Genomic DNA, 115,343 nt, shown 5'->3' with positions numbered 1-115,343 from the left:
CTGCGCTTCCAATGCTAATGCCGCCGAGGTGGAATCACTGACCATCGTTGCATTCTCCTGAATGGTACGATCCATATCCGTAACCGCATCACCAATTTGCGCAATGCCGCGACTCTGCTCGTCCGATGCCACTGAAATATCGTTCATGATGTTATCAACAGCGCCAATTGACATCACTATGTCATGCATAGCGGTACCCGCTTTTTCAACCAACACAGAACCTTCATCCACCCGCGTGACGGATTCTGCGATCAAGGCTTCAATCTCTCTGGCCGCTTGTGAACTGCGCTGTGCCAAATTACGCACTTCGCTGGCGACCACGGCAAACCCGCGCCCCTGTTCTCCGGCCCGCGCCGCTTCCACCGCCGCATTCAGCGCCAGTATGTTGGTTTGAAAAGCAATGCTGTTGATGACCGACGTGATATCCGCGATTTTCCGCGAACTGCCGGTAATCTCCGACATGGTTGTCACCACCTGCTTAATGATCTCACCGCCGCGATTGGCGTTGCTTGATGCCTGACGCGCGAGTTGTCCGGCGTGCCGCGCGTTATCCGCATTGTTGGTCACGGTAGCGGTCAACTCCTCCATGCTGGCCGCCGTTTCCACCATCGCAGCCGCCTGTTGATCGGTACGTGAGGACAAATTACGGTTACCGTCGGCGATGGCGGAAGAGGCCGTAGCCACCTGATACGCACTGTCCCGAATATCCACCATCAGCCCGCACAGTTTTTGTGTCATCTCCATCATGGCGTGTGTCAACATACCCAGTTCGTCACGGCGCACTTGCCCTACCACCACGGACAGATCGCCCTGTGCAATGCGTTGCGCCAGTTCCAGGTTGGCGCGTATCGACCTCGCTATCAGACGAGTTACCGATACGGCGATCAACACGCCCAGTAAAACGGCGCAAATCCCGATAACCACGATTTCCACAACTGAACGATTAATAACGTGCTGGTTTCTCTCATCAAGCTGGCTCGCGATACGGCTAAGGGTGTCGGTCACGGCAAACCCCGTTTTAATGGACTGCGCATCGGCCACCTTGAGGCGCTGCCACTGTGCGGTATTCTGCATGCTCTCCCCGGCGGGAACGACCTGCTTCTGCCCACGCAACGCAGACACGGCGAGCGCGATCTCCTCCAGTTCATTTTGATATTGCGTCAGTTGTTCATTCAGGCGTTGGAAATGCTGCACATCACTCTCTTGCCAACGCAATTGGCGCGCTTTTTCCTGCTGCGCCATTATCTGAGAAACGTACTTCATCATATTGCTGGCGTTCTCTTCATCCAATGTATAAAAGAGTTTCACTCGGGCAATTTTTGACTGATCGAGATAATGGTTTATCTCAGACACCAGCGCTGTCTTGGTATATAAATCACGAATTTCAGAAAAACGTAATGCACTGAAGAACACGGCAACAATAATTAATGATAATACTATAAAGAAACCACCGTAGAGTTTCTTTGCGATACTGGCTTGAAGCATTTTTTCCCATAGCGCACGCATTCTTTCCTCCTAATTATAATTTTCCGTCACCGATTAAAAAATCTGAATACGAGCTAAAATAGACAAACCGGATAACCGGCACATCACCGCATTTATCCGGCTAAGAATCATAGTGTTATTATTTTTTAATGAGCGCGGTTATGCTGCACTGCAAACCACTTTTCGAGTGGTAACACAGTTGTGCAAACAGCCAATGCGTTCAATTTCAACTTCCACGATATCGCCTTCATGCAAAAACAGCGGCGGTGTGCGTTTTTTCCCGACGCCGCCGGGAGAACCGGTGATGATGACATCACCAGGTGATAACTCACTGAAGGTGCTGATATACTCGATCAGTTCTTCGATGGGGTGAATCATGCTGGCGGTCGTGTCATTCTGCACAGTATTGCCATTAAGTCGGGTCTCAATATGCAAATTTTGCGGTTCTGGCACGTCATCACACGTCACCAACCACGGACCAAAAGCGCCGGTGTTTTGCCAGTTTTTGCCTGCCGTGAACCAGGAGTGCTGCCAGTCGCGCACGGAGCCATCCATATAACAGCTGTACCCGGCAATATAAGAGAAGGCGTTTGATGCTGAAATCTCCTTGCCTCGTTTACCAATAATGACGGCCAATTCTCCTTCATAGTCAAATTCGTTCGACTGGGCCGGTTTTTCCACACCGCAATTATGCCCAACCTGAGAATCAGCAAAGCGAATAAATAAGGTAGGCGCCGAATTTACTTCACCAAACTCGGCACGCTTCTCCGCATAGTTCATTCCGACACAGAAAATTTTCCTGGGATTATTAATCACCGGAAGAAATTCCACCTCATCTTCTTGATAATCAGGCTTGGCCTGCAAGAAACGTTTGGCATCTGCAATACCCTCGCCTTCAATCAATGCCCGAAGATCGGCATAGCGCGCGCCTAGTCTTTTGCCTAAATCGACAATCCCGTTTTCTACCTTTAAACCATAGGTCTCTTTCTGACCGACTCTAAAGCTTGCTAATTTCATTTTGTACCTCAACGGTGAAACACAGTGCGCATTGCCTGCCAGCAGAATAGGCGCAGCGTTGGCTACGCCTATGCCGAGCGGCAATTCAAGATTTGCCCGTCCTCATTCGGCTACGGTGACAACTCCTCCAACACTTGACCTTTGGTTTCAATGGCATAACGCATTGTTACTACCGCCCCTATCAGGGCAATCAGCGCGAAAGCGATAAATACATAGCGAATACCAAAGTTACCGACAATAAACCCAACCAGGATCGGCCCCACGGCAGAACCCGCTCGCAGCCAGGCGCTGCCCAAACCGGTGCCAATGGCACGCAACCGAGTTGGGTAAAGCTCTGAAGAATAGAGGTAAAGTGAGAAGGTAATGGTTTGCAATATGGCGTAAGCCGCAGTGGCACATACCACAATTTGCAACGGATTGGTTGCGCCCAGTACCGTCAAGGTAACCAGCGGCACAATCGCCAGCAGGAAGGCGGTGGCATACCATGCTTTACGCCCAACCTTATCAATTGACAACGCACAAACGATCGAGGCTAACACCCCAAACGCCGATGTCGTCCAACCGTAGGCCAGTGCCGTTTGAATCGGTAATCCGAATACATTTTTGTAGAGCGTAGGTAGCCAGGTCACCAGACCGTTGTTGATCATATAGCCACATACCCACAGCGCCCAAATGGTGAAGGTTCGCTTACGGTAGATGCCCGTAAACAGCTCACGCCACCCTTCACTGGCGACCGGTTTTTTCTCTATGGTGCGAATCACGGGTTCAGGTAACGTTCCCCCGCGGCGTAGCACCTCATTTTCCAGCTTACTCACTATCTTATCCGCCTCGGCCAAACGCCCTTTTGAGGCTAGCCAACGCGGCGATTCAGGCATTAACCAACGCAGAGGGACGGTGATGATCGAAGGAATAAGACCAACAATGAACATGGCTTTCCAGCCATAGACAGGGACCAGAAAATAACCCGCAATGCCGGCAAACATCATACCGATAGGGAATATGACCTCATACAGCAGGAAGAAGCGCCCGCGCTTCTTTGCACCAACAAATTCATTGATATAGGAGCTCGCCACCGGCACTTCCGCGCCAATCCCTACCCCTTGCAGAAAGCGGAAGACCATCATCGACAGCCCACTCCAGGCAAACAGACACGCCGCATCCATGATCACAAACAGGATGATGGTGATCTTCAATACACCCAAACGCCCAATTTTCTCAGCCAGAGAACCGAAGAAAACGGCACCAAACAGTTGTCCAACATAGCTGGCAGCAATAATCAGACCGATATCCGCGGCGCTCAATCCCCACTCTGCGGCAAGCTGTGGCATGGCAAAGGCGATAGCCAGTACGGTGTAAGCATCAAAAAAGGTAGAAAGACCGACCACCACGCGAATGGTCAGCAGTTGACGTGTGATCGGCATCCGTTCAAGACGGGCAACCAACTCGGCATTGGATGTCCCGCTTGCGGCGGCTGTACTGGCGTTTGCATTAACCACACCGGCACTCATGTCATGCGTTGACATAGTTTGTTCTCCAAAAAGGATAGTGTGTGAGCCGCGATACGCGTGCGCAGCGGCTCTGCATGCCATTAGCCGACGCGCGGCAGTTCAGCATTACGATGAAAGGGCGTGAAGGGTGTAGGGTTCAGGCCACGTAACTCGATATTCATGTTGGTCATGGTAAAGGTTCTCTTTCCTGGATGTTCTATGATGTATTTTATTAATATAACGTTCTCGGGAACGTTTGCAGATTGTTCGCTAAAGCACCGATAAGTGTCAATAACACCCCTGGCGCTTTTAATCTGTTATGTGATGAACATCCCTAGTTGGGCAGAAAAGCAGGAATGCGTGATAAGAAAATCGCACGATGAAAAACAGGAAAATCAATGCGATCAGTGCTAGTGGCACCGATTGTGAAACGAAAAAAAACCCGGCAGCGCCTGGCGCTCCGGGTTTTTAACGGTGAGGATACGCCTCACGGGCATAAGCCGAAAATCAATGGCAACCGCAGCCGCCGTGACCGCCGCAGCCGCCCTTACCGTGTTCATGATCGTGGTCGTGGTCGTGGTCGTGACCATGACCGCCACAGCAACCTTCACCGTGCTCGTGGTGGTGATCGTGCTCGCCGTGTACATGACCGTGCGCGATCTCTTCTTCCGTAGCTTCACGGATAGCAACCACTTCCACGTTGAACTTCAGGTTTTGGCCTGCCAGCATGTGGTTACCGTCAACCACCACGTGGTCATCTTCCACTTCGGTGATTTCAACCGGTACCTGACCCTGATCGGTGTCAGCCAGGAAACGCATGCCCACTTGCAGCTCGTCAACGCCCATGAAGACGTCTTTCGGCACGCGTTGCACCAGGTTTTCGTCGTATTCGCCGTAGGCGTCGTTAGAGCCGACAGCAACGTCAAACTTCTCACCCACTTCGCGGCCTTCAAGCGCTTTTTCCAGACCAGAAATCAGGGAACCTTGACCGTGCAGGTAGTCCAACGGCGCGCTCACCGGAGACTCATCAACCAATACACCATCTTCTGTACGTACCTGGTAGGCCAGGCTGACCACCAGATCTTTTGCAACTTTCATGACATCTCCTACCGTTGGAAATCAAAACTGGCGCAAATTGTAGCTGAAAAAAATCCCCATGTACCGTCTGGGATAAAAAAATGACCCAACGATCAATCAGGATGGAAGATGCCGATGATGCCCTCACCCTGCCGCTCTGACGCAGCAGGCGGTGGATCGGACTGGCGCTGACGATAGCCGCACTTGACGCAGGTGACCACCTCCACCTGCTCTTCCTGCCCTACGGCCAGCGTATCCTGCGTCTGGCATTGAGGACACACAGCACCCGCGATAAACCGTTTACGTTGCATCTTGCCTTCCTCGCTGCACGCGATGCGTGCTATTCGTACTCATCCCAGTCATCCAGACGACGGCGCTCGTGCTGCATTTCACGTTGGAAAATGTCTTCCAGTTCACGTCGTGCCTCCTTGACGCGCGAAACCTGCGCCACGTCGCCATCCCCCTGACGTATCGGCATCAGTTCGCGCAGCATGCGCATATCCAGACGCCGAAAATGCTGCTGGGCACGATACGCCTGGTGAGGATGCATCCCCACCGACATCAACGTCTTGCGCCCCAGATCCAGCGCACTCGAGAAGGTTTCACGCGAGAAATGCTTCACGCCAGACTGCAATAATTCATGGGCTTCAACACGTCCGCGCGCCCGCGCCAGAATTTCCAGATTGGGAAAATGCTTTTGGCACAGGTGCACGATGGCCATGGTGTCTTCCGGCTCATTGCAGGTAACCACAATTGCACTCGCCTGTTCCGCCCCGGCGGCCCGCAGCAGTTCCAGTTCGGTGGCATCACCGTAGTATACTTTGTAACCATAGCTGCGCATCAGGCTGACGGCACTGATATCACGCTCCAGTACCGTGATGCGCATTTTATTCGCCATCAACAAACGCCCAATCACCTGTCCAAAGCGACCAAACCCGACAATAATGACCTGCGGTTCGTCATCTTGCACATAGGGCTTTTCGTCATGCTCCTCCGTGGCGTTATATCGATGCGCCAGAATGCGGTCGATCCCCTGCATCAGCAGCGGTGTGGTCATCATGGAGAGGGTTACCGTGACCAGCAGCAACGGAAGTTGCTCGCCCTGTAACACCTTGTGCGCCGCCGCCGCAGAAAACAGCACAAACGCAAACTCCCCGCCCTGACTGAGCACCCCGGCAAACTGAAGCCGTTCAGAGCGCCGCATCCGGTTCACGCGCGCCAGTACGTACAGCACAACGCCCTTGACCATAACCAGGAGGAAGACCCCCAGCAACACTTCGTCGATATGGGTAAACAATACGCCCAGATCGAGCGCCATGCCGACGGAGATAAAAAACAGCCCGAGCAGCAATCCTTTAAAAGGCTCGATGGAAATTTCCAGTTCGTGGCGGTACTCACTCTCCGCCAGCAACACACCTGCGATAAAGGTGCCCAGCGCCATGGAGAAGCCCAGCGCATCCATAAAGACCGCGGAGCCAAGCACCAGCAGCAGCGCCGCAGCGGTAAACACCTCACGCACGCCGGAAGCAGCGATAAAGCGGAACAGCGGGCGTACCAGATAGCGTCCGCCGATCAACATACCGATAAAGGCCGCGACCTTGATGGCAACGTCTTTCCAGTCGGTCACTTCGCCCTGCACACCGGCCAGCACCGGCACCAGCGCCAAAGCGGGGATAACCGCCAAGTCCTGAAACAGCAGCACCGCGAAACCCAACTGACCGGATTCGCTGCGATTCATCCCCTTCTCGCGCATCAGTTGCAGCGCCATCGCGGTGGAAGACATCGCCAAACCAACGCCACCAATCAGCGCCGATTGCCAGGAAAAGCCGGTCAGATAGAGCAAGCCGCCAAGCACCGCCGCACTAAGCCCAACCTGCGCGGCACCGATACCGAAGATGGAGCGCCGTAATGTCCATAACTTTTGCGGATTCAGCTCCAACCCGATGATAAACATCAGGAAAACCACGCCAAGCTCAGAGAAATGCAGGATAGCGTCAACATCGCGGATAAAGCCCAGCCCCCAAGGACCAATGGCGATACCCGCAATCAAATACCCCAACACCGCACCGATACCCAACCGGCTGGCGATGGGCACCATCAGTACGGCGACAAACAAAAACAGAATGCCGGCACTCAACAGGGGGGAACTCTCCATCACTCACCCTCCGTTTTGGGTAACGGGGAAGCCAGCCATTCACCGTACGCGTCGGCATAGCTTGCCAGCACATCAGCAGGCAGTCGGCGCGCCCAATAGACCATCAGCGGCGCTAACCAGTGCATACGACACATGGCCGCCGTCATTTCGAACGGGCGCAGCACCTCTGCCATACTGAAGTGGTTATTGCCCTCCAGGTGATAGCTCTCTTCCGGCTCACCCGTGGTGATTACCGAACGCCAATATTTGCCCGCCAGCGCATTACCGCCAATACCGTTGGCAAATCCGCGCGACAGCACGCGGTCAAACCACTCCTTTAGCAGCGCCGGGCAGCTGTAGGTATAGAGTGGATGCTGAAACACAATCACCTGATGTTCGCGCAGCAGCTGTTGCTCGTAGTGAATATCAAGAAAAAAGTCCGGATAGTGAGCGTACAGATCGTGTACGGTAACATGGGCTAACTGGTGCGCCGGTTGCAGCAAAACCCGGTTCGCGACCGAGTCTTGCGATTCCGGATGGGCATACAGCAGCAAAATCTTCGGTGGCTGCGACATCATTCCCCTCCAAAGCGTCGTCATGAGCGCGGTTTTCCGCTACCATGCTGCGCGATAACGATACGACAAACAGGACGTTCACGGTCCCGAGATAACCGTGATAATTTAACATACTCTGAACATGTGACGCTTTATGATTGTTTTCTCCGCTTTGCAAATTCGGCGCGGCGTGCGTGTCTTGCTTGATAACGCCACTGCCACCATCAATCCAGGCCAGAAGGTCGGGTTAGTCGGTAAAAACGGCTGCGGCAAGTCCACGCTACTCTCGTTGCTAAAAGGCGAGATCGGTGCCGATGGCGGCAGCGCCACGTTTCCGAGTAACTGGGCGTTGGCCTGGGTCAATCAGGAAACACCCGCGCTGGATGTGCCTGCCATTGACTATGTTATTGACGGCGATCGTGAATTTCGCCAGTTAGAAGCTGAACTTCAGCACGCCAACGACATTAACGATGGTAATGCCATCGCCCGCGCGCACGGCAAGCTGGATGCGATTCAAGCCTGGAGCATTCCTGCGCGCGCCGCCAGCCTGCTCGATGGCCTTGGCTTTACCCAGACCCAATTGCAGCAGCCGGTACGTGATTTTTCCGGCGGATGGCGCATGCGCCTTAATCTGGCCCAGGCGCTGATTTGCCGCTCCGATCTGCTGCTGCTCGACGAACCAACCAACCACCTCGATCTGGACGCAGTGATCTGGCTGGAAAAATGGCTGAAAAGCTATCCGGGGACGCTGGTGCTGATCTCTCACGATCGCGACTTCCTCGATCCTATCGTCAACAAGATCCTGCACATCGAGCAAGAGACGCTGTTCGAATACACCGGCAACTACTCCTCGTTCGAACGTCAGCGCGCGACGCGTTTGGCACAGCAGCAGGCGTTGTATGAACACCAGCAAGAGCGCGTGGCGCACTTGCAGCACTATATCGATCGCTTCCGCGCACAGGCTACCAAAGCCAAGCAGGCGCAAAGCCGGATTAAAATGCTGGAGCGCATGGAGCTTATTGCCCCAGCGCACGTCGATAACCCGTTCCGCTTCAGTTTCCGCGCGCCAGAATCTTTGCCGAACCCGTTGCTGCGCATGGAGAAGGTGAGCGCAGGCTACGGTGACAAACTGATTCTGGAATCCATCAAGCTCAATCTGGTGCCGGGTTCGCGCATTGGCCTGCTGGGGCACAACGGTGCCGGTAAATCGACGCTGATTAAGCTGTTAGCAGGTGAACTGGCCCCGCTGCACGGCGAAATCGGGCTGGCGAAGGGCGTTAAGCTCGGCTATTTCGCCCAGCATCAGCTTGAGTTTCTGCGCGCGGATGAATCCCCGCTGCAACACCTGGTCCGTCTGGCAGAGCGGGAAACCGAGCAACAGCTGCGCGATTATCTCGGTGGCTTCGGTTTTCAGGGCGACAAAGTGACAGAAGTAACCGAGCGTTTCTCGGGCGGCGAAAAGGCCCGTTTGGTGCTGGCACTGGTCGTGTGGCAGCGCCCTAACCTGCTGCTGCTCGATGAACCGACCAACCATCTCGATCTGGATATGCGCCAGGCATTGACAGAAGCGTTGATCGATTTCGAAGGGGCGCTGGTGGTGGTCTCCCACGATCGACACCTGATCCGATCCACCACGGACGATCTCTATCTGGTGCACGATCGCAAAGTGGAACCGTTTGATGGCGATCTGGAGGATTACCAGCAATGGCTGACGGACGTGCAGCGCCAAAACAGCGCCGCTGAATCCGTCGATAAGCCTGCATCCACCAACAACGCACAGGCACGCAAAGATCAAAAACGGCGCGAAGCGGAGCTGCGCACCCAAACCCAACCGTTGCGTAAAAAGATTGCTCAGTATGAGCAGCAGATGGAGAAACTCTCCGAGGCGTTGGCAAACGTCGAAGCGCGTTTATCGGACAGCGAACTGTACGACCAAAGCCGCAAAGCCGAACTGACGGACTGTCTGCAACAGCAGGCCAAACTCAAAGGCGAACAGGAAGAGGCAGAAATGGCCTGGCTGGACGCGCAAGAGCAGTTGGAACAGATGCTGAATGAGGGGTAGTTCAGGTTCCCTGAAAGGGGATATCTGTTAACACCGTGCATATTTCGTGCGCGTTAACAGGCTCTGATTTCTGCGCCCCTGTAGCCGCGCCCGACACGAGGCGCTCAATCGCCGCCGCCTCGTGGCTCCAGGCTTTTCGCGAGGAATCACGCCGCTACGCGGTCCCCTCGGCGTTCGTGTCCGCATCTCGGACCACCAGCGACGCGGAAAACTCGTCTCATCCATGAGACTCGCCCCTGCGGGGCCGCTGCTGGCAGCGTTCAAAAATGCTCCCGGCATTTTTGTCCGGTGCGGCGCTGCTTTTCGCGGCATCCATGCCGCTCATCCGGCGGACACGCCCACCTCAGCGAGATTCTGAACGCGATTAATGGCAAAAAACAACAGGCTAAAATCAGGCCATCATCAGTGCCAGATCAGCAGTACACAGGCCGCGGTAAGCACCCCCATCGAGACGTTAAAAATCACCCATGCTCTGCGGCTGCGCAACAAGCGGCCAATCGCCGTGCCGAAACCCAGCCAGATAACGCCTGAAACCAGATTAACCAGCACAATGCCCAAACTTATCAGCAGCACCGAATGGTTATAGCCGCTGCCCGCCAGACTGAAACTGGCGACCGAACCCAGCGCCATCAGCCAGGCTTTGGGATTGAGAAATTGAAGCAGCCAGCCTTGATACAGGCGCAGCGGTTGCGGCGGCGGTGCGCTGGCCTCCAGCCGTTCATAGGCTGCCGTCGCAATTTTCCACGCCAGCCACAGCAAGTAGAGACTGCCGAGCACTTTGAGTATCAGGTGCAATGAGGGGTAGAGCAGGATCATGCCGCCCACGCCAAATGCCACCAGCAGCAAAATGCTCTGCATACCGAGCATGATACCGACCATCAGCCACAGCGATCGCATAAAACCGAAGTTGGCACCGGAAGTCGTCAATAGCATGTTATTCGGGCCAGGCGTAATTGCCGCCACCCAGAGAAAAGCCAACATCGATAAAAATAAGCCCTGTTCCACGTTTTGACTGCCCCTTGTCCCCACCGTTACGGTATGATTTATTGACCTGACTGAACGTTAGCCTGTCTGTTACACCGCACTGCTCGCTGAGCGGCGCAAGCAGGTTAGCGCAGTGTGATGAATATCGCACAATTATTTCCCGAGGTCGTTTCGATTCCCATGTTGTCCTCAACATTTCGCCCGTTACGCGGGGCTGATAACCCGCATGTACAAACGCTGTTGCCGCGCCTGATTCGCCGCCGTGCCCGTTTACAGCCGGTATGGCAACAACTCGATCTGCCTGACGGCGATTTTGTCGATCTGGCCTGGAGCGAAGCGCCACAAGGCGCGCGCCATAAACCCCGCGTGGTGCTGTTTCACGGTCTGGAAGGCAGCTTTCACAGCCCCTATGCACACGGTTTGTTGCAAGCGTGCCGTGAGCAAGGCTGGCTGGCGGTGATTATGCATTTTCGCGGCTGTAGCGGCCGCCCCAACCGTCTGAACCGTATCTACCATTCCGGTGAAACGGATGATGGCAGCTATCTGCTGCGCTGGATGCGGGATACGCTAGGCGACGTGCCGACCGCTGCCATCGGCATTTCTCTGGGCGGCAATATGCTGGCTTGCCTGTTGGCTAAACGGGAAGAAGCCCGGCTGTTATCCGCTGCGGCAATTGTCTCCGCGCCGTTTCACCTCGATGCCTGTAGCCGCAGGATCGAGCACGGGTTTTCCCGTATTTATCAGCGCTATCTGGTAGGACAGCTTAAACAGAATGCCCGGCGTAAGCTGGCACGCTATCCGGGTTCGTTACCGATTATTCCGGCGCAGTTGCAACGCATCAAGGGGTTGCGCGAGTTCGATGATGCGATCACCGCCCGTATCCATGGTTTTCAGGATGCTGCCGACTACTATCATCAGTGCAGTGCATTGGCGTTACTGCCCACCATTCGCACCCCGACGCTGATTATCCATGCACAAGACGATCCGTTCATGACCCCCGAGGTGATCCCGGATATCACCCGTCTGCCGGCAACCATCGAATACCAACTGACGGCGCACGGCGGGCACGTCGGGTTTGTCGGCGGAACATTATTGAAACCGGAAATGTGGCTGGAACAACGCATTCCAGCCTGGTTCACGCGCTTTCTTTCGGCGGACACCGCGGAGGCAACAGCATGATGATTCCCTGGCAGCAGCTTGATAGCGATACGCTGCAAAATATTATTGAGTCCTTTGTGTTACGCGAAGGCACGGATTACGGCGAGCAGGAGCGCTCACTGGAGGAAAAAGTCCGGGATATACGCCGCCAGCTTGCCTCGGGCGAGGTGGTGCTGGTGTGGTCAGAGCTGCACGAAACGCTGAATATCATGCCGCGCACCCAGCTAAACGAAAATACGCCGTAACGTGAAAAATCACCGTTTCCTGACGCGCGGGGGGTCGTCTTGCGTCACCGTGTCTGCTATACAGTGAGATCCGTGTTACTCAAACGCCTAATCCGACGGAGTGCAACCGCATGTCGCAACAACACCCGATCATTGCCGTTACCGGCTCCAGTGGTGCAGGCACCACCACGACCAGCCTCGCGTTCAGGAAGATCTTCCAGCAGTTGCAGATAAAAGCCGCTTCACTGGAAGGCGATAGCTTTCACCGTTATACCCGGCCAGAGATGGACATGGCGATTCGCAAAGCGAAAGATTTGGGCCGCCATATCAGCTATTTTGGCCCAGAGGCCAACGATTTCAGCCTGCTTGAGCAGGCATTTATCGACTATGGCCGCAACGGCACCGGGAAAACGCGCAAATACCTGCACACCTACGATGAGGCGATTCCCTACAATCAGGTGCCCGGCACCTTTACCCCGTGGGAACCGATGCAGCATCCTACCGATATGCTGTTTTATGAGGGGTTGCACGGTGCGGTGGTCACCGATCAGTACGATGTTGCTCAGCACGTTGACCTGCTGGTCGGCGTGGTGCCTATCGTCAATCTGGAATGGATTCAAAAGCTGGTTCGCGATATCAACGAACGCGGTCACTCGCGTGAAGCCGTGATGGATTCGGTGGTGCGTTCTATGGAAGATTACATCACTTACATCACCCCGCAGTTTTCTCGTACCCATATCAACTTCCAGCGCGTACCGACTATTGATACCTCAAATCCCTTTGCGGCCAAGGCTATCCCTTCGTTGGATGAGAGCTTTGTGGTGATCCATTTCCAGGGCGTCGAAAACATTGACTATCCCTACCTGCTGGCGATGCTGCAAGGCTCGTTTATCTCACACATCAATACGTTGGTGGTGCCGGGAGGAAAAATGGGGCTGGCCATGGAACTGATCATGGCACCGTTGGTAAAACGGCTGGCAGAAGGGCGTCGCGCGGGCTGAAATAACGCATACAGCCCGCCGGAAAACTATTCGACTATGAAGAAAACGATGCGACAGCGATGATTTCGTGGCTGTGAGTGACCTTCACCGCCTTTTCTAACATTAGCGCCACTGAACAATACTTCTCCGCCGACAGCGATACCGCCCGTTCAACCACCTTATCCGTCAGTCCCACGCCCGTAACCACAAAGTGCAGGTTGATATGGGTAAACAGACGCGGCGCTTCTTCACGACGCGTGGAGGATAATTTGACTTCACACCCAGTGACCGCGTTGCGACCCTTTTGCAAAATGGACACCACATCAATGGCGCTACAGCCTCCTGCCGCCATCAACACCATCTCCATCGGACTGGGGGCTTTATCGCCAGCATTACCATCCATCAGAATCTGATGCCCTGATGACGACTCACCGAGAAAGGTCAGATCTTCGACCCATTTTACGCGCGCTTGCATCCACAACTCCTCAAATTTATTTGAAAATTACTCACTGTTATATATAAAAACCGCCGATAACTAGAGCTTAATCATGCTGAAGCGAGACAACACAAGACAGGCTCGTCAAGCTGTGTTACAAACAGGAATAGAATCCGTTCCTTCAGTTTGATACTGACGGTCAGAACGGGTCGTGACGTCGCCATACAGAAGCCAGTATATTCCCTGACGTCAGTCCGCCAACACGGAATTTTTACTACTAGCACGTTAATACGCCGTACAGGGAACTCTGACCCCTGTAATTTGCGCAGTGAATTACAACAGAGGATAACAGCGAATGGTTCTCGGCAAACCGCAGACAGACCCGACTCTTGAATGGTTCCTTTCTCATTGTCATATTCACAAGTATCCATCGAAGAGCACGCTGATTCACCAAGGTGAAAAGGCAGAAACGCTTTACTACATCGTGAAAGGCTCAGTGGCTGTGCTGATCAAGGATGAAGAAGGCAAGGAAATGATCCTCTCCTACCTCAACCAGGGGGATTTTATTGGGGAACTGGGCCTGTTCGAAGAGGGTCAGGAACGCAGCGCATGGGTGCGGGCAAAAACAGCCTGCGAAGTCGCTGAAATCTCCTATAAAAAATTCCGTCAGCTGATCCAGGTCAACCCGGATATTCTGATGCGTCTCTCCTCACAGATGGCACGTCGCCTCCAGGTGACCTCCCAGAAGGTGGGCAACCTGGCCTTCCTGGATGTCACGGGCCGTATCGCGCAGACGCTGTTGAACCTGGCGAAGCAGCCCGATGCCATGACGCACCCGGATGGGATGCAAATCAAGATCACGCGTCAGGAAATTGGTCAGATTGTTGGCTGTTCCCGCGAAACGGTAGGCCGTATTTTGAAAATGCTGGAAGATCAGAGTCTGATCTCGGCGCACGGCAAAACTATCGTGGTGTACGGCACACGCTGATATCAGCAGCACCGTTTAGACAAAAGCACGTTGCGCGCTGCGCAGCGTGCTTTTGACGAGCCAGCACTATTCCGCGTTAACCACCGTTTCAACCGCCCGCGCAAACCGCGCCATACCCTGATCGATATCTTCCAGATCAATCACCAGCGACGGCACAAAGCGAATCACGTTAGGCCCAGCCACTAGCACCATCACGCCCTGCTCCGCCGCTGCGGCAAGGAACTTGCCCGCCTGACCGTGCCATCTCGGCTTCAGTTCTGCACCAATCAGCAGGCCCATACCGCGAATCTGCTCAAAAATACCGTGCTCTTCATTAATCGCCTGAAGAATCGAGACGAAACGCTCGTGGCGCGCTTGTACACCGGAAAGAACCTGCGGGGTATTGATGGTGTCCAATGCTGCTTCAGCCACCGCACAGGCCAGCGGATTACCGCCGTAGGTGGTGCCGTGCACACCGACGGTCATCACAGAGGCGACCTCTTCGGTGGTCAGCATGGCGCTGATGGGGAAACCGCCGCCCAGCGCTTTCGCCGTGGTGAGAATATCCGGCGTCACGCCATAGTGCATATAGGTAAACAGCTTGCCGGAACGCCCCATGCCGCTTTGCACTTCATCAAACACCAGCAGTGCATGGTGCTGATCGCACAGCTCACGCACGCCTTTAAGGAATTCCGGCGTGGCCGGTGTAATGCCACCTTCGCCCTGAATCGGCTCCAGCACCACGGCGCAGGTGTGGTCATCCATCACCGCTTTCACTGCGGCCAGATCGTTGAACGGCACGTGCACGATATCGGCCGGTTTGGGCCCGAAACCATCGGCGTATTTCGCCTGCCCACCGACAGAAACGGTAAACAAAGTACGGCCATGAAACGCATTGTAGAACGCAATGATTTTGGTTTTATACGGGCTGTGGCGTTTAATCGCATAGTGACGAGCCAGCTTGAAGGCCGCTTCGTTGGCTTCCGCACCAGAGTTAACAAAGAACACGCGCTCGGCAAAGGTGGCGTCAATCAGTTTGCTGGCCAGACGCAGCGCGGGTTCGTTAGTGAAGATATTGCTGGTATGCCACAGCGTTTCGCCCTGCTGCTTTAACGCCGCCACCAGCGCCGGGTGGCAATGACCCAATGCCGTTACCGCAATCCCACCGGCAAAGTCGATATACTCGCGCCCCTGCTGATCCCATACGCGGCTACCCTTGCCTTTAACAGGCACAAATTGCGCCGGTGCGTATACGGGTAGAATCACCCTGTCATGCGTCGCCCGCGTTACCGCCTTTGAATCTGTTGTCATTTGCTTTCGTCCACACCGCTTAAAGTGAAAATATAATCACCAAATATGCATAAAAAATCAATACACAGGATTATAAAATAGCGCGTTATGACAGTCCGTTTTATCACAGCACATGCTGATAACCTCAGGTATTAAGGAAGTTCTGCAACAGTTGATGCCCTTGCTCGCTCAGAATGCTTTCAGGATGAAACTGCACCCCTTCTAACGGCAAGGTGCGATGGCGTATTCCCATGATTTCATCACGCTCACCTTCACGCTCCGTCCAGGCCGTGACGTCAAACTCGGCGGACAGAGAGGCGGGGTCGATCACCAGAGAGTGGTAGCGCGTCACGGTTAATGGCATTGCCAGCCCGCTAAAAACGCCGTTCCCGGTGTGCTGTATCAAGGACGTTTTGCCATGCATCACCTGACGTGCCCGCACCACGCGCGCACCAAATGCCTGCCCCAGCGCCTGATGGCCGAGACACACACCAAGAATGGGCAACTTGCCAGCAAAATGGCGAATCGCCGCCAGAGAAATGCCTGCGTCATCCGGCGTACAGGGACCAGGGGAGATCACCAGATGTGTCGGTGCCAGCGTTTCGATATCCGCTAGCGTCAGGACGTCGTTGCGTTTAACCAGCACCTCGGCACCCAGCTCACAAAAGTACTGGTAGAGGTTGTAGGTGAAGGAGTCGTAGTTGTCGATGAGTAGGAGCATGCGGGACGCGTCTTAAGATAGAGAGATAGGCGGTAGGCTACTGTGATTATGTGAGGTTAGGCAATGGATAACTGACTCACCTGAATCATCACCGAACAAAGTGACAGGTGTTTCCGCACCATGAGTAAAATACCGGGCAACAGATTGCCCGGTATTGATGTGTGCTGATTAGAAACGTGTCGCTATATCAGCCTCCACAGAGTGCGAGCCTGCGCGGGATTCCACGCGGGTGAGTCTGCTCGGTGCCCTTGTATACATTGATAGTTCAGCCCTTGAAACGTCACTCGGTCTCCCACTTCATACCGAGTACCCAACTGCCATTGGGGATAACCTCCCGGCGGTGGCGGTGGCGGCGGCGGCGGATCAATAGGACCACCACCTCCTCCTCCACCGCCGCCACCGCCTCCACCGCCAAAATCAACATCCAGTGCGCCATAAAAACCGGCCCCAGAGTCCGCGACCAGCCATACCGCTAAAATAATATGATGGCCCGTTCTGGGCGCTGATGGGATCATAATAGATTGATTACCCATTGGCCCCATTGATTGTAGCGATTCATTCCAAAAATATCGGTTTGTGTGGAAATTACTTTGAAACGGTGCCGGTTCAAAATCTGCACGCGTTGGCCGATGATTTCTATTCCAGGTAGGGCGCGTAATGAAATAGCGATAACCGCGTGTTCTGTGAAGCACCGTGTGGTTCCAATTGATCGGAATCAGTTGGCCTGGCCGTACAGGGAATTTTGGCCACACAGTGCCACGCGCGGTGAGTAATTCGCTATCAGAAAGGTTCACAATATCACGGGCATCGGTACGACCACCGCTCAGAATAACGCCATCCGGGAGAGTTAATGGTATTGGGGGAGCGACCCGTGTTTCGTCAGGAAAAGGCCCAGCCTCCCCAGGAAACCAAAGGAGATTACTGCTGTGAGTACCATTATTAAACGCCGGGAAATTTTTTTGCCCTTCCATTTCCGTTGCTTGGTGGTTACTAATCCATCCCCTGGAGCGCGCATAATGGGCTCGGGAACGAGGCGTTACGACATATCCATGAAACGGCGCAATACCATCGGGATCATGATGGCAACCACATTCCTCTGGTTCACCGTAAGTTTCAGGTTGTGGATACTCACTACAGGGGTTATCGGGGATACAGGGGTTGTAGGGTGGCGGGTACTGGCCGCAAGGATTGTAAGGTGGTGGCGGTGGATCCTCCACACAGGGATAGTAAGGTGGCAGTGATGGATGGTCACCACAGTGTTCGACAGGTGGTAAAGGAAACTCACCACAGTGATCAACCGGAGGCACGATATGTTTATCACCATGTTCGTCGGGTTGATCATGATAATGCTCGTCATCATGTTTAGCCATTATTCACCTCTCATTATTTATAAAATAACGATATATTGACAAATAAAATTCGCTCAACGCTATAGTTGACCATAGCGATGCATGTGTTTTATTCGTATCATTACTCAGTTAAATTCAAACCAAATAAATAAAATAGAAAACTCGAAAGCATACTGAGAGCAGGGCGAAAAGAACAAAAGCGCGCCTCTCAAATATAATTCGAGATCAAATCATTCAGTTAAGAATTAACCTTCATGGAAAATAGATAACACAATCAATAAGACCTCCTTTTTCCTACAGAAAAATGGTTACACAGAAAGTATAAAAAAGGTTAATAAATTCACTCTGGTGGGGTTAAAAACGCAAAGCGGGACAAGTGTTCAGACAAGTACCCATTACACAAACGCTAGGCGTTGATAATGATTGACTGCCTAACGATTAGTATCTTTAATAAAAATTAGAAGAAAAGCACAATAATGATATTAGCTCATTTTCTTTAAAAAAATCACTTTTCTTTTTGGCATTGTAAGCCTGAGAATGAATACAATAATCCAAACCATGAAATCACCCATAAGCAATTGTTTTATATGGATGGAAAAAGTAACTAATTCCCTGTCAGCAAAATCTTAAAGAGAAATAATTTATTTAAAAAAATAACATGCGATTTTTATCCCCAAAGAAAACAGTTGGTTAATAATTAAATTTAAAAATGGATTTTTTAACCAAAGATCACTTAACAATATAGTTAATGATCGCGCTAATTATTAATGTTCTAACCCTCTATTCATAACATCCATTAACGTACATTAAAGTGTGACACACATTAAATTTTTAGAATTAAAATCGCAGAGATACTGATAAAAACCAGTCGAGCATCACACCAATCGTCGAATTAAAAAAAACATTGCCATTTTGGCAGAAAACCAACACGTCATAAGAAAAAAACAACACCATGAATCATAATAACTTTTTATGTTTCATGGAAATAGAAACACGTTGTAAAAACAATTAAAATAAGAATCAATCATTCCACCCTCAATAATTACCTTTTATTTGTTTTTCCCTCATTTTTTGCTTAAATGACACCGCAACACAGTAAAAGCGCTTTTCATTTTTATTGAAACAAAAATATACCCTACCATCGGCATAGCAAACCGGATGCCGGCGCAAAACCATAACTCCCTCAGGAGATGACAGGAATGAAACACGTTTTACTTTCACTGACCGCAGGGCTGCTGACATTAACCGTACAAGGCGCATTTGCCGCGAATACCGGCGGCTATGCGACTACCGACGGTGGCGATATCTCTGGTGCCGTCAAAAAAACCGCCCATTCCATGCAGGATATTATTGATATCATCGAAGCTGCCCGCGTGGACAGCAGCGGCAAAAAAGTGAAAACCGGCGCGTATCCGCTGGTCATTACCTATGACGGCAACGAAGATAAACTGATCAACGCCGCCGCTGCCGATGTTTGTAGCCAATGGAGCAAACCCGCGCGTGGGGTTGAAATCAAGGAGTTCACCAAAGGGATAACGATCCTCGGCACCAATGGCTCCTCGGCCAATTTTGGTATCTGGTTAGTGAAATCTTCCGATGTAGTGATTCGTAATATGCGTTTCGGCTACATGCCGGGCGGTGCAAGTGACGGCGATGCCATCCGCGTTGATAACACGCCGAACGTCTGGGTTGACCATAACGAGATCTACGCCAAGAACTATGAGTGCCCCGGCACACCGGATGGCGATACCACGTTTGAATCCGCGGTCGATATCAAGAAAGCATCGACCAACGTGACGGTTTCCTATAACTACATTCACGGTATCAAAAAAGTGGGATTAAGCGGCTCGAGCAGCAGCGATACGGGCCGTAACCTGACATACCACCACAACGTCTACAGCGATGTGAACGCCCGCTTGCCATTACAGCGTGGGGGGCAAGTGCACGCCTATAACAACCTTTATTCCGGTATTACCAGTTCAGGAATAAATGTGCGCCAGAAAGGGCTGGCACTGATCGAACGCAACTGGTTCGAAAATGCCGTTAACCCCGTGACATCGCGCTATGACGGCTCTAACTTTGGTACCTGGGTTCTGCGTGATAACAACGTCACCAGCGCTGCTCAAAACGCCACGTATAACATCACCTGGACCAGCGATTCCAAAGCTTACGTTAACGCTGAGGATTGGACCTCTACCGGCACTTTCCCGTCGCTGCCTTACAGCTATTCACCGGTCAGTGCCCAGTGCGTGAAAGCGAAGCTGGCCCAATTCGCGGGTCAGGGCAAAGGTCTGGCGGTGCTGACAACGGCGTCCTGTAACTAACGACCAAACAACATCAAGGCCACATGGCGTGGCCTTGATGTCTACTGTTACCGCTATTTTAAGAACCAAAATTCACATCCAATACCTGATAGCGTCTGCTTTATCAGAAACTATCCATACCCCCAATATGACCTTATAACCCGTGCGCTGTGGCACCACGCAGTCGGTACTCGTATTTTCTACCGGAATAGAGTTCACACTGAAGGGTTCTGGCGCGAGTGATATGCGTTTGCGTCAGCGTCCACGTAAACACCCTGGCCGGTATCGCTACTGCTTGAGCCGCTCACGATGAACGTGGTTCAAATTAGAACATATCAATGCAAGTCACTTTTAATATACATATCCAAAATGTAAGAAAAATCATGCACAGAATATAATAATTAATCCTCGATTATTTTTGTTGCTAAGTGTTTTATTTTTGTTCATCGCTTCGTTTTATACATACAATACACCATTGTTTTTATTGATGATATTTTTTGATCGGTTATCATATGAGCCTTTAGGATTTTGATGACAAAAAACGAAATTTAAATATTATTTTCTTCTAAAAACAACTTATTATGATGATGATTTATTAACACATAGACACCACTATTAAAATATTTACGTCGTTATCACAAAAAGATTATGACTCTTTTTTATAATTCGACTAACATCATCATTGTGTTTTGTCGTTGTGACTTTACGATAATATTAATCATCAGCCAGCTAATTATTAGCATTGCGTTACGATTATATGATGACGCATCTACTCCTTTCACTTCATTTTTATTTATTCACCAGAAAAAAATTTACAACATACTTTTTCTTTTGATTTTTTCAAAAGAAAAGAATGATTAGAGATTTTTTCTAATCTATTTTCAGATGTCATTATTTATTCATAATGAGGGTATTCGTCATGACTAAGCCTGCTAATTACGACCCGCAGTGTAATGAGCCCCAGCCCGATCCTTGTAATGAGTATCACCCTGAGCCTTGTCCACCTAAACCTTGTCCACCTAGACCGGAACACGATAATTGCTGCTGTGTACCTGAGGATAAATATTACTTTGGCGATCTTTATCATGGTCAGGTGACGAGTCCTATGTCGCGCAGTGCCTTTGCTGCTTCTCGCGGATGGATTGGTGCATGGGAAGCTAATGAAATGGAAGGGGGAAAAAATTTCCCAGACTTCATCGGTGGCCCATTTCAGCCCCTCGGATTTGGTGATGCTTTTTTGACCGACACCCCGAGTGCGGCACCTCCAGCAAATGGCCTTATCGTCAGCGGTGGTCGCACTGGGAATCGCGATGTTGTGAATTTTACGGATGCAGAGTTGCAAGCGGCGCGCGGAACAACATGGCCTAGAACCACCGTCACAAGTGGGCAAACCTTCAATGTAAACTGGGTATATACCGCACAGCATAGAACTCGTGGTTATCGATGGTTTCTGACTTATCCGAACTGGAACCCGTCACAACGTCTGAATCGTGGCAGCTTTAATTTAAATGGGATAGTCAATGACTTTACACTATTGGCACCTTTTTGGAATTTCACATTGGCGCAAATGCCCCCACGGGTTAGCCATAGCTTACAATTGCCTCAAAGAACCGGTCACCACGTGCTTCTGCTGATATGGATCGTGGCTGATACGCCAATGGGCTTTTATCAAGCGTTCGACCTCAATTTTGTTTAATCACATATGTTATAACATCTTAAATATTCACGTTAGATAACATACAAAATGAGACAATTATATGATACCGCTGACTGTGATGTATTAGCAGTCGGCGATATCATTCTTGCGCACATCTTATTTTTAGATAAATCCTGACGTAGGACATCCTTAAAAAAACCTATTGATAATAGCATGGAATTGTTTTTTAATTTACCTGTCATTTATTTTTTAGCATCTGCATTTTTCAGTTAAAAACGTAGCCAACCCAATAATAACCAGCCTTAGCACCACATTAATGACACACTGTTTATCTCGCCAAAAATCATCAATGCCACATAGCCAAAATCGCGCTGACCGTGATCAAGGAGTGCGTTATCCGCGACGTTAATAAAGAACTGATTGATGGCGCTGTCTTTTTCAGCGGTGCGCGCCATGGCGATGGTGCCACGCACGTTACGTAAACCATTGTCTGCTTCGTTTTTGATCGGCGGGTTAGTGGCTTTTTGCTTCATTTCATCCACAAAGCCGCCGCCCTGAACCATAAAGTCAGGGATCACGCGGTGAAAGGAGGTTCCATTATAGAAGCTGCTGTTAACGTGCTCGATGAAACTTTTCACTGACACCAGCACTTTCCCGTCGCTGCCCAGTGCGTGAAAGCGAAGCTGGCCCAATTCGCGGGTTAGGGTAAAGGTCTGGCGGTGCTGAAAACGACGTCCTGTAACTAACCACTAAACAACATCAAGGCCACATGGCGTGGCCTTGATGTCTACTGTTACCGCTATTTTAAGAACCAAAATTCACATCCAGTACCTGATAGAAAGCATCTGCTTTATCAGAAACTGTCCATACCCCCAATATGACCTGATAACCCGTGCGCTGTGGCACCACGCAGTCGGTACTCATATTCTCCAACGGGGTTGAATCTACCGGAACATAGTTGATACAGAAGGGTTCTAACTCGAAACTGGCACGCGTCAGCGGCGCATTAGGGTTCCAGTTCTGTTTGGTGATAAAGAATTGCCAACTATAGGTGTTATACGGTGCTTTCAGCGTCCAGGTAAACGTATTGTACCCCGCTGTCATCGGTGATTTATACCATCGATTAGCACTTTGAGCATCCAACTGAGAAAATACAGGATTTCCAGCGCTTGCAATTTTTCCGTCCGGAGGACCTTCTGTCGGAAATCCTCTCGGCCCTTCAATATATTGAGATTGAAACTTTGCCGGACCACAGTTTGCGTTATTAATCCCACCAAGGTCGCCGGTACACAACACCACACGGCTCGGGGGTGATGAAATATATCCACTGTATGGGCTTTCTGGAAGCACAGGCTGTGAATCAACGGCCAGCTCTTCAGCAACCCCATAGGAACTGGTAAACAGCGTTAATAGCAGCAAGACGATGTATTTCATTTCTTACTCCAGATTTTATAGTAAGCATTTTTAGCCTATAGCATCATGACTGATAACCATCAGAACTGAGCATCAATCACTTGATAGAAGGCATTTGGGGTATCTCCCACCGTCCATACCGCCAGCAGTACCTGATATCCGGTACGCGCCGGGATGGTACAATTCATAGAGAACGACATTGGCGGCCGGGGATAGGGCGGTGAGAATATTTGCTGGCAGATAGGCGACAGATTAAAACTGGCACGCGTTAAAGGTGCATTGGGGTTCCAGTTCTGCTGTGTGATAAAGACCTGCCAGGCGCGTGTAATATGCGTTTGCGTCAGTGTCCAGGTAAATGTCCTGTTTCCCGCTTGCATCGGAACGCGTACCCAGCGAGTAGCTGTTTGCTGATTCATCTCAGGAAATCTGGCGTTTCCTCCGCTGGCGATTTGGCCATCAGGGGGGCCGCCGCTAGGAAACCCTTGTGGTCCTTCAATCGATTGCGGCTCCCATTGAACAGCACCACAACCCGTATTGTGTTGTGGTGCTGGAATAGCCGTACGGCATAAGGTGGCTCGACTTGCTGGCGAACTGACAAAGCCATGTGCTGGGACAATTTCAACAGGAGGTTGCGGCGGATTATGATCAACAGTGATATTTTCTGCTTCAGCCATTACTTGAGCACAACCAAGTAGCATACTGAGCAGAAGTAGGAATTTTTTCATTTCTTACTCCATTGTCATCATGATAAATAGCGGAATGAGAATAAGTGTGTAGCCATAGGTAAAAAACAATACGTTATGGCCTGTTTTACTGCTCCATAAATGAATGACATCAATAATATTCCAAACACAAAACCTGTCGTTATTTAAAAAACTAATGAGCTATCGCCCATTAATTTAAAGAAATTAATAGAACCTCAACATACAGAAAAGCCATTTTATAATACAAAAATCACTCACCAAAAAAAGCATCAAAAACATATGAAGCAATAATATTAGCTGACGAATAATAAGATTTTTTTGGTAAAGAGAGACAATAGCCACATCGCAGACTAATTATAATTAGTCAACCAATAGTGGGGCATTGATTCAGGAGTCATTATCTTGATTAAGCATAACTGATATTTTTAAATTGTACACATTATATAAAATAAGTCATAACGTCATGATTATTATTTAATAACACCATTAATATGCATTCATCCTCCCTGTACTATTTTTCCTAATCCACACGAAAAAAAAGCATGGAAATAATTAGCCAAACCAATAATAACCAACCATAGCATCATATTAATAACACACCGTATATATCACCAGAAACCATCAAGGCCACACAATGTGGCCTTGATATATAACCCAGAAATTCTCAGCAACGTTTACGGCAGCACTTTGGCCGATTTAATCACGATCGGTTTGCTTGGCACATTCTGGTAAGGGCCGACATTGCTGGTTTGCACCTGAGAGATTTTGTCGGCAACATCCATCCCTTTCACCACTTTACCAAATACCGCATAGCCAAAATCGCGCTGACCGTGATCGAGGAACGCGTTATCCGCGATGTTAATAAAGAACTGACTGGTAGCGCTGTCTTTTTCAGCGGTGCGCGCCATGGCAATGGTGCCACGCACGTTACGTAAACCGTTGTCCGCTTCGTTTTTGATCGGCGGGTTAGTGGCTTTTTGCTTCATTTCATCCACAAAGCCGCCGCCCTGAACCATAAAGCCTGGGATCACGCGGTGAAAGGTGGTGCCGTTGTAGAAGCCGCTGTTAACGTACTCGACGAAATTTTTCACTGACACCGGCGCTTTCTGGTTATCCAGCGCTAACTCAATGTTGCCTTCAGACGTGGTGAGTAAAACGCGCGTTGTGGCGGTAGGGGCGGCGATCGCCGATGACACCATGACCGAAGATGAAAACATTGTCAGTGAAACCAGGGCTGCTGCCGCAACCAGAGTACGTTTGAACATGAGAATTCCTTTTTGATCGGGGGCTACAAGAAAGCGTAACGATTGTAAATACCCGCACTCCTTAACGCTACCCTTTTACTTTTTTTTACTTACGGATATGCCACAACGTTACGGCCATTAGGTATAGCATACCAGTGTAGTATCGGCGACGATCGTAAAAAAAGACGGGTAAATTACCCGTCTTGTCAGCACATCATGCGGTTTTTACCCGAACTGTTAGCCCATTCGCTCCGAACGTACGGCCAAATCGCGGCTGTACTGTCGGCTGGCATCCACCAGCATGGTGGTATAGGCCGTTTTCTCCGTCGAACGCGTCAGCTCTGCCGTGTCCAGCGTTTCCAGAATACGGCCATACTGCATCACCGCCACGCGGTGGCATAAATGAGCAATCACCCCCAGATCGTGCGTTACCATCAGGTAGGTCAGGTTGTCCTGCTGTTGCAGTTCAGCCAGCAGATTGAGGATTTCTGCCTGCACCGACACGTCCAGCGCCGAAGTCGGTTCATCCAGCAGCAGGACTCGCGGCTCGAGAATCAGCGCGCGAGCGATAGCAACGCGTTGGCGCTGCCCGCCGGAGAGTTGGTGCGGGTAGCGGCGACGAAACTGCGGTCCCAGCCCCACTTTATCTAACAAAGCGTTAATGCGCCGATCGCGCTGTTCAAAGCGGTGGATCAGCAACGGCTCCTCCAAAATGGTCTCAACCGTGTGGCGTGGGTGCAGCGATCCGTAGGGATCCTGAAATACCATCTGCACCTGACGACAGCGAGCCCTATCGATACGGTGCGCCAGCGGTTGGCCATCAATGCACAGCTCGCCCTGCCAGTGGTTGAACAGCCCTGCCAGACATTTCAGCACCGTGGTTTTGCCCGAGCCGGATTCCCCCACCAAGCCAAAGATCTCCCCACTGCGCACCGCCAGATTGACATCAAACAGCACCTGATTGTGCTGGCTACCCTGACCAAAGGAGAGGTTGAGGTTTTTCACCTCGATCATCGCCGCGCTATTTTGTGTGCTCATAGTCACTCCTTATTCACCCAGCCAGGCAGGATCGCGCTGCATGACCGGCAGACGCACGCGAGGATGATCGATGTCCGGCAACGCATTGAGCAGCCCACGCGTGTAGGGGTGCTGTGCGTTATCGAGATCGCACGCCGCGATGGATTCCACGACGCGTCCGGCGTACATCACCAGCACCCGGTCGCAGAAGCTGCGCACCAGATTGATATCGTGGCTGATAAAGATCAGCCCCAATCCGCGCTCCGACACCAAATCATCCAGCATCGAGAGCACCTGCAAACGCACCGACACATCAAGCGCCGAAGTCGGCTCGTCGGCGATAACGATCTCTGGCTCAGTGATCAACATCATGGCGATCATGATGCGCTGCCCCTGCCCGCCGGAGACTTCGTGCGGATAGAGCGCGTACACGCGCTCCGGCTGGCGAATGCGCACCACATCCAGCATCGCCATGACTTTCTCTTTCGCCACGCGCGCTGGCACCTTGTGGTGCGCCAGATAGGCTTCCGCGATCTGATCGCCGACACACACCACCGGATTCAGCGAATATTTCGGATCCTGCATGATCATGGAAATGCGCTTACCGCGGATCTGGCGCATCTGCGCTTCAGACACATTAAGCAAATCAGTCTGACCGAAGCGCAGCCTATCGGCCGTCACCCGTGCGCTGCGCGGGTGCAGATGCAGCAGCGCGCGTCCAACCGTTGATTTGCCCGAGCCGGATTCGCCGACAATCGCCAGCTTCTCGCAGCCGAGGTTAAAGGAGACGCCGCGCACGGCATCCGTCACTGCGCCGTGGTTAACGAAGCTCACCTTGAGGTTTTCCACCTCCAGCAGCGGCGCGCCCTGAGTTGCACCTTTATTCGGTGCGGGGATCGAGGATGTCACGTAGGCCGTCTCCGAGAAAGTTGAACGCCAGGCTGTTCATCAGAATAGCCAACCCAGGAATGGTGACTAACCACCAGCACTCCATCATGTAGCGACGACCGGCAGAGATCATGGCTCCCCATTCTGGATCGGGCGGCTGTGCGCCCAACCCCAGGAAGCCAAGCCCGGCAGCCGTCAGGATGATGCCCGCCATGTTCATGGTGATACGGATAATCACCGAAGGCAGACACAGCGGCACAATGTGATGCACCAAAATACGCAGCGACGATGCACCTTGCAGTTTCACCGCAGAAACGAAATCTGCCTGACGTAGCGACAGCGTTTCAGCACGCGCCAGACGCGCAATGGGCGGCCAGGCGGTGAGGGTAATGGCAATCACCACATGCTCCAATCCCGGCCCCAAGGCGGCAACAAACGCCAGCGCCAGCACCAGACTGGGGAAGGAGATAAAGATATCGGTGATGCGCATCAGGATGGTATCGACAATGCCGCCGTAGTAGCCCGCCACCACACCGAGCATCAAGCCGATCGGGCCAACGGTTACCGACACCAGCGCCACAATGTACAGCGTAATACGCGAGCCATACACCAGACGGCTGTACACATCGCGCCCGAACTCATCGGTACCAAACCAATGGGCGGCCCCCGGCGCTTGCAGGGCATTTTCCAGGTCTTGTACTAAGGGATCGTGCGTTGCCAGCCAGGGAGCAAAAATCGCAATCACAATCAGCGACAGCACAATCAGCGAGCCAATGGCCGTCAGTGGGTTTTTCGCCAGCAGGCGCAGGAAATTGAACAGCCTCGCGCCACGTACTCGAATTCGCCCATTTTTGGCGTCCGGCGAGGAGCCGATTACCGGTTCAGAAGACATACTCATACGCGGGTCCTCGGATCGAAGATTTGATACAACATGTCGGAGAGCAGGTTAAGGGTGACGAAAATCAGCCCGACCAGCAGCACGCAGCCCATCACCGCATTCATATCCCCCAGCAGCAGGCTGCCCGTCAGATAGGAACCAAAGCCCGGCCAGGAGAACACGGTTTCAATCAACACCGCTCCCTCCAGCAGTGAGCCATACGCCAGCGCCACGACCGTCAGCAGTTGCACCAGAATGTTGCGAAACGCATGCGCCCAAATCACCCGAAACTCAGACAACCCTTTGACCCGTGCGGTGATGATGTACTCTTGCGACAGTTGCGCCAGCATAAAGCTGCGCGTCATACGGCTGATATAGGCCAGCGAATGGAAGCCAAGAATGGTGGCGGGCAACACCAGATGGTTCAGCGCACTGAAGAACACCGCCCATTCACGCGCCAGCAGGGAATCCACCAGCAGTAAGCCGGTACGGTTCTCCACCATGCCATCCCACGCCATATCCACGCGTCCTGCGCCGCCGACCCAGTTGAGCCAGGCGTAAAACACCAACAGCCCCATCATGCCGACCCAGAAAATCGGCGTGGAGTAACCCGCCAGACTGATAAAACGCACGATATAGTCTGCCAGCTTGCCGCGCCGCGCCGCCGCCATCACACCGAGCGGTACGCCCAGACCGGCACCGACGATAATCGCCATTGTTGCCAGCTCTATCGTTGCAGGGAACACGCGGATGATGTCATCCACCACCGGGCGACCGGTGAGCATCGCGTTGCCCAAATCGCCGTGCAGCAGTGAATTGAAGTAGATACCGAATTGAACATACAGCGGCTTATCCAGGCCTAACTGCTGATAGACCTGCTGATAGGTACTTTGGTCAGCATCCTGACCGACAATTGCCAATACCGGATCGATCGGCATTACCCGACCGATAATGAAGGTCAGAATCAACAACCCAAACAGCGTGAAGGCAACCTGTAACAGCCGCTTGGCTACGCGATAGGGTAACGCCCCCGGTTTGAGCCAATCAGAGAAAACCATGTTCTTTCTCCCCGTCCGACACCCGCGCCGCGCTCTTCAGCGCCGCTGATGCCGTGACTTACCTCGTAGGATGACGGCGTGAGGGGAAATTCCCCCCACGCTTTACTCAAACTTCAGCGTTGCTTGTGCACCAGATACAAGCGGGTGGTCGATGACGGATGTGACACAAAGTCTACAACATCTTTGCGTTGTACCACGGAGTCGACCATCTGCGAGACCGGAATGATGGCAGGATAGAGTGCCTCATAGCGGTCCTGTATCTCGGCATAGCGCTGCTTCTGCTTGGTAGGATCTTTTTCCAGCAGCGCCTGATCGATCATCTCGTTCAATTGCGCGTCGTAGAAAGACGTTCTCCACCCTTGGAAGTTGGTGAGTTTGGCTTCATCGCTGTTATCCGGGTTGTACACCACGGAGCGCAGGCTGGAGTGCGGATGGGGATCGACCCCGCCGCCGCCACGCCCGACCAGCATGTCGAATTTACGATCGCGCATCGCGCCGTAAACCTGATTGCCGGTGCCAGAAATGATCTTGGCGCGAATACCGGCCTGGGCCAGCGTGGATTGCACCGAGGTCGCCAGATTAAGGAAAGGCTGATCGGACAGCACCCGCAGCGTGGTTTCAAAACCGTTCGGATAGCCCGCTTCCGCCAGCAGCGCCTTGGCCTTCGGCACGTCCAGCTTGTAACCGGGGTTAGGCAGCGTGGCATCCATTCCCGCCTGAATCGGGCGCTGATGATAGAAGCCGTAGCCTGGCATCACAGTCTTGTTGAGGCCGTCGTAATCGATGAGGTAGCGCACCGCTTCACGCACTTTTGGCTTGGCGAACTCGTCGTTCTTCAGGCTCATGGCAACGTAATAGAGCGTGCCTTTCTTCACCTCTTCGACTTTCACCTCCGGGTTGGCTTTCAGAGCGTTGATGTCCGGCACCGACATACCGGTTGCTACATCGATATCGCCCTTTTCGATCATCAGACGCAGCGCCTGAGATTCGGTCATATGACGGAAGATCACCCGGCGCATTTTGGCATCACCGCGCCAGTAACCGTCGGCACGGTTAACGCGCAGCACGTCTTTTGCCTGCCACACGTCCAGCTTGAACGGACCAGAACCGGCTTCGTTGGTGGTCAACCAACCGTTACCCCAGTCACCGTTTTTCTCATGCTTCATCACGGTTTTACTGTCCAGCACCGATCCGCTGCCGAGCGTGGCAAGGGAATAGATCACCAGTTTGGGATCGTTCGGTTTAGGCAGTTCGATCTCTACCGTTTTGTCATCTTTGGCGCGGATCAGTTTTTCGACATTTTCCGCCGTAAAGCCGTAGGATTTCCAGGTGGTGGCCTGCGCCATGTTAAGGGTCAGCAACCGTTTCATCGACCAGGCAAAATCATGGGCAGTGACCGGATTGCCGGAGTGGAATTTGGCGTTATCCACCAAATGGAAGGTAATCAGGTTGTTGTCTGGACTGATCTCCCAGCTTTTCGCCAGCGAGGGCAGCACGCGGCTGAGGTTTTCAGGATCGAGCTCGACCAGCGAGTCGTAAAGGTTAACGATAATGCCGACCACCTCGTTGCCCGTCATGGCGGCGGGATCGAGGGACAGCATGTTATTCATGTTCATCCCGACGATCAGTTGATCGTCGGGCGTTTTTGCAGACAGTAAGGCCGGTGTTGCGGCCATACAGAAACAGCTCAGTAGCAGGGTACGGATTATTGCTCGTGCTTTCATTTAGCTTCTCCAGGTGTGAAGAATGGAAGACGAAACGTTTTTCCCCGTTATATTTCGAGCTGTATCTGCGTTGGCTACGCTCATTCACCCGAATCACTTACTTATGTAAGCTCATCGGGATTCATTCACTTGCCGCCTTGCTACAACTCGAACTATCTAGGGGCTATTTGTAAGGGCTCTTTCTTTCAGTACTGCTTTGTTATTACTGCTATTTATTATTATTACTGCGGTTATTCTTTACTCAGCGTATGCTCCTCGATCCAATCAAAGTTGATGTCCTCACCCAGGCCCGGACGCTGTGGCAGGTGAACAAAGCCGTCGTCATCCATCGGGTCGATGATACTGTTGAGGTAAGCGGCAGGCTCTTCATAGTTCAGGAAGGGATGCAGCAGGCCGCGTTCATACCAACGGCAGTTTTTGATTGCCCCCACCACGTTAAGATTCGGTGCACCGTTACCGTGGATTTCGCAATCCATACCAAAGGCTTCCGCCAATGCGGCGACCTTCATGGTTGGAGAAAGGCCACCCACGCCCTGCACGCCCGCGCGCAGAATGTCACAGGCACCCTCTTTCACCCAGTCGGCGCGGCTGAAGTATTTGCCTGACAGGCTTTCAGGCCCGATGACGTCGATATCCAGGCTCTTGGTCAGCCAGCTGTAGGAGGCCATGCTCTGCTCTTCCATCGGCTCTTCAAACCAGGTGAAGTTCAGCTTTTGCAATTCACGACCGATGTAGAGCGCGTCGCTGCGGCTGTACCAGTGGTAACCATCCAGCATCAGGCAGACATCCGGACCTACCGCTTCACGCACGGCGGCACAGGCTTTGACGTCCATCTGCGGGCTCGGTGCGAAGGATACTGGCGGCATCCAGGTGTGCAGCTTGATGGCTTTATAGCCGCGTGCCACCAGTTTCTCGGCAAACTGGCCGTACTCTTCCGGCGTCGAGAGGCCGCCTTCCAGCTCATCGCCGCACATGGTGCTGCCGTAAGCGGGTACTTTTTCACGGAAACCACCCAGCAGTTTGTGCACCGGCATATTCAGGAAGCGACCTTGCAGATCCCACAGCGCGGATTCCACGATAGAGATGGCACGGTCGGTCAGTTGGTTGGCGCTGCCGCGCTGCCAATGCACCAGATCCTGCCACAGACGTTCTCTGTCAAACGGGTTCTGACCGATCAGCACCTTGCGAAAGAACGCGTTGATAATATGCGGACGAACCACTTCGGGTGGTGCAAATGCATAGCCCTGATGCCCATCGTCGGTGGTCAGCGTCAAGAGGGCCATCTTGGCCTGATTCTCTTCTCCTGGATGCGAATGTCCCGCACTGTCGGACACGCGACGAGTGGGATACGTAAAAACGGTGACATCAATAGATTCTATTTTCACGCGAATACCTACCTTGAAATTCAATAACATAGAAAAAACAACGACCGGATCGACGGCGAGCGACAAACCCGATTTGTACTATCGCCGCCCAGCCAGTGCGACTGAGACCGCGATCACAAAAGAAATGATGTATTAATTAAATAAAAATATCGTTTTATTATTTGTAATTATTGGTGTTACAACCTGGTGAGTCATTAGGCAATTTCTTTCAAATGCAGAAAATCCGACGCAAATATTTGTGCAAATGCACATAAAGCTGTGAACAACATCACCAACGGTTGGGATTACCCGCACAATGAGCGAGGATAATGCCGCCACTTTTGGTGTGCTGCACAACCGCCAGCAATCCCAATTTGATGATCATGGGTGAGAGGGTAAGCCTGTGCGAGACGTTCAACGGGTTCCATTCAACCAGACAGTCAGACGGTGATACCGCACCAAAACCACACAACGCACCAACACAGTGCATTCAGGCGCACCATGTTGGTGCTGACATGCCTTTTATCACCGCCACCTGCCCCTAAATTGTGAGTCGCCACCAAAACAATAAAATGAAATACTGATTAATAAGCAATTTATATGCATAATTAATCGTTTCAACAATAATAAAAACGTGGCCTGAATATTGCTTTGTATCCTAAGTACTCTGCTCAATGCGAGGGATGCCCAGCCAAGGGCCACCCGCAGCGTTCAGGCCGCGCGCGGAGCTATGCCTGCAAAAAGAAAATCGGAGTAATACGTGGAACAAATGACATTTTGGCAGCTCATCAGTTTTGGTGAGAATGGCTGGGGAAGATTGCTGCTGATGGGGACAGGAATGACCCTGGCATTGGCAGTAGGCGGTTTTTTATTAGGCGCACTCATCGGCACCCTCGGTGCCTGGTCAAAAATAGCGGGCAATCGGCCACTTCGCTTTGTGGCGGAATGCTATACCACGGTAACGCGCGGTATTCCCGATCTGCTGATTATTTTCCTGCTCTACTTTGGCGGTAGCTCTGCACTGACGCTGCTGGCAAGCCTGTTTGGACACAACGGTTTTATCGGTTTTCCCGGTTATATCGCCGGGGTGATTGCCGTCGGCATCGCCTCAGGCGCACAGCAAACCGAAGTATTTCGCGGCGCCTTCTACGCCGTAGCCAAAGGTGAGATAGAGGCCGCCAAAGCCTGCGGCATGCCTACCCTGCTGCGTCTGCGCCGCATTATTGTTCCGCTGCTGCTGCGCCATGCCATTCCTGCGCTCGGCAACGTCTGGCAACTGGTATTGAAAGCTTCGGCGCTGGTGTCAGTTACCGGTGTGGCAGAACTCTTGACCCAGTCACAGACCGGTGCGGGTTCCACGGGCAAACCGTTTGATTTCTACATGGCTGCCGCCATGATTTATCTGGTGATTTCGATTTTTTCCGGCTGGCTGATGCGCCGCGCGGAGGCACACTATTCGCGAGGTGTAAGACGGTAATGGATGTTAATTTCTTCTACGAAACCTTCCTGGAAATTATTCCCGGCGTACCGCTTACACTCCAACTCGCGGTAGGTTCAGTGCTGATCGGCTTCTTTTTAGCCCTGGCGCTGGCCGCGATGCAGCTTTCTGGCAGCCGACTGTTGCAATCAGTCGCACGTCTGTATGTGCTGTTCTTCCGTGGCACACCGTTGCTGGTGCAACTGTTCCTTATCTACTACGGTTTAGGGCAATTCAGTTGGGTGCGTGAAAGCGTCCTGTGGCCGATACTGCGTGAGCCTTACTGGTGTGCGCTGCTGTCGTTAACGCTTTGTACCGGTGCTTACGCCAGCGAAATCATTCGCGGGGGTTTGCAATCGGTGCCCGCCGGGCAGATCGAAGCGGCACGCGCCTGTGGCATGCCATCCTGGAAAATATTTACCCGCATCGTGTTTCCGCTCGCCATTCGCCAGGCGCTGCCTGCCTACGGCAACGAGTTGATCTCCATGATCAAATCCACCTCGCTGGCGTCCATCATCACGCTGATGGAAATCACCGGCATTGCAGCACGCTTGATTGCGGAAACCTACCGCGCGCTCGAAGTGTTTCTGGTGGCCGGCGCCATCTACCTGCTGATCAATCTGGTGCTCACCCGCTTGCTGGCTTTTGTCGAACACCGTATGACGCCGTATCTGCGCGCACCGCAGTCGCTGGCTGAAGTTAAGAATATGAAAGGAAACCCATCATGAGTACCGCCGCTATCAGCCTGCGCAACATTCACAAGCGTTTCGGCTCACTGGAAGTCCTGAAAGGGATCTCGTTTGAAGCCAGTCAGGGCGAGGTTGTCTCGATTCTGGGTTCCTCCGGCTCGGGCAAATCCACCCTGCTGCGCTGCACCAACCTGCTTGAAATTCCCGATCAGGGCGAGATTATTGTCGGTGGCGAAACCATCGCGATGAAAGCGAATCGCCAAGGGCAAAACCGTCCGGCCAGCCCGAAACAGATCGACCGTATCCGTACCCAGCTCGGCATGGTGTTTCAAAACTTCAATCTGTGGTCGCACAAAACCGTGCTGGAAAACGTGATTGAAGCGCCGATCCACGTGCTCAAACACGCCCCACAGGACGCCAAAGCACATGCAGAGCAACTGCTTGAGAAGGTTGGGCTGGCCGATAAACGTCACTACTACCCTTCCCACCTTTCCGGCGGGCAGCAACAGCGTGCCGCGATTGCGCGTGCGCTGGCCATGTCACCCAAAGTGATGCTGTTTGATGAACCCACGTCGGCGCTGGATCCAGAGTTGGTCGGGGAAGTGCTGCGCGTGATGCGCCAACTGGCCGATGAAGGCATGACCATGCTGGTCGTCACCCATGAAATGGACTTTGCGCGTGAAGTCTCTAACCGCGTGGTGTTCCTGCATCAGGGCGAGATCGAAGAGCAAGGCACGCCGGAACAGATGTTTACCGCCAGTCAGTCCGCCCGTTTCCGTCAGTTTATTGCCAGTTGGTAACAGAACGCTACGCTTATCAACACAATGCTTTAGAACACAATGCTTTAGAACACAACAGACAACCACCAGGAGATACCTCGATGATAAAAACCAAACTCGCTGCCGCTGCCTATGCGCTTTGTCTGGCTGGCGCACTCTCTACGTCATTCAACGCTGCGGCAGAAGCCGGTAAAACCTGGAGCACCGTGCGCATCGCCACTGAAGGCGCTTACCACCCGTACAACTTCACCAAGCCGGACGGTACGTTGGATGGCATGGAAATTGAACTGTACAAGGTGCTGTGCGACAACATGAAAGTAAAATGCGAGATCATGGTGCAGCCGTTTGCCAGCAGCATCCCAGCGCTGAACGCCGGTAAGTTTGATGCCATCATCTCCGGCATGTCCGCCACGCCAAAGCGCCGTGAAGTGATCGATTTCAGCCAGCCTTACACCCAGGCGGGCCAAACCTTTGCCGTGCTGAAATCCAGCCCGCTGGCATCGCTGCCGGATCTGGGCACCCGTTTCTCCCTCAATGAGAAAGATGAAGCCACTGCCATCGCTGAAGTGGAAAAATTGCGCCCGCTGCTGAAAGGCAAAACCATTGGCGTTCAGTCTGCCTCGATCGCCAGCACGCTGCTGGATAAATACTTCAAAGGCATGATGACCGTACGCGAATACAAAACCATGCAAGAGCACGATCTGGATCTCAAAGCCGGTCGCGTCGATCTGGTTATCGGTTCAGCGCCTTACATGAAAAATACCGCTGACAAATCAAACGGCGAAATCCTGATGGCCGGCCCTCAGTTTATCGGCGGCATTTTAGGCAGCGGCTCGTCCATCGGCCTGCGTAAAAGCGATCCTGAGTTGAAAGCCTTGTTTGATAAAGCCATCGATCAGGCTAAAGCAGACGGCACCATCAAGAAGCTGAGTGAAAAATGGTTTGGCATGGACACCACCCCGCTCTGATCGCCCTCTCGCGACCCTAACCTGAACCACGAACGTGGCGTCTGATTGACGCCACGTCTTCTTCATTCCCCACCGCATTCACGGTTATAACCGCAGGAGCGCCTGATCCATGACATCGCCATCAGAACAACACACCTTACCCGCTATCGATACGCACACCGTCGCAGCCCTGCGCGAGCTTATTGCCGCCAAAAATCCACAGTTCACTGCGCTTAGCGACAGCATCTGGGATGTGCCGGAACTCAACTATGAAGAAATCCGCTCCGCCGCACTGCATGAAGCGGTGCTCAAGCAGGAAGGTTTTCGCCTGACAACAGGTATTGCCGGGATGCCAACCGCCTTGCTGGGCGAATGTGGTTCCGGTAAACCGGTGATTGCCTTGCTGGGTGAATACGATGCGCTGCCGGGTCTGAGCCAGCAAGCGGGCGTGGCTGAGCCTTGCCCTATCGATGCGGGTGGCAACGGTCACGGCTGCGGCCACAATTTGCTCGGCACTGCCGCATTGCAGGCCGCCACGGCGGTAAAAGATTACCTGCAACAGCATCAGTTGCCCGGCACCGTGCGCTTCTACGGTTGCCCGGCGGAAGAGGGCGGCTCTTCCAAAGGTTTTATGGTCAAAGAGGGCGTGTTTGACGATGTGGATATTGCTATCTGCTGGCATCCGGCCACTTTTACCGGCGTTAACAGTCCGGATTCTCTGGCCTGCAACGAACTGAATTTTTATTTCAAAGGCCGCGCATCGCACGCCGCCAGCAGCCCACATCTGGGACGCAGCGCGCTTGATGCGGTAGAGCTGATGAACGTTGGCGTTAACTACATGCGTGAACACATGCCATCATCGGCGCGCGTACACTACGCCATCACCGACAGCGGCGGTCATGCGCCGAACGTGGTTCAGGCCAACGCAACGGTACGCTATCTGGTACGGGCACGTCAGTTACCCGAACTCCACCAGTTGGTTAAGCGCGTGAAGAAAATCGCACAAGGTGCAGCGCTGATGACCGAAACAGAAGTGAGTTGGGAAGTGATCAGCGGCGATGCCAACTTGCTGGGTAACGCACCGCTGGAACAGCGCATGCATGAACATCTGCTGGCGCTTGGCCCAATTCAGTTCGATGATGCGGATCGCGCTTTTGCCGCCACATTCCAAACCGCCATGAGCGCAGAAGATATTGCCAACTCCTACGCGCGCTTTGGGGTGAAAGCCAAAACCGGTGAATCGCTGCATGAAGGCATCTACCCGCTTTACAGCCCGGATGACAGCTTTATCGGCTCCACCGACGTCGGCACGGTAAGTTGGGTAGTGCCTACCGTACAAATTCGTGCCGCCACCTACGCCATCGGCACACCCGCTCACTCCTGGCAGTTGGTGGCGCAGGGCAAGGCACCTGCGGCGCACAAAGGCACCGCCTATGCGGCTGAAGCCATGGCGTCATTAACCGTGGATTTGCTCCAAAACCCGGCGCTGGTAGCACAGGCAAAAGCGGAATTGGCCGACAAACTGAGCGTTACGCCGTTTGAGAACCCGATTCCCGACGGCGTGGTTCCGCCAATTCCTCAGGTGTGAAGTCAGCCCAGGGGCGGAGCAAATTTACCGCCCCTGAGGCACCAAGATTCAACCATCGCCAAAGCGTTTAACTAATGCCAGAACGGCAGCAGCGATGAAATCAACAATCCTGCGGAGAAAAACATAAAAATGACTCCTCCGACTTTATTGAGTACAGAAAACAGACGGTGAGATGACATTTCTCTTTTTATTGCGCTGGCAAAAATACCATAAACACCATGAATAACGATAACTAACAGACAAAAGGTTAATGAAAGGACGATGAATTGAAAAACGTAGGGGTGGTTATTATTAATAAATTGAGGAAACAGTGCCATAAAGAAAACAATCGGCTTAGGGTTTAACAGGGAAAGCAAAAATCCCTGTCTGAATCTGGCGATTGTGGATGGCATTTCATTAATAGCCACCGTCCGATTTTCATCTATTGTCTTAGGTGCCGATTTATACAATTTAACACCCAGATAGGCGAGATACGACGCCCCTACCACTTTGACAATAATGAGAGAATAAGAGGATGAAACGATAAGTACACCAACACTGCTTGCCGCAACCACCGAGATAACCCCCATCCCCGCGGCTACGCCCAATATACCGGCGATAGCATTCTTTGAGTTATAGTTGAGCGTATTGGTTATTGTCAGCAACACCCCCGGGCCTGGACTGGCAATGGTCAAGCTTGATAATAAAATATAGAGATAGAGTTGAGGCATGTGTTATTCATTACCCATTTATGAAGTGAATTTTGATTATTAAGTCGTTTAAAAATAAAAAATTGGTTTAAACGTATAATCTTGCGCTTCAACGCATAAGGAGATGAACGAACTTTACTGTATACCTTTGTTTATAAATAACAAAAACCACTCGACACCAGTAGGTTTAATAATGCAAAACGCAGTAAAGCAGCAAAATGGGAAGTTTTGCGCGCAAGGGATAAAAGAGAGGAATAATGCGGCCGAGCTGATAAATCAGCCCGGCCCACAGATTACGGATGAGCGACGAAGCCCACCGCGTCGTACACTTTCTTCAGCGTTGCAGTAGCTTTGAGCCGCGCTTTTTCAGCGCCGTCACGCATTACCTGCTGCAAGAAAGCTTCATCGTTACGGAAATGGTGATAACGCGCCTGCAACTCGGTCAGCATGCCGGAGACGGCGTCAGCGACCGCGCCCTTCAAGTGGCCATACATCTGGCCTTCAAAGGCTTTTTCCAGTTCAGGAATCGGTTTTCCCGTCACCCCAGACAGAATATCCAGCAGGTTAGATACCCCCGCCTTGTTGGCGATGTCATAACGCACCACTGGCGGCTCATCGGAATCTGTCACCGCGCGTTTGATCTTTTTCACTACGGCTTTCGGATCTTCCAACAACCCAATCACATTATTGCGGTTGTCATCTGACTTGGACATTTTTTTGGTGGGATCGAGCAACGACATCACGCGCGCACCGGATTTGGGAATAAACGGCTCGGGCACTTTGAAAACATCACCGTAGAGCGCATTAAAGCGCTGAGCAATATCGCGGCTCAATTCCAAATGCTGTTTCTGATCTTCACCCACTGGCACCTGATGGGTTTGGTACAGCAGGATATCGGCCGCCATCAGCACCGGATAGTCAAACAAACCGGCAGTGATGTTGTCGGAATAGCGTGCCGATTTGTCTTTGAACTGCGTCATGCGGCTCAGTTCACCGAAGTAGGAATAGCAGTTTAGCACCCAACTCAGCTGCGTGTGCTCCGGCACATGAGACTGAACGAAGATGGTGCTTTTCTGCGGATCGATACCGCAGGCCAGATAGAGCGCCAGCGTATCCAGCGTCGCTTTACGCAACTGCTGAGGATCCTGGCGCACGGTGATGGCATGCAGGTCAACGATGCAGTATATGCAATCGTAATCATCCTGCATGTTCACCCACTGACGTAATGCACCCATGTAATTACCAATGGTGAGTTCACCGGACGGCTGTGCACCGCTAAACACAATGGGCTTATTCATGCTGACGCTTCCTGATTTTTTGACGTAAGTGGCCCCACCAGGGGCAAAAGTTGTGAGAAGCGCTCGAGCACCACATCGGGTTGGCTCAGTGCAATGGCTTCTCCGTAGTTATAGCCATAGGTCATGCCCACGCTCGGACAACCCGCCGCCTGTGCCGCCTGAATATCGTTGCGCGAATCGCCGACAAACAGCAATTCGGATGCCAGCAGCCCCTGCTGTGCCAACACCAGATAGAGTGGTGCAGGATGGGGCTTTTTCATTTTGACATCATCACCGCCAACGATTTGGCTAAACAACCCAGCAATACCCAGCATCTCCAGCAGCGGCGCGACAAAAGGCGTCGGCTTATTGGTGACCAGCGCCATCGGGTAGCCCCAGTCAGCCAGTTGGGTCAGCGTGGCGTGCACATCGGGAAACAGCGTACTGCCGCTGTCCACCGTTTGCGCATAGTAGCGATCAAACAGTTCACGCGCGGTGCGGATATCTTGCGCCGTGGGCGTCATTCCCGCCCAGCGCAACGCCCGCTCCACCAGCACATCAGCGCCATTACCGATCCAGGTGGCAACGCGCGCGTTGCCCGCCGCAGGCAGATTCAGTGCCTGCAATGCCATATCAACGGCATCCGCCAACCCCGGCGCGCTGTTGACCAGCGTGCCATCCAGATCGAAAGCCAACCCGCGAACCGTAGTGATGTTAGCCATGAGATACCTTACTCAATTCACTGCGCATGTTATCAATCACGGCGCGGTAATCGGGATGGCCGAAAATGGCAGAACCCGCCACGAACATATCCGCGCCGGCTTGCGCAATCTGGGCAATGTTGTCGACTTTCACGCCGCCATCCACTTCCAGTCGAATGTCATAACCGCTCTCATCGATGCGTTGGCGCACCTGACGCAGCTTATCTAACGTGCCGGGAATAAAAGATTGCCCGCCAAAGCCAGGGTTTACCGACATCAACAGAATGATATCCAGCTTATCCATCACGTAATCAAGGCAGCTGAGCGGCGTCGCCGGGTTCAGTACCAGCCCGGCTTTACAGCCGTGGTCCTTGATCAGTTGCAGCGAACGATCGACATGCTCGGAAGCTTCCGGATGGAAGGTGATAAAGCTGGCGCCGGCTTCGGCGAAATCAGGAATAAGGCGGTCTACCGGCTTCACCATCAGGTGAACATCGATAGGGGCGGTAATGCCATAATTGCGCAGTGCTTTAAGCACCAGCGGCCCGATGGTCAGGTTGGGAACATAGTGGTTATCCATGACATCGAAGTGAACCACATCGGCTCCGGCAGCCAGCACGCTGGCGGTGTCTTCCCCTAACCGGGCAAAGTCGGCCGATAAGATGGACGGAGCGATCAGGAAAGGCTTCATTCGTATCTCCAAACAGTTTATAGGATAACCCGAACTCTTCGCACGCATCGGGCATTAACGTAGTGGCGCACCGTAGAGCGCCAACAGCTCATTGACCTTGCTCCGCCCCATGATATTGCGACTAATGGTGCGTCTGGCCCTCACCACATACAACGCCGCATCCTGATACCACGCTCGAGTCAGCTCGGTATCATGGTTGGATATCAGCACGGGAATGGCACTCTCCACCGACAACCGATACGCCAGCGTCGCCAGGCTCTGTTGATCGATGTTGTTGAAATTATTCGTGTGATACGCCGTAAAATTCGCCGTTGCAGAAAGCGGCGCATAAGGGGGATCACAATAGACCACGGCACCTTGCGTTGCTTTGAGCAAAGTCTGCTGATAATGCTCACAAACAAAAATGGCATTGCGCGCTTTGAGGGCGAACCAGCGTAACTCTTCTTCGGGAAAATACGGTTTTTTGTAACGGCCAAATGGCACGTTGAATTCGCCCCGCATGTTATAGCGGCACAATCCGTTATAACAGTGACGATTCAAATACAAAAACAGCACCGCGCGACGATAGGGAAGTGTACAAAGATTAAACTCATCACGCAGCTGATAAAACACTTCCGCCACGTTGTATTCGTCAGTGAACAGTTCGCGCGCGTCACGAATGAAATCGTCGGTTTGCGTCTTAACGATATCGTAGAGATTGATGAGGTCGCTGTTAATGTCTGCCAGGATGTAACGGTCATACTCCGTATTCAAAAATACCGAACCGGCCCCGACAAACGGCTCAATCAAACAGTCTCCTTCAGGTAGATAGCGGCGAATTTCTTCTACCAGCGGATATTTCCCACCAGCCCATTTTAAAAAAGCGCGGTTCTTCTTCATGCCGTCGTTAGTTACTCATTACATTTCAGAGCCGCGGATTGTACTCTGTGTCAGACAGCACATCAGGGCTAAAATTGGTGTTACTTATTCAAGTCCTGCTTCACCTGACGGATCGGCTTAACCCATGGTTTTTGTGCCTGCACGGCCGCAGGAAGCGATGACGCCGCCTGCTTCGCTTCAGCGGAAGAAGCGTAAACACCGTTCACCAATACATACCAGGGCTTACCGTCTCGCTTGGTTTCATAAACCCAAGCGTTGGGTAGGTTGTGCTGTGTGGCGTAAGCTTTCAGCGTATCTGAACGTGATGCACTGCTCAATTGCAGTGTGAAATGGCTGGCGGGCGCATTTTGAATCGATCCCCCCTGCCCTGAAACCGTCGCCTTGTCCCCAGAGGATGTCGGCTTGCTTGATGTCATCGGCACTTTTTGCGCTGGCGTTAGGGCTGATTTGCTTTGCGCGGCCTTATCCTGAGCGTTTTTAGCATGTGCGGCCTTTTCCTGCGCCGTCTTCTCTGAGACGTGCGGCGGATTTTTCGCTGAAGGCGCCACCGTAGCAGGCGCAATCGGCAAAGTGGTTACCGGTGAGGAGCCTGACGTCGCCCCTTGAGAGAACGCGTTAACCTTCTCTTGCTGCGTCGAAAGCGCATCCGTCATGTTACCCGGCAGTTCAACACGCTGCTGCCCGGCAGGCGGAGGCGTGACTTGCGCTTGGGTCGGTGAGCCCGCGACCGGCGGCGCATTCAAGGTTTGCGGCTGCCCTGGCGCGGTAGCGTTTCCTGATACAAGCGCATTACCTGATGCAGCGTCCCCTTGCGCGGATGCCCCCGGCGTCATCGCAGAAGAAGAGGACAAATCGATACTCTTCTCACCGTTGCCCGATGCCGCCGTTTGCGCGCCCTCTGCCGGTTTAGACGGCGATTGCAAGGCGGAGCCCACGCCGATGATCAACAACACGAGCACCACGATCCCGATACCAATCATCAAATGTTGACGAGAGAGCGCTAACTGCGGCGCAGAAAGACGGGGACTGCGTTGCTGACGTTGTGGCCGTCGATCGCTGGTATCCGGTTTTAACGCATCTTCTGGTTTAAATTCGTCCATTTAAACCCCTCCAACTATAAAAAACACATACCCGCTGCGCGGTTGGCGAAGCGAATTGTTGAATTATAAGACATTATCTTCTATTAACCATAAACCATCAGCGTGAATATGTCTGCAAATACCCGAAAAACTGCATTCACGCCCGGCAATCAGCGATCGACGCCAACACAATATCGTGTGATACGCCGCCACGCACTTCCGAGCGCCCAATCGCAGTGGGTAAAACAAGGCGCAGCTCACCTGCCTGTACCTTTTTATCACGCATCATATGGGGAAGATAAGATTCTGGTGACATCGCCTCCGGGCCCTGAACCGGCAGCCCTGCACGCACCAGCAATGCATGAATACGATCGATGTCCGACGCGCTGAATTGACCCAGCCTTCTCGCCGCATGCGCGGCCATCATCATGCCCGCCGCCACCGCTTCACCGTGTAACCAGTTGCCATACCCCATTTCAGCTTCGATAGCATGACCATAAGTATGACCCAGGTTAAGCAGCGCACGCACCCCGCCTTCGCGTTCATCCGCAGCTACCACCTCGGCTTTCAGTTCACAGCAACGGCGAATGCAGTAAGAGAGCGCCGTTGGCTCCAGTTCACGTACCGCGTCAAGATTATTCTCTAACCAAACGAAGAACTCGCCATCAAGAATAATCCCATATTTGATCACCTCAGCCAGGCCGGAGGAAAACTCCCGGGCCGGTAAGGTGCGAAGACAGTCCAAATCGATAACCACAGAGGCGGGCTGATAGAACGCGCCAATCATGTTTTTACCGAGAGGATGATTGACCGCCGTCTTCCCGCCGACAGAAGAGTCAACTTGCGATAACAGCGTTGTGGGTACCTGAATAAAGCGCACGCCACGCTGATAGCTGGCGGCAGCAAAGCCCGCCAGATCGCCAATCACACCACCCCCCAAGGCAACGATCGTGGTATCTCGACCATGGGGTTTTTGCAGCAGTGCGGTAAAGACGTCGTCCAATACCGTTAGCGATTTGTACTGCTCGCCGTCTGGCAATATGACGTTGTCGACTTTCACGCCTGCCTGTTCCAGCACACGACTCACCGCTTCAAGATAGAGCGGTGCCAGCGTCTGGTTGGTCACCAACATCACCTGTTCGCCCGCGGCCAGCGGCATAAAAGAAGCCGGGTCAGCAAACAACCCGGCAGCTATCGTAATGGGATAGCTGCGTTCCCCTAATGTTACGGTAATTCTTTCCATGCGCGTGGTTCACCCGCTTGGCCCCGGAGCTCAGGGCGATGTTGTTACTCAGTTGCCATCCAACATACTGATAATCTGGTTGGCAACCACTTTGGCGCTCTGCTCATCCGTGCGAATGGTGACGTCAGCAATTTCTTCATACAGCGGGTTACGCTCTCTTGCTAACGCCTCCAGCACTTCGCGCGGCGGATCCTCTACCTGAAGCAAAGGACGCTTTTTGTCACGCTGCGTGCGCGCCAACTGTTTTTCAATGGTGGTTTCCAAATAGACCACAACGCCGCGCGCAGACAGGCGATTGCGCGTCTCGCGTGATTTTACCGAGCCACCTCCGGTAGCCAGTACGATACCCTGTTTTTCGGTCAATTCGTTGATGACTTTTTCTTCGCGTTCGCGAAAACCTTCTTCGCCTTCGAGATCAAAAACCCAGCCCACATCAGCCCCGGTGCGTCGCTCAATTTCTTGATCGGAGTCGAAAAACTCCATATTGAGTTGCTGAGCTAACTGACGGCCAATAGTGCTTTTGCCGGCACCCATAGGCCCAACCAGAAAGATATTGCGTTTCTCTGCCATGTTTTTTGGTGTTACTAAGACTATTCGTTAATGATAACCCGCCCCGCCAATCAACCCAGCGGCGGGACCTAAACTGAAACCTCATGAGCGATAGTTCGAGAATCAGACAGAAAATTATCTCAATACTCAGGGGCATTTGGCAACCGAATAAAATGTCTCGCCCCGCGTCAAACAGCAAAAAGCGTATTAATTAGGCATCTTCCGGTAAGATAATTCCGCTTCGACAGACCGCAGCGCTCAATGGGCTAACCTTGTATGCTAAATCCAGCGCAGCGTCAAACTGAGAAAGCGGAAACGGGTAAAACGTGGATCACAAAGCGCACCGTTATGCGCCTCTCACGGCGAGGTGGCGACCAAGGTTGGGGTGATAAAAATCACCAGTTCACGCCGCTTACGCTCAGTTCTTTGATGTTGAAACAGTGAACCCAGCAACGGAACATCCCCCAGCAGCGGCACTTTTCGTTCCCCTCGATTTTTTTGTTGTTGAAAAATCCCGCCTAACACAATCGTCTCACCATCAGACACCGTAACCTGGGTTTGAATTTCTTGTTTATCGATCGCGAGTGTTTCTCCATTGTCGCTTTGTTTAATCACCACCCCTGGCATGTTTTGGCTGATTTTCAGGTTAAGCGTAATCTTGCCCTCACGCAGCACCGTGGGCGTCACTTCCATCCCCAGTACCGCTTCTTTAAACTGAATGGCGGTAGCACCGCTGGCACCGCTGGACACCTGATAGGGAATTTCCGTGCCCTGCTTGATGCTGGCCATCTGCTTATGGGCAGTAAAAAGACGCGGGCTGGCGATGATTTCAACCTGATTCTCATGCTCAAGCGCTGACAGTTCTAAATCGAGCAGTCGGCCATTCAAACGGGCCAGATTGAACCCCACGCTGCCCGCGGGCGATTCCACCGGCAGGTTAACGGTAAAGTCATTCAGACGCAGCGTTCGGCCCGCGTGCGCCGGTTCACCCATGCCCCAGCTCACGCCCAGCTCCCGTAAACTGTCGCTGCTGATGGTGACGATGTGTGCGGCTAATTGCACTTGAGCAACAGGCCTATCCAGCGTGTCAATCCACGTCTGTAACGACTGCACTATCGCGGGGGTATCGCGCACCAAAAGGGCATTAGTGCGCGTATCCGCACTCACGCTACCCTGATCCGATAACAGCGTACTGCGCTGTGCCAGCACGCTGGAAGCAACCTCTTGCGCATCGGCGTATTGCAGGGTGAAAAAACGGTTTTCCAATACCGTCTGACGTACATCGACCGCACGAGAAGACACCAGCAATACATTGCCCTTGCGTTCAATCGACAGCGCGCCCTGCAGCGCGACAATGTCTAGCGCCTGCTGCCAGGGAACATGGTTCAAGCGCAGGCTCATCACACCGTTAACGTCAGGCGCAACCACCACATTCAACCGCTGATGCTCGGCGAGCGCCTGCACGATTTTCTGCACAGGCGCATCGTCAAACGCCAATGAAATGATCGGCGTCTGCGCCTTGGCAAAGGCCGTATGCTCTCCCAGCAAGGCGCACAGTAACACCCCCACGCGCTTCAGCGTCCCTGTCCTTTTCATCTGGCTTTCCTCCGTGCTCAGCGCTGAAAAACACAACGTATCGCGTCGTTACGCGACGACCGCGCCACAGGCAGCGTCCGCACCCAGTGACGTGCTTGTCCTGCTGCATCCACCACCGACTTTTCCACCTGAACGCTGTGCTGGTCGATGGCGCTAACCGTCCACCCCGTGGATGCCAGCGTATCGCCCACGTTCACCATGAGCCAGCGCTCCCCTGGCACAGAAAGCCAGCCAGACCACCCTGCGCTATCCCCAATCACACCTTCCAGTCGCCATCGCGTAATTTCATCCCCACCGGCTGCGTGGCTGGCGGCTGGCTGAAAGGGATTACGCCCTGTGGGCGCGCTATCGCTGTGCGCCAGCGGTGAGCACAGCGCCAACACCAGCATCCATCCATAAGTCACTTTCACCATTGCGCCTCCTCACCGGAGTTGGGAACGGCAAACCGCAATTCCAGGTGTAACACCTCGTGTAGCGTCTCAATGGAGAGTGAGTGAATATGCAGCGGCTGCGCGGACGCGGTGATGTGTTGAATGAGCGTCAATCCACCAAAAAAGTCAGTGCTTACTATCATTTTCCACGGCTGTAGAGGGGCGGTAATCGGGGGTTGTAAGGTTATCAACGCGGCATTCGACGCAGAGAGCGGCGGCAACAGGCGCTCTGTCAGCGCCAACGCGGCGTGATAAACCGGTTTATCCGGCAAGGCATCCCACTGTTGTTGTAACGTCGCCAGCGCCGGGAAATCATCAAAACGCCGTACCAGCGCCGCGTGCGCTTCGCTCGAGTGCAAAAGAGCGTGCCGCAAGCGCTCCACGGCGGCACGCTCCGGTTGCAGCACGGTGTAATAACCTAACGCGGCTAACATCCCCATCACCAGACCTTGCGCCAACCACCGTACCCATCGAGGGGTCGCCATAAACGCCAGCCACAGGGAGCGCACGCTATTCATCATCGGACACGTCCGGCAACGAAAGCCGCTCAACGCGCCAATCGGCCTGAAGGTGAAACGTCAACACCGGCACGTCCCCCTCGGGTGACGCCATTATTTCCTGCCGTGTTTGCATCAGACGCACCGATGTCAGCGCTGTTTCGGTTTCGAGCCGGGAGCTGAAGTGCACGATGTCGGCATAATCATGGCTTCTGCCCGTCAGATGGGCCTTGCCATCCTGCACTGTCAGGGCGGTAAGCCACAGCCCATCAGGCACCCACTGCGCCAGCTGTTTTAACAGCTGTTCATAACCCTGGTTATGCGCCCGCGTTTGCTCTTCTGCCTGCAACTGCGCTTGCCGCTGTCGCAGCGCAGCCATCAACCGTTGAACCTCACGCAGTTGTGCGCTGTCCGCAAGTTGCTTTTGTTGCAGCGTGCGCAACGTTTTCTCCATCGCGCCACGTTGTTGGTCAAGCCGCTCACGGCACGCGGCCAGCGCGAGCAGCAATCCCCCCGAAAAAAACAGCAGCCACAGCCACCAGCGGCGAGTATCACGGACTCGTCGGCGTTGACGCCACGGCAACAGATTGACACGAAAAGGGGGCATTAATCGTCCGCCCGCAGCGCCAAACCGCCCGCCACCACAAACTGGGACGGATTGATCGGCAGCGGCGGATAGGCTTGATGCAAGATGTCAAACGGCGACCACGACGCCAGCGGGTGCACTGAAAGCGGAGTGTCCTCGCCCCACTCGCCACTGTAATACGTTATTTCACCGCGCTTTCCCGGATAGTGATTGCTCACACAGGTGACGATATCGCCAGAATCTGTCACCGCGTCTTGCGAGATAACACCAAACGACAGCGGCTGGGATAACGGCGAAACCCACAGCCAGTGCTCGGTATCCAGTCGATGCAACAGCAGGGAATCGGAAGCCACCCCCGCCAGTTGTGCCATGGTGCGCAACGCGCATGGCACAATATCCAGCACATCCGGCGTTAGCCCGGCGCGATGCAGACAGTGTTGCCACTGCGCTACCTCTTCACGTTTGGCGGCGGTGATCAGCAAGGAGCCCGGCGACTGGGGCTCACTGCGATAGTCGAGCACCAGCGAGTCGCGGCCAATGGGAAACTGGCGCGCCGCCTGATGGTCGATATACCAGCCGCGCTCCGGCTCCCGCAGACGGCTGTCAGGGGCCGCCATAAGCTGCTGCAGCACGCGCTGGGCCGGAAAGCCAACGCGCAGCGATAGTCGGCGCGGCAGCACCCGCCGCCATTGCGTCAGGACATCGCACAATGCGTCGGAATGCTGTAAACTCCCCTCCCTTAAGGTGTCCGCAGGCAGTGGGATTTGCCACCACTGACGCAGTTGCCAGCCATGACGGCGGCGCTGCACGGCCAGGGCACGCAGACATCCGTTTTGTATATCTAATCCGACCTGCCAATGGTGATAAGCCATGTTCAATGCGACCTCTCCCTCGTCGTTGAGAAGGGCACGCGTTGCTGAAAACGTGTGCTGAATAAAAGAACGTATCCACAGTGCAGGCTTACCTTTATACTAGCGGGCAATTGTTTAGAAACTGTCCACCCGCTACTGAATGGAAAATTCCCGGTGAAGTTCGTAAAGTATTTATTCATCCTTGCAGTGACTTGCATTCTGCTTGGAGCCGCATCGATATATGGGCTATATCGTTATATCGAGCCTCAGTTGCCCGATGTCGCAACGTTGAAAGATGTCCGTTTACAAACGCCGATGCAGGTGTTCAGCGCCGACGGTGAGCTGATTGCCCAGTTCGGTGAGAAGCGCCGCATTCCGCTGAAGTTGGGCCAGGTTCCCCCTGAGATGGTCCACGCGTTTATCGCCACCGAAGACAGCCGTTTTTACGATCACCACGGGGTCGATCCGGTGGGGATTATCCGCGCCGCCACCATTGCGTTGACCTCCGGGCACGCGTCGCAAGGGGCAAGTACCATTACCCAACAGTTGGCGCGTAACTTCTTTTTGAGCCCGGAACGCACGCTGATCCGTAAGATCAAAGAAGTGTTTCTGGCGATCCGCATTGAGCAGTTGCTGACCAAAGATGAGATCCTTGAGCTTTATCTCAACAAGATCTACCTCGGGTATCGTGCCTACGGGGTGGGCGCCGCCGCACACGTCTATTTTGGCCGCTCGGTTGAACAACTGACGTTGAGCCAAATGGCGACCATCGCCGGTTTGCCCAAAGCCCCGTCCACCTTTAACCCGCTCTACTCCTACGATCGCGCCGTGGCGCGTCGCAATGTGGTGCTGGCACGTATGCGCGATGAAAATTACATCACGCAGGCACAGTACGATCAGGCACGTAACGAGAAGCTGGTGGCCGATTATCATGCGCCGGAAATTGCTTTCTCCGCGTCCTATCTGGCAGAAATGGTGCGTCAGGAGATGGTGAAACGCTACGGTGAAGACGCCTATAACGATGGCTACAAGGTCTACACCACCATCACCAAGAAACGTCAGTTGGCCGCAGAAGAGGCGCTGCGCAATAACGTCATGGCCTATGATATGCGCCATGGCTATCGCGGCCCGGAAAAAGTGCTGTGGAAAGTGGGTGAAAGCGCCTGGGATCAAACGCGCATCATCAATGAACTGAAAAATACCCCCAACTACGGCCCGCTAAACCCCGCCGTTATCACCCAAAGCGATGCCGACAAAGCCACCGCGCTGATGGCCGATGGCAGCAACGTTATGCTGCCACTGGCTGGGATGAAATGGGCGCGTCCGTTTAAATCCGACGTACTGCAAGGGGCGATGCCGCGCCGCGTCACCGATGTGGTGCAAACCGGCCAGCAGGTGTGGGTACGCAAGGTGGGCAATGACTGGTGGCTGGGACAAGCGCCGGACGTCAACTCCGCGATTGTGTCCATGAACCCGACCAACGGTGCCATCGAAGCGCTGGTGGGCGGCTTTGATTTCAATCAGAGCAAGTTTAACCGTGCCACGCAGGCGCTGCGTCAGATTGGTTCCAATATCAAACCGTTCCTGTATACCGCCGCCATGGATAAGGGGCTGACGCTGGCTACCATCCTTAACGACGTGCCGATTACCCGTTGGGATGCAGGCGCAGGCTCAGACTGGAGTCCGAAGAACTCTCCGGCAACCTACGACGGTCCGATTCGTTTACGTCAGGGACTGGGGCAGTCCAAAAACGTAGTGATGGTGCGTGCGATGCGCGCCATGGGCGTTGATTATGCGGCTGATTACTTACAGCGTTTCGGCTTCCCACAACAAAACATTGTGCGTACCGAATCGCTGGCGCTGGGTGCCGCGTCCTTCACGCCGCTCCAGGTGGTCAGAGGCTATGCGGTGATGGCCAACGGGGGCTACCTGGTTGACCCTTACTTCATTTCCCGTATCGAGAATGACACGGGCAACGCGCTTTTCAACGCAACGCCGAAAACCGTGTGCGACACCTGCAATCTGCCGCTGGTTTATGGCGAAACGCCGCGCTCTGCCGTGCTCTCAACGGACAGCATGGAAAACGTCGCCACCTCGCTAGAGCAGCAAGGCACCGTGCCTCAGCCACAGATTGACGCCGTCACGCCGACCGAAGCGCAGGTCAGCACGCTGCCGTATGCGCCGCATGTCATCAGCACGCCGTTGTCGTTTCTGATAAAGAGCGCGCTCAACAGCAACGTGTTTGGCGAACCAGGCTGGATGGGCACTGGCTGGCGTGCCGGTAAAGATTTGCAGCGCCATGACATCGGCGGCAAAACCGGCACCACCAACAGCTCCAAAGATGCCTGGTTCTCCGGTTACGGGCCTAACCTTGTCACCTCGGTGTGGATTGGCTTTGATGACCATCGCCGCGATTTGGGCCGCAGCACGGTTTCGGGTGCGATTAAAGATCAGATTTCGGGCTATGAGGGCGGCGCAAAGAGCGCCCAACCTGCGTGGGATGACTATATGAAGGTCGCCCTGCAAGGCGTTGCCGAGCAGCCGCTGACGCCGCCGCCGGGCGTCGTCACCGTCACCATCGATCGCTATACCGGCAAACTCTCCAGCGGCGGTGGCAACAGCCGTGCGGAATATTTTGTCGATGGCACGCAGCCTACGGAGTTTGAAGTCCACGAGGCAGGCACCACCTTGATGGAAAACGGTCAGAGCGAAGAGCTGTTTTAACGCGTAACCTGTTTACCTCTTCGCCCAGGACGAGCACCTTCCCGTCATTCCCGCGCAAGCGGGAATCTCTTACAGATGAAACGCGTTATTTCTGCATGAGATCCCCGGCCCAGGCCGGGGACGACTAAGGTATCTGCCCCGCCAACCACTCACGCGTTAAAAACAACGCGCTGACGTTACGCGCTTCGCGAAAATCAGGTTCCTGTAACAAGCCCAACAGATTATCCAACGGCCAGCGCACCGGAATCAGCGGCTCAGGCTCATCCCCTTCTCGCGTCTGGGGATAAAGGTCACGCGCGACCACGATATTCATGCGACTGGAGAAATAGGAAGGTGCCAGCGTCAGCGTCGCCAACAGCGACATCTGGTGTGCACCAAACCCCGCTTCTTCCATCAATTCACGGTTCGCCGCTTCAAAAACGGTTTCCCCCGGATCGATAAGCCCTTTGGGGAAGCCCAATTCATACTGTTCGATACCGACGGCGTATTCGCGCACCAACACCAGTTGATTGTCGATAATTGGTACAATCATCACCGCTTCTCGCCCCGAGGGGCGCATCCGTTCATACACGCGGCGCACGCCGTTGCTGAACTCAAGATCAACCGATTCCACGTTAAACAGGCGCGAACGGGCCACCGTCTCCACGTTCAGAATTTTCGGTTTTTTCAGATTGTTATTCATCACTATATTCGCCCTACGAGGCATTCCTGTGGCAACAAAAAAAATCTGATACCCGTCAAAAAAAAAGAGATGAAAAACATGTAGAACGGGTACCTCTTTTTCGCAACGGAAACGCCGCAGAATGCAAAAAAAACGTTAATTTTCTTCTTTGATATTGCTCACATTGTGCGTTAACAGGCTATCTTACCGCAACTCTGATACGACTCAATTTACGCAATCGCAACAAATAACAAACATCACGGTTTTTCCTGGAAAAAAATAAAAGTCAACACGTGACAATAAATTCAGATTTTCCCCATGTTTTCTTCTGATTTTCTCTTGGTAAGATCGAGGAAATGTAGGAAAAATTTATTGCGTTAATGAGTGATTCAAGCTGATTAACAATGACATACGGATTATCACTCTCGGGATAAGTTTGCTAGTATCCGAATTATCAGCGTTGGAATGAGGATGGCATGAGCACAATAGTTATTCTTTTATCCCTATTGTTTGCCTGTCTTATCGTCATCGGAAGTTACACTGGATACCGTATGCGTCGCCATTTGCCCTTTACAAAACCGTCATTCGCCGTCATGCACGCGCGAGAACGCACATTAACGCACGATGAGCGTGCCGCCATTGAACGCTATTTGACGCTGGCCAATCTGCAACTGTCAGCGTCCAGCGCGTTGCCCGTGCTACCGCGTACCCGCCACGATCCGCGCGTCTATGTGCTCACCCACAGCATTACGCGTTATGGGCTCAATACCAGCACCGCGAACAAATGGCGTTATTTCATTGATACGCAAGAAATACACCTGCCTGCTGACTGGGAACAGTACATCACCGAGAATAACCATATCGAGCTGATCAACACCCGCTCAATTCCGCTGGTCGTTGCGCTCAACGGACATTCCTTGAGTGAATGCGTTGAGCACAGCGATCAGGGCGTTTTACCGCCGCCGTTAATGCCTGAGCGTAATGCCTCGATTCGTGAAGAAGGGAATGAACGCGCCGAGTTGGTTGCCGTTCGCAAAGAGACGCGAGAAGAGTTCGCGATGCATCACGCCTCGGGCATTCGCGAAGCGCTATTGATTTCATCGGCTTTTCTGCTGCTGTTTATCAGCCTGATGACGCCGTTGGCGGTGATGCCCTGGCTCGCCAGTGCCGCCGTGCTGCTGGCCGCCTGGAGCTGCTGGCAGCTGTTTCGCGCCCCCTCTGAGCGTGAACTGCAAGAAGTACACTGCCTGAATGGCACGCCACAGTGCCTCGGCCTGTTTGGCGAATCAAACCAAGAGCAGATTGGCAATATTTCGCTGGGCAATATCGATCTTATCTATCCGCCCCATTGGCAACCTTATATCGCCTACGATCTGGCGCAGAAAACCCAGGTCGATATCTATCTGAATCGTCAGGTGGTCCGTCAGGGCGAATTTCTCTCGCTCCACGAGGAAGTCAGCCGGTTCCCCCTCCAGCGCTTTGGAAAAAACCTGATTCTCTCTGCGGGTGCGCTACTGCCTCTTATCTTGCTGCTCAGTTTCTTGCCGTTGGAACTACCGCTCAACCTGAGCATGAGCTGGCTGCAAGGCGCACAGAATATCAAAGTGGTGCAGGTTGAAGAATTACAAAACGCCCACCTGAAAATCGGCGATAAGCTGGACATTCAAAGCACCGGTATGTGCGATGTGCCTGCGGGCAACCGCTATCCCGGCAACGTAAAGCCCTATGCCTTTACCCCGTTTGACTGCTCAGCCATCTACTGGAACAAGGCCGGTTCATTACCGCTGCCCGAGTCGGACGTGATCGAAAAAGCCTCGGCGCTGCTGTCCGTGGTCAATGCCCAGTTGCATCCCGTGACCAACGATGAAGGCAAGGTCAGCACCCAGCTCGCGTCCGCCATTCAGAAATCAGGCATGGTACTGCTCAACAACTTCTCTGATATCGTGTTGAAAACCCAGGAGCTGTGTACGCGTGAAGAGGATTGCACCCGGCTGAAAAACGCCCTGGTCAATCTGGGCAATGTGAAAACCTGGGATGCTTTGGTCAGACGCGCCAAGTCAGGTTCGCTCAAGGGGATGAACGTTCTGCTGCGCTCGGTTAATGCTGAATCTCTGGAATCGCTGGTGGTCAGCGCCACGGAGTCTTTTTTCTATCAAGAGATTAACGCGGCCACCGACTCGCTGAACAGCCCGCCCCCCAGCGGCTTTTTGATCCGCAGCGACGAAGGCCGCCAGCTCGTGAACTACCCGCTGCCGCCCAAACCGTTGAATGAATATCATGCAACAGAGCAATGGCAAGAGTTGCAACGGCTTTCCGCCATGCTGCTGCACACGCCCTTTAGCGCCAAAGGGGTGATCACTCAACTCTCCACCGATGCCAACGGAACGCAGCACATCAATTTACGCAGCGATCCTGACGCCATCACCCTGTGGCGCTATTTCGGCACCGGTTTATTGATGCTGGTGCTCTCGGTGGTACTGGTTGCCAATCTGGTGCTGATGCTGGTAAAAATGCGCAAAAGCCAGCAGCGCGAACGTGATATCAAACAGTACTACGATGCGTGCTTTTCAACCCGGCTCGCTACGCCTATCGTGATGGAAGGCCGCGCCTACCGGATGAACGATTAGGCGCGTCTAAACGGCCCGTTGCTGACGATCGCACTGACCATGCCGCCGACGCCTTGCGACGCGGCGTTTCCCTGCACGACCCCACCCCACCGCCGCTACCGGAGTACAGATGCAGCACGATCTCAATTGGAATGACATCGATACCGTTATCCTGGACATGGATGGCACCCTGCTGGACCTGGCCTTTGACAGCTACTTCTGGCTGCAACGGGTGCCAGAACAACTCAGCGTAGAGAGAAAGATTTCCCTGAGTGAAGCCAAAAAAGTGATAGAGAAAGAGTATCACGCCGTTCAACACACATTGAACTGGTACTGCTTTGATTATTGGAGCGAACGCCTCGGTCTTGATATCTATCAGATGACCAGTGAGATAGGCGCACGCGCCCGTTTGCGTGCCGATACCGAACCGTTTCTCACCGCATTAGCCGCCAGTGGCAAGCAGCGGGTATTGCTCACCAATGCTCACCCACACGGTCTGGCGGTCAAAATGGCGCATACCGGACTCGACAGACACCTTGATTTATTACTTTCCACCCATACGTATGGGTATCCGAAGGAGCATCAGCAACTGTGGCGACAGGTGCACGCGCAGGTGGGGTTTGATCCCGAACGCACGCTGTTTATCGATGACAGCGAACCGATTTTGGATGCCGCCAAAGCGTTTGGCCTGCGCTACTGCCTGGGAGTCACTAACCCGGACTCGGGACAGCAGGAGAAATCCTTTGCGCGCCATCCGGCCATGAATGATTATCTGGCGTTCCTGCCTGCCTTACGCACGGCGCAACTCGGGTCCTGATAAGGCGTTTTATGCTCCAGGCGTTTATAAGCAAGAGGTTGATATGAAAGAGAAGACCGAGTCAGATGACAGTATTCGCCTGGACAAATGGCTCTGGGCCGCTCGATTCTACAAAACCCGTGCTGTCGCGCGTGAGGCAATCGACGGCGGCAAGGTGCATTACAATGGGCAGCGCACCAAGCCCAGCAAGCTGGTAGAACTGGATGCTGAAATCAAACTGCGTCAGGGCAACGACGAGCGCACCGTGTTGGTCTGTGCCCTCAGTTCACAACGCCGCTCGGCACCCGAAGCGCAATTGCTGTATCGGGAGACCGAGCAAAGCGTCGAAAAACGCGAAAAGGTCGCTTTGGCACGCAAGATGAACGCGCTGACCATGCCGCACCCGGATCGTCGGCCCGATAAAAAAGAACGGCGCGATCTGATAAAATTTAAATACAATGATGCAGAGTAGCACTGACCATTAAGAGAGAAACCATGTCCAACCACGACCAACTACACCGTTATCTGTTTGAAAATCATGCCGTTCGCGGCGAGTTGGTGACGGTCAGTAATACCTACCAGCAAATTCTGGAAAACCACGACTACCCGGCTCCGGTGCGCCTGCTGCTGGGTGATATGCTGGCCGCCACCAGTCTGCTGACGGCGACGTTGAAATTCAATGGCGATATTACCGTACAGCTTCAGGGCGACGGCCCGCTGAAACTTGCCGTTATCAACGGCAATAATCAGCAGCAAATGCGCGGTGTTGCCCGCTTGCAAGACGAGATTGCGCCCGATGCGACGCTGCGTGACATGGTAGGTAACGGCTATCTGGTGATCACCATTACGCCCGAGGAAGGTGAGCGCTATCAAGGGGTGGTGGGTCTGGAAGGCGATTCGGTTGCCAGCTGTCTGGAAAACTATTTCCAACAATCCGAGCAGTTGCCTACCCGGTTGTTTATTCGCAGCGGAGAGCATGAAGGCCACCCGGTTGCCGCTGGCATGCTGCTGCAAGTACTGCCCGCGCAGCACGTCGGCCACGACGATTTTGACCATCTGGTGCAATTGACAACAACCATCAAAAACGAAGAGCTGTTTACCCTGCCCGCGAACGAGGTGCTGTACCGCCTTTATCATCAGGAATCGGTGACGCTCTACGAGCCGCAGGCGGTATCGTTTCACTGCCACTGCTCGCGTGAACGCTGCGCAGATGCATTAATGACGCTGTCGGATGCCGATCTGCATGAGATGTTGGAGCAGGAAGAAGAAATCGATATGCATTGCGATTATTGTGGTACGCACTACCTGTTCAGCGCCGGTGAAATCAGTGATATTCGTCACGCCAGCCTAGACGCCACAAGGCATTGATCGCATAAGACATTGACATAATATTCCTGACTAAGCGGGCACTTCGGTGCCCGTTTTCATTTTTCGCCCCTACGGGAGAAGAATCGTTTCACTTAACGAAAATTAAACAAAACCATGTCTTAAATTATTTAATTTTATGATTGTTATCCCAGCTAAAATAGGCTTACTCCGTACAATGATTATCAGTATGACTATAACTATTGAGGAGTAGCGATATGCAGATCAAAGGTATTGCACCACAAGCCCTCGCCGCTTATGGAATCCGCGATGTCAGCGAGATTGTCTACAATCCGAGTTATGAAGTACTTTTCCAGGAGGAGGTTGCTCCCGGCCTGGAGGGATATGAACGCGGCAGAGAAACCAAACTGGGCGCTATCGCCGTCGACACCGGCGTTTTTACCGGTCGTTCGCCCAAAGATAAATATATCGTTCGTGATGATACCTCGCGTGAGCACGTGTGGTGGTCGGATCAAGGCAAAGGCAAGAACGATAACCACCCCATGACACAAGAAGTCTGGAGCCACCTGAAACAGCTGGTGACCGAGCAGCTGTCCGGCAAACGTCTGTTTGTCATCGATGCCTTCTGCGGAGCCAACCCCGATACCCGTCTGAAAGTGCGTTTTATCACCGAGGTTGCCTGGCAGGCCCACTTTGTCAAAAATATGTTTATTCGCCCTGATGACGATGAGCTCAAGCAGTTTGAGCCCGATTTTATCGTGATGAACGGGGCGAAATGCACCAATCCACAGTGGCAGGAACAGGGGCTGAACTCGGAGAATTTTGTCGCGTTCAACCTGACGGAACGGATCCAACTGATCGGCGGCACCTGGTACGGCGGCGAAATGAAGAAAGGGATGTTCTCGATCATGAACTACCTGCTGCCGCTGAAAGGCATCGCCTCGATGCACTGTTCCGCCAACGTCGGTGAAAAAGGGGATGTTGCCGTCTTCTTCGGCCTGTCCGGCACCGGAAAAACCACGCTGTCCACCGATCCGAAACGCCAGTTGATTGGCGACGACGAGCACGGCTGGGATGATGACGGCGTGTTCAACTTTGAAGGCGGCTGCTACGCCAAAACCATCAAACTGTCGAAAGAGGCTGAACCGGATATTTACGGTGCCATCAAACGCGATGCGCTGCTGGAGAATGTCACGGTTCGGGAAGATGGCAGCGTGGATTTCAACGATGGCAGCAAAACGGAGAACACCCGCGTCTCCTACCCCATTTACCATATTCACAACATCGTCAAACCGGTTTCCAAAGCGGGACACGCGCGTAAGGTGATTTTCCTGACGGCCGATGCCTTCGGCGTTCTGCCGCCGGTATCACGCCTCACGCCTGACCAGACGCAGTACCATTTCCTGTCCGGCTTCACCGCCAAACTGGCGGGCACAGAACGCGGGATCACCGAACCTACGCCGACGTTTTCTGCCTGCTTTGGTGCGGCGTTCCTGTCGCTCCATCCCACGCGCTATGCCGAAGTGCTGGTAAAACGTATGAAAGCCGCTGGCGCGCAAGCCTATCTGGTCAACACCGGCTGGAACGGTTCAGGAAAACGCATTTCGATTAAAGACACCCGTGCCATCATTGATGCCATTCTGAATGGCAGCATTGACGACGCCGAAATGCATACGTTGCCGATCTTCAATCTGGCGATACCGCGCTCACTGCCCGGCGTCGATGTTCAGATTCTGGATCCGCGCAACACCTATGCTAGCCGGGCGAAATGGCAAGAGAAAGCCGAAGATTTGGCGCAGCGTTTTTGCACCAACTTCGACAAATATACCGATACCCCTGCTGGTCAGGCGCTGGTGAGCGCCGGGCCAGAAATTGGGGCGGAAATCATCCCCTAAAACGCAAAAGCGCGGGCTTGCCCGCGCTTTTTTCTTCTGCGTTAACCACCGTGTTTTACCCTTCTGACGCCTCTTTCTCAGCGGCAGACGGCCCTTCTTTGGCTCGATCGTAGGGTAAAGGCAGATAAGCGCGCACGCACAGCCCACCGCGTTCGCTGGTGCCCACGTCTAACGCACCGTCATGCGCATCAATGATGCGCTGCACAATCGCCAGCCCTAATCCGGTACCGCTGGTGGTACGCGCGCTGTCGCCGCGCACAAACGGTTGGAACAGATGTGCCAACTGCGCAGGATCGATGCCCGGACCATCGTCTTCCACCTGGAACCAGACGCGTTGCAGTTCTCGTCCGCTGCTGACCTTGATCCAGCCGTTACCGTAGCGCGTCGCATTGACCACCAGATTCAACGCCGCCCGTTTGATCGAGAGCGGACTGATGCGCACCATCAGCTCGCCTTCGGAGAAATCGCTGTCAATCTGGCGCTCATAGCCACTCTCAGCCGCCACAACTTCGCCCAGAATAGTGTTCAGATCCGCCGCTTCCATCTGCATCTCCTGACCGGTACGCAGATAGTCGATAAACTGTTCGATAATGGCATTACACTCTTCAATATCCTTATTGATGGACTCCGCCAGATAGTCGTCATCCTTGCTCATCATCTCCGTTGCCAGCCTGATACGCGTTAACGGCGTGCGTAAATCGTGGCTGACGCCCGCCATCAATAGCGTACGATCGTCGGCCAGCAATTTGACCCCCGACGCCATCTGGTTGAAAGCGCGCGTTACCGAACGCACCTCGGAAGCACCATACTCACGCAACGCGGGCGGAATAATGCCTTTCCCCACTTGCAGCGCCGCATACTCCAGCTCCACCAGCGGCCGGTTCTGCAAACGAATAAACAGCCACGCCCCGCCGATGACCAGCAGCATGATCGCCAGCGTGTATCGGAAGAGCGGAGAAAAGTCGCCCTGATGGATTTCCGTCAGGGGCACCCTCACCCAGATATCGGGTGAAAGCCAGGTTTTCAACCACACCACGGGGGTATTTTTGCTGACTTCAACGCGTACATCCGTCGGGCCGCCAAGCTGTTGCGCCATTTGCTGGCTCAAAAACTTGTAGTGCTGCGCCCAACGTAGCCCGCTCTCCTCCGCCGCGGCGTTGGTATACAGGGAAATCCCCAACTCGCGATAGATTTCACGCCGGAACGCCGGTGGCACTTCCAGCGAAGAGCCATCCTCCAGTTGCAGCCTGTCGGTCATCAGCATGCGCACTTCGTAGGCCAAGACTTTGTTGAACTGCTGCAAGCTTGGCAAAATGGCAAAATTGAGCACCACCAGATAGGTGGTGACCAGGCTGACAAACAACAGGGTAACAATCAGCAACAGCGTCCGGGCAAACGAACTGCGCGGAGAAAAGCGCCATCGTCTCATGCTTTACTGCCGTCCGGCACAAAGACGTATCCCAGGCCCCAGACGGTTTGGATATAGCGCGGATGCGCCGGATCTTCCTCCACCATGCGACGCAGCCGCGAGATCTGCACATCGATGGAGCGCTCCATGGCACTGTATTCACGACCACGCGCCAAGTTCATCAGTTTATCGCGCGATAACGGTTCGCGCGGGTGGCTGACCAACGCTTTCAACACCGCAAATTCCCCGCTGGTCAACGGCATCGGCTCGTCATCGCGAAACATTTCGCGCGTGCCGAGGTTCAGCTTGAACTTGCCAAACGCGATCACCGCCTCTTCCTGCGACGGTGCCCCCGGCAGCTCGTTCGCCTGGCGGCGCAGCACGGCACGAATGCGCGCCAGCAGCTCACGTGGGTTAAACGGTTTAGGAATGTAGTCGTCAGCGCCAATTTCCAGGCCAACGATACGGTCAACCTCTTCCCCTTTCGCCGTCACCATAATAATCGGCATCGGGTTGCTTTGGCTGCGCAGGCGGCGGCAAATCGAGAGCCCATCTTCGCCCGGTAACATCAGGTCCAGCACCATCAGGTGAAAGGACTCACGCGTCAGTAAACGATCCATCTGTTCAGCATTGGCTACGCTACGTACTTGAAAACCTTGCTCCGTCAGGTAACGCTCCAGCAGTGCGCGCAGGCGCATATCATCATCTACTACCAGAATTTTATAATTCTCTTGCATTTTCATTCTCCAAAAGCGTAATCGCTGCCGATGCCCGTATTGTTCAAAAACCCGTGAATTACTGACAGTCGTTTCTGGTATATATTGCAGGCAAAATTGTTACAAAGCATAATAAAACAGGGATTAATCAATCATTTCCTTCATTTTACAGGCGCAATCGCCTTAGGATGCAGCAACGCCTATACTGCTCACAGTGTGTCAACGCCGTACTATGCGTACCCGCAATAACCGATGATGAAAGCAAACGATGAAAACCGATCTTATCACCCGTGAAGGTTACGACATGCTCTACAAAGAGCTTAACTATCTTTGGAAAGAACGTCGTCCAGAAATTACAGAAAAAGTGGCTTGGGCGGCAAGTTTAGGCGATCGCAGTGAAAATGCCGACTACCAATACAACAAGCGGCTGTTACGCGAAATAGACCGACGGGTGCGCTACTTGCGCAAACGTCTGGAAATCGTTCGCGTCGTCGATTACTCCCCTCAGCAAGAGGGCAAAGTGTTCTTTGGTGCCTGGGTTGAAGTCGAAAACGAGCAAGGCGACCAGATGCGCTTTCGCATCGTTGGTCCTGATGAGATCTATGGCCGTAAAGACTATATTTCAATCGACGCCCCAATGGCACGGGCGTTGCTGAAAAAAGAACGCGACGAAGAGGTGAAAGTGAAAACACCGTCGGGCGAAAAAACCTGGTATGTAAACCAGATAACCTATACCGCGCCCGCCGAGTAATCGCCTGGCCGCTTATTCCCTCCCTCGTCACCGTGGTGTTACGGGGTTGCAGGGCGCGACATTAACGGATATTGCAGGCCAATTTTGACCACGCCGTGCTGATAAGATAGACATCGCGGGTCAGCATTTCGAACTCCAGGATGTCATTTTCCCCGATCATCGTAACCGCGTCATCAGGTGCATTATCCTCCGGGTTTTTATCCAGAGTGACATTCTTGACTAACAGGCGATTTTCATTCCAGACGGAGTCAAAACTAAACGTGCGCTGTATAGTACGAGGAATATCGTCTTCACCAATAAACACACCATCAATAAAAATTAATGCGCGGTTTTTATCGCTTAAATAAACATTGACATCGTATTCTTTTCTTATTCTATATTTTTCATTCCCCTCTCTGACTCTCACCTCGCCACAACAAATCACCGGCTTGTGAAAAGACTGACGCTTAAAATAATAGGGCCCCACGAATAAAACCGTCACCAATAATAACAGGCTGAACCATACCATTTTATTGCCAAGGTTATTTTTCAACATAGGTTGTGCATCCTTTTCCACGTTTGCTGCATGCAATGATGATGCGATTTCTTTTCATTCCTGAACCATGTAACGGTGTCGTCTTTGATGAAATAAACAAGACGTTATCCCCACAGAGTTCCTGATAACCCGCTATCGACTCGCGGTTGACCGCATCCTGTAATGCAAAAACATCGCACTTATTTATCACATTGACTCTGACAAAAGGCCGATAAGGGAAACGACCAGAAAATGACACCATAATCAAAATAAATAACAGAATCATACCGATGATAAAAATAATCTTGGTCGTATAACCTATCTGGAACCGGTGCGTCGAATGGTCTGGCGCAGTCAATCGGGGATTGACACCACGGGTCTGCGCGTTCATCGATGTTTCCACCGCATTCCCCACCGTGCGAACGTCCGTTGGTTGCCTGGCATAGGCTTCAATACTGTCGACATGAAAAACAATACCTGATTTCGGGACAGTAACAATCGCCTCAGCCAAACCAAAATTGCGTAATACCTTTCTAAGCAGTGAGATATAATTATTGAGATTACTGATAGAAGGAGAAAGTGAATACTTTTCTAATGCCTCTCGTAGCAACAATTCACGGCTTAATGTGACCCCCGGATTATCAATCAGAGTAGCGAGTATGCGTGCAATAGGCGCGCTCAATGAAATGGCTTCACCTTCACGATCTCGCCAAGATAAAGTTCCCTCTCCATCATTGAAAATGATGGTTTGATTAATCAAGTAGGCCATAAAAACCTCTGGGATAAGCAAGTATTATTTTAAAAATAACCTAACCCTATTGATGATATGTTTATTTACACGAAACATAGGAAATGGAAATCCTGCGACATATATCTTAGATCGCTCATTAACGCCCGTGAGAATATTGGTTTAAACAATACCTTTACGCCATACCTTTACGCCATACCTTTACACGACGACATAAAAAGAGTTGAGCCGTAGCATAAAAATTTGCTCGTTTATTGTCAAAGATTATTTAAAGCTGTTTTAGATTGTTATTTACCCTAAGAAATACAAGCGCGTTTTTTGAAAGAATATGCGATTAAATATATAACAACCAAAGATAAACAAAAAAATAAAAAAGAGCTAACACGTTGAACATAGTAGATATCAAAAATGAATAGGTGCATTCCCTTCACCGTAATGCGATACGCCAAACCTATTAAAATTAAATTAATTAACGTTTTAATCTATAAACCATAAAAACAAATTTTACGATTTGAAAAAAGAGGTTACGTGCAAATACCGCAATGAACAATAACGCAAGTAAATTATAATCAAAAAAACGTATTCAAAAAACAGCACTGATGCAGCTAAATACCCTTTGGATAAAATCACCTTTGGGGTTCATCTCCTTGTCTAGGGCTTATTCTGCTGTTCTGCTCACCTCGCCAGCATGATAACTGCGAATGAATTCGCAATTATCATGCCCTGGTTGCCAATATGATGTGTTTATTACGCATAATCCGCGTCACCGTGGGATTCATCCTCCGCGAAGACCTTTCCTTGTGCGCTATCTGCTTAAATAATTCGCGTTATAGGAAGAAAGTGCCGGAGCGCAGCCCACGTCGATGAAAATGAAAAGGGGCGCGAAAAAGATTATTTTTGTGTTGACATAAATGTGTCACTTCGATCGCTTAATTTGGCCTCGAAGTGTCACGGGAGACTCGGATATGTTCAGCGTAGATGCCATCCTGCAAGACCTTGCACCACACCGTCAAACGCCATCCTGGCAACGTTCTCTTCTACGCGCACTGCTGTTTGAGCGCGAAATGCAACAATTCGCCGAGCGTTACCCCCATTTGAAAGGCCTGGATCTGGTCGAGCAAATTCTGGACTATTTCAATTTCAGTTGTGAAATGGTGGAGGGGGATCTAGAAAATATCCCTAGCCAAGGGCCGGTGGTGCTGGTCGCCAACCATCCTATCGGCTCACTGGATGGCCTGGCGTTGCTGCGTGCGGTGGCGAGCGTTCGCCCCGACGTGCGTATTCTAGCCAGCCAGGTGCTCTCCTACATTACCCCGCTAAAAGGGGTTCTGCTCGCCGTCGATAACGTTAACAACCGCACAAAACGCTCACAAATCAATGCGATACAACAGCACCTCAGCCAGGAGGGTGCCATCATTCTGTTCCCGGCGGGTGAAGTGTCACGCATTAGCCTACAAGGGATTCGCGATGGGCATTGGCACAGCGGTTTTATTCGCATGGCAAGCAAAGCGCGCGCCCCCGTTGTTCCTATTCATATCAGCGGACGCAACAGCAGCTTGTTCTACCTCTCTTCTTTGCTCTACCGGCCGCTCTCAACGCTGCTGTTGGTCAGAGAAATGTTTCAACAACGCAGTCAGAAACTCAAGATCCGCATTGGCGCTCGCATCCCCTATGCCACCTGGAGCCACGGAGAGTGGAATGCCAACGATGTTGCAGCCCGTTTCCGCCGCCATGTCTATCGGCTGGGCCTGGGTAAACCCGGCAGTTTCCTGGGAGAAAAACCCATTGCTCTGGCGGAAGATCGCGCCGCACTGAAGCACGCTTTAGCCGTGTGTGAAACATTAGGCACCACGCCTGACGGAAAGGTGGTTTACCTCTACCGGCGCGGCGAAGAGGGGTATGTGCCCATTCTGCGCGAACTGGGACGGTTGCGCGAAATCGCGTTCCGCGCCGTCGGAGAAGGCTCCGGTCAGCGGCGCGATCTCGACAGCTATGACGACGACTACCTGCATCTTATTTTGTGGGATGAAAAGGAGTTGGAAATTGTCGGCGCCTACCGCTTCACTCCGACCGCACAGCAAATTGCCCATAAAGGCGTTAACGGCCTGTATAGCCACAGCCTGTTTCAGTATGGGGCAGAAATGGACCCGATTCTGACGCAGGGCATTGAATTGGGGCGCAGTTTTATCCAGCCTAAATACTGGGGAAAACGTGGGCTCGACTATCTGTGGCTGGGGATCGGCGCGTATCTTGCTCGTTACCCGCAATATCGCTATCTGTTTGGCCCGGTCTCGCTTTCCGGCACCCTGCCACCGCACGCGCGGGATCTGCTGGTCGCCTTTTATCGCCTGTACTTCTCACCGAGTCAGCCGATGGCTACCTCACGTCGGCCTTATCCGGCCTCGTTGCCCGATGTGTTAAAACAGTTTGAAGGCACCGACTATCAACAAGATCTGACGCGGCTAAAAAGCATGCTCAACAACATGGGATGTGCGATTCCCACGCTGTACAAGCAATATTCGGAAGTATGCGAAACCGGTGGCGTACAGTTTATCGATTTCGGTATCGATCCTGATTTTAACAACTGCATCGATGGTCTGGTGCTGGTGGATATGACGCAGCTCAAACCGTCGCGCTATCAGCGCTATGTCGCCCCTTTCTTACCGGAACCACAGCCGACAGCGCCAGAGCACGCGTAGCCATTTCCCTTCTTTAATACCGCCATCCTCCGTTTTCGCGGAGGATGGCGGATGCCTTATTTCACCTGTGACGCGTAGTCACGACGCGGTTGGCCGGTGTAAATCTGGCAAGGACGATAGATTTTGGGTTCCTGCGTGTGCAGTTCCTTCCAGTGGGCAATCCAACCGATAGTACGGCCTACTGCGGAGATCACCGGGAACATGGAGGGCGGCAGGCCCATGGCTTTCAGGATCACCGCCGTGTAGAAATCCACGCTCGGGTACAGCCGATGTTCGAGGAAATAGGGATCGGTCATGGCGATATGTTCCAGCTCCATCGCCACCTGCATCAGATTATCTTTCGGCCCCATCTCATTCAGCACTTCATGACAGGTCTTGCGCAGCACGGCCGCGCGCGGGTCGAAATGGTGATACACCGAGTTACCGAAGCCCAGCAAACGAAACGAGTCGCGGCGATCTTTGGCCCGGCGGACAAAATCGGGAATACGCTCAACGGTATTGATCTCTTCCAGCATGCGCATACAGGCTTCATTGGCACCGCCGTGGTTTGGCCCCCACATGGTTGCCAACCCGGCGGCAATACACGCAAAGGGGTTGGCACCGGAGGAGCCGGATGCTCTCACGGCAGTGGTAGAGGGACATTGGCCATGATCGGCGTGCAAAATCAGTACCCGGTTCATCGCACGTTCCAGCACCGGATTGACCTCATATTTTTCCGCCGGAACGGAAAACAGCATATGCAGGAAACTGCCGGTATAAGAGAGGTTGTTGCGCGGATAAGCCGCCGGTTGCTCAATGGAGAATTTGTAGCTCATGGCGGCCAGCGTCGGCATCTTCGACAACAGACGCAGCGCCGCCAGCTCGCGGTGTTCTTCGTTGTGAATATCTAGCACGTCGTGATAAAACGCCGCCAACGCCCCGACCACCGCGCACATCAGCGCCATCGGATGCGAGTCGCGACGAAACCCGCTGACCATCCGCGAGATCTGCTCATGAATCATGGTGTGTCGGGTGATGCTGTTGACGAACCGATCGTATTGCTCACGATTCGGCGCATCGCCGTGCAGCATGATGTAACACACTTCGGTGAAATCACACTTCTCGGCCAGTTGCTCCACCGGAAACCCGCGGTGCAGCAGCACGCTATTGGCAGCGTCAATATAAGTGATGGCGGATTCGCACCCGGCAGTGTTATTAAAACCCGGATCGTAGCTGCACAGCCCCTGCGCACCTAACGGACGAATGTCTACGGCCTCTTTGCCCAACACGCCCGCGCGCACATTGAGCGCAATATTCTTTTTTCCTTCCATCGTCAGGATGGATTTCTTGACTGTCATTATTCTTTCTCCCGTCCGAATGCGCCTTTCACCAACATGACACCCCATAACGCGAATCTGCGCCGCATTAACGTAACACACTCCGCACCGCACCTTTCCTTAATACGCGAAAAAAGGTTTCATATTCGAACAATTCGCTGAAAAATTGACATAGGTAAATTTTCTGAGACGCCACAATGCCGACTGGCATTTTTGCTACGCAATCCGTATAACTGTCCCGGATTAGTTAACTCACCCCTTGATGATGATGATTGAATTCCGATTATGAATGATGCATTGAGCCAGATTATCGCCAGCGAATTGCAGGCGCGAAAGGAGCAGGTCGACGCCGCAGTCCGCCTGCTGGACGAAGGGAACACCGTACCGTTCATTGCTCGTTACCGTAAGGAAGTCACCGGCGGGTTGGATGATACCCAACTGCGCCAGTTGGAAACCCGCCTCGGTTACTTGCGCGAGCTGGAAGAACGGCGTCAGACCATTCTGAAATCGATCGAAGAGCAAGGAAAATTAACGCCGCCGCTGGCCCTGGCGATTAACGGCACCCTGAGCAAGACCGAGCTGGAAGACCTCTATCTGCCGTACAAGCCGAAACGCCGTACGCGCGGACAAATCGCCATCGAGGCCGGGCTGGAGCCGTTGGCCGACAGCCTGTGGCAAGACCCAAGCCAGGTGCCTGAAACAGCGGCGCTGGCCTATGTTGCCGAAGACAAAGGCGTTGCTGATGTTAAAGCCGCACTGGACGGTGCGCGCTACATTCTGATGGAGCGTTTCGCGGAAGATGCCGCCTTGCTAGCCAAGGTGCGCGACTATTTGTGGAAAAACGCCCATCTGGTCGCTCGCGTAGTAGAGGGTAAAGAGGATGAAGGCGCGAAGTTCCGCGACTACTTTGCTCATCAAGAACCGATCGCCAACGTGCCATCGCACCGTGCACTGGCGATGTTTCGCGGCCGCAATGAAGGGGTGCTGCAACTAGCCCTGAACGCCGACCCACAGTTTGACGAACCGCCGCGCGAAAGTCAGGGTGAACAGATCATCCTTTCACACCTGAATTTGCACCTCAACAACGCCCCTGCTGACCATTGGCGTCGTGCCGTGATCAACTGGACCTGGCGTATCAAGGTGCTGTTGCATCTGGAAACCGAGCTGATGGGCACCGTGCGTGAAAAGGCCGAAGAGGAAGCCATCAATGTGTTTGCGCGCAACCTCCACGATCTGCTGATGGCTGCGCCTGCCGGAATGCGCGCCACCATGGGGCTCGATCCGGGCCTGCGCACGGGCGTGAAAGTGGCGGTGGTGGATGCCACCGGCAAACTGGTTGCTACCGATACCATTTATCCGCATACCGGTCAGGCCGCCAAAGCGGCCCCTATCGTTGCGGCGCTGTGCGTCAAACATCAGGTAGAACTCGTGGCGATCGGCAACGGCACCGCATCACGTGAAACCGAACGTTTCTTCCTCGATACGCAAAAACAGTTCCCGGCGATTAATGCTCAGAAGGTGATCGTCAGTGAGGCGGGCGCTTCAGTGTATTCTGCATCGGAGCTGGCGGCGCTGGAATTCCCCAATCTGGATGTTTCCCTGCGCGGTGCGGTTTCTATCGCGCGTCGCCTGCAAGACCCACTGGCAGAGCTGGTGAAGATCGATCCCAAATCCATCGGTGTCGGCCAATACCAGCACGATGTGAGCCAGATGCAACTGGCGAAAAAGCTCGATGCGGTGGTGGAAGATTGTGTTAACGCCGTGGGCGTCGATCTGAATACCGCGTCGGTGGCGCTACTGACGCGCGTTGCCGGGCTTAGCAAAATGATGGCGCAGAATATCGTCAACTGGCGTGATGAAAACGGGCGCTTTGACAATCGTCAGCAGCTGCTCAAGGTCAGCCGTTTGGGGCCAAAAGCGTTTGAACAGTGCGCTGGCTTCCTGCGTATCAACCACGGCGACAACCCGTTGGATGCCTCGACCGTTCACCCGGAAGCCTACCCGGTGGTCGAACGCATTCTGGAAGCCACACGCCAGACGCTGCGCGATCTGATGGGTGACACTTCAGCGTTGCGCAAACTCAAGGCGGTAGATTTCACCGACACACGTTTCGGCCTACCCACGGTAACAGATATTGTGAAAGAGCTGGAAAAGCCCGGACGCGATCCGCGACCGGAGTTCAAAACAGCCTCTTTCGCCGAGGGGGTGGAAACGCTCAACGATCTGCTGCCGGGCATGGTGCTCGAAGGTGCAGTAACCAACGTCACCAACTTTGGCGCATTCGTGGATATTGGTGTACATCAGGATGGTTTGGTGCACATCTCGTCGTTGTCCGATCGCTATGTCGACGATCCGCACAAGGTGGTGAAAGCCGGGGATATCGTGAAGGTCAAGGTGCTGGAGGTCGATCTGCAACGTAAGCGTATCGCGCTCACTATGCGTCTCGATGAACAACCGGGTGACACCGCGTCACGCCGTAGCGCCAGCAGTGGTCAACGTAACACCGGGTCTCGTCCTGCTACTCCTACACCGCGAGCAAAACAGCAACAGAGCTCAGCAGGTAATAGCGCCATGAGCGATGCACTGGCCGCCGCCTTTAAAAAACGTTAGCTTTTTTGTATACCCTAAATAATTCGAGTTACAGGAAGGCGGCAAGCGAATGAATCCCGATGAACTTACTCAAGTAAGTGATTCGGGTGAATGAGTGCAGCCAACGCACATGTAACTTGAAGTATGACGGGTATAAGCAAAGGGAGCCATTGGCTCCCCTTGTAACGTTTGCTCGACTTCACTTATTTATACAGAACCGCTGTGCCGCGCAGTTGGTTGTCGCCGGTAGCAGAAACGATACGGTAAGAAGATGCACCTGCGGCCTGCGCTTTAGCAGCAACTTGTGATTCAAAACCGCTCAGTGTTTTAGCGCCGCTCACGGAAACGGTACCGATTTGCTCTGCGGCGAAGGTGCCGAAAGAGAGAGAAGTCAGGGCCAATACTGCTGCAAAAGTTTTGATGGTTTTCATGATGCTAATCCTTATCTCTGTGGTTAGGAAGAAAGCGAAGTGCTTTCGATGGAGAGAAGAATAGCGCCACTGCTCGCTAATGAATAGCTAAGTGATTTGCTGTGATAAGTCAATTTTTTTGAACAAAGACTGTCACTGTTTTAGATGTTTTATCCTGACGCCATATGCTGAGGTGCAAGACAGTCCCGTTACGGTACAAACCGCGCTGAGATTATTAAAAACGATATGCCAGGCCTGCTATTACCGTGTAATACTCATTGGCAATACCCGCAGCGTGGCCGCCAATATATCCCTGTCCTCCGGAAACCTGATCAATAATTTGCGTTCCTCCCCGGCTCTCACCATATTTATTCCAACTCAGCGCGGTAAATACCCTGGCACTGGATGTCAGATAATAGCCGATATCCACCAACACGGAATAATAACGCCCATAATTGCCTTCATCGCGAAAGGTCAGTTGGCGAAAATAGTGCTCATCATTATCGCGCGCTTTAACCCAAGGGCTGAATTTCGCGAGCGCACTCAGCTCAAAATTCTGATAGTGAAATACCCCGGTGACACCCAGATACGGGGCATCAAATTGTTGCCGGTAGCCACCCAGATTACGGTCCCGTTCAAATGCCCCCACCGTTGCACCGTTATCGTACTGATAATACCCCCCCAGCGCCGTCCAGCTAAAATGCGTCTGTTGATAACCGGCAAGCCCTCCCAGCCGGTAATAGGGCTGACTCACAACCCAACTCTGAACCTCCATATCAAACGCATTAGCATGATTCAGGCGACTGTTGGGATGATGGGACCATTCGCTCCAGTGCGTTTGATCGTCATAGAGCCAATCATAGTCATCCATTTTTGCGCTTCGCTCAGCGAGCGTCGTCCAACCCCGTGCATTCAATGTTAAATACGGGGATATATCCCAGTTAAACGCCATTGTCATAATCGGCGTTTGCTTTATTTTCCAATCCAATTGGCTGAGTTTATCTCCATTTTCCAGGTAAACATTTTCGTGTGATTCTCCCTCTAACCATCCCAACGCCCCGCTTATGGTGGTGGAGGTAACGGTGTTTTCAGCCTGAGCGGAAAATATCGTCATCAGCCCGGCAACACAGCAGAGAATTACGTATTGTTGCTGCATGAACAATTCCTTAATGATTGCGTGAATGATTTTTATCGAAATAGAACCCGCACAAAAACAGAAAAATATAGGGATAACACATTTTTCTGAGTCATTTTATAAACATGAAGGTGCCAAATATTAACGTCTGTAATCGAATCTGAATATAACGGTGAGATGAGAGGGAATGCATTCAGAAAATGATTTACTAAAACAAGGCATTATCACCTTATTCAATCATTGGTAATCGCAGAGAGAACATATTGTCAGGTGATAACAAGGGGCCAAGCGGCCCCATGTTATACCCGTCATACATCACGTTGCAGATGCTTGCGCTGTTCAAAACGTAAACGTTTTGTCCTGCAACTCGACGTATTTAGGGTATATATCCATTATTCCCCGCGCAATGCCGCCGCAGGAGACTGTCGATAGGAGAGCACCGCCGGAAGCGTCAGCACCACGGCAGCCACTGCCAGCAGCAGCAGCACGAACCACAGATCGTCTTCACCCAACGCAATCGGCAATACAAAGCCACTCTTTTCACTCATGATGATCGCCACAGCCTGGGCAGCGACATAGCCCAACCCCACACCGATCGCCACACCGGCAAATACCAGTGACATCAATCCGCTCCAGATCAGCAGGAAAATACCGGTGCGCGGCGCGCCGAAAGCGCGCAAGGCACCGATTTGCTTCTGGCGTTGACGTAAATGCATCACCGCCACCAGCGCCACCGCCATCCCCACCAACCCTTGCGTGCCAATGGAGATATACATCAATAACGCACGAATATCACCGAGGATGGAATAGAGCTTCACCAGCACCTCTCCCGGAAATACTGCCTGCGTTGCCGTGCTGCGATAGAGTGAGCGCAGTTGGTAAGCGCCCGCAATGCTGAGCGGTTTTACCACAATGGCGGGCACACCAGCCTCATGATGATGCTCTTGTTGCGCATCCTGTGAATGCGCTTCACCGTCGTCATGATGTTCATGCGCATCGCCCTCAGCGTGCTCATGTCCCTCTTCGCCATCATGATGCTCGTGCTCATCGTCATGGTCACCCGGTGCATGGATGCCGTGCACACGCCACACGGCGTTAACCGGCACCAGAATGGCTTTATCCCAGGCGCTGCCGTCAGCGGGCAGCACGCCAACCACGGTATAGCGCACTTCCGCATGAGCGTGGGCTCCCTCTTCCCCGACCTGGCCGTGCACCGGGCTAAAGGTGCTGCCAATCGACAGTCCGGTCCCCGCGCCCACCACGGCTTCAAAGCCATCGTTAAACACCCGACCGGCTTGCAATGGGCGTTTCCCGCCATCGGTCACCAATGCTTCGTTGGTCCCCACGATCGGCATGCCTTGATAGAAGTCGCCAAACGCCACCGGTGCCGCCCAGGCCACCAGCGGATTTTTCTGTACCTCATCCAGCACCTGCGCCGGAATCAGCGTCAATGCAGAAGGCTGAAGAAAGACTGACGAGAGCACCAGTTGCGTTTCGCTCCCCGGCGCACCAATCACCAGATCGAAACGATCCGCCGCCTTGGCGCTGCCCATACGCAACGCGCGCTCCTGTAAACTCACAGAAATACTCAGCGCCGTGGCCAATGCAATCAGTATCACCACCACCACCACGCCCGGCCAAAGCCGACGCCAGTCTGCGGTAATCAAACGCCATGGGATCATCCCTGTACCTCCTGATAGCTATCCGTCACACGTTGTCCTTTTTCCAACTGAATACAGCGCGACATCAACGCGGCCAGCCGCTTGTCATGCGTAATGGCAATCAGCGTGCTGCGCTGTTCCCGGGCCAACGTGACGAGCAGGTCGGCGATCTGCTCGCCGTTATGTGCATCCAGACTGGCCGTAGGCTCATCGGCCACGATGATTTCCGGTGTCGCTAACAGCGCGCGAGCCACCGCCACACGCTGTTTCTCTCCGCGCGACAGCACTTCAATCGGGCGATTACCGGTGTTCACACCCACGCGCTCCAGCAACATGTTCCCCCGTTCCTTCAGCGACGCAGGCAAGCGCCAATGGTGAAAGCGTGCCGGCAGCAGCACGTTCTCCAGCGCATCAAGGCCGGGAAACAAATGAAAATCCTGCATAATCAGACCAACATGACGGGCGCGCCAACAATCGCGTTCGGCTTCTGACAGTTGGCGAATATCTTGCTCGCCCCAACGCACACTGCCAGTGCCCTCACAGTCCATGCCGGTGATGGCATTCACTAACGTGGTTTTACCCGAGCCTGATGGCCCCATTACCGCCACGCAACTGCCCGCCGCAATCTGCAAGTGGGCGATATCCAGCACGGCGCTGGGCATATCAGGAAAAGAGATCGTTAAGTTTTCAATATGCAAATCAGCCACAGCGGCTCCTAAGGCGTATCAAAGCGGGCATCGCGCAGGCGCAACAGGCTGACAAACCCGGTTTCCGGATCCGTCCAGGAGCCAAACTCCAGCACGCCTTCCACGTCGATAATGGTGTTGTTCTGTACGAAGGTTTGCCGTTTTGACAGGTAGACCACCACGATATCCTCCGGCCAGTCGGCGTCGGAAGAGCAGAACGGGCAGAGTGCCATCGGCATTTTGGTCAACACAAAGAATTGAGATTCAGCCTTGAGCGGTGGAGCCATGAAGCCGCGCATTTTGACGCGTTTTCCCGAGAGATTTTTTACCTCATTGGAAAATTCCAACCCCAGCACGCCATACGAGGCATAGAGTTTATCAAAAGAGAGTGTGGGCAATGCGGCACGCGCGGTACCGATCAGGCTGAGCATCAACACGCCGACGCCGACCATGCGCCACAACGCCGAGAAGAACAACGGCGGGGTCTCCCCCGCCGGACGTAAAGTAAGGCTCTTCATTACAGCGCGTTACTTGGTGGCTTGTGGTTTCAGCGCCAGCGCATCAACAATCACGCGGAACAGTTCGGTGTTTTCCATATAGCCGCGAATCCGCTCACCGCCAGGGCCGCTGGCCTGAATCACCATGTCATCCACGGCGTGAACGCCAGTGTCCGAAGAGCGCGGCAGAATGCCTTCACGGAACACGGCACCCGGGACGTTTTCATAGGCCTTGTTCGCCACATACTGGTCTTTTTCGTTCTTGATGGCAGGAACGAACTGATTATCCAGTTTCGGACGGAAGGTTTCGTAGTAATCCGGGTAGTTGTTGAAGAACACCGCTAACCGTTTGGAAACGTTGATGTCATCCGGATAGCCGTCTTTGTTGGCATCCTGGTAGTTCGGGAAGCCCGCATCTTCATACACGCCCACTTTTTCACGCATCTCGGTACCAGGCTTGTTGTCATCAATAGTACCGATAATTGACAAGCCGTGCGTGTGGTCACCGGTCACGATGATCAGCGTATCCGGGTTTTTCTCAGCAAATTTTTTGGCGATAGCCACGGACTGATCCAGCATGATGGTGTTGGTAAAGGCGCGTTCCCAATCCAACGGGTGAGAGGCTTTGTCGATCAGCGCCGATTCCACCATCAGGAAGAAGCCATCTTTGTTTTTCGACAGCACATCCAGCGCCGCCTGCGTCATGTCGGTCAGATCTGGCTGATTGGGGAATTTCTTGGTCACGTCATTTTTCAGGAAACGGCGATCCAGCACACCGTCCATATTGCCGGTGTGGAACAGCCCCAGCAGTTTGGTGGCCTGCTCAGCATTTTTCTTCAACCCATCAGCGTCAGTCACCAGCGTATAGCCCGCTTGCTGGAATTTCTCAACGTAGTTGGTGTCATCCTTACGTTTGGAGCCAGCCGTGCTTTTCGGCAGGAAGTAGGCAGAGCCACCGCCCAGCATGACCGTTGGCTTCACGTTGTAGAACATCTCAACGATTTCCGCTTTATCGGCGCGACGACGAGTGTGAGACACCACCGCCGCTGGCGTGGCATCTTCCAGTTCGGCGTCACTGACCACGCCAACCGACATCTTGGAAGAACGGGTAATCAGTTCGCCCAGCGTTTCCTGTTTCGGGTGCTCCAGCGAATTCTTGCTGCGACTCACGTAGACACCCAACGCATTCACGCCAGATTTGTGACCCGTCATGTAGGCGCTCATAGTGTTGGCGCTGTCTGCCGCGATAGAGTCAGTACTTGAAGTACCGGCAAACGCCATGTATTGCAGATCGTCAATCGCCAGACGACCATCGGCTTTCCCTTCGGTCACGCCTTTGGAAAGGATGCGTGCGCCGGTGCGGTGCGCCACAGAGAGGCCATCACCGATAAACAGAATGACGTTCTTCGCTTTACGTTTTTCCGCGCTGGGGTAGACATCCCAGGTCACTTTCGCCGTTTTGCCGTTAGCCTGTGCTTCCACGTGATACTGACCGGCCTGCGGCAGGAACACATCACGGATCCATACGGCAGAAACATCCTGCCCGTCTTCGCGCTCAACAAAGGTGGCGGATTTACCCAGCACCTGCTGGTAATCCTTGCCGTTAATCAGAATGCGAACATCAGCGGGTTTCACTACAGAATCAAACTCGACTTTAAAGTCAAACTTACCGCCAGCCAGCATGGTGGCGCGGTCGATAGGGTAAATCGCTTGAGCCTGCGCGAACCCCGGCAGGGTGGAAGCAAAAAGCAACGGCAGTAGCCAACGAGCGTTCATGGTCATGTCCTTGAGCGATAATATAATCACGACATAACCTAGTTACCTTTGTTTACAGTTTGATGAATGTTGACAGGTATGGAGGTGTTTATTCATTACGTGGTTGGCAGGAAAAAAATCCCCGTGACTCCCACGGGGATAAGGAAAGAGAGACCAATAAGCACTACTCCGTTTTCTCTCTCAATGGGAAGCGGCGTCGAACTACGACGAAAAACAGGGGAACAAAGAAAATCGCCAGCACGGTAGCTGCCACCATGCCGCCAATCACGCCGGTGCCCACCGCGTGCTGGCTGGCGGAGCCCGCACCGGTGCTGGTTGCCATCGGCAACACACCAAAAACAAAGGCCAGTGACGTCATCAGGATGGGGCGCAAGCGTTGGCGGGAAGCTTCCAGCGTGGCTTTGACGATATCCACGCCTTTGTGGTTCAGATCGTTGGCAAACTCTACAATCAATATGGCATTTTTGGCTGAGAGCCCGATCACTGTCAGCAGGCCGACCTGAAAATAAACGTCATTTTCCAGCCCGCGCGCCCAGGTCGCGATCAATGCACCCAACACGCCGAGCGGCACCACCAGCATCACGGAGAACGGCACGGACCAGCTTTCATACAGCGCCGCCAGACACAGGAACACCACCAGCAGGGAGATGGCATAGAGTGCCGGAGCCTGTGCCCCGGTCATGCGCTCTTGCAGCGACATGCCGGTCCACTCCAGCCCAAAACCCTCCGGCAATTTAGCCACCAGCTGTTCCATCACATCCATGGCAGTACCGGTGCTGACGCCGGGCGCTGACTCACCGAGGATCTCCAGCGCGGAGAAGCCGTTATAACGTTCCAGACGCGGCGAACCGGTCATCCACGAGGTTTGGGCAAAGGCGGAGAACGGCACCATGCCCCCGCTGTCATTACGCACATACCATTTGTTAAGATCGTCTGGCAGCATACGGTAGGGCGCAGCCGCCTGCACATACACCTTTTTCACCCGTCCACGATCGATAAAATCGTTCACGTAAGTGGAGCCCCAGCCAATCTTCAGCGTACTGTTGATGTTGCTGATGGACACTCCCAGCGATTCTGCTTTGCGCTGATCGATGGTGATTTGCATCTGCGGACTGTCATCCAGACCGTTGTGGCGAACCCGGGTCAAACGCGCATCTCCCGCTGCCTGCGCCAGCAGCGTGTCACGCGCCGCCATTAAGGCGTCGTGCCCCAGCCCAGCGCGATCCTGCAATTCCATATCAAACCCGGATGCGTTACCCAAACCGGAAATCGCCGGTGGTGTACTGGCGAAAACCCGCGCCTCATTGATACGGCGGAAGGCGCGCGTTGCCCGTTCAACGATGGCTCCTGCACTGTTTTGCGCGCCGGGGCGTTCATCCCAATCTTTCAGGCGAACAAACAGCTGTGCCACGTTCTGGCCGTTACCGCCGGGGCCGTTACCGACGGCGGTAAACACCGATACCACGTTCTCTTTTTCTTGCGTCATGTAATAAGCTTCCACCTTCTCGACCACTTTCAGCGTTTGCTGCTGTGTCGAGCCGGGCGGTAGCTGGATCTGCGTCATAAAGACGCCGCGATCTTCCTGAGGCAAAAACGAGGTGGGCAAAGTGCGGAACAGGAACGCCATCACGCCAATAATCGCGAGGTAGAGCACAAACCAGCGGCCACTTTTGACCACTATCTTGCCAACACCGTGTTCGTAGCGTTCAGAGAGCCGATTAAACTGACGGTTAAACCAGCCAAAGAAGCCGCGTTTGCCGTGGTGTTCGCCTTTCGCCAGCGGTTTCAGCAGCGTGGCGCACAGCGCTGGGGTTAAAATCAACGCCACCAACACTGACAGCACCATGGCGGAGACGATAGTGATGGAGAACTGGCGGTAAATAGCACCGGTGGTGCCGCCAAAAAACGCCATCGGTACAAACACCGCAGAGAGCACCAATGCAATTCCCACCAGCGCACTTTGCACCTGTTGCATCGATTTGCGCGTGGCGGCTCTGGGGCTCAACCCCTCCTCGCTCATCACGCGCTCCACGTTTTCCACCACCACAATGGCATCATCCACCAACAGTCCGATGGCAAGCACCATGGCGAACATGGTCAACGTATTGAGGCTAAAACCGAAGGCATAAAGCACGGCAAACGTACCCAGCAACACCACGGGGACCGCGATAGTGGGAATGAGCGTAGCGCGGAAATTTTGCAAGAACAGGTACATCACCAAAAATACCAGCAGTACCGCTTCCAGCAGCGTTTTCACCACATCCTCAATTGAGGCTTTTACAAAGGGAGAGGTTTCGAACGCGATTTTCGCTTCCAGCCCGTGCGGGAAAAACGGCGCCAGTTCGGCCAACCGTGCACGCACCAGCTTATCGGTTTCAATTTCATTGGCCCCGGACGCCAACTTGATGCCGAGGCCAGAGGCAGACTGACCGTTGAAGCGGCTCAGCGAGTCGTAGTTTTCTGCCCCCAGTTCAATCTTCGCCACGTCGCCCAGCGTCACCGCGGAGCCATCCTGATTCACACGCAGGGTAATGGCGCGGAACTGCTCGGGGGTTTGCAACAGCGAGCGCGCGTTTACAGTGGCATTTAGTGACTGATAATCTACAGATGGCGTACCGCCTACCTGACCCACTGACACCTGACTGTTTTGCGATTGAATGGCGCTCACCACATCGCTGGCCGTCAGGGAAAAGGATTTGAGTTTGGACGGATCGAGCCAGATGCGCATGGCATACTGCGAACCGAAAATATCGACGCTGCCCACTCCGTTGATGCGGCTGAGCGGTTCCTGCACGTTACTGGCGACATAGTCGGAGATATCCTGCTTCTCCATGCTGCCGTCTGTCGAGACGAACGCGATCATCAGGATATTGGTGTCCCCCGTCTTGTTGACGGTAACCCCCTGTTGCTGCACATCCTGCGGCAGTTTTCGCATCGCCGATTGCAACTGGTTCTGCACCTGCTGACGCGCGTTATCCGGATCGGTGCCCGCATCAAAGCTTAAGGTAATGCGTGACTGGCCGGAGCTGCTTTGCGATGACATGTACATCAGATGATCGAGCCCAGTCATGCTTTGCTCGATAATCTGCGTCACGGTGTTTTCCATGGTCTGCGCGGAAGCACCCGGGTAAGAAGCGTTGATACGCACATTGGGCGGTGCCAAATCGGGATATTGCTCAACCGCCAACGAGGCAATCGCCATCATGCCACCCAGACTCAGCAGGATGGCCAGTACCCAGGCAAAGATCGGGCGATCAATAAAAAAATTCGCCATCGAAACAACGCTCCTTCAGACTATTTTTATACGTGGCGCATATAATTCCCTAATATACCCTAAATAATTCGCGTTGCAGGAAGGCGGCAAGTGAACGAGTCCCGATGAGCTTACTCAAGTAAGTGATTCGGGTGAGTGAGCGCAGCCAACGCATCTGCAACGTGAAGTATGACGGGTATGACGCGCTACTTTACCCTGTCACCACACGCAACATCGTGGAGAAAATGAGGAGAATATGTAAATTAACGTTGGTGACACATTTTTTTGTGCCTTTACTCAACAACGCGTTAGACGCCAGCAAACGCACAAACCGTTTCGGCAAAGGCATCCGGGTGGGAAATAAACGGTGCATGTGCCGCCTGCGCCATCACCACCGAGTCAGTATCGGGCCAGCGCTCATCAAGCAGGCTCGCCACCTTACGCGGCACCAGTCCGTCCAGCGCCCCGTATACACGCAGCATCGGCAACGCCAACGACGCCATCGCCTCACGCAGGTCGGTTTGGCGCAAAATGTCCAAGCCCCCCTCAAGCACCTCAATGCTCGGCATCGGCTGTTCCAATACCACACTTTTTAGCAGACGCGCATCCTGACGTGCGCTGCCGGTGCCCAGGGTTTGCAACGCAAGAAAACGCTCCACGGTGCGCTGAAAATCTTCGCTGAGCTGCTGCTGAAAACCTTGCAAAACCGTAGGCTTAATACCGGGCCACTCCGCTTGGGCGCTGAAGCACGGGGAGGAAGCAACCGTGATCAACGCACCGACACGCGCAGGCGCACTGAGTGCCGCCTGACTGGCAACCAACCCGCCCAGCGACCATCCCAGCCAGACAGCCTGCTCGGGTGCCTGTGCCAGCACGATATCGGCCATGTCAGCAAGCGATAACGCCCCATATCCCACACTACGGCCATAACCGGGGAGATCGACACAGTGCAGTCGAAAATGCGGTGCCAGTCGCACTGCAATACCCTGCCATACCTGCGCGTTCAGCCCCCATCCGTGCAGCAACACAAGATCGCGTTTCCCTTCCCCTTCGGTGTGCCAATAGAGCGTGGTCATCAATTATCTTCCTGCTAGTCGTTCGAAATTTTGTTGCGAGGCCGCTATGTTAACCATCAGTGCCAATTGCTGGCTATGCCAACAACCGCTTTATCATTACCATCACGGTATTTGCTGCTATTGTCAGCGTCATCTTCCGGCTCCACCGGTGTGCTGCCCGCGCTGCGGGTTACCGTCCGGCAATGCCACGGTGCCGTGCGGTCGCTGCCTGTATCGCCCGCCACGCTGGCACCGCCTGACCTTTGTCTCCGATTACCGCCCTCCGTTCACCACGCTATTGAAACAGTTTAAATTCCACGGACGCATCGAACTTGGGCAAGTGCTCGCGCGACAGATGCTGCTGCGTTGGCTCAGCGAATATCGCCTTGCGCCACAACGCGTTGAGAAACCCGATGTGCTGCTCACCGTGCCACTGCACCGCCGTCAGCGCTGGCGGCGCGGCTTTAATCAAACCGAGTTGCTGGCGCAACCTCTGGCCCGCTGGCTGCGCTGCCGCTATCATCCTCATGCGCTCACGCGTGTGCGCCATACGCCTCTGCAACAGCACCTGTGCGCCTCTGAGCGGCGCTACAACCTGCGGCATGCGTTTGCCTGCAACCTGGACCTCTCTGGGCTTCGGGTGGCGCTGGTGGATGACGTGGTGACCACTGGCAATACGGTGGCAGAGATCTGCCGCGTATTACAGGTGCAGGGTGCCGCGCATATTCAGGTGTGGTGCCTGTGCCGCACGCTGCTCGATGCGTGAACGCCTTTGTTGCCATATACCCTAAATAATTCGAGTTGCAGGAAGGCGGCAAGTGAATGAATCCCGATGAGCTTACTTGAGTAAGTGATTCGGGTGAGTGAACGCAGCCAACGCACCTGCAGCTTGAAGTATGACGGGTATAAATGGCATTTACCGTGAATGAATTGGAGTTAACGCCTCGATGGGCGTATTATGACCGATAAGCGTAGTCAACTATTGAGTTAATCCACTATGATCCGTATTACCGACTCTGCACAAGACCATTTTGTCAAACTGCTGGTAAAACAAGAAGAAGGCACGCAAATTCGCGTCTTCGTTATCAATCCGGGCACGCCTAACGCTGAGTGTGGCGTTTCCTATTGTCCGCCGGATGCGGTGGAAGCCTCCGACACTGAATTGAAGTTCGAGAAGCTTTCCGCCTACGTGGATGAACTGAGCGCGCCTTATCTGGAAGATGCTGAAATCGACTTCGTTACCGATCAGTTGGGCTCTCAATTGACGCTGAAAGCCCCTAACGCAAAAATGCGCAAAGTGGGTGACAATGCGCCGTTGATGGAACGCGTGGAGTATGTGCTGCAATCCCAGATCAACCCCCAGTTGGCCGGGCATGGCGGCCGCGTAACGCTGATGGAAATCACCGATGATGGCTTGGCTATCCTGCAATTCGGCGGCGGTTGCAACGGCTGTTCAATGGTCGATTACACGCTGAAAGAGGGCATCGAGAAAGAGCTGTTAGAGAAGTTCCCTGAGCTGAAAGGCGTGCGCGATTTGACAGAACACCAGCGCGGCGAACATTCTTACTATTGATCGCACGATAATCCTATCGCCCGACTCCCCACGCCAGTGTGGGGAGTGCTCGTCAGCCAATCCATCAATTCTTACGGGTTTCACTCGCCGCTTCCGGTGGCAACGCCAGACCACGCCGCAGATCGAGATCGCGAATCAAGCGTTCCAGATGGCGATCGCTGAAAATAGACGTCACCGTTCTGCTCAGCTTGCGCCGCCAGTTGGGGTATTCACGCGTGGTGCCGGGAATATTGACCGGTGTCGCCATATCCAGCCAATCCTCGAGTTGCAACCCCAGCAGCGCACTGCGACTGTCCGCCAGATAACGCTGCACGCCGCGACTCAGTTGCGTCCCCATCGCGGTTAACGCCGCATTGCGCCCGACGCGCTGCGGTAACAGCTGATACTGATGCAACGCATCGAGCAGCCCCTGCTTGGCGCTATCGCGCTGTTCAATCTGCTGCTGCAACGCGCGTTCATCAGGATAGAGACCCAGCTCTTTGCCCAATGACAGATCGACGTTTTGCCAAAAGCCGCGCAATGTGGGCAGATCGTGCGTGGTGATGGTCGCCATTGACTGGCGCGGGTAATCGAGCGGAGCGCGAAAGTGATGGTGCTCATCCTGTTCAAAAAACAGCACCTTGTAAGAGTAAACGCCGCTATCGCGCAGTTTATCCACAATCTCGGCCGGCACCGTCCCCAGATCTTCCCCCACGACCATACAGCGCTGGCGTTGGCTCTCCAGCGCCAGCACCGCCAGTAAATCATCCAGCGGATAGTGTACATAGGCACCGCGCGTGGCGGGTTCGGCTTTGGGTATCCACCACAGGCGCAGCAGCCCCATCACATGGTCGATACGCAATGCGCCACAGTGCGCCATGTTGCTGCGCAGCACATCGATAAACGGCTGATACCCCTGCGCCTGCATCACGTGTGGGTTCATCGGTGGCAGCGACCAGTTTTGCCCCTGCGGCCCTAGCGGGTCGGGCGGTGCACCGATGGCGGCGTCCAGACAGTAGAGTCGACGCTCATCCCAGGTTTCTGCCCCACCCTGCGCCACCCCCACGGCCATGTCCCGGTATAGGCCAATAGGCATGCCAAGCTGTTTACTGTGCGCGAAACACTCTGCCAGTTGCTCGTTAGCCATCCATTGCAGCCAGCAGTAAAACGCAATATCGTGCTCATTTTCCTGACAAAACGCTTTCACCGTGTCGCCATGCACGTCGTGATAACGCTTTGGCCACTGCTGCCAATCGCCATAATTTTCGCCCTGACGCTTAAGCCAGGTTTGCAACGCATCAAAGGTGGCTTGCCGTTGCAGGCTTTGCCCGCCGCTGACCACAAATTGACGAAACGCACTGACGCGCGGATCGAGCACGCTGCGCGTCTTGAAAAAGTCATATGCCAGCCGCAGCGCGGCCAGTTTTTGCGCCATCACGCCGCTGTAGTCGACCCAACGTCCTGCGCGCAGTGTCGCTAACTGACGCTGCGTGTCATCCTGCCGCCACCAGGCTTGCGCCTCTTTGCTCTGCTGAAAATCATCAATACGGTTCACATTGATATAAATGATATTCAACCAGTGACGGGAAGAGGGGCTGTAAGGGCTGGCAGCCTCGGGGTCGGCAGGGTAAAGGGCATGCAGAGGATTTACGCCGATAAAGGCACCACCGCGCCGCGCGACTTGCTCCACCAGTTGGCGCAGATCGCCGAAATCGCCAATCCCCCAGTTATCCTGCGAGCGTAGCGTATAAAGCTGCACGTTAACGCCCCACCAGCGCTTGCCCTGGTTCAAGGGCTCCGGCTCATAGCCGCGCTGCGGCGCGACAATCACGCGGCAGGTCCAACGCTGTTCACCGCGCATCAAAATCAGTTCGTGATAGCCCAGCGGTAAGGCATCCGGCAGCAGCAGTTCGCTACCGCCCGTAATGTTGCCCTGAACCTGACCCCCGTTTTCATACATCAGCGTCCAACCAAACTCGCCGTCGCCTGACAGGGGAATCAGCGCCGCCTTGCCCTGACGAAAAACCCGGACCGAAGGCAGCGGTGCATTTTCGCAACCGCTCGTCGCCATCATGCTCAGCAGTTGCGTTTTCACTGCAACATCGACAAGATGCGTTTTACCGTATGCATCAGTGTAGGTATCGGCAACGCCGACAGGAGCGAACTTCAGGTTATCTACCTTGAATGACATCTTCCTTCCCTCAACAGCGCGCGTGCCAAATGCGCGTCTGATAATCATGAATCGCCCGATCGGCACTGAAAAAACCCATTCGCGCGGTATTCAGCACACACCGTCGCGTCCATTCCTCCGTATCACGATACAGCGCATCCACACGCTGCTGCGTCTGACAATAGGGCGCGAAATCGGCCAGCAGCAGATAGGGATCGCCCTTGTCCAGCAGACTTTCCAGTAACGGCGCAAACGCCGTTTTGTCGCCGTGGCTAAACGCACCGCTGCCCAGTTCATCCAGCAAAAGGGCCAACTGCGGCACCTGCTTAAGCACCACACGCGGATCGTAGCCCTGCGCCAGCAGGCTTTTAACCTCATCCACCGTATGCCCGAAAATAAACAGGTTTTCTTCCCCGACTTCCTGCGCCATTTCCACATTGGCACCGTCCAGCGTCCCCACTGTCAGCGCACCGTTTAACGCCAGCTTCATGTTCCCGGTGCCAGAGGCCTCTTTCCCGGCGGTGGAGATTTGCTCCGATACATCGGCAGCGGGAATGATCCGTTCCGCCAGCGACACACGATAATCTGGAATAAACAGTATACGCAAACGATCTCTGACATGCTTATCCCGATTAATCATCTCCGCTACGCTATTAATGGCGTAGATAATATTTTTTGCCAGCACATATCCCGGTGCGGCCTTAGCCCCAAAGACAAAGACGCGCGGAACTATATCCAGATGCGGGTTATCACGCAATTGGCGGTAAAGTGAAAGAATATGGAGCAAATTCAGGTGCTGGCGTTTGTATTCATGCAAGCGTTTGATCTGCACGTCAAACAGGGCGTGAGGGTCCAGTTTCACCCCCAGATTCTGACCTACCCAGTTGGTCAGATTTTCTTTATTTTGCTGCTTGATGGCGCGGTAACGCGCCCGAAACGCGCTGTCATCGGCGTAAGGCTCGAGCGCGCGCAAGGCGGGTAAATCTGTGGTCCAGGCGGTTCCAACCGTTTCATCCAACAGTGCCGACAGCGCCGGGTTGCACTGCTTTAGCCAGCGGCGTGGCGTAATGCCGTTGGTCACGTTATGAAATTTTTGCGGCCACAGTTGGTGATATTCAGGAAACAGATCGCTCACGACCAGACGTGAATGCAGTGCTGCCACCCCGTTAACGGCAAAGCAGACCACCACGCACAGGTTTGCCATGCGCACCTGATGCTGATAGCGGATGGCGACACGCGGCCAGATATGCCGCGCCTGAGCGCCCCACTGCTGCTCCACCTGCGCTTTGAAATGCGTATCAATGATGTTGATCAGATCAAAGTGGCGCGGCAGCAAGCGACGGAACAGGCCATCATGCCAGCGCTCGAGCGCTTCTGGCATCAACGTATGGTTGGTATAGGCAAACATGCGCCGGGTAATGTCCCACGCCTCGTCCCAACCCAGATGATGTTCGTCCAACAACACGCGCAACAATTCAGGGATAGCCAGCGTCGGGTGCGTGTCGTTAAGTTGAATCACCTCCCACTCCGGCAGCGCTGACAACGCCCGCCCTGCCTGAAGGTGTCGCCGCACAATGTCCGCGACGGCGCAGGCACACTGAAAATATTGCTGCATCAGGCGCAGACGCCGACCGGCGGCGTGGTTGTCATTCGGGTACAGCACTTTCGTCAGGCTCGCCGCCGACACACCGGCGCGCTCCGCGTCCAGATAGCGCCCGGCGTTGAACGCCGTGAGATCGAAAGGGGTTTCCGCCGTAGAGTGCCAGAGCCGCAACACCTGCACCACGCCGTTTTCATAGCCCAGCACCGGCACATCACGCGCCTCGCCGCGAAAATAAAAGGCGGGCAGCCATTTTTCTGCCTCTCCATCGCGCGATTCGATAACGCCACCGAAACCGACCTGCACGCCAAGCTCCGGCTGTGGGCGACCCCAGGGATACGCATCGCGCCGCCAGTCATCAGGATACTCATGCTGCTGGCACGCTTCGAAACGTTGGCGGAACAGGCCGTACTGATAGTCCAGCCCGTAACCTATAGCCGGTTGCCCCACCGTCGCCATCGCATCCAGAAAACAGGACGCCAGACGCCCTAATCCCCCGTTACCCAATGCCGGGTCAGTCTCACCTTCCAGCACATCGCTGAGGCTAAGCCCCTGCTCTGCCAGCACGTCTGCCACGGCAGTGTGCCATCCCAGATTAATCAGGTTGTTGCCCGTGAGGCGACCCGGTAAAAATTCCATGGAGAGGTAGTTAATATGACGGCCTGGCGGCGAATCGGGAGGGGTTATCGGGTGCGCGGCAAGCTGCTCCGCCAGCGCAGTACTGACGACATGCCACTGCTGCTGCGCGCTGAGGCTGGTCAGCGCCGCCACGCCATAGTGTTGTCGTTGGCGGTGCAATGCAGCAATAAACAGCGTGTGGTTGAATGACAGCGTTCCCATCGTGCCTCTCCCCTGTTATCAATCAGAAAAAGGCACGTCTGGCTCAGCACAACTCCAACTGCACCTTATGTTGTTCAATGATTTTCATTACGCTGGGTGGTGGTAGCTGATCGGTAAAAAGATAGTCGATCAGGTCCATATTGCCCAGATTCACCATCGCATTGCGACCGAATTTGGAGTGGTCGGTGACCAGCATGACGCAGCGGGAATTTTCGATAATTGCCCGTTTGGTGCGCACTTCATGGTAATCAAACTCCAGCAAGGAGCCATCCATGTCAATGCCGCTGATGCCGAGGATGCCAAAATCCAGACGAAACTGAGAAATGAAATCCAGCGTCGCTTCACCCATAATGCCGCCATCCCGGGTGCGCACTTCGCCACCAGCCAGAATCAGCCGGCAATCCTCTTTTCCCATCAACAGCGTCGCCACGTTCAGGTTGTTGGTGACGACCCGCAGATCCTTGTGTTGCAACAGCGCATAGGCAACCGCCTCTGGCGTTGTCCCGATATCTATAAACAGCGTAGCACCATCCGGGATTTGGCTGGCGACTTTACGTGCAATACGCGCTTTTTCATCTGACCACATCATCTTGCGATCGTGGTAAGCCGTATTCACCGAGCTGGAAGGCAGCGCCGCTCCGCCGTGGTGGCGATGGATCTTATTCTGCTCCGCCAGATCGTTAAGATCCCGGCGAATGGTTTGCGGACTCACCGCAAAATGTTCTACCAACTCTTCGGTACTGACATATCCCTGCCGACGCACCAGTTCAATGATGGCGTCGTGCCGCTGTGTTTGCCTCACGTTGTTCCCCTAAAACAGGTTTCCACTCAACCCTCTGGTTGAGACTTCTCTGTGCTGCTGGCAACGCTTACCCCGCAATGCTACCGGGTTGCGATCATGCTTTTTTCTGCTGCGTATCCCAAAAGGCCAGCACCAACCCAATAACCAGACCCACGACGTGCGCGGCATTAGCAATACGTAGACCTAAAATATCGAAATATCCGGCGATCAACCACAACAATGCGAAGGCCATCAATCCGCGCTGCATGAACAGCGGGCCCGACGGCACGCGCTCACCGTATAGCCAGACGTAGCCCATCAAGGCGTACACCACGCCGGACAGACCACCGAAATAGATGCCGCTGAAGAACGATTGTATCCAGCCGCTGGCAACCGCTGAGAGCAGCGCCAAGATCAGTAGCTTGCGCGTCCCCAAAATTTTCTCTACCGGCCCGCCGAGATACCACCACCACATCAGGTTAAACAAGATATGTAGCAAGGAGAAATGCAGGAAGGCGTGGCTGAACCAACGCCATAGCTGAAATTTTTGCCCCACGCCCGGGTAAGAGAGCCACATCATGGCACGATCGTTACCGAATATCGCCATCCACAGATAAACGACAATGCAGGTAATCATCACACCCAGCGTTAGCGGCCCGGCGCGCTGCTGTAACGTCTGCAAATAAGAGAACCGCGCATAGCGCAAGGGCGATGAGGTCGACCCCGCCTGCCAACTGGCCGCTTGATAACGCGGATGCATCGGGTCTTGAATGAACACCTCAAGCGCCTGCTGTACTTCAGGCAACCGCGCTTCATCATCCAGCCAGAGTTCCGCTTCCTGCCCGGAGAAGCGCAACTCCAGTTGAATATTCTGCGTTTGCATATAGTCGACAAACGCCTGTGCCAAGCGTGGCTGAGATAAGGCTGTTAGGCGAATTGCCATCGTGGTTTATCCGTTAGCAAATTGATTTGCCATAAAAATATCACATCGTTTTATTAAGAGGGTTGAAATATTGTTCTGATAAAGAGGCGGTTTACCCTGGTACCCGCGCTACAAACGCCACTGATGCTGGCAATTCGTTGTACATCACCCACATACATACTTCCGTTTGCTTCCGTTTTGCCCATTATCCTATGACAATAGTCACTTTTTAACCATAGCCGCTCCTTTAGGCTCATATCCAGCAGCGAGGTGACCATGTTCCTGGAAGAAAGACGTAATCAAATTCTGGCCTATTTAACCAAACACGAACGTGCCAGTGTTGATTATCTGGCCACCGCATTTGCCGTGAGCAAAGAGACGATCCGCAGCGACCTGAACGAGTTGGCGCGTCTGAATTTGGTTCAGCGCTGCTACGGCGGTGCAATTATTGTGCGGCGCAGTCTGCAATCTGAACTGATTGCGCCCCGCAGTGAAAATTTTGAAGTACTGCTCAAGCGATTGGAAAAGCAGACCCGGCATCAAACCAGCAAACAGAAAGGAAACAAGATGAACGGCAAGGTGTGTATTTTAGGATCGTTCAACGTCGATATCGTCGCCAAGGTAGCGCGTTTTCCCAAAGGCGGTGAATCGATCATGGCGCAGGGCAGCGCCCTTGGCCCCGGCGGCAAAGGTGCCAATCAGGCGATGGCCGCCAGTCGGGCAGGTTCACAGGTCTATTTTGTCACCAAGGTAGGCACCGATCAGTTCAGCCAGTTTGCCTACGACCATCTGTCGTCATCGGATATTCACGCGTTCAAGCTGTATCAATCCGATACCGAACCCACCGGCAACGCCATCATCTATGTCTCGCAGCAAAACGGCGAGAACATGATCGCCATTTATCCCGGTGCCAACCAGACCATCACTGATGACGAAGTGGCGGCCATCGCGCCGGAATTGACCACGTCAGACGTACTGCTGGTCCAGTTGGAGAACAACTTTTCCGCCACCCTGAACGTCATCAAGCTGGCGCACGCATTGGGCAAAAAAGTGATCCTCAACCCGGCCCCCTATTCCAGCGAGATTCTGCCCTATCTGGATTATCTGGACGTGATCACGCCCAATGAAACGGAAGCCTCACTGCTGTCGGGTATCGACATTCAGGATTTTGACAGTACCAAAGAGGCCGCGCTGAAAATCGCAGGTATGGGTGCCAAGCGCGTCATTATTACTATGGGATCGCGCGGTGCGCTGCTGTATGACGGCCACCAGTTCCAACACATTCCGGCCTTTCCGGCGCTCGGTGTCGACACCACCGGCGCTGGGGATGCCTTTAACGGTGCGTTTGCCGCCGCACTGGCCAACGGACAAAGCATGGTGCAGGCCGCGACCTACGCCTCTGCCTTTGCATCCTTGGCAGTTGAGCGGGAAGGTGCCTCAAACATGCCAGAACATCAACAGGTTATCGCGCGTTTATCACAACGTTAATGCCTGCGGGCCCGCGCCCGCACAGTCTGTATTCGGAGAAATAAAAAATGAAAAAAATCGATGGTATCGTCCCTGTCATGCTTACACCGTTCACCGAACAGAACGACGTAGACTATCCCGGCCTGGCCAACCTGATTGACTGGTATCTGGAAAACAAGGTCGATGCGCTGTTTGCCGTGTGCCAGTCCAGTGAAATGCAATTCCTGACGCTGGAAGAACGCGTGGCGGTGGCCCGTTTCGTTGTCGATCACGTGAAAGGCCGCGTCCCGGTGATCGCCTCCGGCCACATCAGTGACGATCTCGGCGCACAAATCGAAGAGCTGTCAGCCATGGCACAAACCGGCATCGATGCGCTGGTGCTGGTAACTAACCACCTCGATCCGCAGAAAACCGGCAGTGACACCTTCTTCAGTACGCTGAACAGCCTGCTGGATGCGCTGCCGGAATCGCTGCCGCTGGGGCTGTATGAGTGCCCGGCACCGTATCGCCGTCTGCTGAGTGACGAAGAGCTGACCTATTGCGCCAACAGCGGCCGTTTCGTGGTGCTGAAAGACGTAAGCTGCGATTTGGACACCGTAACCCGTCGCGTCAAGCTGGTGCAGGACACCCCGCTTAATATCATCAACGCCAATGCCGCCATTGCGTTCCCGGCGATGAAAGCGGGCTCACGCGGTTTCAGCGGCGTGTTCACCAACTTCCACCCGGAACTGTACGTGTGGCTGTATCACCACCATCAGGAAAACCCTGCGCTGGCAGACGAACTGGCGGATTTCCTGTCGCTGGCTGCCGTCACTGAAACGCTGGGCTATCCGAAAAACGCCAAAATTTACCACCAGCGTCGCGGCACTTTTGACAGCATTCACTGCCGGGTCAACAAGGATGACGTGCTGGAAAAATTCTGGGGATTGACCGTGATCCTCGACCAGATTAGCCACGGCACCGCGCATTACCAGAAAAAAATTGCGCAATAAAAAATAACTATAAATAGCGGGAACACTTTGTGATTCCCGCTACGAAAAATAAAAAAACCAGGGGAATTCTCAGCATGATCGTGTGTGACCAATGTGATTGGGCGCAAGAACAGCACGCCCTGACTCCTACAACAACGTCCTTACAGCCAGACTCACGGCGAATCGTTTATTCGCAGATTCCTCTCAGCCTGCTCACGGAAAATAAATAAAATGAAAGAGACAATATCGTTATCTCAACCTGCTGCTGTTGCTCCACCAATGCAAAAAATATCCCGTTTGCGTTGGAGCATTATTCTGGTGTTGCTGATCGCCGCCGTGGTGAACTACCTTGACCGCGCCAACCTCAGTATCGCCAACACCACCATTTCGAAAGAGTTCGGCTTTAGCTCCACCCAGATGGGCCTGCTGCTTTCAGCCTTTCTGTGGCCCTATGCGCTCGCCAACCTGCCTGCGGGCTGGCTGGTTGATAAATTCGGGCCGAAAAAAATGTTTTCCTGGGCGCTCGGCCTGTGGTCAGGCTTCACCATTCTCGCGGGCTTCGTTAACGGCTACTCCATGTTCTATGGTCTGCGCATGATGCTGGGCATCTCTGAATCACCGTTTTTTACCTCCGGTATCAAGATCACCCATCGCTGGTTCCCCAGTAATGAACGCGGGCTTCCCACCGCCATCATCAACACCGGCTCTCAGATCGCCAACGCCGTTGCACCGCCGATCCTGACTATTCTGTTGTTAACGATGGGCTGGCGCGGCATGTTTATCGCTATCGGCTTGGCAGGTATTCCGATTCTGCTGTTGTGGCTGAAACTGTATCGCAATCCCACGCCAGCGGAAGAAGTCGAGATTCACGGTGTAGAAGAAGCGACGACGGAGCAACAGGCGAGCCAGCCCAAGGCAAGCTGGGGTTCGCTGTTCAAACACAAAACCACTTGGTTCATGATCCTGGGGAACTTCTCCATCATGTTCACCATTTGGGTGTACCTGACCTGGCTGCCAAGCTATCTGGAGAGATCGCTCGGCTTTAGTCTGATGAAAACCGGCTGGGTGGCATCCATCCCGTTCTTTGCCGGGATCCTGGGCGTGCTGGTGGGTGGCGTGATTTCTGATCGATTGATTCGTCGCGGTACCAACACCATTACCGCGCGTAAAATCCCGATCGTGTGCGGTGCAGCACTGGCCGCCTGCTTCGTGGCACCGATCCCCTTCGTGCACGACACCACGTTATGTATCGCGCTGCTGTCGCTGGGTTATTTCTGTTCTCAGATGCCATCAGGCGTTATCTGGACGTTGGCAACGGATATCGCACCGAAATCACAGGTGGCTTCACTGGGTGCCATTCAGAACTTCGGCGGATTCCTCGGCGCAGCCAGCGCACCGATCGTCACCGGCATCATCCTTGATACAACGGGCACCTTCACCAACGTCTTCCTGTTTGGTGCCTTCCTGCTAATGCTGGGAGCGATCAGCTACGGCTTCTTTGTGAAAAAGCCAATTCAGGCGGTTGAATAACCTTGCCCTATCCCGACGCTTAACCGCGTCGGGATATTTCCCCTCACGCGTTATCCGATGCTGACGCCACATCCTGCGGAAAATCGCGCTGCCAGGCTTCATAACCGCCATCCACGCTGTATACCGCTTCAAAACCCAGGCTCAACAGATACTGTGCCGCATTGCGGCTGCTAATACCGTGATAACACATCACCATCACCGGCTGATCGAGTTCGGCTTCACGCACAAAATCAGACAGCGTTTCATTCGTCAGGTGCACCGCCTGCGGCACATGCCCGGTGGTATAACTTTGCGCATCACGGATATCCACCATCACACCGCTTTTCTGCCAGCGCTCGTGGGCTTGCTCAATGCTGAGACACTCAAACTGTTCCATTCGGATACCACCTCGGGACAAAGAAAAAAGGCATTACGGCACAGCGCACGCCACTGTGAGGGAGATGCTACTGTTTCAGTAAGGTAAGTCAATCGTCACATTTCTGTAATAAAACATTTTTCGCTATACAAAAAAAGAGTCATGATGAAAAGGATCACATTTTCACGCATCCGTTACGCGTGTAATGCGCGACTGTGTTATTCACTCACCAGGAGCATCACCATGTCTTTACAACGAAAAGTCCTGTTTTGTCTCCCGCTGTTACTGCCCGCAGCGCTCTCTTTCCCGGCCGCCGCGCAGGACGGCTACACGCTCGAACAGGTCGTGGTGTTTAGTCGTCACGGCCTGCGCGCCCCGTTAGCCAGTCCGAGCAGCGCGCTCGGCAAGGTCACACCCGATGCCTGGCCACAGTGGGATACCCCGAGCAGCTACCTGACCACGCGCGGCGGCGTGCTGGAAGCCTATTTCGGCCACTATTTTAACGAATGGCTGGTGGATAACCGCCTGCTGGCCGCCGATACCTGCCCGACGGATAAAGACGTCTCGTTCTATGCCAACAGCCTGCAACGCACCATCTCCACCGCGCAATATTTCGCGGTAGGCGCGTTCCCCGGTTGTCTGGTGCCCGTGGTGCACAAAGAGAAATTGGGCACGATGGATGCCACCTTTAACCCGATCATCCGCAATGACAGCGCCAGCTTTAAGCAGCAGGCCATCGACTCCATCAACCAAAAAGCCGGTGAAGGTGGGGTGAAAGGGCTCAATGAGCGACTGAAACCGGTATACCAGCAGATGGCCGAGATCATCCGTTACAAGGATTCCGCCAACTGCAAGCAGGATAAACAGTGCGACCTGATGGCGCAGGAAACTGACGTGAAGATCGAGGCTGGCAAAGAGCCGGGAGTGGTTGGTCCGCTGAGAACCGGCACCTCAATTGCCGATGCCTTTATCCTGCAATACTACGAAGGCACACCGATTAACCAGATCGGCTGGGGGCGCATCAAAGATGAGAAGCAACTGGCTGATTTAGTGTCGATCAAAGAGTACTACAACAGCGTGGTGTTTAGTGCACCGGTGGTTGCCAAAGCGGTCTCGGCCAATCTGGTCAAAGCGCTGGCCGGTGCGTTTGGCGAGCAGCAGCCCAAATTCACCTTCCTGGTCGGCCACGATTCAAACGTCGCGTCGCTGTTCTCCGCGCTGGGCGTGAAGCCGTACCATCTGCCGCACCAACTGGAAACCACGCCGATCGGCGGCAAGGTGGTGTTCCAACGCTGGCGCGATAACGCCAGTAACAAGGCGCTGTTGAAAGTGGAATACGTGTATCAATCGACTGAACAGCTCGCCACGCTGGCACCATTGAACCGCGCCAACCCGCCGCAGCGCGTGACGCTAACGCTTAGCGAGTGTCCGACCAATGACAAAGGCTTCTGCCCATTTGAGGGCTTCGAGAAAATTACTAACGCGCTAACTCAGTAAAGATCCTGATAATGGCCGATGCAAAAGATGTGGTTTGGTCTTTTGCTCGCGTAAAGAATCACGATGAGGTGGGCGTGGCCGCCGGGTGAGCCGCAGGGATGCGGCGAAAGTTCCCACCGCGTCGGGAACGCGTTGGGAACGGCCCGATCAGCGGACACGAACGCCGAAGGCACCGCGTAGCGGCGTGATTTATCGCGAAAAGCCTGGAGCCACGAGGCGGCGGCGATTGAGCGCCTCGTGTCGGGCGCGCAACAACGGTTGCAGAAACTGGCGTTGGTAAGCGCGCACGAAACACTCACGCTACTGACAGAGATACAAGGATAACTCAGTCTCCGGACATAATGTCTATTATACGAGTATCACCTCAACACCCTGCGCTCGCAGTTGCTCTACAATAGTGGCGTCAGCCTGCTTCCCAGTGATCACCACGTCAATCTGATCGGCACGGCTAAACAGCATGCCTGCGCGTTGGCCCACTTTGCTGCTGTCCACTACCACCGCCAGTTTGCCGACATAGCTCAGCATCTTTTGCTCTGCCATCGCCGTCAGCATATCGGTTTTGTACAGCCCTTCCGTGGTCAACCCTTTGCCGCTGGTGAACATCCAATGGCCGGCATACAAGCTCGCATCCCCTTCCTGAGGTGCCAGGGTGATCGACTGGCTCTTGTTGTACTGCCCGCCCATGATCACCACACTTTCATGCTCTTGTTCAATCAGGAAATTCGCCAATGGCAGATAGTTGGTAATCACCTGAATATCACGCCCGACAATCTCACGCCCCAGCAGAAACGCCGTTGAACCGCAGTTAATCACCACGCTGTCACCGGGATGGCACAGTGCCGCCGCTGCCTGCGCGATACGCATTTTCTCATCCAGATTCTGCGCCTGATAGATATTGAGCGGCGTCCAGGACGGGCGCGGCAGGTTAACGGCTTCAGCGCCGTTGCGCACTTTGCGCAGTTTGCCCAATTCATTGAGTTTGTTGATGTCACGTCGCGCAGTGGCAGGAGAAACGTCAAAGTTGGCGATCAAGTCAGAGACGGTGAATTGCCCCTGGCGTTGCAGAAAATCAATGATGGCATGATGGCGCTGAGATTCAGTCATAAGTCGTCCGGTAACAAGAAGCGGCGCGTCATGGCGTCGACGTGAAAAGTTTACATCATAATTTATCATAAATGCGCAGCAATCATCATATGCCCTCAATAATTCGCGTCGAAGTATGGCAGGCATAGCGCGACGTGTTTGCCACGTCGCGCACTACATCGCAAATTACAGGAAAGATTTGAACGGCAAATCGGGTTCCGTGGTGAAGCAGTCATCAAAGCCGCGCGGGTAGTGGTATTCCAAATTGTCTTTGTCCAGCGGCCAGGTGAATTTGCCACCGACTTGCCAGATAAAGGGTTTGAAACCGTATTGCAGACGGTCTTTTTTCATCTCCCACAGCACGCGAATCTCCTGCGGATCGGCCTGAAAATTCGACCAGATATCATGGTGGAAGGGGATAACCACCTTGGCATTCAACGCCTCAGCCATACGCAGCATATCCGCGCTGGTCATCTTGTCGGTAATACCGCGCGGGTTTTCTCCGTATGAGCCCAACGCCACGTCAATATCATACTCGTTGCCATGTTTCGCGTAGTAGTTGGAGTAGTGGGAATCACCGCTGTGATACAGGTTGCCACCGGGGGTTTTGAACAGGTAGTTCACCGCGCGCAGATCCATGCCATCCGGTAACACACCCGCCGCTTTTTGTTCCACCGGCAAAGTGATCAACGCGGTGCGATCGAACGCGTCTAACGCATGGATTTCAATATCTTTAATGCGGATCACCGAACCCGGTTTCACCACGATGCAACGCTCGCGCGGCACGCCCCAGCCCACCCAAAGATCCACGCAGCTCTGCGGGCCAATAAAGGGAACCTCCGGGCTACAATTTTTCAACACGGCGGCGGCGACGTTGACGTCAATATGGTCGTTATGGTCGTGCGTCGCCAAAATGGCATCCACCTGGCGGATGGCGAACGGGTCCAGCACAAACGGCGTGGTGCGCAAGTTAGGTTGCAATTTTTTCACACCCGCCATGCGCTGCATCTGATGCCCGTTTTTCATCAAGGGGTTACCGTGGCTCTGCTTACCCGTGCCGCACCAGAAGTCGACGCAAATATTGGCCCCACCTTCGGATTTCAACCAAATCCCGGTGCAGCCCAGCCACCACATGGCGAAGGTGCCAGCGGCAACCTGCTCTTGTTCGATCTCTTCATTCAACCAGGTTCCCCATTCCGGGAAGGTGCTCAGGATCCAGGATTCGCGGGTAATGGTTTCTATCTTGCTCATGGCGTGACCTCATCATTAATCGGCAATTAAATAAATCACAAGTAATCATAAAAAGATTAAACACGACAACTTAACGTCAATCTATCACCGTTAAATCGCACTGACAATCACTTAAGATGATAAAAAAATCATGAAAATTCACACCAAGATCAAATAACGCAAAAGAATAAAAACTCAATGCATTGAATTTAATAATAAAAATAAAAGATGATTATCGAATGATCTTAAGCGCCATGAGAATTGCGAGTTTAATCACAAACAATCAACAAAAATCTCAATACGATTACTCGTGATTACTGAAGTCCCTACGCCCGGTTATGCCAGCCACAACGCCGCTGCTCGTCAGCAGGCTGCGATGGCAGGCAATAGCAGTAAAACGGTAACAATAAAAATCGATTGGAGTGTTCCATGGAAACTCTCTACAACATCTTCACCATTTTCTTTAATCAGGTCATGACCAACGCTCCCTTACTGCTTGGCATTGTGACCTTTCTCGGCTACCTGCTGTTGCGCAAAAGCGCCACGGTGATCATCAAGGGCACCATCAAGACGATCATCGGCTTTATGTTGTTACAAGCAGGTTCAGGCATCCTGACCGGCACCTTCAAACCCGTGGTCGCCAAGATGTCCGAGGTGTACCAAATCAACGGTGCCATCTCTGACACCTACGCCTCGATGATGGCCACCATCGAACGCATGGGCGATGCCTACAGTTGGGTCGGCTATGCGGTGTTGCTGGCGCTGGCGCTGAACATTGTGTATGTCCTGTTGCGCCGCATTACCGGCATTCGCACCATTATGCTCACCGGCCATATCATGTTTCAGCAGGCGGGTTTGCTGGCGGTGTTCTTCTATATTCTCGGTTACCCAATGTGGACAACCATCTTGTGCAGCGCCGTGCTGGTGTCGCTCTATTGGGGGATCACCTCCAACATGATGTACAAGCCGACGCAGGAAGTGACCGACGGCTGCGGTTTCTCCATCGGCCACCAGCAGCAGTTCGCCTCCTGGCTGGCCTACAAGCTCGCCCCCTATCTGGGGAAAAAGGAAGAGAGCGTCGAAGATCTGAAGCTGCCCGGCTGGTTGAATATCTTCCATGACAACATCGTCTCTACCGCCATCGTGATGACCGTGTTCTTTGGCGCAATCCTGCTGTCGTTCGGTATCGATACGGTGCAGAAGATGGCAGGCAAGACCCACTGGACCGTTTATATCCTGCAAACCGGTTTCCAATTCGCCGTAGCCATTTTCATCATCGTGCAGGGCGTGCGCATGTTCGTTGCCGAGCTGTCCGAAGCCTTTAACGGCATCTCTCAGCGCCTGATCCCCGGTGCCGTACTGGCGATCGACTGCGCCGCCATCTACAGCTTCGCCCCCAATGCGGTGGTATGGGGCTTTATGTGGGGCACCATCGGCCAGTTGATCGCCGTTGGCATTCTGATTGGGATTGGTTCGCCCATCATGATCATCCCCGGCTTTATCCCGATGTTCTTCTCCAACGCCACCATCGGCGTGTTTGCCAACCACTTTGGCGGCTGGCGCGCGGCGCTGAAAATCTGTCTGGTGATGGGGATGATTGAGATTTTTGGCTGCGTATGGGCGATAAAACTCACCGGACTGTCGGCCTGGATGGGCATGGCGGACTGGTCAATTCTGGCACCGCCGCTGATGCAAGGCATGACGCTGGGCCTGTGGTTTATGGGCGTGGTGATCCTCATCGCGGTGGCCTACATGTACTTTGCCAGCCGCACGCTGCGCGCTGAAGAAGATGCAGAAAAACAACTCGCGCAAACCACCGCGCAATGACGCTGGAGAAAGCACCATGACAGTTCGGATTCTGGCCGTATGCGGCTGTGGGCAAGGCAGTTCCATGATCATGAAGATGAAGGTGGATCAGTTCCTGACCCAACAAGGGGTGGCACACACCGTCAATAGCTGTGCCGTCGGGGAATATAAAGCAGAGCTGAGCGGCGCGGACATCATTATCGCCTCAACCCACGTGGCGGATGAGATTACCGTGAGCGGCAACAAGTACGTCGTCGGGGTGCGCAATATGCTCTCTGCCGCCGAGTTTGGTCCCAAGCTGATGGAGGTGATCAATGCCCACTTCCCTCAGGACGCCAAAGCGTAAGGAGTTTCCATGAAGCTACGCGATTCGCTGCTGGAAAACCGGTCAATCCGCCTGCAAGCGGAGGCCACCACCTGGCAGGAAGCGGTCAAAATCGGCGTCGATCTACTGGTCGCGGCTGACGTGGTTGAGCCGCGCTACTACCAGGCGATTCTCGATGGCGTCGAACGTTTTGGCCCCTATTTTGTTATCGCTCCCGGGCTTGCCATGCCCCATGGACGCCCGGAGGAAGGGGTGAAGAAAACCGGCTTCGCGCTGGTGACGCTAAAAACCCCGTTGCCGTTCAACCATGAAGATAACGATCCGGTAGATCTGCTGATCACGCTGGCCGCCGAGGATGCTACCGCGCACCAAGAGGTGGGCATTATGCAGATCGTTAATCTGTTTGAAGATGAGGCGAATTTTGATCGCCTGCGCGCCTGCCGCACCGAGCAGGATGTTTTGGATCTGATCGATCGCGCCACGCTGGCCGCGACGGAATAAGGAGTTCCCGATGCCACAGTTACCGATGTTACAAGTTGCGCTGGATAACCAGACGCTGTCCGATGCCTACAACACCACCCGTCTGATCGCCGAAGAGGTGGACATTATCGAAGTCGGCACCATTTTATGCGTGGGCGAAGGGGTGCGCGCCGTGCGCGATCTGAAAGCGCTCTATCCGCACAAGATTGTGCTGGCTGATGCCAAAATTGCCGACGCGGGGAAAATTCTGTCACGCATGTGTTTTGAAGCCAATGCCGATTGGGTCACCGTAATCTGCTGCGCAGACATCAACACCGCCGCGGGCGCACTGGCGGTAGCGCGCGAATTCGACGGCGATGTGCAGATCGAGCTGACCGGTTTCTGGACATGGGAACAGGCGGAAGCCTGGCGCACGGCAGGGATTCAGCAAGTGGTGTATCACCGCAGCCGGGATGCACAGGCCGCTGGCGTCGCCTGGAGCGAAACCGACATCAGCGCCATCAAGCGCCTGGCCGAAATGGGCTTTAAAGTCACCGTCACCGGCGGTCTGGCGCTGGACGATCTGCCGCTGTTTCAGGGCATCCCGATTCACGTCTTTATCGCCGGACGCAGCATCCGCGATGCGGCAAGCCCGGTCGAGGCCGCCCGTGAGTTTAAACGCCGAATTGCCCAACTGTGGGGCTAAGGGAAGCAACATGCTGACAAAAGCGGTGCCGCTGGGCATCTACGAAAAAGCGCTGCCTCCCGGTGAAAGTTGGCTGGCACGCTTACAGTTGGCGCGCGAACTGGGCTTTGATTTCGTCGAAATGTCGCTGGATGAAACCGATGCGCGCTTGGCCCGGCTGGATTGGGATCGTGAACAGCGTCTGGCGCTGGTCAATGCCATCGCCACCACCGGCATTCGGGTGCCTTCCATGTGCCTGAGCGCGCACCGCCGCTTCCCGCTGGGCTCGCAAGATGACGCTATTCGCAATCAAGGGCTTGCCATCATGCATAAAGCGATCGCGCTGGCGCAGGATGTGGGGATTCGCGTGATTCAGTTGGCCGGTTACGATGTCTATTATCAGGAAGCCAATGAGATTACCCGTGAGCGTTTTCGTGACGGTCTGCAACAAGCGGTAGAAATGGCGAGCCGCGCACAGGTTACGCTGGCCATGGAGATCATGGATTACCCCCTGATGAACTCCATCAGCAAAGCACTGGGCTATGCCAACTACCTGAACAACCCGTGGTTTCAGCTCTATCCCGATATCGGTAACCTTTCGGCCTGGGATAACGATGTGCAGATGGAACTGCGCGCGGGCCAGGGCCACATTGTCGCGGTGCACGTGAAAGATACCCGCCCCGGCGTCTTCAAAAACGTCCCCTTTGGCACTGGCGTCGTGGATTTCGAACGCTGTTTTACCACGCTGAAAGAGAGCGGCTACCGCGGGCCTTATCTGATTGAGATGTGGAGCGAAAATGCCCCGGACCCCATTAAGGAAGTGATCGCGGCGCGCGACTGGGTGAAACAGCGCATGGAACGCGCCGGTTTGCACGTGGAGGAAGCCGCATGACAGCGCAACTGAAGCAACGGGTATTTGAAGCCAATATGGCCCTGCCTCGACACGGTCTGGTGACTTATACCTGGGGGAATGTGAGTGCGATCGACCGCGAACGCGGTCTGGTGGTTATCAAACCCAGCGGCGTTGCCTACGAGGTGATGCAGGCCGACGATATGGTGGTGATCGATTTACAGGGCAATCAGGTCGAAGGGCGTTATCGCCCTTCCTCGGATACCCCGACGCATCTGGAGTTGTATCGCCGTTATCCGCAAATGGGGGGGATTGTGCACACCCACTCCACTCACGCCACCGCCTGGGCACAGGCGGGGTTGGATATTCCTGCGCTCGGCACCACGCACGCCGACTATTTTTTTGGCGATATTCCCTGCACCCGTCCGCTGACGGCGCAAGAAGTGGAGCAGGAGTACGAAAAAAATACTGGTGTGGTCATTGCCCAGACGCTGGGAGAGCGTAATCCGCTGCACACGCCCGGCATTATTGCCTACCAGCATGGGCCGTTCTGCTGGGGCAAAGACGCAGAAGAAGCGGTGCACAATGCGGTGGTGCTGGAAGAGGTAGCACGCATGGCCTGGCTCGCCTGCACGCTGAACCCTCATCTGCGCCCACTCGACAGCGCGTTGCAGCATAAGCACTTTAATCGCAAACACGGTCCGAACGCCTACTACGGGCAAAAATAGCGCCTCGACGGTCATTCCTCGCCAACGCGAGAAATGACCGCATTCTCCGCCAATTACGCGCCCTTCCTCGCACCAATCCCCTATACTTTATGTGACAACCTTCAACAATATGTTATCTGCATCACGCCTAAATGTTTTTATTTGGTTAATCCTTGGCTGTGGTGTTTGTTTTCGATTATGATAATGCTCGAAAACGAACATTTTGACCTTTTTTTGGACACGGAGGAGAACGCGTGGAAACCAAAGACCTTATCGTAATCGGTGGGGGCATCAACGGCGCAGGCATAGCAGCCGATGCCGCGGGCCGTGGCTTGTCGGTGCTGCTGTTGGAAGCACAGGATCTCGCCAGCGCCACCTCCTCTGCCAGTTCAAAATTGATCCACGGCGGCCTGCGCTACCTGGAACATTACGAGTTTCGTTTGGTGAGCGAAGCGCTCTCCGAGCGTGAAAAATTGCTGAAGATGGCACCGCACATCATCTTCCCAATGCGCTTCCGTTTGCCCCATCAGCCACACCTGCGCCCGGCCTGGATGATCCGTATCGGGCTGTTTATGTATGACAATCTGGGCAAACGTGTCAGCCTGCCCGCCAGCCACGGCCTGAAATTCGGCAAAGACTCGGTGCTGAAACCCGAATTAACGCGCGGTTTCGAATATTCAGACTGCTGGGTAGACGATGCGCGTCTGGTGGTGTTGAACGCGCAGGAAGTGGTAAAACGTGGTGGCGAAGTGCGCACCCGCACCAAAGTGACGCGGGCGCGTCGCGAAGGCGATCTGTGGATCATCGATGCCGTCGACAGCGTGACGGGCGAAACCCACACCTGGCAGGCGAAAGGGCTGGTCAACGCCACGGGCCCTTGGGTGAAAGCGTTCTTCGATCACGGGCTGGAGCTGAAATCCCCTTATGGCATTCGCCTGATCAAAGGCAGCCACATTGTCGTGCCCCGCGTGCACGACGAACCGCAGTCCTACATTCTGCAAAATAAAGATAACCGCATCGTGTTTGTGATTCCGTGGCAGGATGAGTTCTCGATCATCGGCACCACTGACGTGGAATACCACGGCGATCCGCATGACGTGAAGATCGACGACAAAGAAACGGCCTACTTGCTGGATGTCTACAACGATCACTTCAAAAAGACGCTGACGCGTGATGATATCGTATGGACCTATTCCGGCGTACGCCCGCTGTGCGATGACGAGTCGGACTCTCCGCAGGCCATTACCCGTGATTACACGCTGTCAGTGGCGGATGAGCACGGTAAAGCGCCTCTGCTGTCGGTGTTTGGCGGCAAGCTGACCACCTACCGCAAGCTGGCAGAACATGCGATGGAGAAGCTGGCAAAATACTATCCTCACAGTGGACAGGCCTGGACACAAAACGCGGTGCTGCCCGGCGGCGATTTGGCCGGTACGCGCGATGAGTACGCCGCTGCGTTGCGCCGTCGTTTCAACCTGCCAGAATCGCTGGCGCGTCGCTATGCCCGCACCTACGGTTCCCACAGCGAGCTAATCCTGACGAACGCCACCGGCATTCATGACCTCGGCGAAAACTTCGGACACGATCTCTACGAAGCTGAATTGCGCTATCTGGCCGATAAAGAGTGGGTTGTCAGCGTGGAAGATGCCATCTGGCGTCGTACCAAACTGGGCATGTGGCTCAATGATGAGCAGAAACAGCGCGTCACTGACTGGTTAAGCGCCTATCGTCAATCGAAGGTTGCCGCACAATAATTTTCCTGCCACACCGCTCCTCCAGCGAACAGGTTACCAAAAGGTAACCTGTTCGTTTTTTATACGCAGTATGTGGTAACATTTCGTCGTTTATGCCGTCTTTCTCCCTTCAAAATAATCGCCATGGTCATTTTTTGCCACTCCACTCAATAGTGCCTCTCGCGCTCAAATCAAAACTGAACGATCCATCAGGAATTAATTCTGGTAATAACAGTAAATAATAAACGAATGCTAATAAACATTGCGCACAATGTGATTTATTTTGTTAAGAGAATATAAAATCGGGGAATATATTTATCACAAGAAGAAAAGTAATGAATAAGAGATATATCTGGCAGGATGTAAATAAGAATAATAATCAATAACCACAAAAAATAAATGGCTATTTATTTTTCTACGATACAGCTCACAGAATAAAAACAATAAAATACCCATTCTTATTAATGATTAACGGAGTAATAAATTGCATATCAAGTACTATATTATTAGCCCTGATGGCAAGTCATGATCTCCGTCCTATTCAACATTGCATCGTAAGTCAGTTCGCAAAACAGACGCAGGTAATAAGCCGTTGTGATGAGATATCGTTATTAACTATTTTATACAACGGTTAGTGTTCACTGTCACGTTATTTCTTGCCGCCTTGTTGCGTGTTTTGTACTGCGTTGATTTCCGTGCTCATGTATTCGGGTATGCGGAGGATGAAAATTAAATGCCTAATCAGGTTGAGCGTCCTTTATTGGATCTGGGACTAACAAGACTCGAATTCCTGCGTATTTCAGGCAAAGGCCTGGCAGGGATCACCATTGCGCCAGCACTGCTTTCACTGTTGGGATGCCGACAGGAACAGATCGACAGCGGCGTTATCGGGCTGACGACCACCCCCAAAGGCGTGCTGGTGACAAACCGTGCCCGCTGCACCGGGTGTCATCGCTGCGAAACTGCCTGCACGTCGTTTAATGACGGTAGCGTTGGTTCCTATTTCTCACGCGTCAAAATCCATCGCCATTTCTACTACGGCGACGGTGGGCTGGGCTCCGGCGGCGGCCTGTACGGCGATCTCAATTTCACCACTGACACCTGTCGGCAGTGTAAAGACCCCGAATGCATGAAGGTCTGCCCGATCAAGGCCATCGCCTTCAATGAAGAGCATGGCAGCATCGCCGTGGACACTAAACGCTGCATCGGCTGCGCCGCTTGTACCACCGCCTGCCCCTGGATGATGGCAACCGTTAACCCGCAGACCAAAAAATCGGGCAAATGCATTCTGTGCGGTGAATGCGCGACGGCATGTCCGACCGGGGCATTATCCATTATCGAGTGGAAAGAGATTACCGTCTGATAACGGCAATGGGCGTTATCCCCTTATTCACGCGGCGTTTCATACGCAGGAAGAAAAATTATGATTAACGGTTGGACAGGTAATATATTACGTATCAACTTGAGCACCGGCACCATAAGCAAAGAAGATTCCAGCCAATATAAAAAGATGGTTGGCGGGATGGGCTTTGGCTATAAAATCATGTACGACGAGGTGCCAGCCGGAACAAAACCTTTCGATGAGGGCAATAAAGTTGTTTTCGCCGTCGGACCGCTGACCGGCTCCGGCGCACCGTGCAGTTCGCGCGTCAATATTACCTCACTGTCGACCTTTACCCGGGGCCATCTGGTTGTTGATGCGCATATGGGGGGGTTCTTTGCCGCCTACATGAAATATGCGGGCTACGACGCCATTATTATTGAAGGCAAAGCAGAAAAACCGGTCTGGATTAATATTCAGAACGATGAAGTTAACATTGAAAATGCCGCTTTCCTATGGGGAAAAGGCACGCGAGCCACCACCGAAGAAATTTGTCGCGCCACCAGTGAAGAAACCTGCGTCGCGGCTATCGGCCCGGCCGGGGAAAATCTGGTGCCGCTCTCCGGCATTCTTAACAGCCGTAACCACAGCGGTGGCGCAGGCGTAGGTGCGGTGCTCGGTTCCAAAAATCTCAAAGCCATCGCAGTATGGGGTAGCCACGGCGTTAACGTCGCGAATCGCGAAGAACTCAAAGCGCTCAACGAATACATGATGACGCAGCTCATCGGTGCCAACAATAACCACGTTGTCCCGAGCACGCCACAAGCATGGGCTGAATATTCTGACCCGAAATCACGCTGGACCGCGCGCAAAGGCCTGTACTGGCAGGCGGCGGAAGGCGGCCCGATTGAAACCGGCGAAATCCCGCCGGGCAACCAGAACACCGTCGGTTTCCGCACCATGAAATCCACCTTCGATCTGGGACCCGCAGCGGAAAAATACACGGTGAAAATGGGCGGATGCCACTCCTGCCCGATCCGCTGTATGTCGCAGCTTAACGTGCCGCAGGCCAAGCAGTTTGGCGGCCCGACCACCGGCGGCAACACCTGTGTAGCCAACTTTGTACACACCACCATCTTCCCCAACGGCCCCAAAGATATCGCTGAAAAAGGCGATGGCAACGTGGTCGGAAACCTGGTCGGTCTGAGCATCTTCGACGACATGGGATTGTGGTGTAACTACGGTCAATTGCACCGGGACTTCACCTACTGTCATACCCACGGCGTGTTCAAACGCGTATTGCCCGCCGAAGAGTATGCGTCCATTCCCTGGAAGCTGATGGAAGAGGGCGATCCGAACTTTATTAAGGATATCTACCATCGTCTGGCCCACCGCATTGGCGAGTTCAGCCATTTGTCCGACGGATCCTATTTCATCGCAGAGCGCTGGAATCTCGGGCCCGAATATTGGAATTACGCCAAAAACAAGCTGTGGTCGCCCATGGGCTTCCCGGTGCACCATGCCAACGAAGCCTCGGCGCAGGTGGGGACGATCGTCAACTGCATGTTCAACCGCGATGCCATGACGCACACCCACATTAACTACATTGGCAGCGGCCTGCCGCTCAAACTGCAAAAAGAGATCGCCGCTGAGCTGTTCGGCTCTGCTGACGCCTTTGACGAAACCAAAAGCTACACCCCAATCAACCGCTACAAGATTGATTACGCCAAGTGGACGCTGCTGAGAAGCTGCCTGCACGACGCCGTGACGCTGTGTAACTGGGTGTGGCCGATGACGGTATCACCGCACAAAAGCCGTAACTACCGCGGCGATCTGGCGATGGAGGCGAAATTCTTTGCTGCCGTCACCGGCGAAGATACCACCGAAGCCAGCCTCGATCTGGCGGCAGAACGCATCTTCACGTTACACCGCGCCTACACCGTGAAGTTGATGAACACCATGGATATGCGCCGTGAGCACGATCAGATCTGTGACTGGGTGTTCGATAAGGATCCGAAACTGCCCGCGTTCAGCGAGGGCACCGACAAGATGGATCGCGACGACGTGCAGAAATCGTTGACGATGTTCTACAGCGCCATGGGCTGGGACCCTGAACTGGGCTGCCCGACGCGTGCCGTTTTGGAACGTCTTGACCTGAAGGAAATCGCAGACGATTTGGCGGCGCACAACCTGTTGCCGGCCTGAGTACAAGGCATCAATCATGAAAACTGTTGTGGATAGCCAAACAACGCCTGCTGATGAATTGCCGGATGCGGCGCTTGCCGCCACGGAGGACGTTGCAGACAGCGATGCACCGGACCTGCGCCGGCGCAGGTTGTTGCTGCCGTTAAGCAACGCACTGCGCGATGCACCGACAGCGCAGGAAACCGCGCCGGTAGAGGAGGAGCCCAAAGCCCCCCACCTCGTTTTGGCAGATTACCTGCGTGGCTGCTCTGCCAACGGTGCGGTGGTGGATCGGTGCGAGCTGTTAGCGCCGCCCTGCGCGTTAAGCGAAGAGGAGCTGGATGTCCTGTTGATGCAGATTCGTGCCGAAGAACAAGGCAGCGATATCGTCGAAATAGCGCAGCAGGACACCTGTTTCTATTACTCCGACCGTTACATGAGCCATAACTACGCGCGGATTTTGGTCTTTACGCACGAGCAGGATGCCTGCGCTACGTTGGCGCAGACCGTCCGCTTTGAGTGCGAGACCTATCCGCGTCCGTTCAAGGCCGGCATGTTGGCGCTGCACCCGTATGGATTTGATGACGACAAAATCGCAAGCACCTTGCGCTTTCTCGCCGACACCGAGGCTTATCAGGATATTCACCCGGTAGAAGCCTCCAACGGTGCCATCTATCTGTACAGCGACCGCTACATGAGTGTTGGCAAAGCCCAAGGGCTCTGTGAATGGATTGAGGTGGAACAATATGAGAACCCCTAGCCCGCGCGCCCGGTATGCGTGGATCACAATGAATAACGTACTTTCTGGGAGGCATGGAAGATGACATGCTCACGCCGTAAATTTGTCCTCGGCATGGGGTCGGTGATTTTTTTCAGCGCACCGGTTTTCTCGGCATTGGGTAAAGCGGAAAAAGGCGCCCCCGTGCGCTATGCCATGATCCATGATGAAGTGAAGTGCAACGGCTGTAATATCTGTACCGTTGCCTGTCATAAGGTCAATAAGGTGCCTACCGGCGCGGCGCGCATGAGCATTGCGCACATTGCGATGACGCCGCCTGAATCCGGTAATACCTATCACTTTTTCCGTCACTCTTGCCAGCAGTGCGAAGATGCGCCGTGCATTACCGTCTGCCCGACGGGTGCGTCCTACCGCGACGACAGCAACGGGATCGTGCGGGTGGATAAGCCCAAGTGCATTGGTTGCAGCTACTGCATCTCCGCATGCCCGTATCAGGTGCGCTACCTGAACCCAGTGACCCATGTGGCGGATAAATGCGACTTCTGTCTGGAGTCGCGCCTGATGAAAGGATTCCCGCCGATTTGCGTCAGTGCCTGCCCGCAAAATGCCCTGATCTTCGGACGGGAGGACAGCGAGGTGGTGCAAAACTGGCTGAAAACACACGACTACTATGAGTATCAGTTGCCAAATGTGGGCAAACCGCACCTCTATCGTCGGCCGGGCCCCCACGAAGTGAAGAAGGTGAACGTATGAATATCATGGCTAACGCTGAGCAATTTCAGTCCCAGCTGTATCAGTATGTTTATCTCTACACCCCCGACTATTGGCCTATCTGGCTGATTCTGGCTGGCGTGGCGTTTGTCGGCATGCTGGGCGTGTTGGCGCTGCACGGTTTCCTGCGTTACCGCTTCGCTGCACCGCATGCCGCCGGACACGAGGAGAAGGTGTATCTCTACTCGCGTGCAGTACGCCTGTGGCACTGGAGCAACGCGCTGCTGTTTATCCTGTTGCTGGCGAGCGGTTTCATCAACCACTTTGCGCTGCTCGGCGTGCACGATACTGCGCTGTTGGTGTCGCTGCACAGCCTGTGCGGCTATCTGTTACTGGTGTGCTGGCTGGCGTTTGTGCTGATTAATGCGCTGGGCGGCAACGGACACCATTACGTTATCGAGCGGCAAGGATGGGGCCAGCGGGCTTTTCTGCAAGTGCGCTTTTATCTCTACGGCATTATCAAAGGCGAAGACCATCCGTTCCCGGCCACACCGCGCGCCAAATTCAACCCGCTACAGCAGGTGGCTTATCTGGGGGTGATGTACAGTCTGGTGCCGCTACTGCTGCTCTCAGGCGTTGTGTTGCATAACCCGCTGTGGCTGCCCGCCGGATGGGTCCTGGTGAAAGCCTGGCTGCTGCCGGTGCATTTTATGCTGGCGGTACTCAGCGTGTTCTTTATCTGTGGGCATCTCTATCTGTGCACCACCGGGCGCACGCCGACCCAGACCTTCCGCAGTATGGTCGATGGCTACCACAGGCACTAACGGAGCGCCCATGATGCCGACCCACGGAGAACCACACATTACGCGTGAACAGCTGCGCGCGCTGCACGTCAGCCGCGACGTGTATCGCTGGTTCCTGCGACGTTTTCCAACGGGCGGCAGCTATCAGGCAATTCATGAGGCGCTGATTGGCGAGGGTCACAGCGCCTGGCTGGAAAGTCTGGTGGATTATGCCTATGCGCACAGCTTTGGCGCGCTGCGGTTTCTTGAACAGGAGATCGGCAGTGCCAGAGCGATGGCGGCGCAACTCACGCACAGTCAGGCAGAGCAGTTGCACATCACCCCGCGCGGCCACGCCACTGGCCGCTTCACACCGATGCTGTCGTGCACCTTGCAATTTGCCAGCGGCGATCATGCTTTGAATATCGGCTGCTCCGGCTTTCAGAGCAACCTGGCCGCCACCGGCAACGGCAACTTTATCGGCCAATCCGGCGATAATGGCAGTATCGCCAACGCAGGCTACGGCTGCCAGTTGGTGAGCAGCAGCTTTGCCGCCAAAATGAGCAATACCGGGCAGAACTGCCGCCTCAGCGCGTTGGGCGATCGCGCGCGCATTGCCAACTGCGGCAATGCGACAAAAATCAGCAGTGCCGGTCGTGGCACCCACATCACCAGCAGCGGCAGACGCAATTACCTCGCCAGCCAAGGCGCCTCAACGCGCGTGGCGAATGCCGGCGATGGCAGTCATATCCACACGCAGGGAGCGGGCAGCCGCATCACCAACAGCGGCGATAACGTCACGTTACAGGCCAGCGGTGCCGACAGCGTGTTTTGCTCTAGCGGCAGCGTGCAACAGTTCACGCTGGGCGTCGGTGGCTGTGCAGCACTCAGCTACCATGACGGTAAACGCCTGCGTTTTATCACCGTGTACGAAGGGGAAAACGGCATTGTTGCCGGTGTCACCTACCGCCTGACAGAACAAGGCAAGATTGAAGCCTTAGACGATCCGCTCGCGGATAACAGCCTCACTCGTGCCCACTGCGTCAACGGCTAATGCTCTCTGCCTAACGGCATCACACCGCTATTCCGACGCACCGCCTTTCGCTCCAGCCCCTTTTTTTTAAAAAATTCGCCTCCTGATGCAAATATTTCTCCGCCTGATTCGTCTACCTCTTTATCAGAACAACACGGAGTAGATGACATGCACGATCGTAAATTTAAAATGCTGGGTATTGGGCTGCTGGCGGTTGTGGCGATTGCCACACTGGTGATGCTGCTGTGGAATGCCTTGCTGACCGCCATTTTTGGCGTCCAAAGCATTGGCTTTTTCCAGGCGCTGGGGCTGCTGATCCTGTGTAAGATACTGTTTGGTGGCATCGGCTATCGCGGGTTTTTTGGCCGCCACGGGCGCGAAATGCGTGAGCGTTGGTTAGCCATGAGTCAGGAACAGCGTGACGCCTTTTTCCACCAGCGGGGATTTGGCCCACAGGGGGACCACTGCGGTCACCGTTTTCATCACGGCCCTTTCGCGCACCGTCGTGGTAGACATCAAGCGTGTCATGACAGTCAGGATGACGCCCCGGTGCCAAGCGAAAAACCCGCCGACCAAAGCGGAAAAACGGAGTAATGGCGAACGCCATGCAAAGGCAAAACGTTCTGCTCACCGCGCTGGAAGCCTGTCAACGACGACTGCGTGCGTTTATTGCCCGACGCACGCGCAACACGGCGGAAGCGGAAGATATCTTTCAGGAAATCAGCTATCGGCTGATCAAAGCCGACAGCTACCTCGACCCGATAGAGCACGTCTCTGCCTGGCTATTTCGTGCTGCGCGCAACGAGTTGGTCGATCGCTCGCGCAAGCAACACGACATAGCGCTTACAGAAATGGCAACGGAGATCTGGCCGGAAGGCGATGAACTGGCCGATATTCTGTTCAGCCCACCTGACAGCGCGGAGGATGCCTATCTGTACCAACTGGTGTGGGAAGAGTTGGCGGCAGCACTGGAAGAGATGCCGCCGCTGCAACGAGAAGCCTTTGAAAAAACCGAATTGCAGGGCTACAGCTTCAAACAGCTGGCGCAGGAAACCGGCGTCCCCATGGAAACCCTGCTGTCACGCAAACATCAGGCGGTGCAGTTTCTGCGCGTCCGGTTACAGTGGCTTTATAAGGCCGTGACGCAAGCGTGAGGTAATGGCTCACTCACCGCTTTCCGACCTGCCCCTGCTTATTGCTGGCTTTTCCAACGCTTTTCTTCACCGCAGGCCGCCGACCTTCCCCGGTGAAACGGGTGAGCGCGGGCTGCGCGGTTTTATCCTGCGCCGCATTTCGTTTGTGAGCGGGTTTGACATTGCGGCGCTCATCAACCGTTGCCACTGGCACCAGACATTCACGGCGATTGCCGATCAGGTGCTTCATGCCCATCGCGGTTAACGCCTCGCGGATCAGCGCCCAGTTAGCCGGATCGTGATAGCGCAGCAGCGCTTTATGCAAACGGCGCTGGCGATCGCCACGCGGCACCACCACTTCTTCACTGTGATAATCCACCTTGCTGAGCGGATTCTTACCGCTGTAATACATAGTGGTAGAGCTGGCGAGCGGTGAAGGATAGAAGTTTTGCACCTGATCCAGCCGGAAGCGGTTCTTTTTCAGCCACAGCGCCAGATTGACCATATCCTCATCGCGCGTGCCGGGGTGAGCAGAAATAAAGTACGGGATCAGATACTGCTCTTTGCCCGCCTGACGCGAGTAGGTATCAAACAGCTCTTTGAAACGGTGGTAGCTGCCCATGCCGGGCTTCATCATCTTCGATAATGGCCCTTGTTCCGTGTGCTCTGGCGCAATCTTCAAGTAGCCGCCCACGTGGTGCTCGGCCAATTCCTTGATATAGCGCGGATCTTCCACCGCCAAATCGTAGCGTACCCCAGAGGCAATCAGCACCTTCTTGATGCCCTTAAGGGCGCGGGCACGGCGATAGAGCTGAATGGTCGGCTCATGGTTGGTATCCATGTGCGCGCAAATTTCAGGATAGACGCAAGACGCGCGGCGGCAGGTTTGCTCCGCTTTGGGCGACTGGCAGCGCAGCATGTACATATTGGCGGTGGGTCCGCCCAGATCGGAGATAATGCCGGTGAATCCCGGCACTTCATCACGAATCGCTTCAATTTCCTGCACAATCGACTCTTGCGAACGGCTTTGAATGATGCGCCCTTCGTGTTCGGTGATCGAGCAGAACGCACATCCGCCAAAACAGCCGCGCATGATATTGATGGAAAAGCGAATCATGTCATAAGCCGGGATGCGCGATGTGCCATAGGAGGGGTGCGGCACCCGTTGATACGGCAAGGCATAGACCGCGTCCATCTCATCCGTTTGCAACGGAATGGCCGGTGGATTAATCCACACATAGCGGTCGCCGTGTTTTTGCATCAGCGCACGCGCACTGCCCGGATTGGTTTCATGATGCAGGATGCGAGAGGCGTGCGCGTACATCACCTTGTCGTTTATCACTTTTTCAAACGAGGGCAGCAGCACATAGGTTTTTTCCCACGGCTTTGGCTTGTGTGCCCGCACGGTGATGGGCTTGCCGCTGGTGGAGCCTTTTACCGTGTGCGCCACGCAGGGCAAATCATCACCGTAGGGATTGAGGATAGGCTCAATGCGGCCAGGGCTGTCCAGACGCGTGGAATCCACCCCCGTCCAGCCAGGCAGTGCGGTTTTACGCAGCACGGCGGTATTGCGCACGTCCACAATCGAACTAATAGGTTCTCCCGCCGCCAAGCGGTGTGCAATTTCCACCAGCGGCCGCTCGCCGTTGCCGTAGATCAACAGATCGGCCTTGGCATCCACCAGCACCGAACGGCGCACCTTATCCGACCAATAGTCGTAATGGGCGATGCGACGCAGGCTGGCTTCAATGCCGCCCAGCACCACCGGCACATCGCTAAAAGCTTCCTTGCAGCGCTGGGTATAAACCAGCGTGGCGCGGTCCGGACGTTTACCGGCGATATTATCTGGCGTATACGCATCATCATGGCGCGCTTTGCGATCGGCGGTGTAATGGTTGATCATCGAGTCCATATTGCCCGCCGTCACGCCGTAAAACAGGTTCGGCTTGCCCAAACGCATAAAGTCGTTTTTCTGCGTCCAATCCGGCTGGGCAATGATCCCAACCCGAAACCCCTGCGACTCCAGCATCCTGCCGACGATCGCCATGCCGAAGCTGGGATGATCCACATAGGCATCTCCCGTCACCAGCACGATATCGCAACTGTCCCAGCCCAGCTCATCCATCTCAGCGCGGCTCATCGGCAAAAATGGCGCAGTGCCGTAGCACTCGGCCCAGTAGCGCGGGTAAGAAAACAGATGGCGTTCAGGAACAATCAGGCTTGTGGACACGGTCAACTCTTCAACACAGGGGGTTATCAGGGCCGGAAATTCTACCTATTTCCCCAGAAAAAGGGTGGGAATTTACACTGGAAATGAGACAGATCATGAAAATCGCCCTGCGCAAAAAACACGCAGCCGACGTTGCAAGAAAACGCACCGGATGAAGCCGTTAGCCATCCTGCACGTATGCAATGCTACACTTCAGGCAAGCATAGCCAGCCAGATAAAAGAATATATGACCAGCACTGCATTGAAACGCCCGATACTGACGCTGCCAAACGGGGCAGACAAACTCCTGCTGCATTCCTGCTGCGCCCCGTGTTCAGGGGAAGTGATGGAAGCCATTCAGGCATCAGGAATTAACTACACCATTTTTTTCTACAACCCCAATATTCATCCGCAGAAGGAGTATCTCATCCGCAAGGAAGAGAATATTCGCTTCGCAGAGCAGCACGGGGTGCCGTTTGTCGATGCCGATTACGACATGGATAACTGGTTCGAACGGGCAAAAGGCATGGAGTGGGAACCGGAGCGCGGCGTGCGCTGCACCATGTGTTTTGATATGCGCTTCGAGCGCACCGCGCTGTATGCGGCGGAAAACGGCTTTAGCGTGATCAGCAGTTCACTCGGCATCTCGCGCTGGAAAAACATGCAGCAAATTAATGACTGCGGCCAGCGTGCCGCCTCGCATTACTCGGGCATGGTGTACTGGGATTACAACTGGCGTAAAGGGGGCGGCTCTGCGCGCATGATAGAGATCAGCAAGCGGGAGCAGTTTTATCAGCAAGAATACTGCGGTTGCGTTTATTCTCTGCGCGACAGCAATCTGCACCGCAAATCGCAGGGCAGGCCGCTGATTAAAATCGGGAAACTGTATTACGGTACAGGAGAGTAATCACGCGGGTGATCCCGCCCCCCACCGTCATTCCCGCGCAGGCGGGAATCTCTTGCCGAAGAAACGCGTTTATCCTCACAGAGATCCCCGGCTTTCGCCGAGGATGACGTGAGGAAAGACGAGGATGACGTGGGGGGAAGTTACAGCCGTATCGGTTTGATATCCCAGATATCGTCGGCATACTCCTGAATGGTGCGGTCAGACGAGAAGTTACCCATATTGGCGATATTGAGGATGCTCCTGCGCGCCCATTCATCCGGGTTGCGATACAGCTCGTCCACCCGGTCATGGGTATCGACATAGCTGCGATAATCCGCCAACAGTTGCCAATGGTCGCCAAAATTCACCAACGAATCGAACAGATCGCCGTAGCGTCTGGGATCGCTTGGGCTGAAAACGCCGGTAGCGATCTGCGTAAGCACCCGACGCAGTTCCTCATCCTTCTCGTAAATTTCACGCGGGTTGTAGCCGTTCTTGCGCAGCGCCTCCACCTGTTCCGTGGTGTTGCCAAAAATAAACATGTTCTCTTCGCCAATGTGCTCCAACATTTCCACGTTGGCCCCATCAAGTGTACCGATGGTCAATGCCCCATTAAGCGCAAATTTCATGTTACTGGTGCCGGAGGCTTCGGTCCCCGCCAGCGAGATCTGCTCGGACAGATCGGCAGCAGGAATAATTACCTGCGCCAGACTGACGCTGTAGTTGGGAATAAACACCACCTTCAGCTTGTCGTGCATGTCGGGATCGTGGTTGATCACCGCCGCCACATCGTTGATCAAGTTGATGATGTGCTTCGCCATGTAGTAGGCCGACGCCGCTTTGCCCGCGAAAATCGCCACGCGCGGCACGCGCTTGGCCTTGGGTTCATCCTTGATGCGGTTATACAGCGTAATGATGTGCAACAGATTGAGCAGTTGCCGTTTGTACTCATGAATGCGCTTGATCTGCACGTCGAACAACGCCTCAGGATCGATAACCACATCCAGATGCTCGGCCACGTACTCCGCCAGACGTTGCTTGTTCGCCAGTTTCGCCTTACGCACCTTCTGCACAAACGCCGGGAAATCCGCCTGCGGCTTGATATCTTCCAACTGGCTGAGGTTGGTACGCCAGTTCTTACCAATCGCGTCATCCAGCACTTTCGACAACGACGGATTCGCCAGCGCCAGCCAGCGTCGCGGCGTAACGCCGTTGGTCTTGTTGCAGAAACGATCGGTGTAGATACGCGCAAAATCCGCAAACAGCGACTGCACCATCAAATCGGAGTGCAATTCCGACACACCATTCACCTTGTGGCTAGCGACCACCGCCAGCCACGCCATGCGCACCCGGCGACCGTTGGTTTCATCAATGATGGAAACGCGCGCCAGCAGGCCGTTGTCTTTCGGGAATTTCTTTTGCACTTCTTCAAGAAAGTGCTCGTTAATTTCAAAAATCAGTTGCAGATGGCGTGGCAAAATCTTGCCCAACATGTCCACCGGCCAGGTTTCCAGCGCTTCCTGCATCAGCGTATGGTTGGTGTAAGAGAAAACGCTCGTCACCACCTGCCAGGCATCCAGCCATTTGAATTTGTGTTCATCGATCAGCAGGCGCATCAGCTCGGGGATCGCCAACACCGGATGGGTATCGTTGAGGTGGATGGCAAATTTATCCGCCAGGTTGTCATAGGTGTTATGCATCATCCAGTGACGGCTGAGGATATCCTGCACCGTGGCAGACACCAGAAAATACTCCTGACGCAGACGTAACTCGCGCCCAGAGTAGGTTGAATCATCGGGATAAAGCACCCGCGACACGTTCTCCGAGTGGTTCTTGT

Annotated in this window: 103 protein-coding genes and 2 pseudogenes (2 of these 105 running past the window's edge); 43 read left to right on the top strand and 62 right to left on the bottom strand. The window is 53.9% G+C overall.

Going from position 1 to position 115,343, the window contains the following annotated elements:
• The 7 genes from J5069_RS21055 to kefG form a co-directional block, all read right to left on the bottom strand.
• Nucleotides 1-1,506 carry the 5' portion of a methyl-accepting chemotaxis protein gene (locus J5069_RS21055; protein WP_264645689.1) on the bottom strand. Its footprint begins 132 nt before the window's first position, so the window shows 1,506 of its 1,638 coding nt (coding positions 1-1,506); its start codon is at nt 1,504-1,506; its stop codon lies off the left edge, out of view.
• Nucleotides 1,507-1,644: 138 nt separating this feature from the next.
• Complete coding sequence (locus J5069_RS21050; protein WP_264645688.1) at nt 1,645-2,502, bottom strand: fumarylacetoacetate hydrolase family protein; 858 nt, start codon at nt 2,500-2,502, stop codon at nt 1,645-1,647.
• Between the two features lie 110 nt (nt 2,503-2,612).
• Nucleotides 2,613-4,025, bottom strand: a complete 1,413-nt coding sequence (locus tag J5069_RS21045; RefSeq protein ID WP_264645687.1) for an MFS transporter — start codon at nt 4,023-4,025, stop codon at nt 2,613-2,615.
• 471 nt (nt 4,026-4,496) lie between these two features.
• The gene (gene slyD, locus J5069_RS21040; RefSeq protein WP_264645686.1) at nt 4,497-5,087 is read right to left on the bottom strand and encodes a peptidylprolyl isomerase; all 591 of its coding nucleotides are present in this window, start codon (nt 5,085-5,087) and stop codon (nt 4,497-4,499) included.
• Nucleotides 5,088-5,179: 92 nt separating this feature from the next.
• Nucleotides 5,180-5,377 (bottom strand): YheV family putative zinc ribbon protein, encoded by a 198-nt coding sequence (locus J5069_RS21035; protein WP_264645685.1) that lies wholly within the window; start codon nt 5,375-5,377, stop codon nt 5,180-5,182.
• 29 nt (nt 5,378-5,406) lie between these two features.
• Nucleotides 5,407-7,221, bottom strand: a complete 1,815-nt coding sequence (gene kefB, locus J5069_RS21030) for a glutathione-regulated potassium-efflux system protein KefB (protein WP_264645684.1) — start codon at nt 7,219-7,221, stop codon at nt 5,407-5,409.
• Nucleotides 7,221-7,775 (bottom strand): glutathione-regulated potassium-efflux system ancillary protein KefG, encoded by a 555-nt coding sequence (kefG, locus tag J5069_RS21025; protein WP_264645733.1) that lies wholly within the window; start codon nt 7,773-7,775, stop codon nt 7,221-7,223. Before kefG ends, kefB begins: the two co-directional genes overlap by 1 nt.
• 133 nt (nt 7,776-7,908) lie before the next feature.
• On the opposite strand from kefG, the gene J5069_RS21020 reads away from it, so the two are divergent.
• Complete coding sequence (locus tag J5069_RS21020; protein WP_264645683.1) at nt 7,909-9,816, top strand: ABC transporter ATP-binding protein; 1,908 nt, start codon at nt 7,909-7,911, stop codon at nt 9,814-9,816.
• 402 nt (nt 9,817-10,218) lie between these two features.
• On the opposite strand, the gene J5069_RS21015 is transcribed toward J5069_RS21020, so the two are convergent.
• Together J5069_RS21015 and J5069_RS21010 are read right to left on the bottom strand one after the other, a co-directional pair.
• A complete protein-coding gene (locus tag J5069_RS21015) occupies nt 10,219-10,821 on the bottom strand; it encodes a LysE family translocator (protein WP_264645682.1) in 603 nt (200 codons plus the stop codon).
• Nucleotides 10,751-10,951 (bottom strand): hypothetical protein, encoded by a 201-nt coding sequence (locus J5069_RS21010; RefSeq protein ID WP_264645734.1) that lies wholly within the window; start codon nt 10,949-10,951, stop codon nt 10,751-10,753. Before J5069_RS21010 ends, J5069_RS21015 begins: the two co-directional genes overlap by 71 nt.
• 32 nt (nt 10,952-10,983) lie before the next feature.
• Between J5069_RS21010 and J5069_RS21005 the strand changes: the two genes are divergently transcribed.
• From J5069_RS21005 to J5069_RS20995, 3 genes are all read left to right on the top strand, one after another.
• Complete coding sequence (locus J5069_RS21005; RefSeq protein WP_264645732.1) at nt 10,984-11,979, top strand: hydrolase; 996 nt, start codon at nt 10,984-10,986, stop codon at nt 11,977-11,979.
• Nucleotides 11,976-12,203 (top strand): YheU family protein, encoded by a 228-nt coding sequence (locus J5069_RS21000; protein WP_264628494.1) that lies wholly within the window; start codon nt 11,976-11,978, stop codon nt 12,201-12,203. Before J5069_RS21005 ends, J5069_RS21000 begins: the two co-directional genes overlap by 4 nt.
• A 110-nt stretch (nt 12,204-12,313) precedes the next feature.
• Nucleotides 12,314-13,183, top strand: coding sequence for a phosphoribulokinase (locus J5069_RS20995; RefSeq protein WP_264645681.1), 870 nt, complete (start codon nt 12,314-12,316; stop codon nt 13,181-13,183).
• Nucleotides 13,184-13,217: 34 nt separating this feature from the next.
• Here J5069_RS20995 and J5069_RS20990 read toward each other — a convergent pair whose 3' ends face one another.
• Nucleotides 13,218-13,637, bottom strand: coding sequence for an OsmC family protein (locus J5069_RS20990; RefSeq protein WP_264645680.1), 420 nt, complete (start codon nt 13,635-13,637; stop codon nt 13,218-13,220).
• Between the two features lie 316 nt (nt 13,638-13,953).
• Between J5069_RS20990 and crp the strand changes: the two genes are divergently transcribed.
• Nucleotides 13,954-14,586 carry a cAMP-activated global transcriptional regulator CRP gene (crp, locus tag J5069_RS20985; protein WP_264645679.1) on the top strand — a complete coding sequence of 211 codons (633 nt, stop codon included), beginning with the start codon at nt 13,954-13,956 and terminating at the stop codon, nt 14,584-14,586.
• A 66-nt stretch (nt 14,587-14,652) separates the two neighbouring features.
• Here the strand turns inward: crp and argD are convergent, their stop codons facing one another.
• The 5 genes and pseudogenes from argD to J5069_RS24315 form a co-directional block, all read right to left on the bottom strand.
• Complete coding sequence (gene argD, locus J5069_RS20980) at nt 14,653-15,876, bottom strand: bifunctional acetylornithine/succinyldiaminopimelate transaminase (RefSeq protein ID WP_264645678.1); 1,224 nt, start codon at nt 15,874-15,876, stop codon at nt 14,653-14,655.
• Nucleotides 15,877-16,000: 124 nt separating this feature from the next.
• Nucleotides 16,001-16,576 (bottom strand): aminodeoxychorismate synthase component II, encoded by a 576-nt coding sequence (locus J5069_RS20975; protein ID WP_264645677.1) that lies wholly within the window; start codon nt 16,574-16,576, stop codon nt 16,001-16,003.
• A gap of 182 nt (nt 16,577-16,758) precedes the next feature.
• Nucleotides 16,759-16,860, bottom strand: a complete 102-nt coding sequence (locus J5069_RS24320; protein ID WP_413542268.1) for a carbohydrate-binding protein — start codon at nt 16,858-16,860, stop codon at nt 16,759-16,761.
• The gene (locus tag J5069_RS20970; protein WP_264645676.1) at nt 16,857-17,012 is read right to left on the bottom strand and encodes a hypothetical protein; all 156 of its coding nucleotides are present in this window, start codon (nt 17,010-17,012) and stop codon (nt 16,857-16,859) included. The genes J5069_RS24320 and J5069_RS20970 overlap by 4 nt, the downstream gene beginning before the upstream one ends.
• Nucleotides 17,013-17,055: 43 nt before the next feature.
• A pseudogene (locus J5069_RS24315) lies at nt 17,056-17,946 on the bottom strand (lytic polysaccharide monooxygenase); the annotation flags it as partial.
• Nucleotides 17,947-19,124: 1,178 nt separating this feature from the next.
• Between J5069_RS24315 and J5069_RS20965 the strand changes: the two are divergent.
• Together J5069_RS20965 and J5069_RS20960 are read left to right on the top strand one after the other, a co-directional pair.
• Entirely contained in the window at nt 19,125-20,249 is a 1,125-nt protein-coding gene (locus J5069_RS20965; RefSeq protein WP_264645675.1) for a polysaccharide lyase, read from the top strand.
• An 883-nt stretch (nt 20,250-21,132) separates the two neighbouring features.
• Nucleotides 21,133-21,924: a lytic polysaccharide monooxygenase auxiliary activity family 9 protein gene (locus J5069_RS20960; protein WP_319801694.1), complete on the top strand. Its 792-nt coding sequence runs from the start codon at nt 21,133-21,135 to the stop codon at nt 21,922-21,924.
• Nucleotides 21,925-22,214: 290 nt separating this feature from the next.
• On the opposite strand, the pseudogene J5069_RS20955 reads toward J5069_RS20960, so the two are convergent.
• The 11 genes and pseudogenes from J5069_RS20955 to J5069_RS20905 all read right to left on the bottom strand — a co-directional run.
• A pseudogene (locus J5069_RS20955) lies at nt 22,215-22,538 on the bottom strand (peptidylprolyl isomerase); the annotation flags it as partial.
• Nucleotides 22,539-22,689: 151 nt separating this feature from the next.
• A complete protein-coding gene (locus J5069_RS20950; RefSeq protein ID WP_264645673.1) occupies nt 22,690-23,319 on the bottom strand; it encodes a lytic polysaccharide monooxygenase in 630 nt (209 codons plus the stop codon).
• A 59-nt stretch (nt 23,320-23,378) separates the two neighbouring features.
• Nucleotides 23,379-24,023, bottom strand: coding sequence for a lytic polysaccharide monooxygenase (locus J5069_RS20945; protein ID WP_264645672.1), 645 nt, complete (start codon nt 24,021-24,023; stop codon nt 23,379-23,381).
• A gap of 653 nt (nt 24,024-24,676) precedes the next feature.
• Nucleotides 24,677-25,267: a peptidylprolyl isomerase A gene (gene ppiA, locus J5069_RS20940; protein ID WP_264645671.1), complete on the bottom strand. Its 591-nt coding sequence runs from the start codon at nt 25,265-25,267 to the stop codon at nt 24,677-24,679.
• A gap of 216 nt (nt 25,268-25,483) precedes the next feature.
• On the bottom strand, nt 25,484-26,260 hold the full coding sequence (locus J5069_RS20935; protein WP_264645731.1) for an ABC transporter ATP-binding protein: 777 nt from the start codon (nt 26,258-26,260) through the stop codon (nt 25,484-25,486).
• A gap of 33 nt (nt 26,261-26,293) precedes the next feature.
• On the bottom strand, nt 26,294-27,172 hold the full coding sequence (locus J5069_RS20930) for an ABC transporter ATP-binding protein (RefSeq protein ID WP_264645670.1): 879 nt from the start codon (nt 27,170-27,172) through the stop codon (nt 26,294-26,296).
• A complete protein-coding gene (locus J5069_RS20925) occupies nt 27,144-28,049 on the bottom strand; it encodes an ABC transporter permease (RefSeq protein ID WP_264645669.1) in 906 nt (301 codons plus the stop codon). The genes J5069_RS20930 and J5069_RS20925 overlap by 29 nt, the downstream gene beginning before the upstream one ends.
• Complete coding sequence (locus J5069_RS20920; protein ID WP_264645668.1) at nt 28,046-29,086, bottom strand: ABC transporter permease; 1,041 nt, start codon at nt 29,084-29,086, stop codon at nt 28,046-28,048. The genes J5069_RS20925 and J5069_RS20920 overlap by 4 nt, the downstream gene beginning before the upstream one ends.
• A 113-nt stretch (nt 29,087-29,199) precedes the next feature.
• Nucleotides 29,200-30,810, bottom strand: a complete 1,611-nt coding sequence (locus J5069_RS20915) for an ABC transporter substrate-binding protein (RefSeq protein ID WP_264645667.1) — start codon at nt 30,808-30,810, stop codon at nt 29,200-29,202.
• A gap of 230 nt (nt 30,811-31,040) precedes the next feature.
• The gene (locus J5069_RS20910; protein WP_264645666.1) at nt 31,041-32,195 is read right to left on the bottom strand and encodes a mandelate racemase family protein; all 1,155 of its coding nucleotides are present in this window, start codon (nt 32,193-32,195) and stop codon (nt 31,041-31,043) included.
• 268 nt (nt 32,196-32,463) lie between these two features.
• Nucleotides 32,464-32,664 (bottom strand): hypothetical protein, encoded by a 201-nt coding sequence (locus tag J5069_RS20905; protein WP_264645665.1) that lies wholly within the window; start codon nt 32,662-32,664, stop codon nt 32,464-32,466.
• Between the two features lie 270 nt (nt 32,665-32,934).
• Between J5069_RS20905 and J5069_RS20900 the strand changes: the two genes are divergently transcribed.
• The 5 genes from J5069_RS20900 to J5069_RS20880 all read left to right on the top strand — a co-directional run bounded on the left by J5069_RS20900 (nt 32,935) and on the right by J5069_RS20880 (nt 37,654).
• Entirely contained in the window at nt 32,935-33,651 is a 717-nt protein-coding gene (locus J5069_RS20900) for an ABC transporter permease (protein WP_319801693.1), read from the top strand.
• Entirely contained in the window at nt 33,651-34,379 is a 729-nt protein-coding gene (locus tag J5069_RS20895) for an ABC transporter permease (protein ID WP_264645663.1), read from the top strand. The genes J5069_RS20900 and J5069_RS20895 overlap by 1 nt, the downstream gene beginning before the upstream one ends.
• Nucleotides 34,376-35,140, top strand: coding sequence for an ABC transporter ATP-binding protein (locus J5069_RS20890; RefSeq protein WP_264645662.1), 765 nt, complete (start codon nt 34,376-34,378; stop codon nt 35,138-35,140). The genes J5069_RS20895 and J5069_RS20890 overlap by 4 nt, the downstream gene beginning before the upstream one ends.
• A gap of 80 nt (nt 35,141-35,220) precedes the next feature.
• The gene (locus tag J5069_RS20885; RefSeq protein ID WP_264645661.1) at nt 35,221-36,087 is read left to right on the top strand and encodes a transporter substrate-binding domain-containing protein; all 867 of its coding nucleotides are present in this window, start codon (nt 35,221-35,223) and stop codon (nt 36,085-36,087) included.
• 109 nt (nt 36,088-36,196) lie between these two features.
• Complete coding sequence (locus J5069_RS20880) at nt 36,197-37,654, top strand: M20 family metallopeptidase (protein ID WP_264645660.1); 1,458 nt, start codon at nt 36,197-36,199, stop codon at nt 37,652-37,654.
• A 71-nt stretch (nt 37,655-37,725) separates the two neighbouring features.
• Here J5069_RS20880 and J5069_RS20875 read toward each other — a convergent pair whose 3' ends face one another.
• The 13 genes from J5069_RS20875 to pilM all read right to left on the bottom strand — a co-directional run bounded on the left by J5069_RS20875 (nt 37,726) and on the right by pilM (nt 48,744).
• On the bottom strand, nt 37,726-38,364 hold the full coding sequence (locus J5069_RS20875) for a LysE family translocator (RefSeq protein WP_264645659.1): 639 nt from the start codon (nt 38,362-38,364) through the stop codon (nt 37,726-37,728).
• A gap of 272 nt (nt 38,365-38,636) precedes the next feature.
• Nucleotides 38,637-39,641: a tryptophan--tRNA ligase gene (gene trpS, locus J5069_RS20870; protein WP_264645658.1), complete on the bottom strand. Its 1,005-nt coding sequence runs from the start codon at nt 39,639-39,641 to the stop codon at nt 38,637-38,639.
• A complete protein-coding gene (locus tag J5069_RS20865) occupies nt 39,638-40,342 on the bottom strand; it encodes a phosphoglycolate phosphatase (RefSeq protein ID WP_264645657.1) in 705 nt (234 codons plus the stop codon). Before J5069_RS20865 ends, trpS begins: the two co-directional genes overlap by 4 nt.
• Complete coding sequence (gene rpe / locus J5069_RS20860) at nt 40,335-41,012, bottom strand: ribulose-phosphate 3-epimerase (RefSeq protein ID WP_264645656.1); 678 nt, start codon at nt 41,010-41,012, stop codon at nt 40,335-40,337. The genes J5069_RS20865 and rpe overlap by 8 nt, the downstream gene beginning before the upstream one ends.
• Before the next feature lie 54 nt (nt 41,013-41,066).
• A complete protein-coding gene (gene dam, locus J5069_RS20855; RefSeq protein WP_264645655.1) occupies nt 41,067-41,891 on the bottom strand; it encodes an adenine-specific DNA-methyltransferase in 825 nt (274 codons plus the stop codon).
• An 80-nt stretch (nt 41,892-41,971) separates the two neighbouring features.
• On the bottom strand, nt 41,972-42,991 hold the full coding sequence (locus J5069_RS20850; RefSeq protein ID WP_264645654.1) for an SPOR domain-containing protein: 1,020 nt from the start codon (nt 42,989-42,991) through the stop codon (nt 41,972-41,974).
• Between the two features lie 136 nt (nt 42,992-43,127).
• A complete protein-coding gene (gene aroB, locus J5069_RS20845) occupies nt 43,128-44,213 on the bottom strand; it encodes a 3-dehydroquinate synthase (protein ID WP_264645653.1) in 1,086 nt (361 codons plus the stop codon).
• 48 nt (nt 44,214-44,261) lie between these two features.
• Nucleotides 44,262-44,783 (bottom strand): shikimate kinase AroK, encoded by a 522-nt coding sequence (gene aroK / locus J5069_RS20840; protein WP_222158785.1) that lies wholly within the window; start codon nt 44,781-44,783, stop codon nt 44,262-44,264.
• A 336-nt stretch (nt 44,784-45,119) separates the two neighbouring features.
• Nucleotides 45,120-46,358 carry a DNA uptake porin HofQ gene (gene hofQ, locus J5069_RS20835; protein ID WP_264645652.1) on the bottom strand — a complete coding sequence of 413 codons (1,239 nt, stop codon included), beginning with the start codon at nt 46,356-46,358 and terminating at the stop codon, nt 45,120-45,122.
• 17 nt (nt 46,359-46,375) lie between these two features.
• Nucleotides 46,376-46,771: a DUF2531 family protein gene (locus J5069_RS20830; RefSeq protein WP_264645651.1), complete on the bottom strand. Its 396-nt coding sequence runs from the start codon at nt 46,769-46,771 to the stop codon at nt 46,376-46,378.
• Nucleotides 46,765-47,310: a hypothetical protein gene (locus J5069_RS20825; RefSeq protein WP_264645650.1), complete on the bottom strand. Its 546-nt coding sequence runs from the start codon at nt 47,308-47,310 to the stop codon at nt 46,765-46,767. Before J5069_RS20825 ends, J5069_RS20830 begins: the two co-directional genes overlap by 7 nt.
• Nucleotides 47,300-47,893 (bottom strand): PilN domain-containing protein, encoded by a 594-nt coding sequence (locus J5069_RS20820; protein WP_264645649.1) that lies wholly within the window; start codon nt 47,891-47,893, stop codon nt 47,300-47,302. Before J5069_RS20820 ends, J5069_RS20825 begins: the two co-directional genes overlap by 11 nt.
• Nucleotides 47,893-48,744, bottom strand: coding sequence for a type IV pilus biogenesis protein PilM (pilM, locus tag J5069_RS20815; protein ID WP_264645648.1), 852 nt, complete (start codon nt 48,742-48,744; stop codon nt 47,893-47,895). Before pilM ends, J5069_RS20820 begins: the two co-directional genes overlap by 1 nt.
• A gap of 153 nt (nt 48,745-48,897) precedes the next feature.
• Here pilM and mrcA point away from each other — a divergent pair, with 153 nt between their 5' ends.
• Nucleotides 48,898-51,447, top strand: coding sequence for a peptidoglycan glycosyltransferase/peptidoglycan DD-transpeptidase MrcA (gene mrcA, locus J5069_RS20810; protein ID WP_264645647.1), 2,550 nt, complete (start codon nt 48,898-48,900; stop codon nt 51,445-51,447).
• A 124-nt stretch (nt 51,448-51,571) separates the two neighbouring features.
• On the opposite strand, the gene nudE is transcribed toward mrcA, so the two are convergent.
• Nucleotides 51,572-52,129, bottom strand: a complete 558-nt coding sequence (gene nudE / locus J5069_RS20805; protein WP_264645646.1) for an ADP compounds hydrolase NudE — start codon at nt 52,127-52,129, stop codon at nt 51,572-51,574.
• Between the two features lie 455 nt (nt 52,130-52,584).
• Between nudE and J5069_RS20800 the strand changes: the two genes are divergently transcribed.
• The 5 genes from J5069_RS20800 to pckA all read left to right on the top strand — a co-directional run bounded on the left by J5069_RS20800 (nt 52,585) and on the right by pckA (nt 58,731).
• Nucleotides 52,585-54,735, top strand: a complete 2,151-nt coding sequence (locus J5069_RS20800) for an intracellular growth attenuator family protein (RefSeq protein WP_264645645.1) — start codon at nt 52,585-52,587, stop codon at nt 54,733-54,735.
• A gap of 109 nt (nt 54,736-54,844) precedes the next feature.
• A complete protein-coding gene (gene yrfG / locus J5069_RS20795) occupies nt 54,845-55,531 on the top strand; it encodes a GMP/IMP nucleotidase (RefSeq protein WP_264645644.1) in 687 nt (228 codons plus the stop codon).
• A 43-nt stretch (nt 55,532-55,574) separates the two neighbouring features.
• Nucleotides 55,575-55,982: a ribosome-associated heat shock protein Hsp15 gene (gene hslR, locus J5069_RS20790; RefSeq protein WP_264645643.1), complete on the top strand. Its 408-nt coding sequence runs from the start codon at nt 55,575-55,577 to the stop codon at nt 55,980-55,982.
• Between the two features lie 23 nt (nt 55,983-56,005).
• Complete coding sequence (gene hslO / locus J5069_RS20785; protein WP_264645642.1) at nt 56,006-56,878, top strand: Hsp33 family molecular chaperone HslO; 873 nt, start codon at nt 56,006-56,008, stop codon at nt 56,876-56,878.
• Between the two features lie 215 nt (nt 56,879-57,093).
• Nucleotides 57,094-58,731 carry a phosphoenolpyruvate carboxykinase (ATP) gene (pckA, locus tag J5069_RS20780; RefSeq protein WP_264645641.1) on the top strand — a complete coding sequence of 546 codons (1,638 nt, stop codon included), beginning with the start codon at nt 57,094-57,096 and terminating at the stop codon, nt 58,729-58,731.
• A gap of 55 nt (nt 58,732-58,786) precedes the next feature.
• On the opposite strand, the gene envZ is transcribed toward pckA, so the two are convergent.
• A complete protein-coding gene (gene envZ, locus J5069_RS20775) occupies nt 58,787-60,160 on the bottom strand; it encodes a two-component system sensor histidine kinase EnvZ (protein ID WP_264645640.1) in 1,374 nt (457 codons plus the stop codon).
• A complete protein-coding gene (ompR, locus tag J5069_RS20770) occupies nt 60,157-60,876 on the bottom strand; it encodes a two-component system response regulator OmpR (protein WP_001157747.1) in 720 nt (239 codons plus the stop codon). Before ompR ends, envZ begins: the two co-directional genes overlap by 4 nt.
• Nucleotides 60,877-61,123: 247 nt before the next feature.
• On the opposite strand from ompR, the gene greB reads away from it, so the two are divergent.
• Nucleotides 61,124-61,606 (top strand): transcription elongation factor GreB, encoded by a 483-nt coding sequence (greB, locus tag J5069_RS20765; protein WP_264645639.1) that lies wholly within the window; start codon nt 61,124-61,126, stop codon nt 61,604-61,606.
• A gap of 61 nt (nt 61,607-61,667) precedes the next feature.
• On the opposite strand, the gene J5069_RS20760 is transcribed toward greB, so the two are convergent.
• Together J5069_RS20760 and J5069_RS20755 are read right to left on the bottom strand one after the other, a co-directional pair.
• Nucleotides 61,668-62,141, bottom strand: a complete 474-nt coding sequence (locus J5069_RS20760) for a FidL (RefSeq protein WP_264629118.1) — start codon at nt 62,139-62,141, stop codon at nt 61,668-61,670.
• Nucleotides 62,128-62,889, bottom strand: a complete 762-nt coding sequence (locus J5069_RS20755; RefSeq protein ID WP_264645638.1) for a winged helix-turn-helix domain-containing protein — start codon at nt 62,887-62,889, stop codon at nt 62,128-62,130. The genes J5069_RS20760 and J5069_RS20755 overlap by 14 nt, the downstream gene beginning before the upstream one ends.
• A 944-nt stretch (nt 62,890-63,833) precedes the next feature.
• Between J5069_RS20755 and J5069_RS20750 the strand changes: the two genes are divergently transcribed.
• Entirely contained in the window at nt 63,834-65,567 is a 1,734-nt protein-coding gene (locus tag J5069_RS20750) for a lysophospholipid acyltransferase family protein (protein ID WP_264645637.1), read from the top strand.
• 56 nt (nt 65,568-65,623) lie between these two features.
• Here J5069_RS20750 and J5069_RS20745 read toward each other — a convergent pair whose 3' ends face one another.
• Nucleotides 65,624-66,904 (bottom strand): citrate synthase, encoded by a 1,281-nt coding sequence (locus J5069_RS20745; RefSeq protein ID WP_264645636.1) that lies wholly within the window; start codon nt 66,902-66,904, stop codon nt 65,624-65,626.
• 264 nt (nt 66,905-67,168) lie between these two features.
• On the opposite strand from J5069_RS20745, the gene J5069_RS20740 reads away from it, so the two are divergent.
• Complete coding sequence (locus J5069_RS20740) at nt 67,169-69,493, top strand: Tex family protein (RefSeq protein ID WP_264645635.1); 2,325 nt, start codon at nt 67,169-67,171, stop codon at nt 69,491-69,493.
• A 182-nt stretch (nt 69,494-69,675) separates the two neighbouring features.
• Here J5069_RS20740 and J5069_RS20735 read toward each other — a convergent pair whose 3' ends face one another.
• From J5069_RS20735 to bioH, 8 genes are all read right to left on the bottom strand, one after another.
• Nucleotides 69,676-69,903 carry a YdgH/BhsA/McbA-like domain containing protein gene (locus J5069_RS20735; protein ID WP_264625087.1) on the bottom strand — a complete coding sequence of 76 codons (228 nt, stop codon included), beginning with the start codon at nt 69,901-69,903 and terminating at the stop codon, nt 69,676-69,678.
• Between the two features lie 214 nt (nt 69,904-70,117).
• Nucleotides 70,118-71,038 (bottom strand): omptin family outer membrane protease, encoded by a 921-nt coding sequence (locus J5069_RS20730; RefSeq protein WP_264645634.1) that lies wholly within the window; start codon nt 71,036-71,038, stop codon nt 70,118-70,120.
• A 371-nt stretch (nt 71,039-71,409) separates the two neighbouring features.
• On the bottom strand, nt 71,410-72,699 hold the full coding sequence (locus tag J5069_RS20725) for an FtsX-like permease family protein (RefSeq protein WP_264645633.1): 1,290 nt from the start codon (nt 72,697-72,699) through the stop codon (nt 71,410-71,412).
• On the bottom strand, nt 72,696-73,385 hold the full coding sequence (locus J5069_RS20720) for an ABC transporter ATP-binding protein (protein ID WP_264645632.1): 690 nt from the start codon (nt 73,383-73,385) through the stop codon (nt 72,696-72,698). Before J5069_RS20720 ends, J5069_RS20725 begins: the two co-directional genes overlap by 4 nt.
• An 8-nt stretch (nt 73,386-73,393) precedes the next feature.
• The gene (locus J5069_RS20715; RefSeq protein WP_264645631.1) at nt 73,394-73,882 is read right to left on the bottom strand and encodes a hypothetical protein; all 489 of its coding nucleotides are present in this window, start codon (nt 73,880-73,882) and stop codon (nt 73,394-73,396) included.
• A gap of 9 nt (nt 73,883-73,891) precedes the next feature.
• Nucleotides 73,892-75,637 (bottom strand): alkaline phosphatase, encoded by a 1,746-nt coding sequence (locus tag J5069_RS20710; protein ID WP_264645630.1) that lies wholly within the window; start codon nt 75,635-75,637, stop codon nt 73,892-73,894.
• A 163-nt stretch (nt 75,638-75,800) separates the two neighbouring features.
• On the bottom strand, nt 75,801-78,911 hold the full coding sequence (gene acrD / locus J5069_RS20705; protein WP_264645629.1) for a multidrug efflux RND transporter permease AcrD: 3,111 nt from the start codon (nt 78,909-78,911) through the stop codon (nt 75,801-75,803).
• Nucleotides 78,912-79,198: 287 nt separating this feature from the next.
• Complete coding sequence (gene bioH, locus J5069_RS20700; protein ID WP_264645628.1) at nt 79,199-79,966, bottom strand: pimeloyl-ACP methyl ester esterase BioH; 768 nt, start codon at nt 79,964-79,966, stop codon at nt 79,199-79,201.
• Between the two features lie 46 nt (nt 79,967-80,012).
• Here bioH and gntX point away from each other — a divergent pair, with 46 nt between their 5' ends.
• Together gntX and nfuA are read left to right on the top strand one after the other, a co-directional pair.
• The gene (gene gntX, locus J5069_RS20695; RefSeq protein WP_264645627.1) at nt 80,013-80,711 is read left to right on the top strand and encodes a DNA utilization protein GntX; all 699 of its coding nucleotides are present in this window, start codon (nt 80,013-80,015) and stop codon (nt 80,709-80,711) included.
• Between the two features lie 231 nt (nt 80,712-80,942).
• On the top strand, nt 80,943-81,518 hold the full coding sequence (nfuA, locus tag J5069_RS20690) for a Fe-S biogenesis protein NfuA (protein ID WP_222158810.1): 576 nt from the start codon (nt 80,943-80,945) through the stop codon (nt 81,516-81,518).
• Nucleotides 81,519-81,582: 64 nt separating this feature from the next.
• Here the strand turns inward: nfuA and malQ are convergent, their stop codons facing one another.
• The 4 genes from malQ to glpG all read right to left on the bottom strand — a co-directional run bounded on the left by malQ (nt 81,583) and on the right by glpG (nt 87,831).
• Nucleotides 81,583-83,688 carry a 4-alpha-glucanotransferase gene (gene malQ / locus J5069_RS20685; protein ID WP_264645626.1) on the bottom strand — a complete coding sequence of 702 codons (2,106 nt, stop codon included), beginning with the start codon at nt 83,686-83,688 and terminating at the stop codon, nt 81,583-81,585.
• Between the two features lie 10 nt (nt 83,689-83,698).
• Nucleotides 83,699-86,107 (bottom strand): maltodextrin phosphorylase, encoded by a 2,409-nt coding sequence (malP, locus tag J5069_RS20680; RefSeq protein WP_264645625.1) that lies wholly within the window; start codon nt 86,105-86,107, stop codon nt 83,699-83,701.
• Nucleotides 86,108-86,150: 43 nt separating this feature from the next.
• Nucleotides 86,151-86,909, bottom strand: a complete 759-nt coding sequence (locus tag J5069_RS20675) for a DeoR/GlpR family transcriptional regulator (protein ID WP_264645624.1) — start codon at nt 86,907-86,909, stop codon at nt 86,151-86,153.
• Nucleotides 86,910-87,003: 94 nt separating this feature from the next.
• Nucleotides 87,004-87,831, bottom strand: a complete 828-nt coding sequence (glpG, locus tag J5069_RS20670) for a rhomboid family intramembrane serine protease GlpG (protein ID WP_264645623.1) — start codon at nt 87,829-87,831, stop codon at nt 87,004-87,006.
• A 255-nt stretch (nt 87,832-88,086) separates the two neighbouring features.
• Between glpG and rbsK the strand changes: the two genes are divergently transcribed.
• The 3 genes from rbsK (at nt 88,087) to J5069_RS20655 (ending at nt 91,778) form a co-directional block, all read left to right on the top strand.
• Nucleotides 88,087-89,298, top strand: coding sequence for a ribokinase (gene rbsK / locus J5069_RS20665; protein ID WP_264645622.1), 1,212 nt, complete (start codon nt 88,087-88,089; stop codon nt 89,296-89,298).
• Between the two features lie 47 nt (nt 89,299-89,345).
• Complete coding sequence (locus J5069_RS20660) at nt 89,346-90,269, top strand: dihydrodipicolinate synthase family protein (protein WP_264645621.1); 924 nt, start codon at nt 89,346-89,348, stop codon at nt 90,267-90,269.
• A gap of 210 nt (nt 90,270-90,479) precedes the next feature.
• Entirely contained in the window at nt 90,480-91,778 is a 1,299-nt protein-coding gene (locus tag J5069_RS20655; protein WP_264645620.1) for an MFS transporter, read from the top strand.
• Between the two features lie 43 nt (nt 91,779-91,821).
• Here J5069_RS20655 and glpE read toward each other — a convergent pair whose 3' ends face one another.
• Complete coding sequence (gene glpE, locus J5069_RS20650; protein ID WP_264645619.1) at nt 91,822-92,154, bottom strand: thiosulfate sulfurtransferase GlpE; 333 nt, start codon at nt 92,152-92,154, stop codon at nt 91,822-91,824.
• Nucleotides 92,155-92,376: 222 nt separating this feature from the next.
• On the opposite strand from glpE, the gene agp reads away from it, so the two are divergent.
• A complete protein-coding gene (gene agp, locus J5069_RS20645) occupies nt 92,377-93,630 on the top strand; it encodes a bifunctional glucose-1-phosphatase/inositol phosphatase (protein ID WP_264645618.1) in 1,254 nt (417 codons plus the stop codon).
• Nucleotides 93,631-93,978: 348 nt separating this feature from the next.
• On the opposite strand, the gene ulaR is transcribed toward agp, so the two are convergent.
• Together ulaR and ulaG are read right to left on the bottom strand one after the other, a co-directional pair.
• Nucleotides 93,979-94,734 carry an HTH-type transcriptional regulator UlaR gene (gene ulaR / locus J5069_RS20640; RefSeq protein ID WP_264645617.1) on the bottom strand — a complete coding sequence of 252 codons (756 nt, stop codon included), beginning with the start codon at nt 94,732-94,734 and terminating at the stop codon, nt 93,979-93,981.
• Between the two features lie 165 nt (nt 94,735-94,899).
• Complete coding sequence (gene ulaG, locus J5069_RS20635) at nt 94,900-95,964, bottom strand: L-ascorbate 6-phosphate lactonase (RefSeq protein WP_264645616.1); 1,065 nt, start codon at nt 95,962-95,964, stop codon at nt 94,900-94,902.
• Nucleotides 95,965-96,372: 408 nt separating this feature from the next.
• Here ulaG and ulaA point away from each other — a divergent pair, with 408 nt between their 5' ends.
• The 15 genes from ulaA (at nt 96,373) to J5069_RS20555 (ending at nt 110,432) form a co-directional block, all read left to right on the top strand.
• Nucleotides 96,373-97,770: a PTS ascorbate transporter subunit IIC gene (ulaA, locus tag J5069_RS20630; protein ID WP_264645615.1), complete on the top strand. Its 1,398-nt coding sequence runs from the start codon at nt 96,373-96,375 to the stop codon at nt 97,768-97,770.
• A 16-nt stretch (nt 97,771-97,786) separates the two neighbouring features.
• Complete coding sequence (gene ulaB, locus J5069_RS20625; protein ID WP_222158820.1) at nt 97,787-98,095, top strand: PTS ascorbate transporter subunit IIB; 309 nt, start codon at nt 97,787-97,789, stop codon at nt 98,093-98,095.
• A 9-nt stretch (nt 98,096-98,104) separates the two neighbouring features.
• A complete protein-coding gene (gene ulaC, locus J5069_RS20620; RefSeq protein WP_264645614.1) occupies nt 98,105-98,575 on the top strand; it encodes a PTS ascorbate transporter subunit IIA in 471 nt (156 codons plus the stop codon).
• Between the two features lie 10 nt (nt 98,576-98,585).
• The gene (locus J5069_RS20615) at nt 98,586-99,239 is read left to right on the top strand and encodes a 3-keto-L-gulonate-6-phosphate decarboxylase UlaD (protein ID WP_264645613.1); all 654 of its coding nucleotides are present in this window, start codon (nt 98,586-98,588) and stop codon (nt 99,237-99,239) included.
• A gap of 10 nt (nt 99,240-99,249) precedes the next feature.
• A complete protein-coding gene (locus tag J5069_RS20610; protein WP_264645612.1) occupies nt 99,250-100,110 on the top strand; it encodes an L-ribulose-5-phosphate 3-epimerase in 861 nt (286 codons plus the stop codon).
• Complete coding sequence (locus tag J5069_RS20605; RefSeq protein WP_264645611.1) at nt 100,107-100,796, top strand: L-ribulose-5-phosphate 4-epimerase; 690 nt, start codon at nt 100,107-100,109, stop codon at nt 100,794-100,796. The genes J5069_RS20610 and J5069_RS20605 overlap by 4 nt, the downstream gene beginning before the upstream one ends.
• 233 nt (nt 100,797-101,029) lie before the next feature.
• A complete protein-coding gene (glpD, locus tag J5069_RS20600; RefSeq protein ID WP_264645610.1) occupies nt 101,030-102,529 on the top strand; it encodes a glycerol-3-phosphate dehydrogenase in 1,500 nt (499 codons plus the stop codon).
• 712 nt (nt 102,530-103,241) lie between these two features.
• Complete coding sequence (locus tag J5069_RS20595; protein WP_319801692.1) at nt 103,242-103,871, top strand: ferredoxin-like protein; 630 nt, start codon at nt 103,242-103,244, stop codon at nt 103,869-103,871.
• 60 nt (nt 103,872-103,931) lie between these two features.
• Complete coding sequence (locus J5069_RS20585; RefSeq protein WP_264645608.1) at nt 103,932-106,034, top strand: aldehyde ferredoxin oxidoreductase; 2,103 nt, start codon at nt 103,932-103,934, stop codon at nt 106,032-106,034.
• Nucleotides 106,035-106,050: 16 nt separating this feature from the next.
• Nucleotides 106,051-106,773, top strand: coding sequence for a YdhW family putative oxidoreductase system protein (locus J5069_RS20580; RefSeq protein WP_264645607.1), 723 nt, complete (start codon nt 106,051-106,053; stop codon nt 106,771-106,773).
• A gap of 60 nt (nt 106,774-106,833) precedes the next feature.
• Nucleotides 106,834-107,505 (top strand): 4Fe-4S dicluster domain-containing protein, encoded by a 672-nt coding sequence (locus tag J5069_RS20575; RefSeq protein ID WP_264625047.1) that lies wholly within the window; start codon nt 106,834-106,836, stop codon nt 107,503-107,505.
• On the top strand, nt 107,502-108,287 hold the full coding sequence (phsC, locus tag J5069_RS20570) for a thiosulfate reductase cytochrome B subunit (RefSeq protein WP_264645606.1): 786 nt from the start codon (nt 107,502-107,504) through the stop codon (nt 108,285-108,287). Before J5069_RS20575 ends, phsC begins: the two co-directional genes overlap by 4 nt.
• 10 nt (nt 108,288-108,297) lie before the next feature.
• Complete coding sequence (gene ydhT / locus J5069_RS20565; RefSeq protein ID WP_264645605.1) at nt 108,298-109,299, top strand: protein YdhT; 1,002 nt, start codon at nt 108,298-108,300, stop codon at nt 109,297-109,299.
• A 147-nt stretch (nt 109,300-109,446) separates the two neighbouring features.
• Nucleotides 109,447-109,872, top strand: a complete 426-nt coding sequence (locus J5069_RS20560) for a hypothetical protein (RefSeq protein ID WP_413542267.1) — start codon at nt 109,447-109,449, stop codon at nt 109,870-109,872.
• Nucleotides 109,873-109,883: 11 nt separating this feature from the next.
• Entirely contained in the window at nt 109,884-110,432 is a 549-nt protein-coding gene (locus J5069_RS20555; RefSeq protein WP_264645604.1) for an RNA polymerase sigma factor, read from the top strand.
• A gap of 13 nt (nt 110,433-110,445) precedes the next feature.
• Here J5069_RS20555 and J5069_RS20550 read toward each other — a convergent pair whose 3' ends face one another.
• Nucleotides 110,446-112,641, bottom strand: coding sequence for a YgiQ family radical SAM protein (locus J5069_RS20550; RefSeq protein ID WP_264645603.1), 2,196 nt, complete (start codon nt 112,639-112,641; stop codon nt 110,446-110,448).
• 226 nt (nt 112,642-112,867) lie between these two features.
• Between J5069_RS20550 and J5069_RS20545 the strand changes: the two genes are divergently transcribed.
• Nucleotides 112,868-113,527: an epoxyqueuosine reductase QueH gene (locus J5069_RS20545; protein ID WP_264645729.1), complete on the top strand. Its 660-nt coding sequence runs from the start codon at nt 112,868-112,870 to the stop codon at nt 113,525-113,527.
• Nucleotides 113,528-113,667: 140 nt separating this feature from the next.
• Here J5069_RS20545 and glgP read toward each other — a convergent pair whose 3' ends face one another.
• On the bottom strand, nt 113,668-115,343 hold the 3' portion of the coding sequence (glgP, locus tag J5069_RS20540; RefSeq protein ID WP_264645602.1) for a glycogen phosphorylase. The gene runs 772 nt beyond the window's last position; the window shows 1,676 of its 2,448 coding nt (coding positions 773-2,448); the start codon falls outside the window, past its right edge; the stop codon is at nt 113,668-113,670.

It is taken from the genome of Candidatus Symbiopectobacterium sp. NZEC127 (assembly GCF_025962675.1).
In the GTDB taxonomy this organism is placed as follows: Bacteria; Pseudomonadota; Gammaproteobacteria; order Enterobacterales; family Enterobacteriaceae; genus Symbiopectobacterium.
The sequence above is the reverse complement of the archived record's forward strand: the minus strand, read 5'-3'. Positions and strand labels throughout refer to the sequence as shown.

Excerpts from the sequence above, each read along its gene's own strand:
- malP (WP_264645625.1), bottom strand. The coding sequence starts at position 86,107 with ATGGGAACGCTGTCATTCAACCACACGCTGTTTATTGCTGCATTGCAC.
- kefB (WP_264645684.1), bottom strand. The coding sequence starts at position 7,221 with ATGGAGAGTTCCCCCCTGTTGAGTGCCGGCATTCTGTTTTTGTTTGTC.
- J5069_RS20710 (WP_264645630.1), bottom strand. The coding sequence starts at position 75,637 with ATGAACGCTCGTTGGCTACTGCCGTTGCTTTTTGCTTCCACCCTGCCG.
- J5069_RS20895 (WP_264645663.1), top strand. The coding sequence starts at position 33,651 with ATGGATGTTAATTTCTTCTACGAAACCTTCCTGGAAATTATTCCCGGC.
- pckA (WP_264645641.1), top strand. The coding sequence starts at position 57,094 with ATGCAGATCAAAGGTATTGCACCACAAGCCCTCGCCGCTTATGGAATC.
- malQ (WP_264645626.1), bottom strand. The coding sequence starts at position 83,688 with ATGTCATTCAAGGTAGATAACCTGAAGTTCGCTCCTGTCGGCGTTGCC.
- kefG (WP_264645733.1), bottom strand. The coding sequence starts at position 7,775 with ATGTCGCAGCCACCGAAGATTTTGCTGCTGTATGCCCATCCGGAATCG.
- pilM (WP_264645648.1), bottom strand. The coding sequence starts at position 48,744 with ATGGCTTATCACCATTGGCAGGTCGGATTAGATATACAAAACGGATGT.
- J5069_RS20595 (WP_319801692.1), top strand. The coding sequence starts at position 103,242 with ATGCCTAATCAGGTTGAGCGTCCTTTATTGGATCTGGGACTAACAAGA.
- J5069_RS20875 (WP_264645659.1), bottom strand. The coding sequence starts at position 38,364 with ATGCCTCAACTCTATCTCTATATTTTATTATCAAGCTTGACCATTGCC.
- acrD (WP_264645629.1), bottom strand. The coding sequence starts at position 78,911 with ATGGCGAATTTTTTTATTGATCGCCCGATCTTTGCCTGGGTACTGGCC.
- J5069_RS20740 (WP_264645635.1), top strand. The coding sequence starts at position 67,169 with ATGAATGATGCATTGAGCCAGATTATCGCCAGCGAATTGCAGGCGCGA.
- J5069_RS20990 (WP_264645680.1), bottom strand. The coding sequence starts at position 13,637 with ATGCAAGCGCGCGTAAAATGGGTCGAAGATCTGACCTTTCTCGGTGAG.
- J5069_RS20560 (WP_413542267.1), top strand. The coding sequence starts at position 109,447 with ATGCACGATCGTAAATTTAAAATGCTGGGTATTGGGCTGCTGGCGGTT.
- envZ (WP_264645640.1), bottom strand. The coding sequence starts at position 60,160 with ATGAGACGATGGCGCTTTTCTCCGCGCAGTTCGTTTGCCCGGACGCTG.
- ulaB (WP_222158820.1), top strand. The coding sequence starts at position 97,787 with ATGACAGTTCGGATTCTGGCCGTATGCGGCTGTGGGCAAGGCAGTTCC.
- J5069_RS20880 (WP_264645660.1), top strand. The coding sequence starts at position 36,197 with ATGACATCGCCATCAGAACAACACACCTTACCCGCTATCGATACGCAC.
- agp (WP_264645618.1), top strand. The coding sequence starts at position 92,377 with ATGTCTTTACAACGAAAAGTCCTGTTTTGTCTCCCGCTGTTACTGCCC.
- phsC (WP_264645606.1), top strand. The coding sequence starts at position 107,502 with ATGAATATCATGGCTAACGCTGAGCAATTTCAGTCCCAGCTGTATCAG.
- J5069_RS20580 (WP_264645607.1), top strand. The coding sequence starts at position 106,051 with ATGAAAACTGTTGTGGATAGCCAAACAACGCCTGCTGATGAATTGCCG.
- J5069_RS21000 (WP_264628494.1), top strand. The coding sequence starts at position 11,976 with ATGATGATTCCCTGGCAGCAGCTTGATAGCGATACGCTGCAAAATATT.
- glpE (WP_264645619.1), bottom strand. The coding sequence starts at position 92,154 with ATGGAACAGTTTGAGTGTCTCAGCATTGAGCAAGCCCACGAGCGCTGG.
- J5069_RS20970 (WP_264645676.1), bottom strand. The coding sequence starts at position 17,012 with ATGGCGCACTGGATGTTGATTTTGGCGGTGGAGGCGGTGGCGGCGGTG.
- J5069_RS20850 (WP_264645654.1), bottom strand. The coding sequence starts at position 42,991 with ATGGACGAATTTAAACCAGAAGATGCGTTAAAACCGGATACCAGCGAT.
- J5069_RS20825 (WP_264645650.1), bottom strand. The coding sequence starts at position 47,310 with ATGATGAATAGCGTGCGCTCCCTGTGGCTGGCGTTTATGGCGACCCCT.
- J5069_RS20555 (WP_264645604.1), top strand. The coding sequence starts at position 109,884 with ATGCAAAGGCAAAACGTTCTGCTCACCGCGCTGGAAGCCTGTCAACGA.
- J5069_RS20735 (WP_264625087.1), bottom strand. The coding sequence starts at position 69,903 with ATGAAAACCATCAAAACTTTTGCAGCAGTATTGGCCCTGACTTCTCTC.
- nfuA (WP_222158810.1), top strand. The coding sequence starts at position 80,943 with ATGATCCGTATTACCGACTCTGCACAAGACCATTTTGTCAAACTGCTG.
- glpG (WP_264645623.1), bottom strand. The coding sequence starts at position 87,831 with ATGGCAATTCGCCTAACAGCCTTATCTCAGCCACGCTTGGCACAGGCG.
- nudE (WP_264645646.1), bottom strand. The coding sequence starts at position 52,129 with ATGAATAACAATCTGAAAAAACCGAAAATTCTGAACGTGGAGACGGTG.
- J5069_RS20745 (WP_264645636.1), bottom strand. The coding sequence starts at position 66,904 with ATGACAGTCAAGAAATCCATCCTGACGATGGAAGGAAAAAAGAATATT.
- J5069_RS20915 (WP_264645667.1), bottom strand. The coding sequence starts at position 30,810 with ATGAAAGCACGAGCAATAATCCGTACCCTGCTACTGAGCTGTTTCTGT.
- J5069_RS20800 (WP_264645645.1), top strand. The coding sequence starts at position 52,585 with ATGAGCACAATAGTTATTCTTTTATCCCTATTGTTTGCCTGTCTTATC.
- J5069_RS21020 (WP_264645683.1), top strand. The coding sequence starts at position 7,909 with ATGATTGTTTTCTCCGCTTTGCAAATTCGGCGCGGCGTGCGTGTCTTG.
- J5069_RS20585 (WP_264645608.1), top strand. The coding sequence starts at position 103,932 with ATGATTAACGGTTGGACAGGTAATATATTACGTATCAACTTGAGCACC.
- hofQ (WP_264645652.1), bottom strand. The coding sequence starts at position 46,358 with ATGAAAAGGACAGGGACGCTGAAGCGCGTGGGGGTGTTACTGTGCGCC.
- J5069_RS20750 (WP_264645637.1), top strand. The coding sequence starts at position 63,834 with ATGTTCAGCGTAGATGCCATCCTGCAAGACCTTGCACCACACCGTCAA.
- J5069_RS20655 (WP_264645620.1), top strand. The coding sequence starts at position 90,480 with ATGAAAGAGACAATATCGTTATCTCAACCTGCTGCTGTTGCTCCACCA.
- J5069_RS20730 (WP_264645634.1), bottom strand. The coding sequence starts at position 71,038 with ATGCAGCAACAATACGTAATTCTCTGCTGTGTTGCCGGGCTGATGACG.
- ulaC (WP_264645614.1), top strand. The coding sequence starts at position 98,105 with ATGAAGCTACGCGATTCGCTGCTGGAAAACCGGTCAATCCGCCTGCAA.
- J5069_RS20660 (WP_264645621.1), top strand. The coding sequence starts at position 89,346 with ATGAAAAAAATCGATGGTATCGTCCCTGTCATGCTTACACCGTTCACC.
- J5069_RS20950 (WP_264645673.1), bottom strand. The coding sequence starts at position 23,319 with ATGAAATACATCGTCTTGCTGCTATTAACGCTGTTTACCAGTTCCTAT.
- J5069_RS20920 (WP_264645668.1), bottom strand. The coding sequence starts at position 29,086 with ATGGTTTTCTCTGATTGGCTCAAACCGGGGGCGTTACCCTATCGCGTA.
- bioH (WP_264645628.1), bottom strand. The coding sequence starts at position 79,966 with ATGACCACGCTCTATTGGCACACCGAAGGGGAAGGGAAACGCGATCTT.
- J5069_RS20975 (WP_264645677.1), bottom strand. The coding sequence starts at position 16,576 with ATGCTCCTACTCATCGACAACTACGACTCCTTCACCTACAACCTCTAC.
- J5069_RS21045 (WP_264645687.1), bottom strand. The coding sequence starts at position 4,025 with ATGTCAACGCATGACATGAGTGCCGGTGTGGTTAATGCAAACGCCAGT.
- J5069_RS20945 (WP_264645672.1), bottom strand. The coding sequence starts at position 24,023 with ATGAAAAAATTCCTACTTCTGCTCAGTATGCTACTTGGTTGTGCTCAA.
- J5069_RS21050 (WP_264645688.1), bottom strand. The coding sequence starts at position 2,502 with ATGAAATTAGCAAGCTTTAGAGTCGGTCAGAAAGAGACCTATGGTTTA.
- J5069_RS20995 (WP_264645681.1), top strand. The coding sequence starts at position 12,314 with ATGTCGCAACAACACCCGATCATTGCCGTTACCGGCTCCAGTGGTGCA.
- J5069_RS20890 (WP_264645662.1), top strand. The coding sequence starts at position 34,376 with ATGAGTACCGCCGCTATCAGCCTGCGCAACATTCACAAGCGTTTCGGC.
- J5069_RS20830 (WP_264645651.1), bottom strand. The coding sequence starts at position 46,771 with ATGGTGAAAGTGACTTATGGATGGATGCTGGTGTTGGCGCTGTGCTCA.
- J5069_RS21035 (WP_264645685.1), bottom strand. The coding sequence starts at position 5,377 with ATGCAACGTAAACGGTTTATCGCGGGTGCTGTGTGTCCTCAATGCCAG.
- ydhT (WP_264645605.1), top strand. The coding sequence starts at position 108,298 with ATGATGCCGACCCACGGAGAACCACACATTACGCGTGAACAGCTGCGC.
- J5069_RS20820 (WP_264645649.1), bottom strand. The coding sequence starts at position 47,893 with ATGCCCCCTTTTCGTGTCAATCTGTTGCCGTGGCGTCAACGCCGACGA.
- J5069_RS20725 (WP_264645633.1), bottom strand. The coding sequence starts at position 72,699 with ATGATCCCATGGCGTTTGATTACCGCAGACTGGCGTCGGCTTTGGCCG.
- gntX (WP_264645627.1), top strand. The coding sequence starts at position 80,013 with ATGTTAACCATCAGTGCCAATTGCTGGCTATGCCAACAACCGCTTTAT.
- ulaA (WP_264645615.1), top strand. The coding sequence starts at position 96,373 with ATGGAAACTCTCTACAACATCTTCACCATTTTCTTTAATCAGGTCATG.
- rbsK (WP_264645622.1), top strand. The coding sequence starts at position 88,087 with ATGTTCCTGGAAGAAAGACGTAATCAAATTCTGGCCTATTTAACCAAA.
- crp (WP_264645679.1), top strand. The coding sequence starts at position 13,954 with ATGGTTCTCGGCAAACCGCAGACAGACCCGACTCTTGAATGGTTCCTT.
- trpS (WP_264645658.1), bottom strand. The coding sequence starts at position 39,641 with ATGAATAAGCCCATTGTGTTTAGCGGTGCACAGCCGTCCGGTGAACTC.
- J5069_RS20925 (WP_264645669.1), bottom strand. The coding sequence starts at position 28,049 with ATGAGTATGTCTTCTGAACCGGTAATCGGCTCCTCGCCGGACGCCAAA.
- slyD (WP_264645686.1), bottom strand. The coding sequence starts at position 5,087 with ATGAAAGTTGCAAAAGATCTGGTGGTCAGCCTGGCCTACCAGGTACGT.
- J5069_RS20545 (WP_264645729.1), top strand. The coding sequence starts at position 112,868 with ATGACCAGCACTGCATTGAAACGCCCGATACTGACGCTGCCAAACGGG.
- aroB (WP_264645653.1), bottom strand. The coding sequence starts at position 44,213 with ATGGAAAGAATTACCGTAACATTAGGGGAACGCAGCTATCCCATTACG.
- hslO (WP_264645642.1), top strand. The coding sequence starts at position 56,006 with ATGTCCAACCACGACCAACTACACCGTTATCTGTTTGAAAATCATGCC.
- J5069_RS20605 (WP_264645611.1), top strand. The coding sequence starts at position 100,107 with ATGACAGCGCAACTGAAGCAACGGGTATTTGAAGCCAATATGGCCCTG.
- greB (WP_264645639.1), top strand. The coding sequence starts at position 61,124 with ATGAAAACCGATCTTATCACCCGTGAAGGTTACGACATGCTCTACAAA.
- ompR (WP_001157747.1), bottom strand. The coding sequence starts at position 60,876 with ATGCAAGAGAATTATAAAATTCTGGTAGTAGATGATGATATGCGCCTG.
- J5069_RS20965 (WP_264645675.1), top strand. The coding sequence starts at position 19,125 with ATGAAACACGTTTTACTTTCACTGACCGCAGGGCTGCTGACATTAACC.
- J5069_RS20885 (WP_264645661.1), top strand. The coding sequence starts at position 35,221 with ATGATAAAAACCAAACTCGCTGCCGCTGCCTATGCGCTTTGTCTGGCT.
- J5069_RS20755 (WP_264645638.1), bottom strand. The coding sequence starts at position 62,889 with ATGGCCTACTTGATTAATCAAACCATCATTTTCAATGATGGAGAGGGA.
- argD (WP_264645678.1), bottom strand. The coding sequence starts at position 15,876 with ATGACAACAGATTCAAAGGCGGTAACGCGGGCGACGCATGACAGGGTG.
- J5069_RS20865 (WP_264645657.1), bottom strand. The coding sequence starts at position 40,342 with ATGGCTAACATCACTACGGTTCGCGGGTTGGCTTTCGATCTGGATGGC.
- J5069_RS20715 (WP_264645631.1), bottom strand. The coding sequence starts at position 73,882 with ATGAAGAGCCTTACTTTACGTCCGGCGGGGGAGACCCCGCCGTTGTTC.
- J5069_RS20935 (WP_264645731.1), bottom strand. The coding sequence starts at position 26,260 with ATGATCGAGGTGAAAAACCTCAACCTCTCCTTTGGTCAGGGTAGCCAG.
- J5069_RS20905 (WP_264645665.1), bottom strand. The coding sequence starts at position 32,664 with ATGCACTGTGTTGGTGCGTTGTGTGGTTTTGGTGCGGTATCACCGTCT.
- J5069_RS20760 (WP_264629118.1), bottom strand. The coding sequence starts at position 62,141 with ATGTTGAAAAATAACCTTGGCAATAAAATGGTATGGTTCAGCCTGTTA.
- dam (WP_264645655.1), bottom strand. The coding sequence starts at position 41,891 with ATGAAGAAGAACCGCGCTTTTTTAAAATGGGCTGGTGGGAAATATCCG.
- ppiA (WP_264645671.1), bottom strand. The coding sequence starts at position 25,267 with ATGTTCAAACGTACTCTGGTTGCGGCAGCAGCCCTGGTTTCACTGACA.
- J5069_RS20960 (WP_319801694.1), top strand. The coding sequence starts at position 21,133 with ATGAGGGTATTCGTCATGACTAAGCCTGCTAATTACGACCCGCAGTGT.
- ulaG (WP_264645616.1), bottom strand. The coding sequence starts at position 95,964 with ATGAGCAAGATAGAAACCATTACCCGCGAATCCTGGATCCTGAGCACC.
- hslR (WP_264645643.1), top strand. The coding sequence starts at position 55,575 with ATGAAAGAGAAGACCGAGTCAGATGACAGTATTCGCCTGGACAAATGG.
- ulaR (WP_264645617.1), bottom strand. The coding sequence starts at position 94,734 with ATGACTGAATCTCAGCGCCATCATGCCATCATTGATTTTCTGCAACGC.
- rpe (WP_264645656.1), bottom strand. The coding sequence starts at position 41,012 with ATGAAGCCTTTCCTGATCGCTCCGTCCATCTTATCGGCCGACTTTGCC.
- J5069_RS20615 (WP_264645613.1), top strand. The coding sequence starts at position 98,586 with ATGCCACAGTTACCGATGTTACAAGTTGCGCTGGATAACCAGACGCTG.
- aroK (WP_222158785.1), bottom strand. The coding sequence starts at position 44,783 with ATGGCAGAGAAACGCAATATCTTTCTGGTTGGGCCTATGGGTGCCGGC.
- J5069_RS20610 (WP_264645612.1), top strand. The coding sequence starts at position 99,250 with ATGCTGACAAAAGCGGTGCCGCTGGGCATCTACGAAAAAGCGCTGCCT.
- J5069_RS20575 (WP_264625047.1), top strand. The coding sequence starts at position 106,834 with ATGACATGCTCACGCCGTAAATTTGTCCTCGGCATGGGGTCGGTGATT.
- yrfG (WP_264645644.1), top strand. The coding sequence starts at position 54,845 with ATGCAGCACGATCTCAATTGGAATGACATCGATACCGTTATCCTGGAC.